The following is an 82,025-nucleotide window of genomic DNA, read 5'->3' as shown; positions in this document are numbered from 1 at the left end:
GTGTTGGTTCTGGTTCAGGTGTTGGTTCTGGTTCAGGTGTTGGTTCTGGTTCTTGTGGTTTAGTTCTAGAATCAAATTCTGATAAAATATCTTCTGCGTCGGATTTTTTTGGATCGCTCAATTTTAAATTCCTTTTATACCAAAATCTTCTTTCGCTTTTATTTAATTATTGATGTTACGATCTTTCATGTAATCTTCAAAAATTTTTTCTAATTCCTCATTGCTTTGACATTTTTTGATTTCATTGACAAGAGACTCTTCTTCAATCTCATAACAGTTGAGCATTTCTTGAGAATCTTTGAAAACAAGAATGGCTTTGTTTTTAAAAATACAATGATAGAGAGTCTCTTTTTCCATCAACTCGGGTTTCATATTTACTCCATTGTCATCAGCTGATACAGGAGAATCCATAAAATTAGTTATTCTGTTGATTATTTAGATGATTCACAATATTGTAATATCATTCAGGGAGACAGAACAGTATTGGAAACAAGAGTAGTTTTCCACATTGATTTTGATTACTTTTATGCACAATGTGAAGAGATAAGATCACCAGAACTAAAATCAAAACCTGTCTGTGTCTGCGTATTCTCAGACAGGGGAGGCGATAGTGGTGCAATTGCTACTGCCAACTATACTGCAAGAAAATTTGGAGTTAAATCAGGAATTCCAATAATGTTTGCCAAAAAAAGATTAGAGGGACAAAAGGATGCAGTTTTTCTTCCCGTGGATTTCGATTACTATGGAGAGATGTCCGAAAAAGCTATGAACATTATGAAAGAATACGCAGATGTTTTTGAATATGTGGGAAAAGATGAGGCATATCTTGATGTCACAAATAGAGTAGAAGGAAGTTTTGATAAAGCAAGTCATTTAGGACAGCAGATCAAAAATTCAATTAGGGAGAAAACCAAACTGAGTTGTTCAATTGGGATTTCGCCAAATAAATTGATTTCAAAAATTGCCTCAGATTTTCAAAAGCCTGATGGTCTGACAATTGTTTCACCAGATAAGACAGATGAATTTTTAGAACAATTGCAAATTAGGGCAATTCCAGGAATTGGAAAGAAAACAGAAAAAAGATTTTCTGAGATGAATCTTGAAACAATTAACGATGTAAAGAATCTAGACGTGTTTACTTTGAATAAGGATTTTGGTAGGAAAAGTGGAACATACATCTACAATGCAGTGAGAGGTATTGATTCAGAACCGGTCAAAGAAAGAGAACCAAGTATACAATATAGCAAAATCATGACATTGAAAAAGGATTCAAAAGATTATGAATTTTTATCTGAAAGTTTAGATGAGCTTTGCAATGAAGTACACGAAGTTGTAAAGAAAAACAACAGGATGTTCAAGTCAGTTGGAGTTCATTTTGTACAGTCAGATTTATCCAACAAATCAAAATCTAAGATGTTAAGAAACCCCACATTAAATCTAGAAGAATTGAAAAGAACAGCTGATCAATTATTAAAAGAAGCACTTGAAAACCAGAAAAACACAATTAGGCGTCTAGGAGTTAAAGTTGCAGAATTATCAGAAGTTCAAGGTCAAAGTGACATTACTAGTTATTTCTAGAAATTAACGTTCAGATTTTTTTAATCGTCTAGATTCTATGGCTATAACGACCAGTATGAAGGCAAATAGCCAAGGCAAGAACATGATTTCACCTGCAATTTTGTGATACTCTTCCCACGCCACAGGATCAGTTGTTACTTTAAGAGCATACCAGGAAAGCGAGAAAATCCTAATCAGATTTACGGTGATGGTTCCAATAATTCCTAAAACAAAGTAAATGGCTTTTCGTTTTCTTGGAATATTCATCTTTAGCATAAAGGCGCCAATTACCAAAGAGAAGATAATGATACTATGAACACCAGCTGATGGCCAAAATACTTGTAATGCCATAGAGCCATGATCACCGCGCAAGAACATCACATTATCTCGTGCAACAGCAGTTCCAAGATCAAGTGCAGTGATTACCCAGACATTAGCTTGTACAAAATATGGAACAATGTATTGTAATGGACCTAGCGTATCATATGGGAAAAATGCATCAAGTGATAGAATAATTGCAGTTCCTGTCAAGAAAATGGGGCCTGCAGGGGCAATTCGAATCCATCTTTTTCCAAAGAATATACTCAGAGCAACAACAATGAAAATTGCCATGACTACAAAGTCCCACATCCATGTCCAAGAATAAATGAGTTGAACGTCGAACTGTTCTGCAGATTCTATTATGTAATCTCTTAATCCATATTCTAAAGAGATCAAATAACCAATAGTTGCAATTGCTAATGGAATTACTGCTAGTAACCGTTTTTTAGAAATTACAATTTTTAAACCGATTAATTCAGCTACTACAAAAACAAGAGCAAAAAGATACCCTCCACGTCCTTCATTCCAACTCCAAGCAACAGAATCAGGGAATGCAATCATGGAAAACAGAATAGGACTTGAAATTATTGCAATTCCTGCAAAGAGATTCCAATTTTGCATGATGTTACCTAAAAAACGGTAAATAAATATCTCAATGATCTGAGTATCAAAAATTCATCTTGATTTAATACAAATAAGAAAAGATGCTAATCTTCTGCATCTTCAATTTCGTCTGAGTCGGGATCTCTCCTACTAGGTCTTATTGGAACATAGATGAATGTCACAAATAGATTCAGGCTAACTAGAAAATACATTCCAAGGTTGCAAAAGTTTGCCCTTTTGGTGTATTATTGGTACAAGAAGGAAAGGAAGCATCGAAATCGAATTATTCCGATGCCCCAGTATCTTCTACGCAATTAACCACGTGGGTATGTCTCAATGTAGATTTTGAAGAATAAGATAATATCATATTGTATGATCATAGTAACAACACATAAAGTATGAAGAATTATATGCGATCAGTTAGTTTACATTCCACTTTTAATGATTTTACAGTGGTAAAATAAGTAATTACCAAAATTGCAATTGCAATAATCCTAATTGGTAATTCATAATTTGTTAAAAATGCAGTAGCTGTTGCACCAACAGAACCAAATGTAGAGATTACTGCAAATCCAACAGGTCCACAGCTACATGCACCAGCAGCTGCACCAATTATTGAACCAAAAATTCCTCCACTCATTTTTTGTTTGGATGATTTTAGAATGTTAATTCTAAAAACATTCATCGGAATTACCAATGCAGACAAAGCAGAGAGCATTACAATCAAAACAAAACCCAATTCTGTTCCTTTTGGCAAATGACTGACAACATAAGGTTCTAAGAAAACATATTCAGATAAAATCAACAGACCAATTAGCATTGGAACAAATATTAGAATAGACAAACCAATGTATTTGTAATTTGAGAATACTAGTTTGATTGTTTGTGCCATCTAAATCATAGATTCAATAACTTGTTGAAAAGTTGAGTATGGTTGAGCACCTTTGATAAAATGTTGAGTGTCAGAACCTACAACAAAGAAACCAGGAGTACTATTGATACCGTTTTCTCTTGCTTGTTGAACATTGTATTGAACACGTTTAGAATATTTGCCAGAGTCAAGACAACTATTAAACAAATCCATATCAAGACCTAGAGCAAATGCAAATGCCTTTAGTCTTTCAGTATTTGCCCATCCACCATCAATTTTTGGTTCCTGAGAGTTGTATAACATATCATGATATTGCCAATACATTCCTTGATCCTCAGCACAGTAGGTAGCCTGAGCAGCCTTAGGAGAGTCACGGCCTAAAAATGCCATATCCACAAAAATCAGATTCACTTTACCAGTTTCAATATAATCACGCTCAATGAGAGGCTTTGTTTCATGAAACCATATTTCACAAAAATGGCATTGGTAATCACCAAATTCAACAATGGTGATAGGAGCGTCTGGATCACCCAAAATTGGAGAACCCATGGCAGTAGATATTGAACCATGATTTCTTTCCATGTCTAGATTCACAGTTTCAGTAGTAGACGATGAAAATGATGCTGCAATTCCAGCAATAACTGCTATTGCAATAACTCCAATAATTACTCCTTTTTTATTCACAAATCAATGTGTCTAAAGTTGGTTAAAAAAACTTATTCCAAATTATTTGAGAATTTACGTCTAAATAAATTCGCAAATTTAGACAGAGCAGTATCAATTGGGCATACCTCACATGAGACATTTGATGAATGTTTGTCTAAATGCTCTTCAAATTTTTCCCTAGAATCAAAAACAAGATCACATTTTTCACAATAGACTTTGGTCACATTATTTTTGATTGGCTTTTTCACAACATAATTCTAAACTTAGTGCTTATAAAGATCCTGTTGAGATTCATCGTGTGAGAAAATTCTTCGATAATATCATTACAGGATTTTTTGTGTTCACATTTGGAATATTGTGGTATTTTAGTACAAAATATCATGTCAGATCAAATGATTATTCTATTGTAATTCATGATGTATTTGGAAAAGAAATAACAATGAATGATTTAAGAACAGAGTTCAAAACTAAAGAAGTTACAAGAAGCTATATTTCAGAATATCAAAAAAGATTTCCTCAGTATAATTTTTCTATAAAATTAGAGTTTCCAGAAATTAAAAGAAAATCAATGTTTAGAATTTTAAAGACTTACAAATAATGAATCTTCATGTGAACATCTAGTTCTACTTGATATTGAGTAACAAATCCACAATGAGTGCATGAAAACATACCTTGAGGGGGTGCAGGTTCTCGTTCAATAATTTTTCCCGAAATAGATTGTATTGCAATTACTTCATTTTTTGAAATAACTGCAAAATTATGCCCCTCACCAATAGAATCCAAAAATTCTTTGATAGAAGAAATTACCACAGAAGTATCAATTATTTCATCATCATCTAAAGTTGACAAAGTAAATTGGTGATTTTTCAAAGTCGGGATTGCTGCTACTTGATCAGAAACATACACAAGCAATTCATTTTGAATTGCCAACACATCCTTACAATCAACGGTTAGCATGTAATTTTGTAGTCATTTAGATATTTTAGTTTAACATGATTTTGAAAATAATTATTACACATTGATTGATGAATTTACCATATGAGGGATTCTGAAACATTTGGCATTGAAAAAGGTCGAGGAGAAGAAGTAATTACTTGGCTAAATGAGCAAGCAAAATCGCAGAAAATCAAACTTGAAGCAAGATTATATGGATATTCAGTATCAACAAAAAATTTTGGGGATTTTGAAATGTTTTCATGGATGGGGGATGTTCAGGTGGCAAGAAAATTAGTGATTAAAGCTAGTAAACGATTCAAAATTAGAATTATTGAAGGTGGATACAAACCAAAAGACAAGATCTTTAAAATGAAAAAAATTGATTTTGCTAAAGTCAAGAAAGGGGATAAAACAATTGGATTGATAGAGTTTACAGCTTCAAGATTTGGGAATGGTCAGTGGGAGATAGAAAATGAAGAACGGCATTGAGGTGTTATGTATTTGAAAGTTGGAATTATTGGGTTAGGGATGCTTGGAAATGCTGTAGCATTACATCTTTTAGATTCAGGAATAGAAGTCAATGTGTTTAATCGAACAAGTGACAAAACTAACGAAGTCAAGGAAAAAGGAGCAAATGTCTTTCAAACACCTAAAGAAGTGGCTCAAAAATCAGAACTAGTTATCATAGTTGTAAAAGATGCCAAAGCTGTTGAAGAGATTTCATTTAATGAAGGAGGAATAATCGAAGGCAAACATGAGAATTTGATTGTGGCAGATATGAGCACAATTAATCCAACTGAGTCTAAGAAAATTGCTCAAAAATTTCTAGAGAAATCAATACAAAAATTAGACATTCCTGTAATGGGAGGACCAAATGTTGCCATCACCGGAGATTTGGTTATGATGGGTTCAGGAAATAAAGATGCATTTGAAAAATGCACATTGATTTTTGAGAAAATTGCAAACAAAGTATTCTATCTTGGAGATAGTGGTGTTGCCCATTCTGTAAAACTTGCAATGAATTTACAAATCACTATGCTAGCATTATCATTATCTGAAGGAATAACACTAGTAAAATCTTCAAATGTAGATCCAAAAATTTTTCTGGAAATTTTGAATTCAACTTATTTCAAGACAGGAATGAGTGAGAAAAAGGCATTCAAAATGATAGATGGGAAGTATGATGCAACTTTTACCTTGGCCAATCTAAAAAAAGATATCAGTACAATGACCAGAACTGCAAAAGAATTGGGAATCAAACTTCCAATGATTGAAAAAGCAGAAGAGGTGTATGAGGATGCAATTCGTAAAGGATTAGCAGATTTGGATTACACAGGGATTATAGAGTATATCAAAAAGATAAATGAATAAAATTCTGTAGTCAGCAATTAACGATCTAGAAAATACCTACTGCAAATCCTACTGCCATTGTAGCTAGTATTATTGCAGTAATCTTTGAGAAATACTTGCTATAGTGAATGAATTTGTATTGAAATTTTGTAAAAGCCTTGATAGCTCCCATTGTGATTCCAATCATAGCCAATGTAACTGAACTAGCATATGCTATCATTAACAATACTGGTTCAACTCCTCCTGCACTTAGAGAAAGTATTACAAATTCTTCCTCATGTACAAAACCAAGGATCAATGCAAATGCTGCCATACCCTTCAAGCTAGGCAGGGTTCTTGATTGATGAGCATGGGCATGAGCATGATAACCTACTCCTTGGTGCCAATGCATGTGTTCATGTTCAATCTCGTCAGTATTATCATGCAAATGTCCATGTTGGGTATCTACCAAATCTTCACTTTTCTCTCTCCAAAATATGATTGCTAAAATTCCCAATCCAATGGCTGCGCCATATTGCAAGAATTCAGAAGGAATCTCTACAAAGGTAACAAGAACAAGAAATGCAATAACAACAACTATTGATGAAACAAAATGTGCCCCAGCAATCATTGAAGAACTAACTAGACCAGTTAGCAGAGGATTTTTACTTTTTATCGAATACATCATTGCAATAATCCAACCATGAGAAGGGTTTATCCCATGTAGTAATCCAAATAGAATCACACCAAGCACTATTGCATCAGACATGAGAAAATTTTTGGTTGGTTTGATTTAACTATGTTATTAAGGATTTAAGAAATCATAATAATTTAGCTGTAACTATTCTATAAATCATAATAACTAAACACCAAACAGATTTTGTGTAAAAATCAATTTAGGATTTGAATATCATTTTACTCGAACTAAAATTAGTTATTGAATTTGTAAGATTACAAAGTAGAATTTTTTTTCTTTACTGCCTGATAGCTAAATGCTGTTATCAACATGATAATTCCTGTAATTCCTGCCCATACTGCAAAAGATGGAATTGCGGTTTCATCCATAATTATAGCAAGATTGTAAAACATCTAAAGTTTCGGATTGTAGACACAAAAAAATCATAATTTTTCTGAAACATCTAAATACATTTGATTCTGACTAAATTTAATGCCTGAAATGATATGTCCTGACTGTGGAAGACGAATATTTCATGAAAATGAGACCACAATGAAGGTTATGCAGACTATATGTTCAAAATTCTGCGTAGACCAAAAGGGAGATCATCACAGTTACATGCATAGAGATCCAGCCCACATGGAATCTATTGATCCTGAAAGAGCAACAGATTCAACAGGTTCACCAATCATAAAGCAATAAACCACATCCTCAAAATTATATCCTAGATTAACAGATTGAAGTCACTTGTCTGAAGAATACAATTATGATTTAGTAGTTGTTGGTGGAGGACCTGCAGGTTCATCATCTGCATTTTCAGCTGCCAAGGCAGGAATCAAAGTGGCAATAATTGAAAAAGAAGAATCCATTGCAGAAACTGTAAGAACTAGCGGTGTCACTTGGATTCAAAACATCAAAGAATTTGGAATTCCAGAAGATTGCTATAATCCAATCAAAAATTTTTCTTTTTGTTCTCCAAATAACGAGGTTTCAATAAGTGATTCAATTCCAAGGGCAGCAGTTTTAGATGTTAGAAAAACGTACAGATGGCTTGCAAAACAAGCAGAAGAGCAAGGTGCGGATATTTTCACAAAGACAACCATTACAGATGTAATCAAAGATACAGATGGAAATATTATCGGAGTATCAGGAACCAATGAAAATGGAAATGTAATTTTTCATTCCAAAGTAGTGATTGATGCAAGTGGTTTTCCATCAACAGTTGCAAAAGCTATGGGATATGTCACTCAATGGGAAAGATTTGGTGCAGGTGCAGAATACGAAGTCAAAGTAGAAAAGGTTGAAGAAGACAGATGGTGGCTCATGGTAGGACAGCAGTATTCACCTGCAGGATATGCATGGATTTTTCCACTTGGAAATAATATTGTAAGAATAGGAGTTGGAGTTGGTAAACCTGATTCAGCTGTTGATCCAACTCAAAGACTAAAAGAGATAATGGAAAAAAAGATGGGTCCAATCAAAGACTTGGGAGAAATTACACCAATTGAATTTCATTATGGCTTGATTCCAAATGATGGATTATCAAGAAAAACTGTTTTCAATAATTTGATTCTAGTTGGCGATACAGCTGGTCAAGCAAATCCATTAGTTTTAGAAGGAATTAGGTATGCAATAAAATTTGGAAGAGTTGCAGGAGATACAGCTGCTAATGCAGTAAAATCTGGAAAAACATCAGAGAAAGAACTCCAACCATATGAAGATAATTGGAAAAAGGAAATTGAATCAAAAATAAATTCTGCAGGCAAAGTACAAGATAGATGGATTGGGTTAACAGATGAAGAATGGGATAAGGAATTAGACATAATCAGTGAGCTCAAATCAGAAGAATTTTTGGATTTCATCAAAGCAGATTTTGGATTGTCAAACATGCTAAAACTTGCAACTCATCATCCAAAATTGGCAGTAAGACAGCTCTTCAATTTAGTGAAAGGGAAATAATTATCGTACATTAAAGAAATCAGTCACAACTACATCATGATATTCTAGTTGAGCAACATAAACTCCAGATTCAAATGGAGTAGAAATTACTTCTGTGAACAAACCTGAAGAATTATCCTTTAATGCAATTTCCTCTACTCGATCACCTCGTTGATCATAGATATCCACAAAGAGATCCTCTCTAAATGCAAGTGTTTTTTGAACTGCACCTGACAGAACTAGTGTATCATCCTCATAGTGGGCTTCTACAACAGCTGAACGTGAACGAACAGGCAAATAACGCTCTATGATTATTTTTAGTTCTTCTAAATTATCATCAACGTTTTCAGCATCACGATTAGCTAGACCAGATTTGATTTCATTAATTACTGATGCAAATCTAGGATTAGAGTTAAAGCTCTCGCCACTGAATTTTTCAGCAAAGGATTCTAGCTCATTGAATTCACGAGCTAAATCTGTCATGTCTAAATCAGATTTGTCATAAGTTGTAGAAAATTTCTCTTCAACATGCACAATCTGAGTTGCTTTGGATGCTTTGTACTGTAACAAAACAACATACAATCCAGGATCAGCAGGAGCTTCCCATTGAGTATAGAAATTACCTTGTCTTGTATCAGTAAATTCTAAACTACTATGAGTAGTCCCATCCATATTGTAAATTGTAACATAGAGATTCTCACGTTTATCAAATGCAGATTTTTCAGTTGCTCCTTGGATTATCCAAAGTTCTTTCTCAAGATCATATGAGATATCATAAATGATGCTAGGATTGCTCAATGTCAAATATTCACTAAGATAACTTCCAATTTCTGTAATCTTTGTTTCAGCATCAATAAAGTTTGCAATTTCTATTAATTCATCAGCATCGGCCATCATTTGATGATATTCGTTTGCATGTGAGGAAAACTCACTATTGTAAAACGTGTTTACCATTCCCGAAAACGTATCAAGTTTTTTGCGTAACTCAATTCTTTTTAGTTCATCAGCTGTGTAACCAACATCTGAACCATAAGGATCATTTGTATATGCATCAGATACTAGCTGCCATTCTTCAAATAACTCTCTGACCAAGATGTCTGCTTGTTCTAAATCATTTTGAATAACCAAATCTCTTACACGGTCAATTTTTTCATTAAAGGTTTCAGTAAATTCTACATAGTTTGGCAAGAATCTGTTTTTAGTCATACTAAGTTCAACTAAATTTTCAATAGATTTTGCTCGTTGCAAAATATCACTTGCTCTTATTTTGAATGCATCCTTATTGTAAGAGTCTAAATCACTTTTGATAACAGGTGCTTTTTCACTTGCCCAAGTTAGTAGAACTTCAATTCTATCAATTCTAGTAATTGATGGATTGCCAGATTCCATATCTTTGGCAGTTTCAATGATTCGTAGAGCATTATTTATCAAAAAGAGATTTTGATAATCAGCTTGAAGTTCAGCCTTTTGTTTCATTGATTGGTATTGGAATTCCAAAACAACCAAGGGATTTCGCTTTTCTCTCAATTCAGTCATAGATTGATCAAATTCAGAAACAATTTCCAAAATTTCTTCGACAGAACTTGCTTCATCAACTCTTTCCAACAGGTCTTCCCAATCTGAGATTAATCTGGAATCAACTCCTGTAGATTGGGAGATTTCTACACTCTTACTGATTCTAGAAGAAATGTCAATAACCTGTGTCATTTGATATATTTCGCTTTCTGCCTCTAGAATATCACTAACAGATGATGCCAGTACCAAATCACTTTCTAATTCACTCCAGTTAGGCTGAAGCAGATTAGCAAGTTCACTATTTTCTTCGGATTCTGAAGAAATGAAACGCTCAACAGAATCTAATTCTCGTAGCAATAATGCAGCAGAATGGAGGTCAGATACACGGGTTTTTGATTCAATTAATTCGTCAATTGACTCTTTTGCCTGAAGTGATGGTTTCAAAGTATCCCAGTCATTTTGAACTAGACGATAAAGGTCAGTTTGTTTTCTTGAAATGACATCAAGATATCTAGATTTTGAGAGGACATCGATTAATTCAGTGATTTCAGTAGAGTATACTGGAGCAGTACCTCTTGCAAAAATAAAGGCAACTTCACTTTTGACAGATTTACTCATTACAGTGTCTGATTTTTTCATTAGATTCAACAAGGTTTCTTCTAATTCATCAAAGGTGGGAGTTCGCTGATTTGTAGTTTTTTCAGGATTTACATTACGGATATCAACAAATGCATCAGTAAGTAATTGAACTGCTTTTGTTCTGTCACCTATTTCATAATAAAAAACAGATGCAAAAATTACTCTGTCAATTGATTTTGCCACATCAAAAGAAATTTCATCTTCATCAAGTAATTGAATTACAGAATCTAGTGATGAAGACACTGCAGGTCTAATCATAGGATCAATTTCGATTAATAATTCTTCAACAAAGAATTCATCCCACAAATCCACATAAGATGTTTCCAAGTCATTCAAGCTAGATGATGTTTGATTAGATATCGGAGAAGCAATTTCAAATGTATCTGAAATGGTTTTTGCATGATTTGAAACTAGATGATTGGCTAAATCAATACGTTGATCAGAATTTATCTCAGAAAATGTATCAGTACTCAAACTAAAAGTAGTTGATTTTGTATAATCACCATAGAATAATTTAATTTCATATTCACCGGGAATTCCACAAATTCTTCCATCAAGAGGGATTGTATCTGTAATGAATACACCATTTGGTAATGGCATTAACTGCTGGATTTGACACAAATCACCTTGAGGATTTATGATTTGCATTATTAGAAAAGAATCATCATCAAGACTTGCAACTTCGCCAAAGATGAAGAGAGGCTCGCCTTTCTCAAAGGTTCCAAAATTGTCTAAAATGGAAATTCTATCAGGAGTTTGAGCAGAGGCATATACAGGCATCAATAAGACTACCATTAGGCTCAAAACGATAGGAATTTGTCTCACAAAGATCAAAACGTCGACTTATGTTACTTAAGATTTGGGTAGCTATAATACTGAAAATTACTGTTATTTTTGCCATAAAATCAAGCCATGGCAACTACCGAAGAGTAGTTGCCGGACTTGACTTTTGGCACAGCATTGGTCTGGTTGGTCAGTTGAGACATACAAATTGAATGAAATTGTTCAATTGTACAAAAGGCACAATCTTGACAAATCATGCTTGTAGGTTTGAAACAATGAGAGCAAGTTGAGTTGACTCTTAATTTTCCACCACAATGTCTACATGATTCATCAGGCAATTTCTTTCAATACAATTTATCAAAATTTGAATATAAGAAACACGAAGAAGTCGTTCATAGTATAGCTCAGTAAAAACAAGAATATATTGAAACGAAAAAATGATAAATTATGGATGGAGTTCAAAAAACCTTTGACAAGTGGGCTCAAAATGGCAGAGCAGAACTAATGGAGATAGAGCACGGGAAAAATGTTACAAAGTTTTTAGATTCGGTATCGTTTGAAAAGCCATTTTCATTTTTAGATATGGGTTGTGGAAATGGATGGGTTGTAAGAAAAATGAGTGAGATAAATAATTGCAAGAAAGCTATTGGTATTGATAAAAGTAAAAAAATGATAATTCAAGCAAAGAAAAAAACTACAAATAAAAAACAAAGCTTTGTTCATACGGACATTGAATCTTGGAAATACAATGGAAAGTTTGATTATATTTTTTCTATGGAATCATTATACTATGCAGATTCTATAGATATAGCTCTAAGAAAAATTTTCAAATTACTAAAACCAGGAGGAAAATTCTTTTGCGGAACTGACTTTTATTTAGACAACAAAGCCACTGCAAGATGGGCAGGAATTATGAAAATTCAGATGCATCTACATTCAAAAAAAGAATGGAAAAAATTTTTCAAAGATGCAGGATTTGAAGTAAAAACCAAGCATGTCAAAGATTTGAAAAATAAAAAAAAATGGAAGAAAGAATGGGGAACACTATTCATTACAGGCACAAAACCATCAAAGTAATACTCAAATCCAATCAAGTCGTAGATTTTTCATGTGAGCTGGAGCACGACACGCTGCTACGGCAGAGGAAACTCCTCCCTCCATACAGGATATGTGATCTGGAGATAGATAATCAGAGATGGTTGGCAACGGAGCAGAAAAGAATCCAATATGGCGCACTGTGATGGTGAAAACCTGAGGTTTCCATAAAAGGAATGAAAAAAGCCGTCCCACATGGAGCAAAGCCAAACAGAACTTTACGTTCCTGTACTAGGTTCAGGTAGGCTGCAAAGCGAAATATCGTGAAAACAGAAGGAGGGTTACTCCCAGCACACATTTTTAAAATTAACCAGTCTATTTTTTCTTCAAAACAGAAAATAGTGCTTTGGGGAATTCGTCAAGAGTTCCTTTGAAAATACTGGTAGATATTTTTTGTATCTCAAAATCAGAATTAAAAAAATCTTCAATGTCTTGTTTGGAAAATTTGTGAGGCATTCCATCATCAGGTAAATTTTTTTCTTCTTTACTCATACATTTTAAGAATAATATTCCATTCTCATTCAATATTCGTTTTATTTGAGATAGATACTGGGCTCTTTGATCTTTTTCAAATACATGGAAAACACCTCTATCAAAAATATAATCAAATTTCTTGTCAGGAAATTTTGAATCTAGAATATCATCTACAAGAAAATCAATCTTATCTGAAAGTTTTTTTGCTCTTTCAATTGCACTATTTGAGATATCAGTACCTGTCACATCAAATCCATAGTTTGATAATTGAATTGCCTGAGTTCCAGGACCAGTTCCCAAATCAAGAAAATTTCCAGAGTTTAATGAACGGGTGTTTAATTCATTTTCAAGATCATGATCAAGTTTTTCTTCATACCAAGGCATGCTTTTGACATCATTATCTTTGTAATAGTCATCCCATCCAGGAAAGGTTTCTTTGAAATTTTTTGCATCATCATTCATTTTCAATCAAAATCCATCAGTAAATACAACATCAGATAGTGAAAGTTGTCCACCTCTAGGCATCGGAGGTTGAATTTGCTTTCCAATTACAATCATCATCGATATAACATGATCTTTTGGAAGATTAATTATCTCTCCTACTTTTTCAGGACTAAAGCCAATCATAGGATTAGAATCATATCCCATAGCTTTTGCAGTCAACATAATAGTTTGAGCAGCAATTCCACATGAACGCATTGCCTCATCACGTTGTAACTCATCTTTTCCTTCATAAAATGGACCCATAGCATTTACAAGAAATTCCTGAGCTTCTTTTGGGGCATCCCTCCAATATTGGGAAGGATTTTTCTTCCATGCTTTCAAATCTGCACAAAGAACTACAAGTAATGAACAATCAGTAACCTGAGCTTGGTCCCAAGATGCTGCACGAATCTGCTTTTTCTTTTCAGGATCCTTGACCAAAACAAATCTCCAATTCTGCATGTTAAAGGAAGTCGGGGACAGTACTGCCAGAGACATTAGTTGATTAATTTCATCTTCAGTAAGAGAATGATTTTGATCATAATGTTTTACAGAGCGACGCTCTTTAATTGCATCAAAAGTTTCCATAGGACAATTAGATTATAGTAGTATTTGTTTTTTGTAGGAAATTCAATTAATGTTTGATTTCATAAAATTCAACAGGGTGTGAAAACTGGCGATTATAGTCTACTTCAACCCAAAACTTTTCTTCATCGATTTCCTTTCCTTCAGAAATCCAAACATTTAGAATTTTTTGCATGTACATTTTTGTAGTATCATCTATCTGAGGTCGAATACCTGTTTCTTTTTCAATTCTATCTCTTTCTTCTTTGAATTGTTTGAGTAATCCTTTGAGAGTTTTGCCGTTAATTTGAGCCGCCTTTTTGGCTTTGGCAGCTTGCAAATCTTTTTTAAGATTTGATAAAAATCCCATGCACATACTAGAAAATGTATCGTAAAAAATTATTTCTAATTAGTTAAATGCTCTAAAATGACGTTATTAGTTGCAAGAAACACTTTGAACTGTAAATGCTTCATTCATGGTAATGTATTCATTAATTTTTAGTTCAATATCATCAGGTGTTGTATCATTCATTCCAGAAAGACCTGCTTGGAAGGATATAGAGTTTTTACTTGTCTGAATATTTGAGACCTCCATATCTGCATATACGTTAACAATTTCATTTGCCCAATCCTCACCTTCTTGTGGATCAATATTATCAACTTTGATGGTAACGTTAATCATTTTTGTTCCATCATCAGCTGGTGCTGCTGCTGGTTCTGGAGGTGGACTTTGTGTGGTATTTGAAGAGTCTTCATAGTAACTTCGTGTTTGTTGGTAATCAGTACCATCTGCTAATTGTGCTTCACCTCTGTTGGTTTGATATCCACCAGATGAGGCACTTGTTTGATATCCAACAAGACGACTTGGGTCAATTCCTTGTTGTCCTTGTTTTTCATTTTTGAGTGAACGGTTACTTACAAAGAAGAATGCAATACCTGCAATAGCTGCCATTCCAGCCATTCCATAAACAATGAAGATTGGAAAGTCACCAGTAGAAGTGGTTGCATATCCTTCTGGAGGAGTTGGAGTAACGCCTGCTATTTCAACTCCATCTAAAATATCTAAAGCACCAAAGCCAATTGCATACAAGTTTCCTTGGTCTGTTGATTGAACACTTCTTACAGTGTATGGTTGATCAGCAACAATTGTTGCCTCAAAGATTCTTTCAACTTGACGGCCTTCTCTAATACTACTCTCACCCATAGTCCAACTTGAAACTACAAAACCTGCAATTTCATCATCAAGACCAAAGGTTCCAGCATCTACGTTGATTCCGGTTGGATCAAACAAGAAGTGCCAGTTGGTTAATGGTTGTTCTAAAATAAAATCAGCATCAATTAATGGTCTATTCAAAACATCTTCTGCTTCTGTTCCTTCAAAGTAAGAATAGACTACAGGTTCTTGGTCTCTAAGTAGACTAAGTGGAACGTTGATGTCAGTTCCATCAATAACTACCGGACCATCAGCAGACAATCCTCTCCAACCCAAGTCAATTAGGGTTCTCTGAGAATCCTCAGTGATAACATAATCACTTAAACTTCCTTCAAGGATTACTCTGTAATCAACTGAAGTGTTGATGTTTCTAGCTTTAAGGTGAAATTCATAATTTACACTCATATCAGAAATTTTTGCTTGACTTCCATCAGCTGCAATTCCTTCATTTAGTCTGTTAATCAAATCTCGGACTTCAGGATTTGAAGAATCAGCAGAACCAGATACAGTCCATTCTTTTCCTTGAAGTTCATCAAACAAGTCACCACCATTTGGATATTCGATAAAGACTGTCTTGAGGTAACTCATCTTAAATGGAGATGATTCATTGTTAGGATTAATTCTAGCATCTAATTGGGCTGCAAAAGCAGAAGAACTGCCACTAATTACAATAAGGCCTGCAAGTAAAACTGTTAACAAAATAGCCCTAGACACGTGTAAAATCCACAAAAAAGGAGTAATAAACTTATCCTCATTAACCAGATCGAGATTTTTTGAAAAGGTAATATGGAGTATTGCAAGTAGACTTTGCAGTTTTAGAGGAAAATGGTATGATTACAGTATTAGCAGGAGGAACAGGTTCGGTTAAACTCGTCAGAGGTCTAGTATCTCAAGAATCCAAAGTCAATGTGATTAGTAATGTAGGTGACAATTATTGGCTTTATGGTCTCTACGTATGTCCTGATATTGATACTATTGTGTATGGATTAGCAGATTTGCTTGATCAAGAAAGAGGATGGGGAATTAAAAAAGACACTTTCAACTTTTTACGTCAAATGGAAGTTTTCGGTGAAGATACATGGTTTGGAGTTGGAGACAGAGATGCTGCAACTCATTTGATTAGAACCAACATGTTGAAGAACGGAAAAAATCTCAGCGACATCACACAATGGATGTGTGAGAAATTTGCAGTTAGTGCAAACATTATTCCAGTTACTGACAACAGTATTGAAACTAGAATTATCACAAACAAAGGAGAATTACACTTGCAAGAATATTGGGTAAAATATAGAGGAAAAGATGCAGTTGAAGGAATTCAATATATCGGCGCAGATAAAGCTCGTCCAAATCCAGAAGCAGTAAATGCAATTCATGATTCAGATATGGTCATTTTGGCTCCAGGAAATCCATTAACTTCAATTGGTCCAATGTTGCAAATCAAGGGAATTAGAAAAGAACTATCAAAAGTAAAGAAAAAAGTTGTTGCAGTAAGTCCATTAATCGGAGATAAATCAATCAGTGGTCCTGCAGACAAATACATGCAAGCAGCAGGTATTGAATCAAATGCATATGGGTTAGCAAAGATGTATTCAGATGTATGTTCAAATATTATTGTAGATACAAAAGATAGAATGTTATCAAAGAAAATTCAGAGTTTAGATATGAAAGTGTTTGAAACCAAAATTACTATGAAAAATAAAGTGGCCGAAGATGCTTTAGCAAATTTCATTTTAAAACAAGTACACGTATAACTTGAAAATAGCTGCAATCATTCCTGTAAAGACATTTTCAAATGCTAAAACACGTTTAGGATTATCAGACGACAAAAAAGAAAAATTATGTAAAATTATGTTAGAAGAAATTGTTCAAACAATATCCATATCACCTCAAATTGAAAAGATCATTTTAGTTACAAAAGAAGAAAAGGCAATAGAGATTGGAAAAAATCATAATGCAGAAATCATAATTGATGAAAACGAAGAGAGTGTCAATAGTGCAGTTGCTCTAGCAGACAAGTATTTGCTAGAAAACAATTTTGATGCATCAATAGTTTTTCCTCAAGATATTCCATACATCAAAACACAAGATATTGATTTTATGATGAATTACAAAATGCATCCAAATTTTGCAATCATTGTTCCATCTAGAAGATTTGATGGAACAAATGCGCTTGTTAGAATGCCAGTTGATTTGATGGAGACTCATTATGATGAAGACAGCTACAAAATTCACATGAATACAGCAAAAGAAAAGACACTCAATGTTGCAATGGTTTTTGTTAAAAGAATCATGTGGGATGTGGACAATTCTGAAGACCTAGAATTCCTATTAGAGCAACCAGAAAAGCCAGATTTTGCAGAAAAAATAAAGAAAATTTTAGAATCAGAGTAAAAAAATCCTAAAATAGAGATCAAAAATAGCGTTTTTCGTACCAGATCACCAGCAGACTTATAAGGGATTATTTAGAAAATGTTAAATATTATCATAAAAGGTTTTGGGAGATATAAAAATGGTTAAAGGCGGAAATCCAAAGGACAGGTGTCCAAGATGTGGACAAGGTACTCTAGTAACAGATGCCAACACAGGAGAAAACTTCTGTGGAAAATGTGGTTTTGTAATTACAGATAAAGTTGAAGAGTCAGGTCCAGAATGGCGTTCATTTTCAAATGAAGGTGAAAACAAAAGCAGAGCAGGAGTTCCAACATCACTTGCAATGCACGATATGGGATTAGCCACTGTAATCAATCCTCAAAACAGAGATGCAACAGGAAAACCACTAACTGCATCAATGAAAAGTACAATTGAAAGATTAAGAACATGGGATAGTAGAAGTCAAGTTCACGAACCAGTTGATAGAAACTTTAGACAAGCATTTAGTGAGTTAGACAGATTAAAAGATAAACTTGCAGTAGGTGATGCAGTTATTGAAAAAGCAGCTTACATTTACAGAAAAGCATTAGAAAAAGGATTAGTTAGAGGGCGTTCAATTTCTGCTTTGATTGCATCAGCACTTTATGCAGCATGTAGAGATACTGAAACTCCAAGAACACTAAAAGATATTGGACAAGCAAGTAACATCAAAAGAAAAGACATTGCAAGATGTTATCGTTTGTTGTTAAGGGAATTAAATTTGAAAATGCCAGTTGTTGATCCAATAAAATGTATTTCAAGAATTGCAAGTAAAGCTGGTTTGTCAGAAAAAACAAAAAGAAAAGCAACTAAAATTTTACAAACAGCAGAAGAAAACAAAATTTCTGCAGGAAAAGATCCTATGGGATTAGCAGCAGCAGCACTTTATGTTGCATGTGTTACAAATGGAGAAAACAAAACACAAAGAGATGTTGCAGAAGCTGCCGGAGTAACTGAAGTTACAATCAGAAATAGATACAAGGGTTTGAAAGTAGCACTAAACCTCTAATTCAGGCTCTCTTTTAGAATAAAATCGATTTACCAATAAGACGGTTAGAGATATTCCTCCAGATACTAGCAACAATAATTCCAATGAAGACATCAAGGAATGAGTAAATGCATTCTCAATTGAAATGGAATTTACCTGAGAAACAAAATTTGCATATGCAAAAATAAAGTAATTTGTTGCCCAATGAATCAAAAGAGAGGCTACAAAACCATATCTAAGATAGGCCCACCCTAGAATAATTCCACCAATTGATGCTTGGGCAAATTTTCCTTCACTCCAAGATTCACCAAATGCAATATGGGCAAATCCAAACAAAACACCAACAAATACAATTAGTAAAATTGCTTTTTTAGAGTCAATAATATCAAGATTGGAAGGATGCCACAAGCTTTTTACAAAAAATTTCAAAGAAGTACGTCTCGAATACATCATAAAAAGAGGAATTCCAATCAATAGGATCCTAAACCCAAATTCTTCAATCAAAGGAGCCAAACTGACATAGAAAAATTGTATCAACTCATTTTCAGCCATTGGAGGGGTCGTTGGAATTCCAATCCAATCTTGCAAATATGTCACAATTGCAGAAGCAAAAACAAGTATTGAGAACCATTTTGTTATACCAAGCATATAGTTTGATGAATCAATTTGTCCACGAGAAATTATGGGAGAAAGAGATTCTAAGAAATTATGTTTTGGTCCTAAAATAGCAATCACAAAAATAATTACATAAAATGTCCACAAAACAACAAATGCATCGCCAATACTCACATCAATTGAAGATTGGTAAAAATCAGTTCCTTCAAAAAGTTCCAAGTGAGAAATAGGAAATTCATAGTTAATGTCATTGCCAATCTCACTATCAAATACTACAAAAACTCCTATTGGTAATGATACCAAGAGTAATCCAAAAAGTACAGACAATATTGCAGAATAAGGAATACCAAGAGCTTGAAGTATTTTGTTAGATGATTCCAATTTGATTACTAGTGTAATTCTATGCTTTCTTCTGGGAAACCTAAATCAATCAAAGTATCTTTGATTGTATCACGATGATCACCTTGCAAGAAAATGTAACCTTCTTTGGCAGTTCCGCCACAAGCATATTTGTTTTTTAGTTCTTTTGCAACATTTTCAAGATTGTTTAGTTTAGGATCTAATCCTTCAATCATAGTTCCTTTTTTCTTAAATCGTCTAGTTTCTAATCGGATAATGATTTTAGTACTATCTTTGGCGAGCTCACCACAAGCACATAGGTCATCGGGAAGACCACAAGTATTACAAATTACCGCCATACGTTCGAATTCATTTCAATTATTCACACTATTAAGCCTTGTTTGATATTAAACATCAAAACAATTGTATTTTTTAGATAGAAAACAGAGAGAAAATCATGTCTAAGGATCTGACAAAGAAAGCAGCAGAAATGTTACTCAAAGGAGCCACTTTACTTAGTGAACCATGTCCTTATTGCAAAGGAGTTAGAGTCATGAAAGAGGGACATGCATTATGCATTAGTTGTGGTAGAGAGCCAGAAAAGAAAGAAGTTCCAAAGACAGAAAAAGTCACAAAGTCACAATTAGAGATTACGCTTGAAAAAAAGATGGAATCGTTGTCTAAGGATCTAGAAAATGAATCAGACCATGAAAAACAACAAGAAATTCTAAAATCGATCAATTCAGTACTAGAAACTCTAGAGAAGGTCAAAAATAAACAATAAAGTTTTTATGTTAAAATCCTTGTTTTCGAATTAAATGGCAGATAAGAAATCAGCACCACTTCCAGCATCAAGTGGGGGTCTCATGAGATTCTTTGAAGATGAGACAAAAGGGTTTAGAGTTGATCCACGTATTGTAGTATCAATACCCATTAGTCTAATTTCAATTTCATGGGTTATCGATATCTTTCTAGCTCCGTGAAGAGACTATGGAAAATCAACCAGATGATGTTTCAAATATACATAATAGGTTCTCCCTTACACTAATCAATCCATCATCACATTATTTCTCACTAGTTGCATCTTTAGTAATTGGAGCTGTAATTACACTTACAACATATTTTGCATATTTACCGGAATTAGATTTTGAGCAAGTTTGGTACAGACTTCCAGCAATTATTGCAGTTCTTGTTTTGACTCAATTACTTGACACTAGATTTACAAAGAAAAGAGAGTATTCAAAATCTCTGCATTCATCATTGTTTGCAAACATGTTATGGATAGTAACAATGCTATTTGGTTTACTTGCAAGCGTTGTACTTGTTAAAGAAACATCATTGTTTTTCATTACTCTTGGAATGTTCCTTTTTGCGAGTTTCAGAATTGGAATATACACAACAACATTGGGTGCAAGTCTAAAGAAAGCATGGGCAATTTGTTTTGTTCAACCAATGGCAATGTTTCTAGTACTACTTCCACAAGACTTGTGGATTCCAATGTTAAGTGATTCATTGTCATTAGGATATGGAATTTCATTTTTAATTTTAGCAAGTGTATGGTCTTTTATGACAGATAGAGCGGGAAGACCAGGAATGCAAAGTACACATAAAACAATTCAAGCATATCTTGCATCACAGGGAAATGACTTTTCAGATGCCGAAGAAATTATGGAAGACCGTTCTAGTGAAACCAAAGTATCGACATCACAAATTAGACTATCTACATCGAAAGGGGATAAAGAATTCAGAATGGTGTTGCCTGAAATCCATCCTGGTCCATATCACCCAGTAGGTGGAAGCAATATCCCATACCTAATTTACAAAAATTTAGAATCATCTGCGATGGTTATGCATAGTATATCTGATCATGCACTTAATTTACCATCTAGAAATGAGGTTGAGTCATATCTTGAAAATTTAGAAAACAGTAAGGTAAAAGAAGAAGGATTACAATGTACAGAGCCTGTTACTGTTCAAATAAACAAATCGCGTGTAATTGGATTATTGTTTGGAAACAATCCGTTGCTCTTTTTATCATTGTCACCACATGGAATGGAAGATATTCCAAGCTATATGAAAAATGAAATAGAACAATATGCAAAAAATAGAAACTACAAAAAAACAATGATTGTAGATTGCCATAATGCAATGGGCGAAGAAATCTCTAAAGAAGACGGAGAAGATATGCTAAAAGCAGCTAAATCTTGTTTGGATACTCTCATTTCAAAAGAAAGTTATCCAATTGAATACGGTTATGCAAACTCAGACGATATGGATGTGTGGACAGAAGATCTTGGAATGGGAGGGTTAGGAATTGTTTGTTTGAAAATTAATAATAAAAAATACTTTTTGGGTTGGGCAGATGCCAATAACATGGAAAACGGAGTTAGAGAAAAAATAGTTGAAAACTTTGCAAAAAGAGATTGCCAATTATTAGAAATTTGTACATCAGATACTCATTATCAACCAGTCAAAGCAAGAAACAAGAATGGTTACTATCAACTAGGGTTAATCACAGGTGCTGAGAAACTATCAAAGTGGTTTCTAGAGATTGCCAGAAATGCTGAAGCAAGTGCAACTTCTGCAAAATATGAAATTTTAGAAAATGAAACAAGTGTAAAAGTTATGGGCCAGGGAATTTTTGAAGACTATTCAAAAGCATTAGATAATTCATTGAAAATAACTAAGGGCTTTGCCATTGGCGGATGCGTATTATTTGCAACTAGTCTTTTTCTATAGTCCGCATCTGATCAATATTTCCATAAAACTCATCTACAAATGAAGAAAATTGGAAAATCGGAACTATAGGAACACCATCAATAAAGTCAATTTTATCTTGATATAATGTTACAATAACAGGTACAGCTACAGAACCCTCAGTTTTTGCAACATATTGCTTAGTTCGTTCAATTTGTTTTGATACTGCTGTAGAAAGTGATGAGGAACTATATCGTTTCCAGTGTTTGCAATCAATTAACATTGCAACACCTAATCTAATTCCAACAACATCAATTTCCATTCGAGGTTTTGTAAGCATCATGTTTTTAATTACAGCAAAATTTTTGGAGGATAATATCTCACCAGTCAAGCCTTCAAAGTCTCTCCAATCCAAAGATTCAGAGATCTCATCTATTGGAAATCCGTTTTCTAGCATGCTTAATGCAATTTTTAATTTTGCGCCAGATTCAAAATAATAAAACGAATTTTCAAATGTACAAAAATTATTTTTTGCAAGCATGTCTAAAATTGTTTCACAGTCAGATTGAGGCAGGGAAGTTACAGCTGAGAAATCTTCAACAGTTACACCATCTTGAATAATTCCTTTTAATCCCAAAATCATTTTAGAATGAAACTTCATCTGAGCAACAATCATCTACAGGAAGATATAGGTTTTAGGAGTTAAAGTTCAAGGGTATTATGAAATAGATTTTATTATAAGCAAAACAAGTCGAGAATATGAAAAAAATGCTAGTGTTAGTACTAGCTCTTTTAGCAAGCGGAATAATTTTTGAAGATTCTTTTTCAGAAAAAAGTTCTTTTTTTGACTCTGTTAAGTTCATTCAATATTTAGATGAAAACACGGCCCTTGAAGAAGTTAGAAATGGAAATTTAGATTTGTATTATTATAGAATTTCATCAGATAGATTAGAGAATCAGCAGGCACGAGAAGGACTTAATGTGTTTGATTCTACAGGAGGATCATATAGTATTTTGACAAATCCTGCAGAATCAGAAAAATTCAATCCATTCTCAATAAAGGATGTAAGATTTGCATTAAACTATCTAGTAGATAGAAAATTAATTGTCAATGAATTGATGGGAGGTTATGGCTCACCAATTTCGTCATACTATAGTCCTGCAGATCCAGAGTTTTTGACAATTATCGAAGTATTAGAGAAATTCAATTTCAGATACAATCCAACACTTGCAAATGAAATGATTGAAAAATCCTTGTATGGTGTAGGAGCTACAAAAAATGATAACAGATGGGAAATTAATTCAGAACCAATAGAGATTACAATTTTTATTAGAAGTGATGATCCCGTAAGAAAATCAATTGGAGAGTTATTATCAGTTGAATTAGAAAAATCAGGATTTGTTGTCAAAAAAGAATTTGGAGATTTGAATAAAGCATTTGTTCTAGTGTATGGTTCTAATCCAGCTGAAGTGAAATGGAATCTTTACACAGAAGGTTGGAGTCGTTCTGCCTTTGTAAAATATGATTCAGTAGGATTGGGACAGATGTATTCCCCATGGTTTTCCAATATGCCCGGATTCAATGATCCTACTTATTGGAATTATCAAAATGAAAAATTAGATTCACTCACACAGAAAATCTACACAGGAGATTTTAGTTCATCTGAAGAAAGAACTCAATTGATTCAAGAAGCAGTTTCTGAGGGGATCAATGAATCTATCAGAGTATTTTTGGCCAGTAAAATTGATCAATATGTAGCAAATGAAAATATTTCAGGAATTGTAAATGACTTTGGAGCAGGAGTTCCCAGTAGATTTACACCAATTAATGCACAAGGAGATAATCAGGAATTATCTATTGGTGTCAAGCAAATCTATCAAGGGGCATGGAATCCAGTAATGGGTTTAACAGACAGTTACAGTCGCCACATATGGGGAATCATTTCTGATCCTGGTACATTCAAACATCCATTTACAGGTGAAACAATTCCAATTAGGACTAATTGGATTGTCGAAACAGCAGGGCCAGATGAAAAATTAGAAATTCCATCAGATTTTGAAATGTGGAATCCTACTACACAAAGTTGGGAAAAAATTGGAGAAGGAAATAAAGCTACTAGTAAAGTAACATTTGATTTTGAATTTGGAAATTGGCATAACGGTATTCCAATGGATATCAATGATATTCTACATTCATTGTACTTTACAGTAGAATGGGGAACTCAAACAGACGAGAATGATAAAACATTTGATACAGAATTTACACCTAGAGCAGCACAAAGTATTCAGACAATTAAAGGCATAAAACAAGTTGATAGTGATACAATTGAAATTTTTGTGGATTATTGGCATTTTGATAAAGGAGAGATAGCAAACTGGGCAGTGTTGTGGAGTACTGTCCCGTGGGAAATTACAGCATCAATGGAAAAAGCAGTCTTAGATGGAAAGGTTTCTTTTTCAAGATCTGGGGCTACAAGCAAAAACATCAGTTGGCTTTCCCTAATTATCCCAAATGATGCAAATCAGATAAAAAACAATTTAGATAAATTTGCAAAAACCAATCATATCCCAAAAGTATTTGAGGGCAAAGGCATAGATTCAAAATATTTCTACGATAGATATAACACATCAAGTGGGTGGATAGAAAGAAACAATCACGCAGTAATTAGCAATGGTCCATTTTATCTCAAATCATATGCTCCAGAATCAAGAACCATACTTGTTCAAGCATTTTCAGATAAATCATATCCATTTAGTACTGGAAAATGGTCAAATTTTGAAAGTCCAAATTTCCCCACAATAGAAAGTGTTGAAGCTAAAAGCATCATCAGTCAAGATACAGAATCAGAAATCATTGTCAATACTTCAAATGCAGATTCCATTTTGTATTTTCTAACAAATAGTCATGGAGAGCTAGTCACTTCTAGTCACATTAAGAATATCGAAAAAGAAACTACTATCAAAGTTAGTTCTGAAGAAATAAAGAATTTAGAGATAGGTGCAAATAATATCAAAATTTTTGCAATTTCAGACTCTGTACTCAAACCTGATTTTTATGAAACAAGTTTCATCTTATCATCATCAGAAATAAAACTGCCTGGAAATTCAATTTCAGAGGATAAGGAATTTGTTGAAAAACAAAACTATGAAATTCTAATAATCATCCCAATCATCATAACCATTGGAATAATTATTTACATAAAGAAGAAATCACGCTAAATCATAATCACGTAAAATAGATTCAATATCATCTTGTTTTTTGGCATTAGCATAATCATGTAAAAGATTTTGATTTAATTCATAGAAAGTATGTCCCCACTTGAATTTATCAAGTAATTCCAAACCTTGTTGAGAAAAACCAAGAATAAACAGACTGGCAGTTATGGCTTCCACAGTAGTTAGTTTATTGAGTTTGGCATAATTTACTGGATTTCCAGCAAGAAGAGGCGGAAGTTTACGTTTAATTCCACTGAATTTTTTTGAAAATGCCTGTTCTGCAAGATTCCAAGAACAATCAATTCCAACAATTGAGGAAACTAAATTTTTGTCAGCAGGTAAAAGATATTTTTCTGAAAAAGGATCTAATACCAACCCCTTACTACCAATTTTTTTAATATTTTGTGCAAGTCCAAATTTTACCATTTTAGCCGCTGTGCATTTTTTTGGATCATCCTGATAAAACATCAGAACTTGTATTCTCATAGATTTCTACCAAAATGATAGTATTTTGTGGTTACTCTAGAGATTTGTAAGTAACCTTGTAGTAAAATCTAGAAACTTGATCTTCTTTGATTACTTCAACATTCCAATTTGCATCAGGTAAAAAGGCAATAGAAGATTCAGGTAAAATACTGAATTTTTCCAGGCGAACATCAGGACCACTATACCTTACATTTAGACTCATTCCATCAACTTCTACTACATCATAGATTTGTCCAGGTTTTCTAGTTGATTCACGAACAAGACACTCTGCATCAGGACCAATAATACAAACTCCTGTAACAGTAGAAACTTTGAGATTTACATCATCAGAATCATTTCTATCAGGAGTAATTAAGGAGCCAGAAACAACTCTAGGTGCAATAGTGCCGGAATCTACGATTTTTTCTTCAGTAAATATTGGAACAGTACTTTCAGAGATTCTATTTTGTTTTTCAATTACAGTATCTAGTTTTGGAGTTGCAGGCTTCTCTATAACATCAAACTGAATTGATTGAGTATCAAAGTCTGCGTCAACTGTAATTTCATAAGAACCAATTGAGGAAGGAGAATCATCAATCATTAATTCGTGTGTAAATGAACCTGATGGGCTAGGTAGAATAGATGTAATTGGTCCAACATGTTCTCCACAATAAAATGAACCACATGTAATAGAGTTCTCTGATTGTTGAATGAAACTAACATCAAATTTTTCCAGATAAACCAACTTTGAAGGCTTTCCTGTAACAATTACAGTATCTCCAGGATAATATTCAGATTTGTCAACAGATAGTAATAATTCCAATTCAGCATCAGAACCAAAGAGAAAATCATTTGCTACTGTAAATTTAGATTGAGCAGAAGTTGATTGATAATTGGCTTTAACAGTGTATTCACCTTCAGGGAAAACAGTTGCAGGTAATTCAAACAGGCTAGTAAAGTCTCCTCCCTGAGTTGGATAGACTTGGGCTTCATGAATTTGCTTGAATGGGAATGTTCCATCTAAGACTTTGATTGTAACTCTATGGGGAACAACAATTCCCTCATCTCCTTGTTGGACAACCATCACATTTCCAGTGACACGAAGTTTTTCACCAACTTTGTAGAGAGATTTTTCAGTTCCTACAACAATTGGTTCTTGGGATAAAGAGTCATTGGAAGGATCATCTGAAACCTTAAAGAAAATATTTTCACTCATAGAATCAGTTGAAACTATAATTCGATAAATTCCTAGATTAGAGGTATTTCCTTCTCTGCCTTCATCAGATTTAATATTTTGATATTTTTCTGATATCGGAGTAGTCCATGACCAGGTAAATCGTTGATTATCAACAGATGCGCCAGAATTTGTTCTAGTACCGTCAGGACGAATTAGAGAAACGTCAACTGAATGAGCACCTGTAGGAGGAATTATTCCAGTCATAGTAACTGTTTCACCCAATCCATAAACTTCTTTGTCAGTGGAAATTAAAGCCCCATCTTCAAGACTTAGAGAATTTGCAACAGTAAAGGAACTAGTTGCAATATGATCTTGGTACTGAGATTTTACAACATAATTTCCTTCAGTAAAAATATTTTGTGTTACACCAATTGAAACAGAATAACTTCCTGAAGTTTCAGGAATGGCAGTAAAATCATAACCAACAACGATTCCACCAGAATGTAATGATTGCTCACCTTCAGGTAAACCAATTATCTCTAAAGGAGTTCCATCCTCATGTTTGATTGTAATTTTTACAGAACTTCCTGTAGAATAACTAGAGTTACTAAATGGATCCTTTACAAATCCACTTACAATTATTTCATCTCCAATATCATAAAGTTGGTTGTCGGTTTGAACTGTGAGTGGATCATCAGATGCTACAAAAGTACTAGGATCTTCAACAGCTGAAACAATTGTTGTAGCTGAACCAATGTCTTTGGATACAGTAATTTTGTAGTCACCATAACGAATTGAATTATCAGGAATTACAAATGAATAACTAAATGTTCCATCACCTTGAATTTGAAGTCCATCTAAAATTTTAAAGCTAGAATCACTTGTTGTTGAAATAGAAGTTTGTTTAGTTTGAACAATTTCTAAATCTAATGTACTAATCCAAACATCATTTAGTCTGCCTGTAATTTGAACAGTATCACCTAATGCATATGCAGGACTATCAGTCCATAATGAAATTGGAACGTCTTCTTTCACATCTTCAATTACTTCAAATGTATTTGTGAGAGATTGGCCATAGTATTCTGCATTTATGCTGTATTCTCCCAAATTAGGATTAACAGTTGTAACAAAGAAACTAGTTTTGAATTCACCATTTACGGGGAATAATGTTCCCTGTGAAACTAACTCTCCAGCACCATCAGTTACAGTAAAAGACATTCCCTCAAATGGAATAATATCAGTTGCAAAACCTGTGATAGTGACAAATTCGCCAGGAATATACTGAGATTTATCTGAAACAATTCCTAATTCAGAATCTTCTATCTCTTCAGTTTCAATAATTTCAAATCCAACATTAAACGAAGTAGTTGCAGTAGAGTCAGCATAAATTGCTGTCACATCATATTTTCCTTCATTGATTCCAAGAACTTGGTGAAGAGTTAATGTTGTTTCATAATTTAGATTTAGATCAGGATATAATGTTAAGACGTCATTATAATTTGGACCAGAGATAGTCAATGTAATTGATTCTGGTTTAAAAAATGGTTTTTCAATAAATACTTCTTCAGATACAGTACCATGAATAACTGCAGTTTCACCAAACAAGTAGGAAGATTTTTCAGAATCCAAAGTTATTGTTACGCCTTCTGATTCTTGTGTTTCAATTAATTTTCCATTTGAAGAACCTGCAGTGGATGTAACAAACTTCCAATCATCTGCACTGTCGAAATCAAATCCATCATAGATTCTTTGCCAAGATGAAAAATCATTTTGAATATCTGCAATTAAAGGAGTCTTGTCAATTACAATTCCATTTTCATCACGTAACTCAACTGATTCATTTGAATCAGTAAACCAAACACTTTGATAAGAATAAGTTAGAAATTGTCCTGGTTCAATAAAGGTACCATCAGGAATAGTCATTGTTTTCTTTAGTACAGTTGTTGAAGCAATTTGCCATCCTCCTAAATCAATTGGATTGTCAGTTGGATTGTACAATTCTACCCATTCTGAAACAGATGCAGCATCATTTCCGGGTGGATTGACATCTACTTCATTGATAACTACATTATCAGCAGATTGAGCAAAGGCTGGAATAGTAAATCCTGCAACTAACAGTAATGATAGCAAAGCATACATGTTTTTCATTGCGATTTCCTGATTTTTTTGCCTAAAAGACTCATTTTAGAATGGGATTGAGGAAAAGTTGAGCTTATTGTTAAAGTCCTATATCTCAAGTTCATGCTAAATTTTGAACTTTTTACGTTTTAAGCCGTGCGTAGAAATTATTCCTTGGCATCACAATTTGGGCACTTTTTGTTCTTAACAGGACTTCCACATTCCATGCAAAGTCCTTCCCCAACATCTTTTTCAATAGACTGTTTACGCTTACCAACATAGAATTTAATTCCAAAATACATCAAGGAGACAACAATTACTGCATAAAATGGAGACATGAATGGAATTAATCCAATCATAAACAAGAGCAATCCTGCAATCAGGATTGCATCACGTTTTTCAAATTTCATTAAATCAAGACCATCCAGAATTGATAAAAACGTGCCGGGCTCAGAGCCAATTAGTTACTTCATATCAAAGTCATTACTCTAACTCTTCTTCATTGCTCGGCATTACAAAATAGAAGATTATTCGATAATAAGATAATGGTGGGATCGGCGAGATTTGAACGCGCGACCTCTGCGTCCCAAACGCAGAATCATACCAAGCTAGACCACGATCCCAGTAAATCCAAAGAATAGCCCAATTTAAGCTTCACAGATTTTCAAGAAATATAACAAAAACCAGTGAATTTCAAGTGTCATGAAGAATCCGAAATAACTTTTAAGATTTCTTCATTAGAAACATCTTCTACAGGTTTTTCTTCAATAGATTGTTTCATCCACATAAAAGTTGGACTTTGAACCCAGTTTGCTTCAGTAAATGAAAATTTATTTCCACATCTAATACAATTCAGATCCATTGTAGGTTCTGGGAATTTTTCTTGACAATCATTACATACAAAAAGATTCGGCATAACTCGGTAATCTACACCAAGCGCTTTAATCTCTTTATGACATTGAGGACATTTGTCATCAACAAATGCACTTTCTAATTCTATTGCACCACAATCATAGTGTTCAATTAATTTTGTTTGCTCAAAATTTGAGCAGTTACATTTAGGACAAGAAAAAACTTGTGAGATATTTACAGAATTACATTTATTACACAAAATTTCTTTTATTGAATTCATTTCCAATACATCACCTTGTGATACTAGTCCTCGTAAATACGACAGAACCTGATCTGCAGAAAACCCACATGTTTGTGAAATTCTTGTAACACTTGCCCTATGTGCAACAACTAGATGGTCCTTAATTTTATCAAAGTCTGTTTCCATTCCAACACTTTCATCTAATTCAAATTCAGTTTTTATCGTGTTTACAATTTCTTTGAGATTATCAAAACGTAAAGGTTTTGAGATAAAATGGGAAACGCCTAATGCAAATAGATTTCGAACAGAATCGTCAGATTTTTCATGGGCAGTTTCTAAAATAATTTTCACTTCAGGAGTTTTTGAAAATAATTCAGGAGTAATTTCAGATGCTGACATATCAGGTAAATCAAAATCAAGAAAGACTAGTGGAGTTTTTTCGGAGTCAATTAATTCAATGAATGTTCTAATTCCAGATTTTCCAGTTTGAGCATTAAAAACATCTGTAAAACCAATTTTTTTCAAATATTGGGTAAGCATCAACCCTACAACAGGACTATCTTCAATAATCAAAGCTGGAGTATTATAGAAGCTCATAATTCATAACTGATGATTTACATTAATTCATAGCATTTGTCCATATTGAACAGACATCGAATGTCTGAAAAAATTTCTATGAAAAAAGATTAGATAATCATTTTAAAGGTAAAAAATCACTCAAAAATGTGCAGATAGAAAATTATCAAAAGGCTGGAAAAATCGCAGGAGAAGTTCGCGAAATGGTCAGATCAAAAGATTGGATTGGAAAAACAGTTTATGAAATTTGTGAAGAAATAGAATCAGAAATTCAAAAGCGAGGAGCTAAATGTGCATTTCCAGTCAATACAAGTATCAACGAAGTTGCTGCACATTATACTGCAGAACCTGATGATCCTTTAACAATCAAAGATAATGATTTGATAAAAATTGATTTGGGTGCACAAATTAATGGATACATTGCAGATACGGCAGTTACTGTTTGTTATGATGCACAATTTGACGGACTAGTTCAAGCAGCAGAAGAAGCTCTAGGGGGTGCAATGTCTATGATAAAATCAGGAGTTAAAGCAAGTGATATTGGAAGAAAAATTGAAACCACAATTAAACAGATGGGATTCAAGCCAATTGCAAATCTGAGTGGACATTCATTAGATCAATATACAATTCATGCTGGCAAATCAATTCCCAACATATGGTCAGTAGGAGGATTTTCCTTATCAGATAATTCTGCTTATGCATGTGAACCATTTGTTACCACCTCTGAAGGGGGAGGATTTGTAAGAAATGGACAAATAAAGAATATTTTTGCCTTAAATTCTAGAAAGAAAACAAAAAATGAAGAAGCAGATGAATTATTAGATTTCATTTGGGAGAATTTCAATATGCTTCCATTTGCATTAAGATGGATTACAAAGAAATACGAATTTAAAAAAGCAAAAGAACTTTTAGATTTCCTAGTAAAAAAGAAAGCAGTTCAAGCATATCCAGTTTTGATTGAAGTAAATGAGCAGAGAGTGGCCCAAGCAGAGCACACATTTATTCCTAATGAAAACGGAGTTACTGTTACAACTGCTGCTCCATAATCACAGAGAGAAAAGTTGAGTGAAGAAGTTAGACCATGTCCAAAATGCAAGGGACTAATGTTTAGTGAACGAGGGGAAGGAATTACTTGGTTTTGTCCTTCTTGCAATGTAAAATTCAAAACAGAGTAATTTATTGTTCTAGTGTTTCGCCATAGATTTTTTCTATCAACATAGTACTATCACAAGACGAACAACTAGATGATTCTGAAAATAAGATATCACCTTCAGAAAATTTACGTTTTTTTATCATTTCACATTTTGGGCATTTTTCAATAGTATATGCAATTGTGATTTTTTCCTTTGAGAAGATCATTGAGGAACTCCCACAGTATTTCCCACACCTATTACCAATACAGATTGACCAGGTTTGGTGTTATCTCTTATCATATCATAAACTTGTTCGGTAACAACCTCGGCTTGATCAGATATTTCTTTTGTCATCAAAGTAATAGCTTCTTTTACAGATTGTTTTACAACAATAGAAAATACAGGAATTTTTGAACTTGTAGCAATTTCTTCAATTTGAAATTTCTCAGTACCAATACCACCAATGGCTGCACCAAAACCTTGAGCAATGGTTGCAGAATCCTCTCCTTCCATTTTCAATGCAGCATCAATCATTATTATTGCATCTAAATTATTTTTTGAAATTAGATTTTCTAATCCATCAGCAGGTCTTCCAACTGTTGAACCAGGGCCTTCAGCTTTTAACAAGAAAAGTTTTCTTTCCTCAAATTCTGTTTGAGCAAGTGAAGTTTGAAATGAAATTGTTTCTTTAGGATGATTTAACATCATTTTTCCTACTACCATGGGTCCAATTCCATCACCTACAGGTTGACTTGTTTTAAAAGCAGGTATGGCTTCTTTCATTGCTTCTGCCTGCTCCATTATAAAAGGAAGAAGCATTTGTAGTGGTAAAATTAATGGATAGTTGTTTTGCTTTTTTGCAGTTAAATACATGTGATTAATGATTTTGTAAATCATTTGTAGTGAGGATGCAATTTCTAATAGTGTTTGGACTTTGTTTAATTCAATTTCATTGATTTCCGGAGATAAAGAACGAACATGTTCACGTGTATAGTCTTCTCTTGACCGTACGGTGTGTCTTACTTTATCTACAATTCCATTAGGATCCATGTCGACAGGCATTATAGTAAAGTATTCTAAAAAGCGGTCAATTTTTTCAGTAGGATTATTTTTTGGATTTAGATTTTTTTTGACATAATCAAGTAATTCAGTTCTCGATTCATCTCGAAATGAATCTAATTTTTTAATTCCCTTTTTGATTTCACCTGAAGTGATGTAAAGTTGAATGCGTTGTCCATAAAAAACAAAAATGATTATCGGAATAATCCAAATTAACATCATGATTGGATTTGTATCATCACTCATTCCAAACAATTGATCAAAGTCAAAATTTGTAAAATTCACTAGACTCAGCGATCGTTGGATGTAAATTAAATGATTCGACGAATTTAGGTCCTAAAAATCCCCAAAAAATGCCAAAAACCTGTTCTAGAGCACAGAAAAATGGCGAGTCCTTTTATTATAGTTAAAATACAAAAAAGCTGAATATGCCACAAACAAAACCTATCGTAAGCGTGGAAAACGTTGTAGCATCAGCTTCTGTAGATCAGAAGATGGACTTGAATGAAATTACAAAAACATTTCCAGATGTAGAATATCATCCAGATCAATTTCCAGGACTTGTATTCAGATTAAAGAGTCCAAAGACTGCAACACTAATTTTCACTTCAGGTAAAATGGTATGTACTGGTTCTAAATCAGAAGAGATGGCAAGAAAAGCTGTAAAGACAGTTGTTCAGAAACTCCGTAAAGGAGGAATTAAAGTTAAGAAAGATGCAGTTGTTGAAATTCAAAATATTGTTGCATCAATTAACTTGGGTGGAAAAATTCACTTAGAACAAGCAGCAAGAACATTGCCAAGAAGTATGTATGAACCTGAACAATTTCCGGGATTAATTCACAGAATGCTTGATCCAAAAACAGTCATTTTGTTATTTTCATCTGGAAAACTTGTCTGTACTGGAGCTAAAAAAGAACCAGATGTTTACAGATCAGTTAATAACTTGCATGCATTACTTGAAGAAAAAGAACTTATGATTTATGATTAGTCATAGTTCAAATTTATTTTCATTCATTTTCAAAATTTAATTTAAATAATATTTTCATACAAAATTTTCAGTTGTTTATATACGACTATTTAATAGGACTGCCCAAAGGAACGTCTTCAGTAACTGTTAACCAAAATGGTTTGTCATCAACATCTGCGGCCAACAACATTGCATTTGATTCAACACCTGCCATTTTTTTTGGTTCCAAATTTGCAATAACAATTACAGTTTTTCCAACAATATCATCTGGCTGATAATATTGCGCACCACCAATAATGACATCACGTTGATCATCTCCGCCTAGATCAATTCTTCCTTTAATGATTCTAGATTTACCTTCAATTGGTTCTGTTGCTATAATTTTTGCTACACGAAGATCTAATTTTGCAAAATCATCATAAGAAACTGTAGTCATATCAAACCCTAGAGTTACTATTTAAAATGAATTTCGAATTATAAAAGATCTTTTTTGTCAATGCCACTAGTTTCAATTTCATATTTTAGAGGAGCAGGAAGCTCAATGTATTTTTTGTTTACAAGAGCAGTTATTTGATCATCAGGTACGTTGACTTTACGTAACAGCTTTCCACGTTGATGTGCATAAGCATTTTTCCAAAAGCCTGCACCATCAAAGGTTCCTATTTTTGGCATGTATTTTGAGGGTTTCATTTTCTTTCAAAGTTTAATTGACTGTGACGGAAGAATGGCAAATGCCATTAGAACTGGAGTTACTGTTCTGGATTTTAGGCATGTTGCCCATCACAGTCTATTAGAAACAGTATTGGAATCTAATATATTTAATGCGGACACTATAGCAGTATAGCATGGCTACAATCGAGGTTGAAGTTGAAATTAACGCACCAGTAGACAAAGTTTGGGATGTAGTATCAGACATTGATAATGAACCAAAGTTTTGGAAAGGAACTAAAGAAGTTCATAACATTTCAAAAGAAGGAAACAAGATCAACAGGGAAATCATAATTGCATTTAGAGACCAAAAGTGTCTTCAAGAAGTAACAATCACTCCCAAAGAAAAAATTGAAGCCAGATTTACAAAAGGAATTATCGATGGAGAGAAAATTGTTTCAGTAATTCCAAATAATGAAACTACAGTTTTGAAAACATACTGGGATATTAAGATGACAGGAATGATGGGTATGTTTACTGGCATGGTAAAAAAGCACATCAAAAGTGGTACCGAGCAAGCAATGGAACTCATAAAATCTGAAATCGAGAAATAAATTGGCTGAAATCATTGCAGATGTAATAAATTATTCATTAGCAGCAATTATGATAGGAATTTCAGGTGCCTGGATTTTTCTTATAAAATCTATGATTGACACATTCAGATTAACACCATTTTTAGATAAATTTGAGAACAAATCAACAAAACATCCCAAAGTTTCAATCATCCTACCTGCAAGAAACGAAGAAGAGTTCTTGGGGAAGTGTCTTGATTCTTTAGAAGATCAAGATTATGATAATTATGAAATCGTTGTAATTGATGATTCATCGGAAGATAGAACCAAAGAGATCATTTTAGAGCATACAGAAAAATCATCCAAGATTGTTCCGGTGTCTGCAAAAACAAAACCAGTAGGATGGATGGGGAAAAATTGGGCATGTATGGAAGGGTATCGACAAGCTTCAGGTGAACTGTTATTGTTTACAGATGCAGATACAACTCATGCAAAAAATGTAATTACATTAGCAGTTGAGCATCTAAACTCATTTGAATTAGATGCATTATCAGTAATTCCAAAAATGCTAACATTTGATTTTTGGACCAAAGTCACATTACCTATGATTTCAACATTTTTACACACTCGATTTTCTCCACTAAATGTAAACAATCCAAAAAAGAAAACAGGTTATTTCTTTGGAAGTTTCTTCATTCTAAAAAAGAAAACATACGAAGATGTTGGAATGCATGAAGGTGTCAAGCACGAAATAATTGAAGACGGAGCTTTAGGAAAAAAAGTCAAAGAATCAGGGCATAAAATGAAGATGGTTAGAGGGGAACATCTTGTTGAAGCAATTTGGGCAAGAGACAAAACCACTCTATGGAATGCTCTGAAAAGATTGATGGTTCCATTGTATTTGCAAAGTGGAAATATTGCTATTGGTATTTTTGTTGCAGTGGTATTTTTGCTGTTTGTACCATTTCCAACGGTTCTAGTAACATCTGTATTTCCTGTAGATACCATGTCATGGAAAATTCTGTGTATGACAGCAGTGGCTGCATCAATTCTAATTCACATTGGTGCAATAATTGATGCCAAAATGGGTTTAGGATTAAGATTTGTACATGCATTGTTTGCACCATTAGGTGGTTTAGTAGTAGTTCTGGGATTTCTAAGTGGTTTACTTCAAGCTAAAAGTAATTCTTCTGTAACTTGGAGAGGAAGAAGTTATTCTATGAAAGACCATTCACAAAGTTCCATCAGGGTATAGCAAGCCTTTTACATAGAAAATGAAAAAGAGAGATCCTCTTGGATAAATCAGGAATTGTAGTTGGCGGTGCAATTGGTGCAGCTATAGTAGCAGTGATTTTTGCAGTATTGTTTGTGGCACCACCAGAAACAGTCAAACCAGATATTGTTGTAAGTAATGGACATTCAGCAAGTACCGTTGGAGAAACAACACCACTTTACCAATCAAAACTTTCACTGATAGATATTTTTGAAAAATCAGAACCAGGAGTAGTCAGAGTAAATGTTCAAAGAGCTGAGTCAACAGAAGGAACAGGAGGAGTTGGTTCAGGATTTGTATTTGATAAGAAAGGGCACATCATTACAAATGAGCATGTTGTTAGTAATGCTAAGAAAATCGTAATTACATTTTTGGATGGGAGATCATATAATGCAGACATTGTTGGTGTTGACAAATTTACAGATATTGCAGTAATCAAAGTTAATGCAGATTTGGCATTGCTCAAACCGCTATCATTAGGAGATTCATCAAATCTCAAAGTAGGTGAACAAATAGCTGCAATAGGAAATCCATTTGGTTTATCAGGCTCAATGACATCAGGAATTGTTAGTCAATTAGGAAGACTGCTCCCTTCAGGTGAAGGATATTCCATTCCAGACATTATTCAAACAGATGCTGCAATTAATCCAGGGAATTCAGGAGGACCATTATTGAATATGCGTGGAGAAATTATTGGAATCAACACTGCAATTCAATCGGCTACTGGGGAATTTACTGGAGTAGGATTTGCAGTTCCATCACAGACAGTTGCAAAAATTGTTCCAACTTTAATTGAAGAAGGTGAATACATGCATCCATGGATTGGAATATCAGGTAGAGACATTGATCCAGACATGGCAAAAGCATTAGGATTGAAAGATGCTGTAGGATTTTTGGTTGTTACAGTTGTCGAAGACAGTCCAGCATCAAAAGCAGGATTAATTGGTTCTGAAAAAACAATTGATGTTGAAGGAACAACATATCCAATAGGAGGAGATGTAATTCTAGCAGTTGATGGGCTTGAAGTGAGAAAGATTGACGATATTTTGATTCATTTACAAAGAGCAAAATCAGTTGGGGATGAAATGGTTTTAGAGATTTTAAGAGATGGTAGAACAACTAATGTTACAATTGTACTACAAGAAAGACCTAATTGAAACTAAGAAAAAAAATAGATTAAATTTTCTCTTCTTTTAATTTGTCATTGAAAAAATCAATATCAGTCATCATTGTTTCATTGATTTTATCAACTACAAGTTGAAGAACTTGTTGTTTTGATGTAAAGAAACCTCTAAACCAATCACCTTTTTCAACACCACCCAAATCTTCAGCTACCAATCCAAACATTCCATTATGATTTTTTGAAAGAACGATCCACATATCCTGAAGATTTGTTCCAGCACATGTCAAAATTTCAGTTTTATCAGGAGGAGTTCTTGGTGCAAAAAATGGATTGTCAAAACCTCCAATGATCCAAGTTTTTGGAATGTCTCGAATTAGTTTGAGATATCTTTCCTCAACATACTTGTAGAGATGTTCTGTTTCAAAAGTTGCAACTAGGGGCTCATATGCTCTTGCTGCATGGTTTTCAATAAGCATGCTTAGTCTGTATAGATCAGGTCTTTTGACCTTGTCAAAACTTAGATGCTCAATTTTTAGATAGTCATCAAGTGTATTGAAAACACTCCCATCAGAAATATCAACTAATTCTTCTTTTTGTAATCCTGGGAATTTCTCGTAAATAGGATCTAGAAATTTTGTCATTTCATAAATTCTCCTTTAATTGTGTCTTGGAGTAGCTTTTCCAGTAATCTTTACGATGTCAGGATCAGATGCTATCTTTTCAATGTGTCTAACTCCCATCAAACCAGAGAATATGACTCCATCTTCCCATCTACTAGCAGATACTTCGATTGGATACTTGTCTCTACCTTCTTCTTGTTTTTGATGTAAGTCGATTCCATCTTTATAATTGACATAAAGATTGACATGGGGAATGTCTGGACCCATGTATCTTTTTAGATTTAGTTCAAACAGCAATACACGAATTAGAAGCTCAGGATCAATGGTAGGATGTGAATTCATTACATTGTTGAGAAAAATCCGAAAATGTTCTTCAACAGTTAAAGTTGTACTCATGATAACCGATATGCAAAAACCATATTTAAGGAAGGGAATTCTCACAGCGTCTTAGCACTAGCATTATCAAAAATCTAAAAATATTTTTGAAAAACATTTTGCACAAGCATAAATACTTCTAGACAAGAATCTTTCTGTTGAACAAGCTTGTATTAAACTCAGAGAGCTTAAACAATGTTTTAGAGAACAAAGTAATATCTCGTCAGGAAATTTTAGAAATCTATAATGATTCTACAAAAAATTCTAGAGAATTATTTTCAGCTGCACAGAATTTAAGAAAAAAATTCAAAAAAAATTCTGTTACTTTTTCTAAAAAAGCATTTTTTAACATTATCAATATGTGTAAAGACACATGTTCTTATTGCACATACAAAGCTGAACCCGGAGAAGAGAAATTATCTCTTATGTCAAAACAACAAATCAAAGATGTTTTGGAGTTAGCAAAAAAATATCGATGTGTAGAAGCATTATTTGTAACAGGGGAAAGACCAGAACAAAGATATCAAGAAGCAAGAGACTGGTTAAAAGAAAATGGATTCAAATCAACTGCAGAATATCTTGTCCATGCATCTGAAATGGCTTTAGAAATGGGATTATTCCCACATACTAATGCAGGAAATTTAGAATTTGAGGAATTAAAAGAATTAAAGAAAACCAACGTATCCATGGGAATTATGCTTGAGAATATCAGTGATAGATTAACTGAGAAAGGAATGCCTCATCATTTGGCTGCAAGCAAACGACCAAAAACAAGACTGGAAGTATTAGAGAATTCAGGAAAATTAGGAATTCCAATGACAACAGGGATTCTAGTTGGTATTGGAGAAAATATCGAGGAGATAATTGATTCACTTTTAGCAATCAAAAATCTACACAATCAATTTGGGAATATTCAAGAAGTAATTATTCAAAACTTTCAACCAAAGCAAGATACTAGAATGAGAGATAGCCCTTCAGCTGATCAAACCTACTTTAAGACAATAGTTGCATTATCAAGAGTCATAATGCCAGAAATGAATATACAAATTCCTCCAAATTTATCACCAGCATCATACCAAGACTTTTTACAATTAGGCATTAATGATTGGGGAGGGATTTCTCCATTAACACCAGACTTTGTAAATCCAGAATTTTCATGGCCGGAAATTAGTAGAGTAGATAATTATTCAAAAGATGCAGGATTTGAATTGGGATGCAGATTCCCAGTGTATCCTGAATTCTTTTCGTCTTTAAGTAAAGAGTTAAGAGATAAGATGAAGTTGATTGAAAATGAGGCAGGACTGGTAAAAGAGGAGTATTGGAGATGAATTTAGAGAAACTTTTCAAAAATGCAGATCCAGTCGTTGTTGAGATTTTGAATAATGCCTTATCAGAAAAAGAGATTTCTGCAAAAGAAGGAGTAGAACTTTACAATACAATAGGTATTGATTTTCATCTCGTAGGACTAGTTGCTGATGAGCTTCGAAGAAGAAGAGTAGGAGATATTGTATCGTATGTGGTCAACAGAAATATCAATTTTACAAATGTCTGCATAAAACAATGTGGATTTTGTGCATTTAGTAGGGATTTTAGAGAAGAAGAAGGATACTTTCTACCTAACGAGGAAATTGTTAGACGTGCTAAAGAGGCTCATCAATTAGGTGCAACCGAAGTATGCATTCAAGCAGGATTACCTCCAGATATGGAGGGAGGATTATACGAGAGCATATGCAAAGACATCAAAAAAGAAATTCCAGATATTCACATTCACGGATTTTCTCCGGAAGAGATTCTATATGGTGCAACAAGATCAGGAGTATCTATTGAAGAATTTTTGAGTAGAATGAAAGATGCTGGAGTAAATACACTGCCAGGCACATCTGCAGAAATTTTAGACCAAAAATTAAGAGACAAAATTTCACCCGGAAGAATTAGTGTTGAAGATTGGGAACGTGTAATCAAGGGAGCACACAAAATTGGAATTAATACAACATCTACAATGATGTTTGGACATTTAGAAACAATAGAAGATAGAGCAAACCATATTGCCAAACTAAGAGATATTCAAAAAGAAACTAGAGGATTTACAGAGTTTGTTCCATTGAACTTTATTCCATCTGAAGCTCCAATGTACAAGCATCAATTACATGAAGGAATCAGAGAAGGGGCAAGTGGTAATGATGTATTGTTAACTCATGCAGTTGCTAGAATTATGCTAAACAATTACATCAACAACATTCAGATGTCATGGGTTAAAGAAGGTCAAAAAATGTCACAGTTACTGCTAATGTGGGGTGCAAATGACTTTGGTGGAACTCTGATTAATGAAAGCATATCAACATCTGCAGGTTCAGAACACGGACAATTACTTAGACCAAAAGAGATTAGGAGAATGGTAAAAGAGATAGGAAGAATACCAGCTGAAAGAGACACACAATACAACATCATAAAAAAATTCAATGGAACTAATGAAGTCGAAGAAGAGTTAGATAAAGTAACAGACACATCACAATTTGGCTCCTACGTTGAGCTGATAAAGATTAACAAATTCAATTACAAGAATCCTAGGAGAAAGTAAATGTCTGCCTTAGAAAAGGCACTAAACCATTCTAAGAATCAAGGAATTGATGAATGTGAAGTTATAGAACTAAAAAAGAACATAACAACTGCCAGAATAACAGATTCAGAGATTGCAGAAATTAAACAGAATTTTGATGTAAATTATGGAATAAGGATAATTCATGACAAAAAAATTGCTTCAATAGAAACAACAAACCAGGATGAAATTCCAAATGCAATTAGCAATTCAATTAAAAATCTGGGCACACTGAAAAAAAGAGAATTTTGGAAAGGATTACCATCAAAATCTAATTTTAGAGAAATTCAAGGAATATTTGATGAGAAATTAGATGAAATTTCAGGCACAAAAGCAGCAGATATTGCTCAAAAATTGATAAATTCAACACTTGATCAGAAAATTACATCAATCACAGGTTCTCTAAATATCGTATCTGAAAATTTTGAATTGTCAAATTCAAATGGATTGTCTTTGGATGAAAAATCAACATACATTTCTGCGATAATTAATGCAGAATCAGAAAAAAGTACAATTCCAGTTTCAGGAATAGGTCATGCAAGTGGGAGAACATTAGATAGTTTTTCACCAGAACAAATAGGAGAAGATGCAAAAATCATGTGTCTTGAATCCATAAATCCTCAAAAAATTGATTCTGGAGAGTATTCAATAATTTTTGAACCATATTCTGTTGGAGAACTATTAGCTTTTGTTATTGCTGCAAACTTTAATTTTAAAACGTTTTTAGAAAAGAAAAGTTGTTTTACAAATAATTTTCAAAAAGAAATTGCAGTAGATGGTTTTAGTTTGACTGATGATCCACACAGTGTAAACGGAATTGGTTCAAAATCATTTGACGATGAAGGTACTGAAACAAAACAACAAAAACTTGTTGAAAAAGGAATATTCAAAAATACATACGCAAATTTGTATGATAGTTACAAAGAAAATTCCGCATCCACAGGAAACGGATTAAGAATGGGTTCACCAATGGGAAGAAGTTCAGAACCAATACCCATATCAGCTCCACATAATTTGAAAGTAGAAAATGGTGATACATCACAAGAAGAGATGATAAAAAATACAAAAAAAGGAATTCTTGTGAGCAGATTATGGTACACTTATGCAGTAAATCCAATCAAAGGGGATTTTTCATGTACTGCAAGAAGTGGGATTAGAATTATCAGAGATGGAAATATTATTGGTCCCGGCAAATCAGTTAGAATCATACACAATCTTCCAACAATGCTAAAGAATATTTCATCAATAGGTAATAATCAACAGAATGTAATTCAATGGGCATCTTTGCCCTCAATTACTCCTTCAATAAAGGCCGAAAATATTTTTGTAAATTCCATCTAAAATAGGCACAAATTATCGGAAAAATGTGACTGCCAAGTATACAACATATCCTATTGCCAAACACACACCCATAGCACGACCTATCACTCCAGTTTTAATTGCTATCAATATAGACAAACTAAACAGAATCATTATTACATAATCAACATAGACATCTGCAGAAATCATTACACCGCCTAATGCTGCACCAACTCCCATGATCATCAAAATGTTGTAGATGTTACTACCAATGATATTTCCAATTCCAATGTCAGTGTGGCCTTTTCTGATTGCCATGATTGATGTAATTAATTCAGGAAGGGAAGTACCGATTGCAATTACAGTAAGACCAATAATTTTTTCAGATAAACCAAATTCTTGTGCCAATACAACTGCATTGTCTACAGTTAGAAATGCACCCACATAGAGAAAACCTATTCCAAGTCCAATTAGACCAATTGATTTTAGATAAAAATTACTCTTTTCAGGTACTGGTTCTTCTTTGGATTTTTTTTCACGGTGCTTCATTGCATCTTTGAATGTGTAAACTGCAAAAACACCGAGTCCAACAAGTAGTAGAATTCCATCATACTGAGTTAATTCTCCATCAACTGAAATTGCAACAAGTAATAATGAAACACCCAACATAATTGGAATTTCTTTTCTTAAAACAGATTTTTGGACTGCAAGTGGAACTATAATTGCTGCAATTCCAATCACCATTCCAACATTTGCAATATTGCTTCCAACGATGTTTCCTAAAATGATTGCACTATGTTCTCCAGCTGCAGCTATACTTGCTGCTAATTCAGGAGTTGATGTACCATATGCAACAATGGTCATACCGATTACTAAATTACTAATTCTGAATTTTCTTGCAATTGATGCACCACCACTAACTAGCCAGTTGCCTCCAAAACACAACATAACCAATCCAACTACCGTTAGGGCTGCACTTACTATTACTTCCACAAACAAATTTGAGAAATGGCTAGTTTAAAGGAGATAATATACTATAATTTCACAAATGTAACAATTCAAGCTCATTTAGAGCCTGATTTTAGGCACAAAACAACCAATTTCTATCAAAATATCTTATTTTGATTCTTCAGAAATATGAGAATGAACAAAATCGATGATTTTCAAATAATCAGCTCTTGGTTGGGTGCTGATCAAGAATAATTCATTAGAGTTTATTGGAATAGTAATCAAAGTGACTTTGCCATACTCAGTGATGGATGATTTTTCAGCACCAATCTTGTATGCTAAATTTGTATAAAGTTCTCGTTTTTGTAATGCATAGTGAATTGACATTTTGACATCATCTCCTGACAGCATTTCTTCTACGTTGTCTCGTTGTCCGCCTGCAACTAGCTCACCTTTACTATTTGCAACACCTGCAAAACGAACATCAGAATCTAAATCTAAAACTTGCTGGGATAAATCATCATAATTTGTTGCCATGAGTTTCATCAACTACTTCTTCTTTCTAAAGATTTCATCTTTTTCTTGAAGATTTTCTGTGTATTCATCCATGTCAAGCATAAACTCTTCTTCGTCAGAGTACGCTGATTCGGCATGTTCACTAATATCCAATCCAACATCTTCAACTTCTGGCGAGACTCTAATTCCAATTAGATGTTTAATCACTTGCATCAGAATCCATGTTCCTCCAAATCCAATTGCCGCAGCTACACCAACACCAACAGCTTGAATCCATAGCTGATCAGGATTGCCAAACAGTAAGCCATCAACGCCACCAGGATTAATCATAGTACTTGCAAAGATTCCAATTGCAAGAGAACCTACAATTCCTGCAACACCGTGAACAGAGCTGACATCAAGTGCGTCATCAATCTTTAGTTTTTCTTTGAATAATACTACACCAGAGTATGAGATTACACCGATTGCAATTCCAATGACAAAGGCATGTTCTGCACTAACAAATCCAGATGCAGGAGTAATTCCAGCAAGTCCGGCAATTGCACCATTAATTGTTGCAACAATAGATGGTTTTCCAGTTCTAATCCATGAAAGCCCTGCCCAAATTAGAGCAGATACGGATGAAGCCATATGAGTAACAATTACAGTATTTCCTGCAACACCACCTGATGCTGCCAAGGCACTTCCAGCGTTGAAACCAAACCAACCTAACCAAAGTAGCGAAGAACCAAGTACAGCAAGTGGTATACTATGAGGAATCATTATGGCAGGACCATAGTTTCTTCTTCTACCTAGTACCAATGCAGCAGCTAATGCAGCCATACCAACACTAGTGTGAATTACTATACCTCCAGCAAAGTCAACGACACCTAATTGGGCTAACCAACCGCCACCCCATACCCAGTGTACAAGTGGATAGTAGATCAAGATAGACCATGCAGATATGAATATGATAAAGGAGCTGAACTTCATTCTTTCAGCAATGGTTCCTGTAAGAAGCAATGGAGTAATACATGCAAACATCAATTGGAATTTTACAAACAACACTCCAGGAATTGTTGGAGCAAAGTCTAGAGAATCATCAGATGGAACACCCTTGAGGAATGTCCATTGCATATCCCCAATCAAACCATGCTCTGAAGGACTAAAAGATAAACTAAATCCAAATACAAACCACATAACACTAAGTAGTGCCAAACCAAAGAAGATCTGCATGAAAATTGATGCAGCATTCTTTTTTCGTAAAAGTCCTGATTCAAAGAGACCTAATGCGGGGATCATTAGCAGTACAAGACTTCCAGCAATTAACATCCATGCTGTATCTCCAGAATCAAGAACCATTGAAAAAAATTTTCGTTTTAAATTAATAACAATGACTAAATTTGATTAGCAAATGATTATCATTTGAATATCAAAATCAGAAATTATATTTGTAAAGATGACACAATGAAATCAAATGTTAAAGATCGAAGTAATCCTTGGCAATAACGATGTCATGGCAATTAGTGAGGCATTAAAGAAAATTGGTATTGGAGGCCTTACAGTATCAAAAGTTAGAGGAAGAGGTAAGAACCCAGGTCCCGAAATTCACGCCTCAAAAGGTAGTGAGATTTTTGTGCCTCAATTCAGTGAGAAGTTCAAAATGGAAGCAATCGTTTCTGAGGATACAGAGGATGAAGTAATTTCAATTATCAAAGAACATGGAAGAGTAGGAAAAATCTTTGTTTCACAGATTTTACGTGCAGTAGACATTTCATCTGGCCACGAAGGCGATGAAACTATCTAGAGGAAGAATAATGAACTTACGAAAAAGCAAACTATTCCACAGAGAAAAGATGCAGCCTATCAGACCTAAAGACTACCCAAAAGTTGTTGCAATTTGTGGAATAATTGTTATACCACCTATTCTCTTATTCTTATTATGAAAATATCCAAAATATCAATTGCCAAATTAATTATGGCAGCAGTAGGTCTATCACTAGTTGCAATGTGGTTGTTTTCAGATTATATTTTCTAGAAACTAAAAATCGCCAAAATTATTTTCGTAAACAATTGTAGGATTCTTTAATTGTTTTTCTAAAGTTGGAATTGATTTCATTATACAATAATTTACAAAGTCACTAAATGATTTTATTCTATAATCACTGCGCAATGTCTCTTTGTTTTCTTCATAAATTACTTGTAATTTGTGCAATGTGAATTTTTGTAATGGAACAAATCTACTTCTTTTTGGTAATTGTTTTGATTCAAGTTTTTCTTCAGAATTAATTTCAAGGTCTTGATTTCCGTCAAGAGTTCCCATATCAACTACTTCTTCCATTTCAGAGACGAAGATTTTACCACCATGTGCAGAAGTCAACCCTGAATGAGATGAAATCATTTCTACAACCTGTCTTGCATCTTTGTCAGAAACTACCATCTCAATTTTTGCAAGAGGAATAGATTTTAGACCAGTTGAACCTGCTCTTGATCCTTTTGATTCATCATAGATATTGCTATCATCAAGATTTCGTTTATCAATTATGTAAATTCCAACTATACCCAGTTTAGATTTGATAGTGGGAAAATTCCTTCGTTTGATAACTGCCTCTATCTTCTTCACAAATTTTTTCCAAAAAATGTCTTATTTATGCGGTAAGGTCATTCTCAGCATTAGTATTTGATCGGTCATACGAAATATCAATTCAGGCACAAAAATAGGTGTAAAAAAACCAGCTAGAAAGATCAACAAAGCTCAAGTTAAAGACTAATAAGGTAAAGTACCGTACCATACGGTATGATGCGAGCAAGACTAACATATGTACCACTTGAGGTGGCAGATCAATTCGAAGATTTCATAATAAAAAGAGACGAGCAAATCCTTGATGCAGTAAAAGCAAGGACAAAAGACTACAGTACTTTGTCATTGTTGAAACTATTGTATCAACTCAAAGGAAACCCAATGACGTTTTCAGAATTGTATTCAAAATCAAAGATCAGAATGAAGAAATCATTTCTAAACTATCTTCATTTGTGTGTAGACTACAACTTTATAGAAAAAGAAGCAGTTGGATCTAATGTGATCTATTCAATTACAGACAAGGGACGAACCATGTTGAGTCTCTTTATGCAGAAAAACAGCTAACAAAAAGAGTACAAAATACTTAGTGAGTATAGTAATTAGACAGAACAAATCGACGATAAACGTGCAACAAGAATTTCCAGATGCCGAAGTATTTGAAATAAAAAAAACAGAACTAAAAAATCCAATAATTTTTGCAGGATTTGTAGGGGCAGGTCTAGTTGGACCTGTTGCAATAAATCACATCATAGAGAAATTAAAAATGGAAGAAATTGGTGTAATGAGATCAAAATATCTCCCACCATCAACTGTCTTTATGAGAGGAAGACTACGTCATCCATTTAGATTCTATGCAAATCCAGAAGGAAGTGTTTGTGCAATAATTTGTGAAATCACATTAAGGATGGAAGGGCTGTATTCACTAGTATCTACAATTTTAGATTGGGCAGCAGAAAAGGGCTCAAAAGAAATTGTCATTTTAGATGGAGTTGCAAGCAACGAACATGACGACAAAGCATACTGTGCTGCAGAAGAAGATTTGGTAAGAACAATGGCAGACAAAGATATCAGCATGATTCCACAGGGATTTATCACAGGAATTCCAGGAGGCATACTAAACGAATGCCTAGTAAGAGAGATTCAAGGTTTGACACTATTAGCAAAAGCAAACAAAGTAGCCCCTGATTCAGGAGCAGCTGCAACCCTGATTGAGGCCCTAAATCGATTTTATGAGATGAATATCGACACCACAGAACTCCAAGAAGAGAAAGAGAGAATTCATTCAGAATTTAGTGAATTATCTCAGAAATATGTAGAACATAGAGAAGAGATAGCTGGCATGTACATGTGATCGAATAAGTAAGCAAATTCTTTTATTCAAAGCAAATACGCATCAAACTATGGCTCTGACATACAAAAAAGCAGGGGTAGATATTTCAAAAATCAAACAGAGTCAATTAGCAATTGGGAAATTAATCGCATCAACTCACAAACTTCAGAAAAAAGCAAAGATTGCACATGGTTTTGGACATTATGCAGGAATCGTAGAGATTCCAGGAGGAAAACTTTTGGCAACACATACAGATGGAGTTGGAACCAAAGTTGTAATTGCAAATATGATGAAAAAATACAACACAATAGGAATTGATTGTGTTGCAATGAATGTAAATGACATAATTTGTATCGGTGCAACACCAATATCATTTGTAGATTATATCGCTGCAAACAAAAATGATCAACAAATTTTCAAAAAGATTGTAGAAGGATTAGTTGCAGGTGCAAAAAAATCTGCAATGCCAATTGTAGGTGGAGAGACTGCAATCATGCCAGATGTAATTGAAGGGAAAGGATTTGCATTTGACTTGGCAGGGATGGTGGTAGGATTAGTTGAAAAGAAAAAGATGGTGTTAGGAAATAAAATCAAATCAGGAGATGTGATTATTGGAGCAAAAAGTACAGGAATCCACTCAAATGGATATTCATTGGCAAGAAAAGCAATACTAGGAAAATATTCTGTTAAAGATAAAGTAAAAGGAGTTGGAAAAATTGGAGATGCATTACTAAAACCAACTCAAATCTATACAAATCCAGTTTTAGAAATAATCGACAAATGCAAAGTCAACGGTTTGGCACATATCACAGGCGGAGCATTTACCAAACTTTTACGCCTAAAGAAGATAGGATATGAAATAGATTCACTTCCAAAGATTCCACCAATAATGGGATTGGTAGAAGAGCAAGGAGTAAAGCCTGAAGAGATGTACAAGACATTCAACATGGGTGTAGGATTCTGTGTTGTGGCACCAAAAGATCAAGCCACACGTATCAAAACAATTTTCAAAAAACACAAGATCGTCAGCCAAGAAATAGGACAAATAATATCCAAAAAAGGCGTTTTTGTAAACTCTACAAAAATAGCCTAACAATATTAAGGAAAAAAGGTACAATTACACTGTGAACAAAAACGGCTTACCATTCAAACTTGGAATGGCAACCATAGTTGTGGTAATTGGACTAGTTGTAGGCAGTTTGATCTTCAATTGAAAAATTTAACGCATGCAAAATAATTTTCGACACGATATCACCTTATATGACACATTTTAACAGCCATAATAGGTAAAATGGCAGCAGAGGCACATCTGATTGAAACAATTATCGGAGTAGGAATTCTATTGTTTGCTGCCAAACTGATGGCAGAACTTTTCCTCAGATTAAAGCTCCCAATAGTTTTGGGTGAATTGTTAGCTGGTATGATAGTAGGTCCATTTGCACTTGGACAATTCTTTGTAATTGATGGAAAACAATTGTTGCAAATCAACAGTGAGATTAAGATTCTAGGTGAGATGGGTGCAATCGTGATTTTGTTTATGGCAGGATTAGAAATGACTCCAAAAGAATTCCTTAGAGGGGGAAAGGCATCATTTACAGTTGGAACATTAGGAGTTGTTGTTCCATTTTTTGCAGGGTTTGCAGTATTTGGCGTATTTGGATTCGAAGCGTTAGAATCAATGTTAATTGCGACGGCGCTGACGGCGACAAGTATAGCGATTTCGATTCAGGTGTTAAACGAGTTTGGAAAAATCAAGACTCCCGAAGCTAGATTAATTATTGGTGCAGCGGTTGTTGATGATATTTTAGCAATTGCAGTGTTATCGGTAGTAATTTCAATTACGGGCTCAGATGCAGGAATCGATAGTATCGAGATTACAGATGTAATGATTACAATTCTACAGGTACTTGGATTCTTTGCAATAATGCTGATTGTTGCTGTAATTGTAATACCCAGAGTCATCACACCAAGATTATGGAAGGCCAAAGGTAGTGTTGAAGGAATCGCAACTGCGGCGTTCTTTGGTGCAGCGGCACTTGCAGGTTCAATTGGATTGTCACCGATTGTAGGGGCATTTGCAGTAGGAATGGCGTTATCCACTACCAAAGTATTCGAAAAAGTAGAGAATTTCATCGGAAAGATAGGTCTGATATTTGCACCATTATTCTTTGCAATCATTGGAGCTCAAGTAGATCTTAGAGCAGTAGACATTAACATTCTGATGTTAAGCGGAGCAGTCATAGCAGTAGCTGTTGCAACAAAACTATTTGGATGTGGACTGCCTGCAATGTTCTTTTTGAAAAGCAAAGCTCAAGGACTAAGAGTAGGAATCGGAATGATTTCAAGAGGAGAAGTAGGGCTGATTGTTGCAGGAGTAGGAGTCACTGCAGGAGTTCTAACTTCAGAAGTATATTCAACAATTGTAATCATGGTAGCAGTAACCACCATCATCACACCAATTTGGTTGAAGATGGAATACAGAAAAGAACAGAAAAAAGGCGATGATCCGCCAAGTGAAGAAATAGAACAAAAACCAGAATAATTCATCATAAAGTCTTAAATTGATCAGAGATGGTCATCAAAATATTACATGTCATCAGAAACAACTAACGAACAATTTAGAGCAAACATGTTAGCAGAGATCAAAAATATTCTAACTGATCTTAGTCAAATAAAGAAGATGGCAGCTGGCACAACAAAGAGAAAACCAGCTAGAAAGACTGCTGCAAAGAAGAAGGTAGCAAAGAGAAAACCAGCTAGAAGAGCATCAAAAACAAAACGAACCACCAGGCGAAGATAGGCACAAAATAAGCCAAATTATTTAACGAATTTATGTCTAAATCGAATTGAGCAGTCATGAATAAGCTAGATTCTGAATTATACAAAGCATGTAATGAGATTACTCAAAATTTGCTTACATTTTCAAAACCTAGTAGAAAACAAGTAAAAGAAGAAATCAAAAAAATATGTGCAAAATATTCTCTTGATAGAATTCCAAGAAATCATGAAATTTTATCAGTTGCAAAAAATTCAGAATTTGAGCAATTACGTAAAGTGTTACTCAAAAAACCTGCAAAAACGGCATCAGGTGTTGCAGTAGTTGCATTAATGCCAAAACCATATGCATGTCCACATGGAAGATGCTCATATTGTCCAGGAGGTATTGAATTTAATTCTCCAAATAGTTACACCGGAAATGAACCATCCACACTAAATGCAATAGAAAATGAATATGATCCTAAATTACAAATTACAACAAAAATCGATAAACTAATTGCATTTGGCCATGACCCATCAAAAATGGAAATTGTTATTGTTGGTGGAACATTTTTGTTTATGCCAAAAGACTATCAAGAAAATTTTATCAAATCCTGTTATGATGCATTAAACGGAACAGATTCAAAAACACTAGAGGAAGCAAAACAAAACAACGAACGCGCTTCAATAAGAAATGTAGGATTTACAATTGAAACTAAACCAGATTACTGCAAAAAAGAACATGTTGATTGGATGTTAGATTATGGAATTACTAGAATTGAAATCGGGGTTCAATCTCTTCAAGAAAGAGTTTATGAGATTGTAAACAGAGGTCACAACTATCAAGATGTAGTTGAATCATTTCAGATTTCAAAGGATGCAGGTTACAAACTAGTTGCACATATGATGCCAGGCCTTCCTACAATGACACCAGAAGGAGATGTTGCAGATTTTAAGAAATTATTTTCAGATTCAGACCTTCGTCCAGATATGTTAAAGATATACCCATCACTAGTTATTGAAAATACTCCAATGTATGAAGAATACAAACTTGGAAAATACACTCCATATTCCAATGAAGATATGATCAATGTCTTAACTGAAGTAAAAAAGGACATTCCAAAGTGGGTCAGAATCATGCGTGTACAAAGAGAAATTTCTCCAAATGAAATCATTGCAGGGCCTAAAGCAGGAAATCTCAGACAAATAGTGCTCCAAAATCTTGCCAAACATGGCTTGTCTTGCAAATGCATTAGATGTAGAGAGGCAGGATTGACAAAATCCAATCCAGAAGAAAAAGACATCAAACTAACACGGGTAGATTATGATTCATCAGGAGGAAAAGAAGTATTCTTGTCATTTGAAGACGAAGATGAATCAATTTATGGATTTTTGAGATTAAGAAAACCAAGTGATGATGCACATAGGGATGAAGTCAAATACACATGTATTGTGAGAGAACTACACGTGTATGGTAAATCCTTGAAGATTGGAGAAAAGGAGGAAAATGAAATTCAACATTCTGGATTTGGTAAAAAGTTGATGAAAGAAGCTGAGAAAATATCAAAAGAAGAGTTTGATGCAAAGAAACTTTTGGTGATTAGTGCAGTTGGAACAAGAGAGTATTATCAAAAACTAGGGTATTCGTTATATGGGCCATACATGGCAAAAGAGTTGAGTTAGTTAATGTCTGAACAAGAAATCATAGGTAAAGGAACTTGGATTGACAAATTAGCACATGAATTATTAGAACGAGAAAAATCACTTGGCAGAAATACAGATGTTTTAAGAGTGGAAAGTGGTCTCGGGGCATCAGGAATTCCCCATATTGGAAGTTTAGGGGATGCAGTTAGAGCATATGGTGTTAAACTTGCATTAGAGAATTTAGGATACAAATCAGAATTAATTGCATATTCAGATGATCTTGATGGACTAAGAAAGATTCCAGAAGGAATGAAAGATTTTGGATTAGAAGAACATATTGCAAAACCAGTTTCACTCATTCCAGATCCTTATGGAGAACATGATTCGTATGGAATGCACATGAGTAGCATCCTCCTAGAGGGATTAGAAAAGGTCGGAATAAAATATGAATTCAGACGTGCTAAAGAAACTTACGAAAAGGGATTACTCAAAGACCAAATCCATACAATTTTGCAAAACAGTACCAAGATTGGAGATAAAATTGCAGAACTAGTAGGACAAGAAAAATATCAAAAATATTTGCCATATTTTCCAGTATGTGCACAATGTAATCGCCTCTACACAGCAGAGGCAATAGAGTACATTGCTGATGAAAAGAAGGTAAAGTACAGATGTCATGATGTAGAAATTGGTGGAAAAAAGGTCAAAGGGTGCTGCTATGAAGGAGAAGCAGATATCACAAAAGACTTGGGAAAACTAGCCTGGAAAGTAGAATTTGCTGCACGATGGGCTGCATTTGACATTAGATTTGAAGCATATGGAAAAGACATCATGGATTCAGTTAAAGTAAATGATTGGGTTGCAGATGAAATTTTACAGTTCCCACATCCTCATCATGTAAAATATGAAATGTTCCTAGACAAAGGAGGAAAAAAGATTTCAAAATCTTTGGGTAATGTTCTAACAGCACAGAGATGGATGGAATTTGGAAGTCCAAAATCAATTTTGCTATTGTTGTATAAGAGAATCACAGGAGCTAGAGAATTAGGTTTAGAAGACATACCATCATTGATGGGCGAATATAATGAATTAGAAGACATCTATTTTGGAAGAATCAAGGTAGATAATCCTGCAAAGCTGACAAAATCAAAAGGACTCTATGAATATGTCAACTTGTTGAATCCACCAAAGCAAGCAAGTACACATGTCAACTACAGATTACTAGTAGAACTATCAAAAATATTCAAAGAAGATAGAAAAGACAGGGTAATGAAAAAACTCCTTGACTATGGAGTAATTAAAAATCCAGAACCAGAAATTGAAGAGCTAATTGAGATTGCAGGAAATTACTCAGATGAATTTGATGAACAAGAAAAAACTGAAATTGATTTAGATGAAACTGCTAAAAAGGCATTAAGAATTCTTGTTGAGAAATTGGGAGGAGATGAAGAGCCTGAAGATATTCAAAATACAATTTACCAGATTGCAAAATCAAATGATGTGCAACCAAAAGACTTTTTCAAAATATTGTATCAGATAATCTTAGGGACATCCAGAGGTCCAAAGATAGGTCCATTCATTTCAGATATTGGAAGAAAGCAGGTTGCAAAAACAATTTCAGAATACGTATAGGTATGGCTCATAGCGAACACAACAGATCAAAAAACAGCGGAGGGTTTGCACTCATAATTTTTGGTGCACTATTGTTATTTTTGGCCCCAAATATCTATCCAAGTATGCCTGAATTAGGCACAGTTTCATTAATCGGGGGAATAATTATTGGAGCAATTGGGTTTTATCTGAAATTTATCAAAGGAAGACAAAGAAAGGTGTAAGAGAGAAATGGGATTTTTTGGAAAAAAGAAGGAAGAAGGATATGCTGAAGAGAGTCTAAAAAAAGAAAACGAAGACGAACCACGTAAAGGAGAACTACTAACAGCATTAGAAAAACTGGAATTTCAAGTCAAAGAGCAAAAAGCAGAAAGAGACCAACTCTTAGAACGAGTGAAAATTGTAAAAGATGAGTATGACGCTACCATCAGTAATTTAATGATGGTAAAAAAAGAGCTAAACCAGAAAAAATTAGAATTAGATGTTGCACAAAGAGAACATAAATCAATTTTAGAGAAAATCAAAGGACTAGATAGAATCAAAGATGATGCAAAACAAACTGAGTTTGTAAAAACTGAAGCTGAACTAGAGAAAATCAAAAAAGAGCTTGAAGAAATGACAAAAGAGCATGAAAAAGTAAAGGAAGAAATGACCAAAGGACAGTCAGATCTTCATTTAATTAGAAAACAGCAAATTGATGTCGAAAAAGAACTTGAAGAAGCAAATTCAAGATTGTATAATGCTAAAGAAGAACTAGAGAAAAAAGATCAATTCCAAGATACAAGTGTTTTAACTCCTAAAGAAAGAAAATTCATAGAAGGCGAAACTGGAAAAGATGTATCTTCAGGAGTCATTGAAGCTGCAAGTGCAGTTGTAGGTTCTTTAAAATCAAAACTAAGTACAACTCAAAAAGAACTTGATACAGTTCAGAATCTTTTAGAAAAAGAAAGAGAAGCACATGCTGAAACTAGAAAAGAACTTGAAAAGTTAAAATCAGAATCATAGATTCTCAAAATGCTTTTTCCATTTTGCCCTAATATCATCCTCAGAGAGTCCCATATCATATAGTGGAGAAGTCACTTCAGAGACCTTTGAGACATCTACTAGAACAATAGACCCTATGGGACTTTTGATGCCTTTATCACGATAAAATGACATAATTTCATCAAATTGACTTCCATCATTTAGAATTCTGGCTTTACCTGAGAAAAGATATCCCTTTCTTGATAGAGGATCAATTGAATTAATCTCCACATTTGGATTTGACTGTAAATTCTTCATAGTGTCAGGAGAACGAATATCTGCAAATGCAAGTGTATTTTCATCCCATCCAATTATGGTTCCCTTTGGAGAAAGATTGGGCATTCCATCTTCAGAAACAGTGGCAACATATCCTAACTTGTGTAAATCCAAAAATGCTTTGATTTCAGATGTAATCATGACTACAAAATTATCAAAACTTTGATGTATTAATTTTCAATGCTAACGCATGACTTCAGCCATAAACTGAGAGAAGAAGAAAAACCCTATCCCACCACCAATAATTGCCACCCATGCGGCAATTTGTTTGATTTTAGACATTAAAGAAATTTTTTCAAACCTACTATTGAATCTAATTGAATCATTCAGACAATTATAATTAGATTAGACATAGATAACAAGTAATGGCAAGTATCAAAGATGTAGGCAAATTCTTTGTATTCATCATAGGCGGACTAGTGGCAATAATTGTTGGTTCATTTATGATTCGAGGAACTATGCACATGTGGGACAAGCCAGAAGACCACAAGGAAGACAAGGACTAAAAACAAGCTATCAGATTTACTTTGCAGTGTTACAAGACTCTTCAATTAGAAAATCACTAGACCAATACATTTCACGAAGAATTCAAGAGATTCCAACTGAAATAAAACAAACTTTTCCAAACGTCAAACAAATTTGGAAATGTGAAAATGAAATTGATTTTCTTTACGGGTATTATGTTGGAAAAATTGAAGAAGGTGCATTGCATTATTTACTAAAGGCAACAAGAGCATCAGCTGGTGGATATGTTGATACTTTTGAGATCAGAGGAATAATAGAGACACATAAGACAGAACTAATGAAGACAATTACAGATTCTATCAATTAAAGTAAAAATAGTCCATAAATGCTGTAAATACATGGTTGGACCACAGGATGGCGGATTTGGATTTGATCAATCAAAAAAATATACCGATGTTGAAAATTTAGAAGAAATTTGTGTTCAATGTCAAGCTGGACAACACAAAAATTGTTTGCAGAAAGCAAAAAAACAAGATAATTGTGAATGTGAGCATTGCATAATTTATGGATAAAAAATTAGATTAAATTTATTTAATATTGTAAAAAAACAAAAACGCATGTCAAGCCAGTACAAATTTCAATGTGCATATTGTGGTTTGGATTTTGGCTCAGATGTTATAGAGTTGGCATTACATATAGGAAAAGTGCACGATCCTCCTAGAAAAAAAGATTCGGAAATGAGTAGTTTATGAAATGCAGTAATAGAAAAACTGGATGTTATCATGACAGTTCAGTTCATCTTGATGGAAATGGGAAATGCATTGTAAGAGGATGCAAATGTGAAAAATTTGAAACCTAGAGACCAGATAGTTTGTTTTCTAATTCTTTGATTTCGTTTTGACAGGAATCTGAAGCCTGTTGTGCAAATTCTTTGTGAGCAGCGACTATTGCAGTTAGTGCTTCTTTGTAGTCAGGATGACCTTTTTTGAGAACATCACAAGACTCTAGTGCTGTAATGTGGCCTGTAACTGTTGCAATTGCACCTTTTTGATTGAATTTTACAATTCCACCAAAGGCCTCAATGAGCATAAATGCAGAATCTGCCTTGCATTTGTAGGTAACACGGCCTGTTTCAGTATTGAATAATTGTGTAATTCCTCCAGGTTTTCTTGTTACTGTAACAGTCATGAAGTGATTAAAAATAATGGGATATTAATTATTTTTTAAAATATCTTAAAGATCAAAAAAAATCATAGTAAGATATTTTTTTCTTTCATTTCTGAAATTACTTTTGGAATTCCTTCTTTGTAAGAAGGAAATTTGAAAGAATAAATTTCTGAAATTTTTTTGTTTGAAACCTTCATGGATGTTGTTAGAAGTTTAATTAAATCCGAACCCAATGCTGCTTTTGCAAGAAAAACAGGAACGCTGCCAGGGTGTTTTTGTCCCAATTGATCTGCAGTATAATTTACAAAATCTTTGAAAAAGACAGGAGAAGAATCAGCAACAATAAATGATTCTCCAAATGATTCTTTTTCATAAATTGCAATCATACTACCAACAGCGTCATCCACATTAACAAATCCCTTGAAATATTTTCCTCCACCTGGTACTCTGAATGATTTTTTTTGTAATCTTTTTGCAAGAATATCTGAAAACCAGCCCTCTGAACCATAAACGTCTCCAAAATATACAACTGAAAAATTAATTCCATTTTGCTGGCACTTTTCTCTTAAGAAATTTTCTGCTTTCAATCTAATGTCAACAAATTTGGTATTAGGATTTTGAGGGTGAGACTCGTCAATGATTTTATCTCCTGGTTCTCCAAATACCCCTAAACCAGAGACATAAATCAAAGACTTTGTTTTGCCATTAATTGCATTAAAGAGATTTTTTGTGCCTGTAAGGTTCACATTTTCCAGTACTTTGGCATTTTTTTCTAATGGAGTGCATGAAGCCAAATGAAACACACAATCAAAACAATCATCAAAATGCAGAGTGTCGCTGGTAAGGTCCCCAACAATTTCCTTTGTCTTTACTTTTGTATGCCTACCATTTCTCACCAAGGCAGATACAGAATATCCTTTCTCAGTAAGTGTGGATACTAGTCTAGTTCCAATAAAGCCCGTGGCTCCTGTGACTAAAACGGATTTGTTATCAACCAAAAATCATCACCCTCAAAATATCAACTAGATCTACTTGAAACTATTTTTGAGATTTTATAAAATCAACAATCGACAAAATATGACCCATATCGGCAATATTTCCATAATTTTTTGTCTTTGAACTTTTCTTTGCGGTATTATCAATACTTAGAAACAATACGTGTCCACGACCCAAAGGAATACTTACACGCTTAATTTTTTCATAGGATGCAATCGAGTATAATCCAGAGCCAACTTGGTTTGAAATTTTAGAGTTTTCCTCCCAAGCATCAATAGTTCTTTTGATAGCTTTTTTTGTTTCATCCAAGGGAACGATATTTTTTACACCTTCTCTTTGGCTGTTCCAAAGAATTTCACCTTGGTCATTGCATATTGCAGCAAATCTAACTGACTTGTTAAAGTCCATAATCATATTCAAAAGTTTTTCATTCTTATCCATAATGACTCACCGGCATTTTCAGTAATAAGGATTTGAGATTTTTCATATAGTGCCAACTCATTCAAATGTATTTACAAAATCCACAATAGACATTATCTTTCCCATCTCAACTAGTCTTCCATAACTTTTCTTCTTGGATTTTTTTAGCGGCTCATTGTCAACACTGATCAGTAACAAATGAAATGCATCAATTGGAATTGTAATTCGTTTAATTTTTTTGAATGATGTAATGTGATACATTGCCCTACCAAGATTATTTTTTTCCTCTAGTTTGCATCGTTCTACCCACTCATCAGCCTCACGAACTAGTGTTTTTTTAGTTTCTGAAAGAGGAATTTTAATTTCTACATCATTTCTTTTTGAATGCCACAAAATTTTTCCAGAGGTGTCACTTATTGCAGCAAATCGAATTGTATTGTTAAAGTCCATTAACATGTCAAGCAATTTTTCATATCTTGTCATACAGAATAAATTATGAAAGAATTGAATAAAAGGGATGATGTAGTATTGGCACTAGTTACCAAAAAAATACTTTCCTTATATTTTGTAAAATGAAAAATCACTTATGGATAATCCCTACACACATTTTGTGAATCAAGTCTGGGAAGAGTTCCCACAGCTTGAAGAATGGCACAATTTAGATAACTCCAATCTCCCCAAATGGAAATTAGAACAATTCATAGATGCAGGTTATCACAATTTTGTTGCAGAAAGAAAGCCTTTGTACAATCTTAGTAAAATGATTGAGAAGTATGCTCAAGAGCACAATGAACCATTGCTTGCAACCTTTGAGAAAATTGCAAGATTTTCTTTTGTAAAGAAGAGATATCAAGTTATGGCAAAAGAAATTCCAAAACTTTGGATAGTTGCAGATTATGATAAATCAATACCAAACAAGGAATTAATCCCAAATGCCAAATTTTTGAGTTGTAAAAATACCAATCTTGCAAATGTTTGGACAGTGATTACCAGAGGTCCTTATGGCCCATTTGGTCTTATTGCTGAAGAATTTGAAGATGGTAAATTTAGAGGATTTTTTACACTGAATTCCAATGTCTGCAGATACGCTCTTCAGGTAATGGGTAAAACCCTAGGAACAAAATTCACAATTCAATAATTCTTTATTTTCAAAAATAAAGTGAAAAAAAAGTAAATCAGCAGACTAGAGTCTATGCTGCAGAATCTGTAGCACCAGCTTGAGAGGCCAAAATTTTGTCAATTTCATTTATTGCCAATTTGTCTCTTCCAATAAGATCAAATTTTTGCAATAGATCCTCAAACTTTGTTTCTTCTTGGACTTGTTCATTTACGAACCACTCTAAGAATGCATAGCTACAATGATCTTTTTCTTTGTGTGCAAGGTCTACAATTTTATGAATTGCTTTAGTAACAGCTTGTTCATTTTTTAATGCGGTTTTGATTAAACCCTCTAATGATTTGTAAGAACTTGCAGGAGCTTTTACAGTAGGAATTGTTGCAGTAGCTCCAATATCATTTAGATATTTTACAAACTTTAGCATATGATCACGCTCTTCAGTTGATTGTGCATAAAAGTAACTTGCACCACCATGGTAACCTGTCACCTCACACCAAGAAGCCATTGCCATGTATGTGCTTGATGCTCCATACTCCATGGCAATTTGATCATTGATTGCTTTTTTCATTTTTGGTGAAATTCTCATTGTAATATGAATATCAATTTCAATTAAAAAGACTTGCGAAAATTAGGATCGTCTAATTAGGCAAATCTAATTCAAAAAAATATCTAAGATTCAGGAGAAGATAAATGAACTCCTACGCATTCAAAATTTGTTCTGTCTCGAATTTCTGAATCCTGAATTCCTGAAAACTGATAGATGAATGTAGTATCTTGCAGATAAGTTCCATAACTAGTAATTTCACATTTTTCGAATTCCCATGTTTGAATTACATTGCTTTGACCATCAAGAACATCAACATCAATATCAAATTCATTTAGTGAATCTCCCCTATCCATCCAATCTGCAACAAATGCATAAAATCCTCGTTTATCAGCACTTGGAAGTGATTCTAGAAAGAATTTAGGGGATGTATCTCGAAAATCATACATTCTGCCTCTAGGATCATCAGCATCACCTGGTTGAGAGGTGGATAATTCAAATTTTTCAAAATAATGGACAGGTAAGGGTTCAACGATATTTGAGATTGTTACTCTAAATGATTGTGCACGTTCTTCATCAGAATATTTTGTTTGTGCAGCAGTTACTTCGGTAATCGGAATAGGAACATCAATTATTCCATTAACAATAAGATATTCTAAAGAACTAATGTAATCAGACTCACCGATAGTTCCTTCAGACCACCACTTTGCGTTATTTTTGACCCATTCAGGAATTTCAGAATCATTTGCAAACGCAGAAAATGAAAAACCAAATGAAGCGATTAGTAAAACAGACAAAAATATTGAAAAAGATTTCATTTCACAATACCCTAATTTTCAATCTTTACAACTTCGGGTAATTGCCAAGATTTATCAAAATAAAATTCAGTTGGAGAATAGAATCTCATATAGATAAAGAAACCATCTCCTTCATTGGTTTTGATCCAATTACTTTCATAACCTTCAGGAGTTTCTGGGCCAAAGTAGACATCGTAAGAACCATCTTCATTTACCAACAGTTTGTCAGATTCTAATGAACGAATTCCAGGTAATGGTTGTAATCCATTATTAATCATTGAACGGGTTTCTGCATCATATACTACAATAGACCAAAAGTTTTCAGCTGGAACATTGGCAGGAATATTCAAGTGATACAAGTTTGAGCCCTTAAGGAACTCATCGTTGGAATCACGATAAGTTCCAACATATTTTGAGCCTTTTCCAATCATTTCCAACACCATTGCTTCAGCAGTGGTAATGGCTTGATACATGAAAGACATTCTTTGTTCAATTTGTGTTACTCCTCGTTCATCTTCATATCGAGGATTTTTTGTCATAAAGGCAAGTTCATAATTTTTGTCAGGCCAAAATAGATAGGGTTCTTTGACAGGTGAATCAAACGCAATATTGCGGGCCATAAGATTTGCAATTACTGCGGCTTTATCCAAAATTTCTCTAGTGTGTTCATCAGGAGTAAATGGTTCTCCAGGTACAATTCCAATAGTATGCATCAATCCAACCAAGTTTTTGTCTTCAGGTCGAACTACTGTTTCTTTAGAATAAACTTCATGAAGTAATTCCCAATATCCATCAGTTGTAGGATATGAAAGTTTTAGAGACTCACCGCTTACATCGATGAATTTGACTTTGGGAGGATTATCAAGTTCAGATAATTTGAAAATATTTACTTTAGTGATTAGATCTTCAGCAGCTGCTTTATCAGGAGCATTGACAAATGCACGTGCCATTGTAATAATTTGCATTGTATCAGATTGGAAAACAAAATGATTTTCAGTTTCATCATTAAAGATAGATGGAATTTCACCATCAAACCCAGGAGGAAGGAATAAGAAATAAGCTTCTTTTCCTTCATTAGGACCTACAATTCCCCAATCAGTAATTACTTGTTGGTAAATGTTATCAGCATGTCCCTGAAGATTTCCTTCTGGCATGTGGACTACAATGGGCCCATCAGAAAGATCTTGCAGACTCATGAAATACAAAACAGATGTGTTTCCAGTAAGCAAATCAATTTCTGAATTCATAAAGTCAGACCAATAAACAACATCACCAGGAGCTGCACCTACTTTATGTTGCTCATAAAAAATTCCAGCACCACTTACTGCAGGTAATGCAAGATGATAAACTTGAACGGCTCTGAGATATAGTAATTCATCATCAAGAAGTTCTGCAGACTCAGGAGTCAGATAATCATGATCTAGTGTGATAGTACCTTTGTGGGTTTCAATTGTTTCAATACCTAACAAAGGATCTCTTTCAGATGGCATTTCAGGCACTACATCTTCGGTAGTTTCAGGAATTTCAGGTTCTATTTTTACATCAGAAAAAGATACAATCTCTGCCATTCCAAGACGAGACCAAAGAGATGCAGCAGATTGACTTGTACAGATGTAATCCATACTATTTGTTCTAAAAACTAGAACCTGACCATCTCTACATTCAGTTTCAATATCTTCAGGTTGTAAAGAGAAAGCAGGTAGAATTCCCATTGAAAGAATTACAGGAATTAATGCAAACAGAACTATTTTCACACATAGATGAAATTCTTGTTGAATTTAAGGAATTTGGAACAACAACAAATCACAAATGACTTCTAATTATCCCTACAACAGACATCAAGGTAAAACCAAATGAGAGACCCGTCATAAAGGGAATGGGATAAAATTCTTTTTTATGCAATCGACTTCTAATGCTCTTAAAAATTGCGGCAGGAAGAGTAATGAGAACTAGTATCGATATAGACAAGTGCCAAAGATGAGTAGTTGTTGCAAAAATTTGTTGGATTGCAGTTAAAGGTTCATCAGACAATTGCAGAGATTGAAAACGGTGTTCAATATACGGAACAAAAATTCCAACTGCTATACCTATTAAAAATAAAATTAGAACTTTATCCATTGTCTGAAAGAATTACAAGAAAATAAACATATTTTTAGATTCATTTAATTTTTCTAACCTTTTAGTTGTCAAGAAAAGAATTTTGTGACCAAAAAGAAAATTGCAAATCCTGTCAAAAATACAATTCCTGCAAAGCTAAGAATTTTTAGAAGTACAGAAGGATGGTGCTCTGTTGGAAGATATTTTCCTGTAACTAGTCTGAAATTAAAGATTGCAATTATGGGGGCTATAACAAATGACAAAACAGTTGCAAAATCAACTAGTTCTTTTAGATTTCCTGCAAACTGGAAAATAACTATCAGAGAACCAATTGAAAGAATTATCAGAAAAACTACGTAAAATGTACGGAATTTTGTGCGTATTTTCTCTTCTTTTTTAGAGAAAATTAACTCAACTGTTCTCTGCAAAGACCGAGAATAGCCATCAAACAATGCAATAATGGTTCCAAACATTACAGAAAATGCCGAAGCTGCAATCACAACATAACTCCATTCCCCTATTGTCTGAGTGTACAAAGTAACTACCTTGTGTGCAAAACTCGAATTGCTATTTGGTAATTCTTCACCTGAACCATAAAAGATGAAAGTTCCAAGAACTACAAACATCACGGCTAAAACACCAGTAATCAGGTATGCAAGCCGGAATTCAAGTAAGGTTTCCTTTAGTTTTGGTTTGTAACTTGTCTGCTTTGAACGCTCAAGTGTCCACAAGCTATTCCAGCTAGAAAGATCCAATGGTGCAGGCATCCAACCCATTAATGCAAGCAAGAAAAAGATTCCAGCAAGATTCCACAATTCTTTTGGAGCAAATCCAGGAACTTCTTCAATTGGACCATTATACAATGCAAGCAAAAATGCTGAAACAGTTGATACTAGCAAAACAATGGCAATTATCTTAATCAGACTATCAAGGACATTGTATTTTCCAACTGCTAAAATGCCAACACAAATTGCAAATAAAATAACTACAGTAAACTCTTCAAGAAAATCAATTCCAAATAGATTCTCAAAAAATCCTGCAGTAACAAATCCTACAGCTCCTGTTACAAAAAACATTGAACAGATTGTGATGATAAAATACATCCATAATGCAGGTCTTCCAAGTTTTTTGTAGCCATCTATAATACTTGTCTGAGTAGAGTTTGCATATCGAGAGCCATATTCAAAGAAGGGATACTTTAGAACAGTAGCTAACACAACAAATCCTAAAATCATTAATCCAAAGTCAGCACCTGCACGAGTTGATTGAATCAAGTGAGATACACCAATTGCAGTACATGCAAAAAGTATTCCAGGTCCTGCAGTTTTTGAAAATTGAGAAAGTTTAGAATTCATTATTTTATACAGGGTTGATATTCCAACCTTAAAAATTATTTTTGAAAACGAAAGCATTCAACAGTATGATCATTTACCATTCCAATTGCCTGCATCAGAGCATAGCAAATTGTAGGGCCAACAAAATTGAATCCACGTTTTTTGAGGTCTCGGCTTAATTTTTCAGAGATTTCAGTAGATGCGGGCAAATCAGTGTATTTCTTGAAACTATTTTTGATGGGCTTGCCATTGACAAAACCCCACAGATACTTGTCAAAAGAGCCAAACTCTTTCTGAACTTTGAGAAATTGCTTGGCGTTGTTCACTGCTGAGTTGATTTTGAGTTTATTTCGGATTATGGATTCGTCTTTGAGTAGTTTTTCTATGCGCTTTTCAGAGTATTTTGCCACCTTTTTGGCATCAAAATCAGAAAATGCCTTCCTATACCCTTCTCGTCTGTTCAGAATTGTGGTCCATGAAAGACCTGCCTGAGCCCCTTCTAAGACCAAAAATTCAAACAATTTTTGATCGTCATGCTGGGGACGACCCCATTCCTTATCATGGTATGACATATTTGGTTCTTCAGCTGCCCACTCACATCTCTTTTTCATTACCATTTCAGAGTTAACACAAAATATTAGTTAAAAGAAACGGTCATCATGAAACTCAATCAGCAGTTGCTGCAGATTAACCGCAACTTTTTGATCTGTTTTGCAATATCTGCATCACTTTCTGCAGTTGTTGCTCAACTGTTAGCTGATCAAGAAAATTATCTAAACACAACATTTACCATAATTTTTGGATACGTTGTATATTTTGGAATTTTTTCAGTGTTGTTTTACTTTGACAACAGAGAACGATACAAGAATATGAAGTCAGGTTTAATTAAAAAAGAAATCATTGCAATCATTTCATCATTTGGAGTAGGAGAAATAATTTATCTTGCTATCAGATGGCCATCATTGTATTACTTTTTAGAAATTGGAATAGAACCATATCTTGCATCATTGATTTCTGAAGTAATCTCTACTGCATGTTATATGGCATCAGTTACAGTATTTCTTAGAAAGACAAAAACGTTCTAATTATTTTGCAAGTTGGTTTACTAAATCAGTTGAAGTAATAATTCCAACAATCTTTCCATTATCAGATACTGCTAGTTTTCTAATTTTTTTGCTACTCATTATTTCTGCTGCTGAAGAAATTGGTGCATCATTTGGAATTGTAATTAATGGTGATGACATTATTTTTTCAACTGGAGTATCAAATGGTAAGCTTTGTGCTGCAATTTTTGTTGCAAAATCTCTATCAGTAATAATTCCAATTGGGATTTCATTTTCTTTAACAATAATTGCTCCAATACCACCTTGCTCCATCATCTTTGCAATCTGAAGTGAGGTTGTTGCAGGATTTACAGAAATGAGTGCTCTAGTCATAATGTCTTCTACTTTGATTTTAGAATAGTCAAAGTCTTCTCGGCTCATTACCAATATACAAAATTGTGATATTTAAGAAATTCACACTATAGGCGGTAACTAGGATTGCTTTTCTTGAAATTTATCCATTTCATGCTGCAAAATCACCATCAATTCTGAATAAAGGCGCTCCAATTCTTCTAAATCAGTTCCTGCGGCAAGCAATTCCTTGATTTTTCTCTCAAAGTTTTCAAGAATCTGTGTTTCCAGTGCCATACCCATATTTGGTAATGAGTATGATTATAATAAATATTATGAAAGTATTATTTTTGACAGACTTTATTTCATTAGGCATAATGACGCACAAAATAGATCGTAGTAACTAATGGAACTAGTACACCACCAAATAAGAAAATTGTATTTATTGCATAGTAATCACGATTCTCATTTACACATTTGTTCTGCTTTGATTTTTCAAGATCACCACACTTTGGAAGATAATCATTTGCCATAAACCATAATGCATCACCTAGGTATCCTCCTCCAAAGAATCCAGCAATTCCTAATGCAATTGCAAGTATGACACCATATCCTTGTCTATTCACGGTTATCAAGAATTTTTTTTAGAATTCGAAATGCAGTTGCATGTTTTTCAGGAGTGATCCATAATCTTTTGTAAATTTTAAAATCAGTTTCTAAAACTATGGCTTTTTTCTTTGCAGGTCGTGTTGCATCAAAGTGAAACCAATCCCTAAAATTGTTTGAACCAGAAATTCTAAGGCGCCCTGAAAACAATCCCATGTTTTTTTCAGAAATCTTCTTGATGTGAACCAGTTTTACATCTTTTTTACCCCAGGGTAAACACCAAGAACGGAATCGAAGTTTGTCATCGAAAATTTGAATATGTTTATCACTATACAAAACAGATTTCGACATAACTAGTCTGATTATTTTTGACTATTAGATCTTACGGTGATTTTGGCAGTGTAAATCTAAAGACTGTGCCCTCTCCTACCTTTGATTCAAAGTCAATTTTGCCCAAATGCTGTTCTATGATAGTTTTAGTAATTGGTAATCCAAGACCAGTACCAATTTGTCTAGTAGTGAATAAGGGATCAAATATCTTTGTAGTAAGTGTATGAGGGATTCCAGGTCCCGTATCAGTGATTGTAATCTCTACTTCAAAGTCAGATTCAGTGAAATCGACGCTTAATTTGCCAGTTTTTCCCATCGCCTGCATCGCATTCAATAATAGATTTCCAAATGCAATTCCAATTTTTTGTTTATCACAATTTATGACGACATCATTTTCAGGCAAAATAATTTCAACGTCTTTTTGAACGATTAATTCATCAAGAGTAGTTTCAATGATTTGTTTTAGGGAATTTTCCTGAATTTTTAACGGATGAGGGGTAACAAATTCTAAAACTTCGTTTATTTGATGATCAATTCTTACAGTTGCACGATGAATTGCCTTGAACATCTTTGCGTATTTGTCTAATACAGGATCCTTTTCAAATTTGATTAATTCAATGTAATTTTTAATCACGCCTAATGGATTTTTTATATCATGTGCAATTCTAATTGATAATTCCCCCATAACATCTAGTCTATCTTGTTTTAGAACACTAAGATCTTTTTTCATCAAAGAGATTTCTGTAATATCACGAATTGCAGTATTGCTTCCAATCAAGTCACCATTTTTGTCATATAGATTGTTTGCACTAAGTAATGCTAAAAATTTATCACCATTTTTTTTCTTTAACCAAATTTCAAAATTTTGAACAGGTAAACCTGTCTTCCATCTTTCAAATGAAGTTCTAATGTCTGAAAAACTTTCTTCATCAGTATGCTCAAAGATATGTTTTCCAATAATTTCTGAGCGTTTGTATCCTAGAGTGTCTGCATAAGATTTGTTACAATTAATTATGATTCCATCAAGATTAATTGTCCTATACAAGTCTGGGGAATTCTCATAAAGACTACGATACAGTTCGTATGATGTAAGATTATCAAACGGGTTTGAAGAGTCTGCCATATTTAAAATCAAAAATCAAATTATCTAACAGAGTGTTCTTTCGATACAAACAAGCTATAGTAAGGTATGAACATAGTATATCCTATGAATTTAGTACCTAATTTCACCACATTTTATGCACGAAATTGTTCCATTTTTAGCATATTCGTGTAGGCATAAAGACACTCTGCAGCCTGTTCCAACAGAACAAGACATTGCTTCATTGTTTTCTTGCATGAATTTCCTTTGTTTAGAGATTAAAAACATCCAGTTTGTTGACAACAAACAAACTTGTAGAACATAAAATGAACCTAAATACAGGAATTTTCTAGGATTAGTATGATTACTGTAAATTGTTCTGAAGTTCTACCAATACAGCAGGAATTGCTAATTTATGTTTCAGATGATATTGGTGCAATTCCAACAATGAAGCGACATGAATTTGTTTTATCACCAATAGAAAATGATGAAACAATTGATCAAGTAGAAGTAACAACATCAATTAGAGGATATTTGGATTCCATTGGACAAGGAAAAAACTTTGGAGTAATTTCAAAATCTGAAACAATTTTCATCAAATCAATTAACGGTGAAAAAATGCCAGGACAAGCAAAACCAGTTCATTCAATTCGTTCTTGTTGTGGTTTGTAAAAATAAAAAGAAAAAAAGGAATTATTTCCTATTCGACATTAACTGAGCCTTCCATCCATGGATGCAATTGACAGTAATAGTAGTACTCACCTGCGGTGTCGAATGTATAAGACCATTCATCGCCACCAGACATGAAACCACTATCAAATAAACCATTTTCATCATCAGATGAAGGTTTTTCTGCACCTGTTGGATTAACTGAAGTTACTGTGTGTGGTAGTGTATCAGTGTTAACAAATGTTACTGTGTCACCAACATGAACATGTAGATCATTTGGTAAGTAACACCAATTATCTGCCTCACATCCTGGAACACCAGAACCTGCTGGCATACCAACATGATTTGCTGGCAAGTCTAACACTGGAATACCATCATCATCGCCAGATTGCATTGCAGCCATTTCAGCTTCTTCAATTATTTCATGCATTTCATGTAATACATGGTCTACAGAATCATTTCCTGAATTGTAGATACTGATTTGGGTACCAATATCATCAATTAGATCTGATGTGATGTAGAGTGAAGTAAAGCCTTCATGTACTTCAATGACACCTGCTATGGCATCTTCAGCTGGCATTTTGTCTAATTCATACTTGTGTAGATGTTCATCTATTGCTCCAATAAACTCTGGATCCACATTTTGTGGTTCAGCTGACAAGTGGACTGCTTCAATAAAGGTGTCTCCTGATAGCTTACCAGAATCCATCAATGCAATTTTCTCATCAACTGCTTCAATCAAGTCAGATGTGATGTACAATCCAACAAAGCCGTCATGTACTTCTACAATACCATCGATTGCTTCATCAGCTGAGATTGCATCTTTCTCGAACATGTGAATCACTTCGTCTAATGCACCCTGATACTCAGGATTGACGTTTTGTGGTTCAGCTGTCAAGTGTACTGCTTCAACTGCATCGCCTCCTGATAGTTTACCAGAATCGATGTGACCGATGATTACATCAACTGCTTCAATCAAGTCAGATGTGATGTACAATCCAACAAAGCCGTTGTGAACTTCGATGATTCCATCAATAGCGTCTTCAGCTGACATTGCATCTTTCTCGAACATGTGAATCACTTCGTCTAATGCACCCTGATACTCAGGATTGACGTTTTGTGGTTCAGCTGTCAAGTGAATTGATTCAATTGCTTCTTCAGCGTTGAGAGTTCCTCTGTTGTAGAGATTTAATTTATCTGCTACACCATTGATAATGTCATTAGAGATTCTTGCATTAACATATGCAGTATGTACATCTTTGATTCCATCTAGAGCTTCTTCAGCTGAGATTTTATCCAATTCGAATTTGTGGATAAAAACATCTAGTTGTGCTGGATATTCAGAGTCTGCAGTACGTGCATTTGGTACAATTTTTCCTTTGCTGTGATCATCATGATCATCTGAATGCATCGGAGTAGAATCTACTTGGACACTTGGGGCACTCAAGTATGACTTAAACCAGTTTGCCTGATATGCTTCTTTTCCGCCCGGATATTCAGAACATAGCGATAGTCCACAGATATCGGTTGCAGGGCCGCCTTGATTTTTAGCTTTTAGTGCTTCGGCTTCTGGAATCATATTTCCAGATAATCCTACAACTCCAACCATTAAGACTGCTGTAATGAATACGGTTAGATTTCGAGTCATCATTGAAAAGTTAGGCCGGCCTAGTATACTTAATCCTGAGTCTTTTTCTCATTATATAGAACAAGAATAGAAAATAACTCTACTTCCATTTGTGCAGGTTTTTCTGAAAAATGGTTGAAACAGTTACAGGACGCATTTGTAATTTATCTTTATTTTCTTCTATACAATTTGAACACAGATAATGAGACTTGTCACAATAATTGCAATAGACTTTTTCTGTTAGAGGATTGATTTTGCACATTTCACACATGATTTGTTCTTTAAGATTTTTTGAAATCATATCTCATCAATTAATTGATTTTTCAACAACGTGAATTCGCTTCCATTTACTTCCTCTAGGTGAAGTTCTCAGTTTGTATTTACAGCATGGACAACGAGAACCATCCCAATTGATAAAAACTTCACAGTATTGACATCTTTTTTGTCCAGCGATGTATCGTTTTCCATCTGAAGGGCGTTTAGATTTATAGTTTAAACATACAAGTTTACAGAACATGAACAAAATTTGTTAAAGTAGATAATAATAATATCAATAATTTCAAAATCCTAGTTTAGCAAATTAGAATAAGATTACCAAATGACATCAAACACAACTATAGAATAAAGACTTGCAATTTGATAAATCTATAATAATTTTTAGAAAGTATCTACATTGTCATACAATGCATCGACATTAGCCCTAGAAATGTACTGTAAGACTAGAGAAATTGGAAACCAAATGAAAATAGTTGTTCATCCTAATTAACACGGAGGGGTATTTCTATTGGCATGAGTCAACATGGTTTTCAATTCTCTAATTTGTTCAAGTTTTCTCATGCAGTTGAAGAATGAATATGAGTTTGGATTTCTTCAATAGAGTTACAACATTTACAGATTGTAGAAACAACTAATTTGCATTGTTCGCACTTTGAATATTCTTTAATCTCACAGCCACAAATTCTACACAATTCACTTTTCAATGTGATCACAAAAATAATAGGAATAATCAGTCACTTGGATAAGACTGATAGAATTGGCATTACATCCCATTGATACAATTCATAGGTCAAAATTCCAGAGCAAATATCTTCATATTTTTTGTAAAATGCCCTAGCTTCCTCCTCTGTAGCCTCAAAAACAGCCATAGAAGACAATGCATTGTCAAAAGGTCCAGAAAGCATGATTTTTCCATTTGCATGCCACTCATCCACTAATGTAGAAACTTGTGGAGATATCCGTTGTAAGTCCTGAGGATTGGTATCTTGCTTAATGCTACTTACAATCACCCATGGTTTAACATCAGATTGACTCATACTAGTTATTTATTAAAAAATTAATTAAAGATGATGCTCAGTACATTTTCTTATTTTATTATTATGAAACAAGACAAAGTATTAGATTAGAAAAGTACACAAGTTTAGAACAACAAAAAGAAACCACAGTCAGATATAATTAATTTGAAAACTAAGAATGAGTTGGCCGTGCTGTGATCTGACATCATTACAAGTCAGCTTGGCCAAAGATCATTGGAAAAATTGGAAATTACAATAGTTCTCCATTCATTACCGACCAGGTATAGTATTGCTATTGGCGTTTTGTCACCTTCCAATTTTCCAATGATCAAAAAATTATTTTGAAAATTTACTTTTTCGCTTTGCTCGTAACTGAGTTCCACAGCAAGGACATATGATTCCCTCATATAGTATGTAGATATTGCATGCTGTGCATCGTTTTGTACCAGGATCATATCGTTTTTTTTCAGATTTGTATCTCTCACAGATTCCTCTACAAGTCAACAGCATCACTTTTTTCTACATTTAGGACATTGTATGTAACCAGGATAATGATTTGTAAAAAAGGACCCACAATCACGGCATGAGGAAAATTTTACAAACAAAGTCACACCACAAATAAAAATTTGAAAAATTAAAACAGGATCTTTATTTTACAAACATAGAATAATTGTTAAAAAAAATCATTGGTTGCTGAAATGCCAGTAGAATCTTCCAGAATTATGATAGCATAATAGCAACCAACGATAATTAGTTCAAGCTAATTAGAGATAATTAAGATGTCTCTTATCTCCAAAAGATATTCTATGAGTGTAGAATTATAATTTAGGCACAAAATTTTGAGAGATTTGGAAATTAAATATTATAATCTCACTACTGAGGATTCCACTCTATGTTTGTTTGAGCGAGTAGAATAACGAACTCTAGTATTGCAACATGGACATCTCAGAAATTTTTCTTTAAAATAATAATCACAATTTCTGCAATAGCACCCACCATTTTCATATGTGAACTGTTTTGAGGATGGCTCAAAATCCGAACACTTTTGCTTGCATTCTGAAATACCCATTTGAAAAACTAAAAAATAAAGATATTTCAATATTTTTCTTATTATCAGATCATATTCTATTAAAAATTCATATATTCATAGGTAGTAAGAACATCATGCCATTTAGAATCAATTACAAATTCAAAGATGATGACAATTACTATACATGCCTAGTTACTGAAGAGCAATTTCAGAACTTTCAGGCACTACCAGCAATCGAGATTTGTATGAAAGACAAAGAAGTTCACGATGATGTAAATAACAACATGGAAGATGTTGAAGTAGCATTGGATTTGGCTAAAAATAACGATACCAGTAAAATGAAGAAACTATCTGATGTAATCTCAGAGTGATTTCATTAAAACCAATTTTTGCTTTAGTTTTCTTGCCCTAGGTTTTGTTCGAAGTAACCTTCCACAACATGGGCACCACAATCCATCCCATTTTACAAATATTTCACATTCAGGACATCGCTTTTGACCATTTGCATATCTACTGCCTTCATTATTTTTTACATAGTACTGTTTGCAAGAGCCGTTACAGTGCACAATAACAAAAAGAATCACATACAAAAAAGACTATTGTTTTGGAACAGATCAGAATCTATTTTTCAAACAAATCAACTGTGATCTTAGTCATTGGTCTTGATAGTTCATCAGGAATCACAATTAGTAATCCTGCAGTATCTGCTACATTTTCACAAGTTCCTGCAAATTTTTGAAAGTTGTGACCAAAGCATCCTTCAGAATCATAGTACTCAAAATGCTCTGAGAACAAAAAGTAATTCCATTGCTGAGCAAAAGATGAGACAAAATAGACGTCAAATCCTACAGAATCATCATTTATGGATACTTCATACTCATAGTTTGTTGAAGCCTTTGAAGTACATATTGGGACAAACTGTGCAAATCCGTTTTCAAGTTTTTGTGCTTGCTCAGCATCAGAATATGCCGAATTTTTGATTATTTTTTCTGAATTAAATAATGCAAAGTTGTTTCCAAGCAAATCCAATCCAGTTTTTGCATAATGGAACCATTGTGATTGACAATCCATATAATCAAACTGAACTGCAACTACAGGTTTTGAATTAACATACTGTAAACCATTTTGCCTGTTTTTTGCACCATGTTTTGAAATATCTGATTCTTCATTTTCACCTGAAACAAATTCTCTATCCCAGGAAGTTGTTACATCAACTATCAAGTTTCTAGGATAGCTATTCCATTCAGGTTGAAAGTGAATGTAATTTGCATACTCGTTGGTCTGTTCTATCGTTTCAATATTTTTTAATTCTCTAGGATTTGCAAAAGAATCTCCAACAACTGATGTTGAGAGTAATGTAAGAGAAATCATCATTATGATGGCTAATTTCACAATATTATATCGTCAAATAATATTATTAATTGATTGGTACAAACTCAAGAGAGAAAATAGGAAACAGGAGTCTCAAAGCCAAAATTTGTTAAAAAATTCTAGTTACCTTCAGGTAGTACTGAAGAATGATGTGACAATATTTTCCAGGCATCCCCAGTTTTTATGAAAACAAATGTGTATCTTGCTTTCACGGTTTTACCATCTACTATGAAATTGTACAAACCAGAGTTTGCAACAAGAGAATCAGTTTCATGTTTATGTTGAGTGACAATTTCAACATCAACTTGAGATTTTAGTAGATTCTCAAAGTATTTCAAGATAAGATCATGCCCTGGACGTTCAATATCAGAGAAGGTTCCTAGTAATAGACCATCTTCTGGATGGTATAATTCTGCTACTTGGTTTGGATCGTTAGTACGAATTTTTTCAACCCAAGTTTCTAACATACCAGTCATGATTTAACTGAATTTTTACCCTAAATATTATTTTTCATCAATCATTTAGTTCACTTCTCCCTAATACTGGAACATAGATGTGAAAATTCTTATCTGAATAAAATTCATAAAATTCTGTTATGGGATTATTTGATAGATTTAGTCGAACGTTTGACAAATACGGATATGATCTAGATGGCTATGACAAAGATGGATTTGACAAAAAAGGGTACAATAAAGATGGATTTGATACAGATGGTTTTAACAAAAATGGGTATGACAAAAAAGGGTTTAACAAAAAGGGGTTTAACAAACACGGATTCGATAAAAAAGGATATGACAAAAATGGATTCAAAGAGGGATATGATGAGGATGGATTTGATTCCAGAGGTTACAATAGAGAGGGATTCAACAAAAATGGGTATGACAAAAAAGGATATGACGAAGAAGGTTATGACAATCGCGGTTTTTCGATAGACGGAATTCACATCGAAACAAAATCACCTTTTGATAAAGAGGGATTTAACAAAAAAGGGTACAATAAAGATGGTTTTAACAAAAATGGATTTGATAAAAATGGGTACAATAAAGATGGGTTTAACAAAAATGGATTTGATAAAAATGGGTATGATAGTAACGGGTATGATAAACAAGGATATGACAAAAATGGATTCAACACAGAAGGATTCGATGAAAATGGATTTGATAGTAAGGGATACAATGAAAATGGATTTGATAGTAACGGATATGATTTAGATGGATATGATGAAAATGGATTTGATAGTAACGGATATGATAAACAAGGATATGATCACCTAGGTTATGACAAAGAAGGTTACAATCAAGAAGGATATAACAAATTCAACAAAAAGAAAGACGAAGTATCAAGTGAATAAATCATTTGATTATTCTTCATTTTCTCCCCATTGTCTACCTAATTTTGATAAAATCCTAAATGCAAATATATCAATATTGATGTGAGGCTCTGCAAGAATCATTACTGCCTTGTCAAAGATTGGAAAACTCATTATTACAACTCGTTCCCTTCTTGATGCAGAGTATTTTACGTGACCTAATTCAGAATTGAATTTTTTTCTTTTTGTTACACGAGATGCTAATTCAGAGCATATTGTCTGATGTTGCTCATCACTAAGTCTAGAGCAAGTTTCAGGTTTGTAACCACCAGTCAAAAGAGAACCTTCTCCATCCAACAAGCCTGCAAAAAGAATTTCCGGATCTTCTAAAATCTTGGAGCATTTTTCAGAGTATTCATTCAAGTCTAGATTATTTTCACTCATATCATAAATTCACATCTAGATTATTTAAGAGCAATTTTGTACAAAACAGAATTAGCATTAGATAAAATTAAGACTCGAGAATTTTTTCTGCATTAATTCCATCGGTAGTCCATGTCAAACATCTAACACTACCACCCATAAAACAAACATTTGATGCATCAATACTAACTACTTTTTTGGTGGTGTGAGATTGAATCAATTCCAAAACCATTTGATCTTTTTCCAAACCATATACTGGAACATAGATGTGATTCTCAGTTACAAGGGAGTTGAGATAATAGCCACATGCTGAAGGCCAATCTCGCCACAATTCAGGCTGAAGATCATAAGGAATTTCTACTATCTTAATGTCAGAAAATGATTCTTCTAGTTCTGATAGAACTTCGCTTCTAAATGGTTCCTGATATTCATTGACTAGTAATTTGTCGGATTCTGCCCACATTACCATTCCATCTGAATGTCCTGTAATGTCACCCTCTTCTTCAGGAAGATATGCAATTTCAGTTACTTTCAACAATTCCTTTAACATTGAATCAATTTCTGATTCAGAATATTGTGGATTGTCTGCAAAAACTCTAACAGTTGTAACTGCTTTGTCATCGCCATTAAAAACAAGATTGCCACCATCTAAAATCAAATCAGATTTTTGACTAGAAAGATTTTTTGCATCAAACCAATCTCTAAAACTATCATCAATCCATACAGAATCTTCATTTTCAAGATACTGAGGTTTGTAATCAAATTTGACTTCAGTTATTGTATCTACAGTTCCAAAATCACGAATCCAAATGTCTGCAACATCAGATACATGAATTACTTCATCAGGAATTTGCCCCTCAAACAAATGCTTTGTATCTTCATCTACAAGTAACACAACATTGTCTTTTCCATAGATAGTGTTAACAGCATCAATATCATATTCAATGATTTCAGAAAATACTTCCTCATAGTATTCTTCATTAATTGATGGTGCTACCATTACAACTAGAGATTTTTCTTTATCTTTGACTGGTTCCTTCAAAGTTTCTGCATATTCTTCAATTTCACGCATGTCAACCATGTTACTTCTAGACGGAACGGAAATTACTACAATGATAAAAATTACAATGCTCAGTGAAATTAATCCTATTTTTTTCTTTGACATGTTTTATCCATGGATTGTGAAAGAGATTTCTCAGGATTTCATTGTAAGCAAGTGACAATGAGATTTGTGATGAATGTGATTTATGATATCATCAAATAGAGTGATTTCCTCCATGGATAGTTTTGGATAATCTACAATTAGCAAGTCAGTTTTATGGTCCTTTACATAATCAATAACCCAATGAGAGATATTTTCAACTAGGGCAAATTTTGTCTTGATTGGTACACCTTCTTTCTTTGCAATTTCTTTCCAGTTTTCTAATTCTTCCTTTAGTTTGTCAACTTGTGTTTGTGTTGTTTTTTTGTCAGATTTTGTCTCAAAGAAGTAGAATTTTGGAGGAGTTTTGTACATACATTCGATGACAGTTAATTCGGCATCAAATTTTTTTGCCATCTCTAAACCAAGATCAAAGGATTTCTTGGTGTGAGTTGGAGTGATAATTGCAACAACAATTTTCTTTAGAGACATTTGAAATTCTCACTTGTAGAGTAAATTAAAGGATTACCGTTCTGAATCAGATTCACAACCATGTTTTAGTGCCCAGGGTTGAGTAGAAAATTCACTTTGATCACAAAATGCAGAATACAGATCACCTAATCCTAAATCAAGTAACTCTTTGTTCAGATTCATATCGTTACAGTAGACTACTCCTAAAAGTCGGCCATACTTGTCTTCAAGTTGCATATCATCCTGATCAACTACAGCTGTTGAACCAACTGGACAGATTTGTTCAATAAAGCCTAAAGATTGACCTCCATCATATTTTATTTTAGGAGCATCAACTAATGCAAATCTAATAATTTCATCATCCACATGTAATGTATCACCATCAACAATTTTTGTAACAGTACCAGAAATGCATCGTGTAGTTCCCAAGCATAGAGCATTTTCAGATTCAACATCATCGTCACTTGGCCCTGCATCAAGTTCCAAAGAAGGAGGATCAATCTGAGAGGATGTTTGGACTCTAATTGTTCCACTGCCAACCAAATATTCAATTCCTTTTACAAAATCAAAATCAGAAATCATGCCATCTGCCCACCAAGCAGCATTTGTTCTAATCCAATCAGGAATTCCATCACTCTTTTCTTCTCTTGGTTGAGTTGCAGGGATTGAAATGGTTCCTTCTTTGATTAGAAATTCTATACCAGAAACAAAGGTTTGATCATCTATAGAGCCGTCAGCCCACCAAGCAGCATTGTTACGTATCCAACTTGGGATTTCATTCTGATTTGATTCATCATCAACAATAACAGATAATGATTCGTATTGGTGTGTACATACTTCTCGATGAATTTCTCGGCATTGACTAATTACTTGTATGGAGTAGTCTCCAATTTCTGCATCAGTTGGTATTGGAATGGATATAGCAAATACTCCATCAATTTCACTAGTTGTGTATTCATCAAAAATTTTTGTCTCATTAGGATTTGTTGCAGTTATTTGTAACAATACATCTGATGTTGGTTCATCATTGTATTCTACCCATCCTGAAATAATGATATTTTCTCCTTGTTTGTAATTAGTTTTGTCTGAAGTTATTATCGGACTAGACACATGGGTTTGAAATGAATCTAAAATTATGATGTTGGAAGAAAATAAAATAACTACAATCACAAGCATGCTTTTTATCATATTGTTTCTCAAAAAAACTAGTATTTCAACTGAATTATGTAGTTTGATTATTGTAAAGTATTGGACTTTAGAAAAAGGGGCTTTTCTTATACCTCGGACAGAAACATTTGCTGCAACCAGTACCAGACTCTGAATCAGAATGTTCTGCCTCTTTATGTCCACAAACACATTTTGCCATTTCTAATACATTTTTTCATCTCCATCATTATTTGTAATTATTGAATTGATGTTGTAATTTAGGAAGAACGGACCCGACCGGATTCGAACCGGCGACCTAACGCTCCGCAAGCGTTCGCACTATCCAAGCTATGCAACGAGTCCGAAAAGTTTGGTAAGTTTAGGCTTAATTTGGATTGCTATTACCCAGATTCTGCAAAAATGTATGGAGTGTCATCAGGTTCATGAAATGTCCAGACAGTTGGAAGAGTAATTTTTTGGATTTTTTTCAAATCATTATTTTCAATTAGTGTGCCCCATCCAGCCTCACCTTTAGGATCTGCGGCATATTTTGGAGACAAGGTTCCTGCAAAAGCCCAACCTGACTTTTGTTTTAATTCTGAATTAATTTTCTCCAACACACCAGATGCCAAACCAGTTCCACCCATTTGAGCAAGACCACCAATGAAGAATATTGGGCGAGTTAAATTTAATGTAGAATAATCAAATGTCGTAGCATCTGAACAGTGGGGATGAAAATCAAGCGAAGTGACTAGTAACTTTTGAAGATCAACTAGTATGTCATCTAGTTCTATACTGTATGATTCCATATCCAAAACTTTACCACAAAAAGCTATTCTTCCATCACCTGAACCAATATCAATAATTTCAGAAAACCCAAGTTCTTTGGCATATAATGCACCAATGTATGCAGACATTATCCATGTTGGAGAAAATGGAGCATTGCTGGAACCATGCTGAATGCTATTCAACCAATATTTGTTAATGTCACCCTCATAAACAATGCAATCAACGTCATTGACTTTTAATTCAAATGAATGGTAATAGATAGGATTCTTTGTTGCAAACTGATGTAGTAATTCCAAGTTCTGTTGAGGAATAGAAAATGTATCAGTGGTAGATTTTGGAATTACTTCTTGGACCTGACTTTTACCTTCATAGATTTTTGCAAACTCTTTTTTTAGTTCAACAAGATTTTTTGCAAGATCTTCAATCATGACAATCCTTTCTGATATTGTTCAACAAATTCTTTGGTACTCATCTTTTTGCGAAGATCCTCAAACATTGTAGACTCTTTTTCAATGTCTTCTTGAGATTTTTCATTAGAACTTGATTGTAGAATTTTTGTTGTTTCTTGGATTGATGTAGTTAGGGAATCTAGAATTTTTGGGTGGATTTTAGCATCAAAGTTTGATGATATGAAATCTCTAGTCTCAGAGATTTTTGCCATCAGAGGCTTGTGTTCATCTCCGGAAAGTTGATGAGAGAGCATCTCACACATCGAGGACACATTCATGACCTGATAATATGTCTCGACAATTTCAGGAACTCCCATATCCGAATCAGTAGCCTTTGTTACTAAATTTTGAAGTTTTGCAAATTCTGCATCAAGCATTGCAGAAATATCATCAACACTCATTACGAAAAAAGAATTATCAAATTTTTAAAAATGTTAGGATTATGCTTCTTTTTCTGCTTTATTGACATAGATGTAGTTCATAATCAATCCAGCAATAATACCGCCAACGATTGGACCTACCCAATATAGCCATTGAACTTCCCACAATCCAGCATCTCCAGAAAGCAATGTTGGAGACAAAGATCTTGCAGGATTCATTGATGCACCAGTTAGAGGAACACCTACTAAGTGGAGTAAGAAGACCATTCCACCAATTACAGCACCGTAAACACTTTTTGGTGCTTTCTTGTGAACTGCAGTCATAAAGATTACAGTAACCAAGAAGAATGTAAGAATAATTTCAAGTACTAATCCAGACATCAAACTTCCACCAAGCAAATCACTTGGTCCACCATGTGCACCCCAGAAAACAGGTTTGCCAATTTCAGGGAATAAAGCAATTAGAGTACCAGTTGCAATGATTGCACCAATTATTTGAAATATGATATATCCAATGCCATCTGCAATTCCAATCTTCTTTGTGATCATCATTGGAATAGTTACTGCAGGATTAATGTGAGCACCAGAAATATGTCCAAATGCATATACCATAAATGCAATTGCTGCACCGTGACCCAAAGAGATCATGATGATTCCTTCAATAGTTAATCCTTCACCAAAAACTGCTGCTGCAAGAATCACAGACAATGGACCAAAGAAGACCAATGCAAATGTGGCAATTGCTTCTGCAAACCAGTTTCTAGGACTAACCATACGCAAAAACCCCGCCAATTTCCATATAAAAGATTCGGACTAGCTTTTTGATCAAGTTGGGTCAAAAAGTAATTAATTACAGAATATCAGATCATAAAACATGCTAGAAGAAGGTGATTCTGTTCCAAAATTCAAAGTAATGGATTCAAAGGGAAACCAGGTAAAATCGTCTGATTTTAAGGGCAAAAAACATGCCATCTATTTTTACCCAAAAGACTTCACTCCAGGATGTACAACTGAAGCTGATGAATTTGCTAAAGATTACAAAAAATTCCAAAAAGAAGGAATTGAGATTGTGGGAGTCAGCCCAGATGATGTAGATTCACACAAAAAATTCTGCGACAAAATGGGAATCAAATTTCCACTGTTATCAGATGTAGACAAGGAGATTTCAAAATCATTTGGAGTGTGGGGTTTGAAAAAATTCATGGGTAGAGAATACATGGGTGTTATGAGAAGTACGTTTTTGGTAGATGAGAAAGGAAAAATTTTCAAAGTATACCCCAAGGTTAAACCAGCAGGACATGCCCAACAAGTTCTAGATGATTTTAAGAATCTAAATTAAAAATAAAGTAAAAGAAAGGATTGTAGAAAGATTAGAATCCTTTTGGAAGAGTTCCTCTAGATTGTTTTGGAGCTTCCGGTTCAGGTTCTGGTTGTGGTTCGAACCCTTTTGGTAAACTACCTCTTGTAGCTGAAGCTCTCTTCTTTGCTTCTTCTTCGAGTAATCTATCGAATTCTTTTTCTTGCTCGATTTGTTGTTGCTCGATTCTTTCCAAGTAATCTTTTTCATATTCTTCGAGTTGTTGTTTTCTTGATTTTCCTTCACTAGAACTATAGCTAGTTTGTTGTGGAGGAGGTGCTTGTTCAGGTGGTGGAGCTTGCTGTGTTTGTGCTTGTTCCATACCTTTTGGAAGTGTACCCTTTGGTTTTGGTGGTTCTGGAGGAGGTGCTTGCTGTGTTTGTGCATTTGCATCAACACCTTCTACTGTCATGTTACTACCACTGAAACCTCCAAACGTTTTGTCTGGTGGATGATATGCAAGTCTTGCTCTTGTTGCAAAGTATTGGTTTGATGGTTGTGTGTAACCAGTAACTTTTGCTTTCTGCTCATTCCAG

97 protein-coding genes, 2 tRNA genes, 1 other RNA gene and 1 pseudogene are annotated in these 82,025 nt (G+C 34.0%); 42 read left to right on the top strand and 59 right to left on the bottom strand.

Annotation, left to right across the window (positions count from 1 at the left end; translation table 11 throughout):
- Positions 1 to 162: 162 nt before the first annotated feature.
- Positions 163 to 411: a hypothetical protein gene (locus tag Q0941_RS10205; RefSeq protein ID WP_299293866.1), complete on the bottom strand. Its 249-nt coding sequence runs from the start codon at positions 409 to 411 to the stop codon at positions 163 to 165.
- 72 nt (positions 412 to 483) lie between these two features.
- On the opposite strand from Q0941_RS10205, the gene dinB reads away from it, so the two are divergent.
- On the top strand, positions 484 to 1,578 hold the full coding sequence (gene dinB / locus Q0941_RS10200) for a DNA polymerase IV (RefSeq protein ID WP_299293863.1): 1,095 nt from the start codon (positions 484 to 486) through the stop codon (positions 1,576 to 1,578).
- A 3-nt stretch (positions 1,579 to 1,581) separates the two neighbouring features.
- On the opposite strand, the gene artG is transcribed toward dinB, so the two are convergent.
- The 3 genes from artG to Q0941_RS10185 form a co-directional block, all read right to left on the bottom strand.
- The gene (artG, locus tag Q0941_RS10195) at positions 1,582 to 2,499 is read right to left on the bottom strand and encodes a thaumarchaeosortase (protein WP_299293860.1); all 918 of its coding nucleotides are present in this window, start codon (positions 2,497 to 2,499) and stop codon (positions 1,582 to 1,584) included.
- A gap of 388 nt (positions 2,500 to 2,887) precedes the next feature.
- A complete protein-coding gene (locus Q0941_RS10190; RefSeq protein WP_299293857.1) occupies positions 2,888 to 3,373 on the bottom strand; it encodes a hypothetical protein in 486 nt (161 codons plus the stop codon).
- The gene (locus Q0941_RS10185; protein WP_299293854.1) at positions 3,374 to 4,036 is read right to left on the bottom strand and encodes a DsbA family protein; all 663 of its coding nucleotides are present in this window, start codon (positions 4,034 to 4,036) and stop codon (positions 3,374 to 3,376) included.
- Between the two features lie 280 nt (positions 4,037 to 4,316).
- Between Q0941_RS10185 and Q0941_RS10180 the strand changes: the two genes are divergently transcribed.
- Positions 4,317 to 4,616, top strand: coding sequence for a hypothetical protein (locus tag Q0941_RS10180; protein ID WP_299293851.1), 300 nt, complete (start codon positions 4,317 to 4,319; stop codon positions 4,614 to 4,616).
- Here the strand turns inward: Q0941_RS10180 and Q0941_RS10175 are convergent.
- Positions 4,607 to 4,975 (bottom strand): C2H2-type zinc finger protein, encoded by a 369-nt coding sequence (locus Q0941_RS10175; RefSeq protein ID WP_299293848.1) that lies wholly within the window; start codon positions 4,973 to 4,975, stop codon positions 4,607 to 4,609. The genes Q0941_RS10180 and Q0941_RS10175 overlap by 10 nt on opposite strands.
- A gap of 81 nt (positions 4,976 to 5,056) precedes the next feature.
- Here Q0941_RS10175 and Q0941_RS10170 point away from each other — a divergent pair, with 81 nt between their 5' ends.
- Together Q0941_RS10170 and Q0941_RS10165 are read left to right on the top strand one after the other, a co-directional pair.
- Positions 5,057 to 5,443: a hypothetical protein gene (locus Q0941_RS10170; protein WP_299293845.1), complete on the top strand. Its 387-nt coding sequence runs from the start codon at positions 5,057 to 5,059 to the stop codon at positions 5,441 to 5,443.
- A 6-nt stretch (positions 5,444 to 5,449) separates the two neighbouring features.
- Entirely contained in the window at positions 5,450 to 6,325 is an 876-nt protein-coding gene (locus tag Q0941_RS10165; protein ID WP_299293842.1) for an NAD(P)-dependent oxidoreductase, read from the top strand.
- Positions 6,326 to 6,350: 25 nt separating this feature from the next.
- On the opposite strand, the gene Q0941_RS10160 is transcribed toward Q0941_RS10165, so the two are convergent.
- On the bottom strand, positions 6,351 to 7,052 hold the full coding sequence (locus Q0941_RS10160) for a hypothetical protein (protein WP_299293839.1): 702 nt from the start codon (positions 7,050 to 7,052) through the stop codon (positions 6,351 to 6,353).
- A gap of 399 nt (positions 7,053 to 7,451) precedes the next feature.
- Between Q0941_RS10160 and Q0941_RS10155 the strand changes: the two genes are divergently transcribed.
- Positions 7,452 to 7,661, top strand: coding sequence for a hypothetical protein (locus Q0941_RS10155; RefSeq protein WP_299293836.1), 210 nt, complete (start codon positions 7,452 to 7,454; stop codon positions 7,659 to 7,661).
- A 45-nt stretch (positions 7,662 to 7,706) separates the two neighbouring features.
- The gene (locus tag Q0941_RS10150) at positions 7,707 to 8,918 is read left to right on the top strand and encodes an NAD(P)/FAD-dependent oxidoreductase (protein WP_299293833.1); all 1,212 of its coding nucleotides are present in this window, start codon (positions 7,707 to 7,709) and stop codon (positions 8,916 to 8,918) included.
- Here the strand turns inward: Q0941_RS10150 and Q0941_RS10145 are convergent, their stop codons facing one another.
- Positions 8,919 to 11,831, bottom strand: a complete 2,913-nt coding sequence (locus Q0941_RS10145; protein WP_299293831.1) for a hypothetical protein — start codon at positions 11,829 to 11,831, stop codon at positions 8,919 to 8,921.
- A 450-nt stretch (positions 11,832 to 12,281) separates the two neighbouring features.
- Between Q0941_RS10145 and Q0941_RS10140 the strand changes: the two genes are divergently transcribed.
- Together Q0941_RS10140 and rnpB are read left to right on the top strand one after the other, a co-directional pair.
- Entirely contained in the window at positions 12,282 to 12,911 is a 630-nt protein-coding gene (locus Q0941_RS10140) for a bifunctional 2-polyprenyl-6-hydroxyphenol methylase/3-demethylubiquinol 3-O-methyltransferase UbiG (RefSeq protein WP_299293829.1), read from the top strand.
- Positions 12,912 to 12,944: 33 nt separating this feature from the next.
- An RNA gene (gene rnpB, locus Q0941_RS10135) (RNase P RNA component) lies at positions 12,945 to 13,225 on the top strand.
- A 19-nt stretch (positions 13,226 to 13,244) separates the two neighbouring features.
- Here the strand turns inward: rnpB and Q0941_RS10130 are convergent.
- The 4 genes from Q0941_RS10130 to Q0941_RS10115 form a co-directional block, all read right to left on the bottom strand.
- Positions 13,245 to 13,865, bottom strand: a complete 621-nt coding sequence (locus tag Q0941_RS10130; RefSeq protein WP_299293826.1) for a class I SAM-dependent methyltransferase — start codon at positions 13,863 to 13,865, stop codon at positions 13,245 to 13,247.
- A 6-nt stretch (positions 13,866 to 13,871) separates the two neighbouring features.
- Positions 13,872 to 14,474: a nitroreductase family protein gene (locus Q0941_RS10125; protein WP_299293823.1), complete on the bottom strand. Its 603-nt coding sequence runs from the start codon at positions 14,472 to 14,474 to the stop codon at positions 13,872 to 13,874.
- Between the two features lie 46 nt (positions 14,475 to 14,520).
- Positions 14,521 to 14,820, bottom strand: coding sequence for a hypothetical protein (locus Q0941_RS10120; protein ID WP_299293820.1), 300 nt, complete (start codon positions 14,818 to 14,820; stop codon positions 14,521 to 14,523).
- 66 nt (positions 14,821 to 14,886) lie between these two features.
- Positions 14,887 to 16,377: a hypothetical protein gene (locus Q0941_RS10115; RefSeq protein ID WP_299293817.1), complete on the bottom strand. Its 1,491-nt coding sequence runs from the start codon at positions 16,375 to 16,377 to the stop codon at positions 14,887 to 14,889.
- Positions 16,378 to 16,493: 116 nt separating this feature from the next.
- On the opposite strand from Q0941_RS10115, the gene cofD reads away from it, so the two are divergent.
- The 3 genes from cofD to Q0941_RS10100 all read left to right on the top strand — a co-directional run bounded on the left by cofD (position 16,494) and on the right by Q0941_RS10100 (position 19,081).
- Entirely contained in the window at positions 16,494 to 17,414 is a 921-nt protein-coding gene (cofD, locus tag Q0941_RS10110) for a 2-phospho-L-lactate transferase (protein ID WP_367277495.1), read from the top strand.
- A gap of 1 nt (position 17,415) precedes the next feature.
- Positions 17,416 to 18,054 (top strand): 2-phospho-L-lactate guanylyltransferase, encoded by a 639-nt coding sequence (gene cofC, locus Q0941_RS10105; protein WP_299293811.1) that lies wholly within the window; start codon positions 17,416 to 17,418, stop codon positions 18,052 to 18,054.
- A 118-nt stretch (positions 18,055 to 18,172) separates the two neighbouring features.
- The gene (locus tag Q0941_RS10100; protein WP_299293808.1) at positions 18,173 to 19,081 is read left to right on the top strand and encodes a TFIIB-type zinc ribbon-containing protein; all 909 of its coding nucleotides are present in this window, start codon (positions 18,173 to 18,175) and stop codon (positions 19,079 to 19,081) included.
- On the opposite strand, the gene Q0941_RS10095 is transcribed toward Q0941_RS10100, so the two are convergent.
- Positions 19,070 to 20,056 (bottom strand): CPBP family intramembrane glutamic endopeptidase, encoded by a 987-nt coding sequence (locus Q0941_RS10095; protein WP_299293806.1) that lies wholly within the window; start codon positions 20,054 to 20,056, stop codon positions 19,070 to 19,072. The genes Q0941_RS10100 and Q0941_RS10095 overlap by 12 nt on opposite strands.
- An 8-nt stretch (positions 20,057 to 20,064) precedes the next feature.
- Positions 20,065 to 20,373: a translation initiation factor gene (locus Q0941_RS10090; RefSeq protein ID WP_299293804.1), complete on the bottom strand. Its 309-nt coding sequence runs from the start codon at positions 20,371 to 20,373 to the stop codon at positions 20,065 to 20,067.
- 98 nt (positions 20,374 to 20,471) lie between these two features.
- Here Q0941_RS10090 and Q0941_RS10085 point away from each other — a divergent pair, with 98 nt between their 5' ends.
- Genes Q0941_RS10085 through Q0941_RS10075 form a run of 3 tightly spaced genes read left to right on the top strand, consistent with a single transcriptional unit; the run spans position 20,472 to position 22,753 of the window.
- Positions 20,472 to 20,798, top strand: a complete 327-nt coding sequence (locus Q0941_RS10085; RefSeq protein ID WP_299293802.1) for an Sjogren's syndrome/scleroderma autoantigen 1 family protein — start codon at positions 20,472 to 20,474, stop codon at positions 20,796 to 20,798.
- Positions 20,799 to 20,832: 34 nt separating this feature from the next.
- The gene (locus Q0941_RS10080; RefSeq protein ID WP_299293799.1) at positions 20,833 to 20,997 is read left to right on the top strand and encodes a preprotein translocase subunit Sec61beta; all 165 of its coding nucleotides are present in this window, start codon (positions 20,833 to 20,835) and stop codon (positions 20,995 to 20,997) included.
- A gap of 7 nt (positions 20,998 to 21,004) precedes the next feature.
- Positions 21,005 to 22,753 (top strand): DUF2070 family protein, encoded by a 1,749-nt coding sequence (locus Q0941_RS10075; protein ID WP_299293796.1) that lies wholly within the window; start codon positions 21,005 to 21,007, stop codon positions 22,751 to 22,753.
- Here the strand turns inward: Q0941_RS10075 and Q0941_RS10070 are convergent.
- Complete coding sequence (locus tag Q0941_RS10070; RefSeq protein WP_367277494.1) at positions 22,737 to 23,387, bottom strand: hypothetical protein; 651 nt, start codon at positions 23,385 to 23,387, stop codon at positions 22,737 to 22,739. The genes Q0941_RS10075 and Q0941_RS10070 overlap by 17 nt on opposite strands.
- Positions 23,388 to 23,470: 83 nt before the next feature.
- On the opposite strand from Q0941_RS10070, the gene Q0941_RS10065 reads away from it, so the two are divergent.
- Complete coding sequence (locus tag Q0941_RS10065) at positions 23,471 to 25,930, top strand: ABC transporter substrate-binding protein (protein WP_299293791.1); 2,460 nt, start codon at positions 23,471 to 23,473, stop codon at positions 25,928 to 25,930.
- On the opposite strand, the gene Q0941_RS10060 is transcribed toward Q0941_RS10065, so the two are convergent.
- The 5 genes from Q0941_RS10060 to Q0941_RS10040 all read right to left on the bottom strand — a co-directional run bounded on the left by Q0941_RS10060 (position 25,922) and on the right by Q0941_RS10040 (position 31,377).
- Positions 25,922 to 26,413: a DUF367 family protein gene (locus tag Q0941_RS10060; protein WP_299293788.1), complete on the bottom strand. Its 492-nt coding sequence runs from the start codon at positions 26,411 to 26,413 to the stop codon at positions 25,922 to 25,924. The genes Q0941_RS10065 and Q0941_RS10060 overlap by 9 nt on opposite strands.
- A gap of 31 nt (positions 26,414 to 26,444) precedes the next feature.
- A complete protein-coding gene (locus Q0941_RS10055; RefSeq protein WP_299293785.1) occupies positions 26,445 to 29,717 on the bottom strand; it encodes a lamin tail domain-containing protein in 3,273 nt (1,090 codons plus the stop codon).
- Positions 29,718 to 29,854: 137 nt separating this feature from the next.
- Positions 29,855 to 30,097 carry a hypothetical protein gene (locus Q0941_RS10050; RefSeq protein ID WP_299293782.1) on the bottom strand — a complete coding sequence of 81 codons (243 nt, stop codon included), beginning with the start codon at positions 30,095 to 30,097 and terminating at the stop codon, positions 29,855 to 29,857.
- A gap of 136 nt (positions 30,098 to 30,233) precedes the next feature.
- A tRNA-Pro gene (locus Q0941_RS10045) sits at positions 30,234 to 30,310 on the bottom strand.
- A 77-nt stretch (positions 30,311 to 30,387) separates the two neighbouring features.
- Positions 30,388 to 31,377, bottom strand: coding sequence for a response regulator (locus tag Q0941_RS10040; RefSeq protein ID WP_299293779.1), 990 nt, complete (start codon positions 31,375 to 31,377; stop codon positions 30,388 to 30,390).
- Between the two features lie 128 nt (positions 31,378 to 31,505).
- Between Q0941_RS10040 and map the strand changes: the two genes are divergently transcribed.
- The gene (gene map, locus Q0941_RS10035) at positions 31,506 to 32,402 is read left to right on the top strand and encodes a type II methionyl aminopeptidase (protein WP_299293776.1); all 897 of its coding nucleotides are present in this window, start codon (positions 31,506 to 31,508) and stop codon (positions 32,400 to 32,402) included.
- A gap of 130 nt (positions 32,403 to 32,532) precedes the next feature.
- On the opposite strand, the gene Q0941_RS10030 is transcribed toward map, so the two are convergent.
- Together Q0941_RS10030 and Q0941_RS10025 are read right to left on the bottom strand one after the other, a co-directional pair.
- Positions 32,533 to 32,715 carry a hypothetical protein gene (locus Q0941_RS10030; protein WP_299293773.1) on the bottom strand — a complete coding sequence of 61 codons (183 nt, stop codon included), beginning with the start codon at positions 32,713 to 32,715 and terminating at the stop codon, positions 32,533 to 32,535.
- A complete protein-coding gene (locus tag Q0941_RS10025) occupies positions 32,712 to 33,833 on the bottom strand; it encodes a DUF1512 domain-containing protein (protein ID WP_299293770.1) in 1,122 nt (373 codons plus the stop codon). The genes Q0941_RS10030 and Q0941_RS10025 overlap by 4 nt, the downstream gene beginning before the upstream one ends.
- Positions 33,834 to 33,976: 143 nt before the next feature.
- On the opposite strand from Q0941_RS10025, the gene Q0941_RS10020 reads away from it, so the two are divergent.
- Positions 33,977 to 34,537: a TATA-box-binding protein gene (locus Q0941_RS10020; protein ID WP_299293767.1), complete on the top strand. Its 561-nt coding sequence runs from the start codon at positions 33,977 to 33,979 to the stop codon at positions 34,535 to 34,537.
- A gap of 85 nt (positions 34,538 to 34,622) precedes the next feature.
- Here the strand turns inward: Q0941_RS10020 and Q0941_RS10015 are convergent, their stop codons facing one another.
- Positions 34,623 to 34,952, bottom strand: coding sequence for a tRNA-binding protein (locus Q0941_RS10015; RefSeq protein ID WP_299293764.1), 330 nt, complete (start codon positions 34,950 to 34,952; stop codon positions 34,623 to 34,625).
- Positions 34,953 to 34,990: 38 nt separating this feature from the next.
- On the bottom strand, positions 34,991 to 35,188 hold the full coding sequence (locus Q0941_RS10010) for a hypothetical protein (protein ID WP_299293761.1): 198 nt from the start codon (positions 35,186 to 35,188) through the stop codon (positions 34,991 to 34,993).
- Positions 35,189 to 35,361: 173 nt separating this feature from the next.
- On the opposite strand from Q0941_RS10010, the gene Q0941_RS10005 reads away from it, so the two are divergent.
- Genes Q0941_RS10005 through Q0941_RS09995 form a run of 3 tightly spaced genes read left to right on the top strand, consistent with a single transcriptional unit; the run spans position 35,362 to position 38,166 of the window.
- Complete coding sequence (locus Q0941_RS10005; protein WP_299293758.1) at positions 35,362 to 35,778, top strand: SRPBCC family protein; 417 nt, start codon at positions 35,362 to 35,364, stop codon at positions 35,776 to 35,778.
- Between the two features lie 49 nt (positions 35,779 to 35,827).
- The gene (locus Q0941_RS10000) at positions 35,828 to 36,991 is read left to right on the top strand and encodes a glycosyltransferase (protein ID WP_299293872.1); all 1,164 of its coding nucleotides are present in this window, start codon (positions 35,828 to 35,830) and stop codon (positions 36,989 to 36,991) included.
- 38 nt (positions 36,992 to 37,029) lie between these two features.
- Positions 37,030 to 38,166, top strand: coding sequence for a trypsin-like peptidase domain-containing protein (locus Q0941_RS09995; RefSeq protein WP_299293756.1), 1,137 nt, complete (start codon positions 37,030 to 37,032; stop codon positions 38,164 to 38,166).
- A 19-nt stretch (positions 38,167 to 38,185) separates the two neighbouring features.
- On the opposite strand, the gene Q0941_RS09990 is transcribed toward Q0941_RS09995, so the two are convergent.
- Entirely contained in the window at positions 38,186 to 38,773 is a 588-nt protein-coding gene (locus Q0941_RS09990; RefSeq protein ID WP_299293753.1) for a hypothetical protein, read from the bottom strand.
- Positions 38,774 to 38,788: 15 nt separating this feature from the next.
- Positions 38,789 to 39,148 (bottom strand): hypothetical protein, encoded by a 360-nt coding sequence (locus tag Q0941_RS09985; protein ID WP_299293751.1) that lies wholly within the window; start codon positions 39,146 to 39,148, stop codon positions 38,789 to 38,791.
- Positions 39,149 to 39,285: 137 nt separating this feature from the next.
- Here Q0941_RS09985 and cofG point away from each other — a divergent pair, with 137 nt between their 5' ends.
- Genes cofG through Q0941_RS09970 form a run of 3 tightly spaced genes read left to right on the top strand, consistent with a single transcriptional unit; the run spans position 39,286 to position 43,064 of the window.
- Positions 39,286 to 40,455, top strand: coding sequence for a 7,8-didemethyl-8-hydroxy-5-deazariboflavin synthase subunit CofG (gene cofG / locus Q0941_RS09980; RefSeq protein WP_299293749.1), 1,170 nt, complete (start codon positions 39,286 to 39,288; stop codon positions 40,453 to 40,455).
- Positions 40,446 to 41,705, top strand: a complete 1,260-nt coding sequence (gene cofH / locus Q0941_RS09975) for a 5-amino-6-(D-ribitylamino)uracil--L-tyrosine 4-hydroxyphenyl transferase CofH (protein ID WP_367277493.1) — start codon at positions 40,446 to 40,448, stop codon at positions 41,703 to 41,705. Before cofG ends, cofH begins: the two co-directional genes overlap by 10 nt.
- On the top strand, positions 41,706 to 43,064 hold the full coding sequence (locus Q0941_RS09970) for a TldD/PmbA family protein (RefSeq protein WP_299293743.1): 1,359 nt from the start codon (positions 41,706 to 41,708) through the stop codon (positions 43,062 to 43,064).
- Between the two features lie 12 nt (positions 43,065 to 43,076).
- Here Q0941_RS09970 and Q0941_RS09965 read toward each other — a convergent pair whose 3' ends face one another.
- The 3 genes from Q0941_RS09965 to Q0941_RS09955 form a co-directional block, all read right to left on the bottom strand.
- The gene (locus Q0941_RS09965; RefSeq protein WP_299293741.1) at positions 43,077 to 44,015 is read right to left on the bottom strand and encodes a calcium/sodium antiporter; all 939 of its coding nucleotides are present in this window, start codon (positions 44,013 to 44,015) and stop codon (positions 43,077 to 43,079) included.
- Positions 44,016 to 44,138: 123 nt separating this feature from the next.
- Positions 44,139 to 44,516: a hypothetical protein gene (locus Q0941_RS09960; RefSeq protein ID WP_299293738.1), complete on the bottom strand. Its 378-nt coding sequence runs from the start codon at positions 44,514 to 44,516 to the stop codon at positions 44,139 to 44,141.
- Positions 44,517 to 44,519: 3 nt separating this feature from the next.
- Positions 44,520 to 45,827, bottom strand: coding sequence for an ammonium transporter (locus Q0941_RS09955; RefSeq protein WP_299293735.1), 1,308 nt, complete (start codon positions 45,825 to 45,827; stop codon positions 44,520 to 44,522).
- Between the two features lie 115 nt (positions 45,828 to 45,942).
- Between Q0941_RS09955 and Q0941_RS09950 the strand changes: the two genes are divergently transcribed.
- Positions 45,943 to 46,272, top strand: a complete 330-nt coding sequence (locus tag Q0941_RS09950; RefSeq protein ID WP_299293732.1) for a P-II family nitrogen regulator — start codon at positions 45,943 to 45,945, stop codon at positions 46,270 to 46,272.
- A gap of 234 nt (positions 46,273 to 46,506) precedes the next feature.
- On the opposite strand, the gene Q0941_RS09945 is transcribed toward Q0941_RS09950, so the two are convergent.
- On the bottom strand, positions 46,507 to 47,088 hold the full coding sequence (locus Q0941_RS09945; protein ID WP_299293729.1) for a P-II family nitrogen regulator: 582 nt from the start codon (positions 47,086 to 47,088) through the stop codon (positions 46,507 to 46,509).
- A 174-nt stretch (positions 47,089 to 47,262) separates the two neighbouring features.
- Between Q0941_RS09945 and Q0941_RS09940 the strand changes: the two genes are divergently transcribed.
- From Q0941_RS09940 to Q0941_RS09900, 9 genes are all read left to right on the top strand, one after another.
- A complete protein-coding gene (locus Q0941_RS09940) occupies positions 47,263 to 47,610 on the top strand; it encodes a hypothetical protein (protein WP_299293727.1) in 348 nt (115 codons plus the stop codon).
- Between the two features lie 61 nt (positions 47,611 to 47,671).
- Positions 47,672 to 48,397 carry a PAC2 family protein gene (locus Q0941_RS09935; protein WP_299293724.1) on the top strand — a complete coding sequence of 242 codons (726 nt, stop codon included), beginning with the start codon at positions 47,672 to 47,674 and terminating at the stop codon, positions 48,395 to 48,397.
- A gap of 49 nt (positions 48,398 to 48,446) precedes the next feature.
- Positions 48,447 to 49,469 carry a phosphoribosylformylglycinamidine cyclo-ligase gene (gene purM, locus Q0941_RS09930; RefSeq protein WP_299293721.1) on the top strand — a complete coding sequence of 341 codons (1,023 nt, stop codon included), beginning with the start codon at positions 48,447 to 48,449 and terminating at the stop codon, positions 49,467 to 49,469.
- A gap of 198 nt (positions 49,470 to 49,667) precedes the next feature.
- A complete protein-coding gene (locus Q0941_RS09925; RefSeq protein ID WP_299293718.1) occupies positions 49,668 to 50,918 on the top strand; it encodes a cation:proton antiporter in 1,251 nt (416 codons plus the stop codon).
- Between the two features lie 48 nt (positions 50,919 to 50,966).
- Entirely contained in the window at positions 50,967 to 51,176 is a 210-nt protein-coding gene (locus Q0941_RS09920; protein ID WP_299293715.1) for a hypothetical protein, read from the top strand.
- A gap of 56 nt (positions 51,177 to 51,232) precedes the next feature.
- Positions 51,233 to 52,816, top strand: coding sequence for an elongator complex protein 3 (locus tag Q0941_RS09915; RefSeq protein ID WP_299293712.1), 1,584 nt, complete (start codon positions 51,233 to 51,235; stop codon positions 52,814 to 52,816).
- Between the two features lie 3 nt (positions 52,817 to 52,819).
- Complete coding sequence (lysS, locus tag Q0941_RS09910) at positions 52,820 to 54,409, top strand: lysine--tRNA ligase (RefSeq protein ID WP_299293709.1); 1,590 nt, start codon at positions 52,820 to 52,822, stop codon at positions 54,407 to 54,409.
- Positions 54,410 to 54,411: 2 nt separating this feature from the next.
- Entirely contained in the window at positions 54,412 to 54,612 is a 201-nt protein-coding gene (locus Q0941_RS09905; RefSeq protein WP_299293706.1) for a hypothetical protein, read from the top strand.
- A 7-nt stretch (positions 54,613 to 54,619) separates the two neighbouring features.
- A complete protein-coding gene (locus Q0941_RS09900) occupies positions 54,620 to 55,393 on the top strand; it encodes a DNA repair protein (protein WP_299293703.1) in 774 nt (257 codons plus the stop codon).
- Here the strand turns inward: Q0941_RS09900 and Q0941_RS09895 are convergent.
- Complete coding sequence (locus Q0941_RS09895) at positions 55,388 to 55,828, bottom strand: pyridoxamine 5'-phosphate oxidase family protein (RefSeq protein WP_299293700.1); 441 nt, start codon at positions 55,826 to 55,828, stop codon at positions 55,388 to 55,390. The genes Q0941_RS09900 and Q0941_RS09895 overlap by 6 nt on opposite strands.
- A 224-nt stretch (positions 55,829 to 56,052) precedes the next feature.
- On the opposite strand from Q0941_RS09895, the gene Q0941_RS09890 reads away from it, so the two are divergent.
- The 3 genes from Q0941_RS09890 to Q0941_RS09880 are packed head-to-tail and all read left to right on the top strand — an operon-like array spanning position 56,053 to position 56,724.
- Complete coding sequence (locus Q0941_RS09890; RefSeq protein ID WP_299293697.1) at positions 56,053 to 56,193, top strand: hypothetical protein; 141 nt, start codon at positions 56,053 to 56,055, stop codon at positions 56,191 to 56,193.
- Between the two features lie 26 nt (positions 56,194 to 56,219).
- Positions 56,220 to 56,519: a hypothetical protein gene (locus Q0941_RS09885; protein ID WP_299293869.1), complete on the top strand. Its 300-nt coding sequence runs from the start codon at positions 56,220 to 56,222 to the stop codon at positions 56,517 to 56,519.
- 31 nt (positions 56,520 to 56,550) lie between these two features.
- Positions 56,551 to 56,724 (top strand): hypothetical protein, encoded by a 174-nt coding sequence (locus Q0941_RS09880; protein WP_299293695.1) that lies wholly within the window; start codon positions 56,551 to 56,553, stop codon positions 56,722 to 56,724.
- Between the two features lie 283 nt (positions 56,725 to 57,007).
- On the opposite strand, the gene Q0941_RS09875 is transcribed toward Q0941_RS09880, so the two are convergent.
- The 4 genes from Q0941_RS09875 to Q0941_RS09860 form a co-directional block, all read right to left on the bottom strand.
- Positions 57,008 to 57,340: a hypothetical protein gene (locus tag Q0941_RS09875; RefSeq protein ID WP_299293692.1), complete on the bottom strand. Its 333-nt coding sequence runs from the start codon at positions 57,338 to 57,340 to the stop codon at positions 57,008 to 57,010.
- 62 nt (positions 57,341 to 57,402) lie between these two features.
- Entirely contained in the window at positions 57,403 to 58,317 is a 915-nt protein-coding gene (locus Q0941_RS09870) for an NAD(P)-dependent oxidoreductase (RefSeq protein WP_299293689.1), read from the bottom strand.
- Positions 58,318 to 58,357: 40 nt separating this feature from the next.
- Complete coding sequence (locus Q0941_RS09865) at positions 58,358 to 58,756, bottom strand: hypothetical protein (protein WP_299293686.1); 399 nt, start codon at positions 58,754 to 58,756, stop codon at positions 58,358 to 58,360.
- A 57-nt stretch (positions 58,757 to 58,813) separates the two neighbouring features.
- The gene (locus tag Q0941_RS09860; protein WP_299293683.1) at positions 58,814 to 59,218 is read right to left on the bottom strand and encodes a hypothetical protein; all 405 of its coding nucleotides are present in this window, start codon (positions 59,216 to 59,218) and stop codon (positions 58,814 to 58,816) included.
- A gap of 127 nt (positions 59,219 to 59,345) precedes the next feature.
- Here Q0941_RS09860 and Q0941_RS09855 point away from each other — a divergent pair, with 127 nt between their 5' ends.
- Positions 59,346 to 59,873 (top strand): hypothetical protein, encoded by a 528-nt coding sequence (locus Q0941_RS09855; RefSeq protein ID WP_299293680.1) that lies wholly within the window; start codon positions 59,346 to 59,348, stop codon positions 59,871 to 59,873.
- Positions 59,874 to 59,925: 52 nt separating this feature from the next.
- Here Q0941_RS09855 and Q0941_RS09850 read toward each other — a convergent pair whose 3' ends face one another.
- The 6 genes from Q0941_RS09850 to Q0941_RS09825 form a co-directional block, all read right to left on the bottom strand.
- The gene (locus tag Q0941_RS09850; RefSeq protein WP_367277492.1) at positions 59,926 to 60,438 is read right to left on the bottom strand and encodes a ferritin; all 513 of its coding nucleotides are present in this window, start codon (positions 60,436 to 60,438) and stop codon (positions 59,926 to 59,928) included.
- Between the two features lie 83 nt (positions 60,439 to 60,521).
- The gene (locus tag Q0941_RS09845; protein ID WP_299293674.1) at positions 60,522 to 61,214 is read right to left on the bottom strand and encodes a hypothetical protein; all 693 of its coding nucleotides are present in this window, start codon (positions 61,212 to 61,214) and stop codon (positions 60,522 to 60,524) included.
- Between the two features lie 11 nt (positions 61,215 to 61,225).
- The gene (locus tag Q0941_RS09840; protein WP_299293672.1) at positions 61,226 to 62,947 is read right to left on the bottom strand and encodes a DUF1254 domain-containing protein; all 1,722 of its coding nucleotides are present in this window, start codon (positions 62,945 to 62,947) and stop codon (positions 61,226 to 61,228) included.
- A gap of 49 nt (positions 62,948 to 62,996) precedes the next feature.
- Complete coding sequence (locus Q0941_RS09835) at positions 62,997 to 63,224, bottom strand: hypothetical protein (RefSeq protein WP_299293669.1); 228 nt, start codon at positions 63,222 to 63,224, stop codon at positions 62,997 to 62,999.
- Between the two features lie 155 nt (positions 63,225 to 63,379).
- Entirely contained in the window at positions 63,380 to 64,645 is a 1,266-nt protein-coding gene (locus tag Q0941_RS09830; protein ID WP_299293666.1) for a divalent metal cation transporter, read from the bottom strand.
- 35 nt (positions 64,646 to 64,680) lie between these two features.
- The gene (locus tag Q0941_RS09825) at positions 64,681 to 65,235 is read right to left on the bottom strand and encodes a DNA-3-methyladenine glycosylase I (RefSeq protein WP_299293662.1); all 555 of its coding nucleotides are present in this window, start codon (positions 65,233 to 65,235) and stop codon (positions 64,681 to 64,683) included.
- A gap of 48 nt (positions 65,236 to 65,283) precedes the next feature.
- On the opposite strand from Q0941_RS09825, the gene Q0941_RS09820 reads away from it, so the two are divergent.
- Positions 65,284 to 65,709 carry a hypothetical protein gene (locus tag Q0941_RS09820; RefSeq protein WP_299293660.1) on the top strand — a complete coding sequence of 142 codons (426 nt, stop codon included), beginning with the start codon at positions 65,284 to 65,286 and terminating at the stop codon, positions 65,707 to 65,709.
- Here the strand turns inward: Q0941_RS09820 and Q0941_RS09815 are convergent, their stop codons facing one another.
- From Q0941_RS09815 to Q0941_RS09795, 5 genes are all read right to left on the bottom strand, one after another.
- Entirely contained in the window at positions 65,710 to 66,108 is a 399-nt protein-coding gene (locus Q0941_RS09815; RefSeq protein WP_299293657.1) for a CBS domain-containing protein, read from the bottom strand.
- 51 nt (positions 66,109 to 66,159) lie between these two features.
- Positions 66,160 to 66,315 carry a hypothetical protein gene (locus Q0941_RS09810; protein ID WP_299293654.1) on the bottom strand — a complete coding sequence of 52 codons (156 nt, stop codon included), beginning with the start codon at positions 66,313 to 66,315 and terminating at the stop codon, positions 66,160 to 66,162.
- Positions 66,316 to 66,386: 71 nt separating this feature from the next.
- Entirely contained in the window at positions 66,387 to 66,644 is a 258-nt protein-coding gene (locus Q0941_RS09805; protein WP_299293651.1) for a hypothetical protein, read from the bottom strand.
- Positions 66,637 to 66,975 carry a hypothetical protein gene (locus Q0941_RS09800; RefSeq protein ID WP_299293648.1) on the bottom strand — a complete coding sequence of 113 codons (339 nt, stop codon included), beginning with the start codon at positions 66,973 to 66,975 and terminating at the stop codon, positions 66,637 to 66,639. The genes Q0941_RS09805 and Q0941_RS09800 overlap by 8 nt, the downstream gene beginning before the upstream one ends.
- 31 nt (positions 66,976 to 67,006) lie before the next feature.
- Positions 67,007 to 68,077: an ATP-binding protein gene (locus Q0941_RS09795; RefSeq protein WP_299293645.1), complete on the bottom strand. Its 1,071-nt coding sequence runs from the start codon at positions 68,075 to 68,077 to the stop codon at positions 67,007 to 67,009.
- 318 nt (positions 68,078 to 68,395) lie between these two features.
- Between Q0941_RS09795 and Q0941_RS09790 the strand changes: the two genes are divergently transcribed.
- Positions 68,396 to 68,707 carry a C2H2-type zinc finger protein gene (locus Q0941_RS09790; RefSeq protein WP_299293642.1) on the top strand — a complete coding sequence of 104 codons (312 nt, stop codon included), beginning with the start codon at positions 68,396 to 68,398 and terminating at the stop codon, positions 68,705 to 68,707.
- 28 nt (positions 68,708 to 68,735) lie between these two features.
- Here the strand turns inward: Q0941_RS09790 and Q0941_RS09785 are convergent, their stop codons facing one another.
- The 3 genes from Q0941_RS09785 to Q0941_RS09775 form a co-directional block, all read right to left on the bottom strand.
- A complete protein-coding gene (locus Q0941_RS09785; protein WP_299293639.1) occupies positions 68,736 to 70,352 on the bottom strand; it encodes a plastocyanin/azurin family copper-binding protein in 1,617 nt (538 codons plus the stop codon).
- A 989-nt stretch (positions 70,353 to 71,341) separates the two neighbouring features.
- A complete protein-coding gene (locus Q0941_RS09780; RefSeq protein WP_299293636.1) occupies positions 71,342 to 71,644 on the bottom strand; it encodes a hypothetical protein in 303 nt (100 codons plus the stop codon).
- Between the two features lie 315 nt (positions 71,645 to 71,959).
- On the bottom strand, positions 71,960 to 72,127 hold the full coding sequence (locus Q0941_RS09775) for a hypothetical protein (protein ID WP_299293633.1): 168 nt from the start codon (positions 72,125 to 72,127) through the stop codon (positions 71,960 to 71,962).
- A 660-nt stretch (positions 72,128 to 72,787) separates the two neighbouring features.
- On the opposite strand from Q0941_RS09775, the gene Q0941_RS09770 reads away from it, so the two are divergent.
- Entirely contained in the window at positions 72,788 to 73,024 is a 237-nt protein-coding gene (locus tag Q0941_RS09770) for a hypothetical protein (RefSeq protein ID WP_299293630.1), read from the top strand.
- Between the two features lie 250 nt (positions 73,025 to 73,274).
- On the opposite strand, the gene Q0941_RS09765 is transcribed toward Q0941_RS09770, so the two are convergent.
- Together Q0941_RS09765 and Q0941_RS09760 are read right to left on the bottom strand one after the other, a co-directional pair.
- On the bottom strand, positions 73,275 to 74,045 hold the full coding sequence (locus tag Q0941_RS09765; RefSeq protein ID WP_299293628.1) for a hypothetical protein: 771 nt from the start codon (positions 74,043 to 74,045) through the stop codon (positions 73,275 to 73,277).
- Between the two features lie 98 nt (positions 74,046 to 74,143).
- Positions 74,144 to 74,500, bottom strand: a complete 357-nt coding sequence (locus Q0941_RS09760) for a nuclear transport factor 2 family protein (protein ID WP_299293626.1) — start codon at positions 74,498 to 74,500, stop codon at positions 74,144 to 74,146.
- Between the two features lie 119 nt (positions 74,501 to 74,619).
- Here Q0941_RS09760 and Q0941_RS09755 point away from each other — a divergent pair, with 119 nt between their 5' ends.
- A complete protein-coding gene (locus tag Q0941_RS09755) occupies positions 74,620 to 75,375 on the top strand; it encodes a hypothetical protein (protein WP_299293623.1) in 756 nt (251 codons plus the stop codon).
- Between the two features lie 9 nt (positions 75,376 to 75,384).
- Here the strand turns inward: Q0941_RS09755 and Q0941_RS09750 are convergent, their stop codons facing one another.
- The 8 genes from Q0941_RS09750 to Q0941_RS09715 form a co-directional block, all read right to left on the bottom strand.
- A complete protein-coding gene (locus Q0941_RS09750; RefSeq protein WP_299293620.1) occupies positions 75,385 to 75,777 on the bottom strand; it encodes a DUF6659 family protein in 393 nt (130 codons plus the stop codon).
- 67 nt (positions 75,778 to 75,844) lie between these two features.
- Complete coding sequence (locus tag Q0941_RS09745) at positions 75,845 to 76,921, bottom strand: agmatine deiminase family protein (RefSeq protein WP_299293617.1); 1,077 nt, start codon at positions 76,919 to 76,921, stop codon at positions 75,845 to 75,847.
- Between the two features lie 30 nt (positions 76,922 to 76,951).
- Positions 76,952 to 77,389 carry a universal stress protein gene (locus Q0941_RS09740; RefSeq protein ID WP_299293614.1) on the bottom strand — a complete coding sequence of 146 codons (438 nt, stop codon included), beginning with the start codon at positions 77,387 to 77,389 and terminating at the stop codon, positions 76,952 to 76,954.
- Between the two features lie 33 nt (positions 77,390 to 77,422).
- Positions 77,423 to 78,556, bottom strand: coding sequence for a thermonuclease family protein (locus Q0941_RS09735; RefSeq protein WP_299293611.1), 1,134 nt, complete (start codon positions 78,554 to 78,556; stop codon positions 77,423 to 77,425).
- Positions 78,557 to 78,802: 246 nt separating this feature from the next.
- A tRNA-Arg gene (locus tag Q0941_RS09730) sits at positions 78,803 to 78,877 on the bottom strand.
- 38 nt (positions 78,878 to 78,915) lie between these two features.
- Positions 78,916 to 79,731 carry a hypothetical protein gene (locus tag Q0941_RS09725; protein WP_299293609.1) on the bottom strand — a complete coding sequence of 272 codons (816 nt, stop codon included), beginning with the start codon at positions 79,729 to 79,731 and terminating at the stop codon, positions 78,916 to 78,918.
- A complete protein-coding gene (locus Q0941_RS09720) occupies positions 79,728 to 80,153 on the bottom strand; it encodes a hypothetical protein (protein ID WP_299293607.1) in 426 nt (141 codons plus the stop codon). The genes Q0941_RS09725 and Q0941_RS09720 overlap by 4 nt, the downstream gene beginning before the upstream one ends.
- A gap of 39 nt (positions 80,154 to 80,192) precedes the next feature.
- Positions 80,193 to 80,906 carry an MIP/aquaporin family protein gene (locus Q0941_RS09715; RefSeq protein ID WP_299293604.1) on the bottom strand — a complete coding sequence of 238 codons (714 nt, stop codon included), beginning with the start codon at positions 80,904 to 80,906 and terminating at the stop codon, positions 80,193 to 80,195.
- A 100-nt stretch (positions 80,907 to 81,006) separates the two neighbouring features.
- Here Q0941_RS09715 and bcp point away from each other — a divergent pair, with 100 nt between their 5' ends.
- Positions 81,007 to 81,471 (top strand): thioredoxin-dependent thiol peroxidase, encoded by a 465-nt coding sequence (bcp, locus tag Q0941_RS09710; protein WP_299293601.1) that lies wholly within the window; start codon positions 81,007 to 81,009, stop codon positions 81,469 to 81,471.
- Between the two features lie 31 nt (positions 81,472 to 81,502).
- Here bcp and Q0941_RS09705 read toward each other — a convergent pair.
- Positions 81,503 to 82,025, bottom strand: a pseudogene (locus Q0941_RS09705) (trans-sialidase); the annotation flags it as partial.

The sequence above is a fragment of the Candidatus Nitrosopumilus sp. genome (assembly GCF_028278985.1).
In the GTDB taxonomy this organism is placed as follows: domain Archaea; phylum Thermoproteota; class Nitrososphaeria; order Nitrososphaerales; family Nitrosopumilaceae; genus Nitrosopumilus.
The sequence above is the reverse complement of the archived record's forward strand: the minus strand, read 5'-3'. Positions and strand labels throughout refer to the sequence as shown.

Excerpts from the sequence above, each read along its gene's own strand:
- Q0941_RS09750 (WP_299293620.1), bottom strand. The coding sequence starts at position 75,777 with ATGAGTGAAAATAATCTAGACTTGAATGAATACTCTGAAAAATGCTCC.
- Q0941_RS10060 (WP_299293788.1), bottom strand. The coding sequence starts at position 26,413 with ATGAGAATACAAGTTCTGATGTTTTATCAGGATGATCCAAAAAAATGC.
- Q0941_RS09950 (WP_299293732.1), top strand. The coding sequence starts at position 45,943 with ATGTTAAAGATCGAAGTAATCCTTGGCAATAACGATGTCATGGCAATT.
- cofD (WP_367277495.1), top strand. The coding sequence starts at position 16,494 with ATGATTACAGTATTAGCAGGAGGAACAGGTTCGGTTAAACTCGTCAGA.
- purM (WP_299293721.1), top strand. The coding sequence starts at position 48,447 with ATGGCTCTGACATACAAAAAAGCAGGGGTAGATATTTCAAAAATCAAA.
- Q0941_RS10140 (WP_299293829.1), top strand. The coding sequence starts at position 12,282 with ATGGATGGAGTTCAAAAAACCTTTGACAAGTGGGCTCAAAATGGCAGA.
- Q0941_RS09905 (WP_299293706.1), top strand. The coding sequence starts at position 54,412 with ATGGCTCATAGCGAACACAACAGATCAAAAAACAGCGGAGGGTTTGCA.
- Q0941_RS10130 (WP_299293826.1), bottom strand. The coding sequence starts at position 13,865 with ATGAATGATGATGCAAAAAATTTCAAAGAAACCTTTCCTGGATGGGAT.
- Q0941_RS10090 (WP_299293804.1), bottom strand. The coding sequence starts at position 20,373 with ATGGCGGTAATTTGTAATACTTGTGGTCTTCCCGATGACCTATGTGCT.
- Q0941_RS09925 (WP_299293718.1), top strand. The coding sequence starts at position 49,668 with ATGGCAGCAGAGGCACATCTGATTGAAACAATTATCGGAGTAGGAATT.
- Q0941_RS10055 (WP_299293785.1), bottom strand. The coding sequence starts at position 29,717 with ATGAAAAACATGTATGCTTTGCTATCATTACTGTTAGTTGCAGGATTT.
- Q0941_RS09920 (WP_299293715.1), top strand. The coding sequence starts at position 50,967 with ATGTCATCAGAAACAACTAACGAACAATTTAGAGCAAACATGTTAGCA.
- Q0941_RS10075 (WP_299293796.1), top strand. The coding sequence starts at position 21,005 with ATGGAAAATCAACCAGATGATGTTTCAAATATACATAATAGGTTCTCC.
- Q0941_RS09810 (WP_299293654.1), bottom strand. The coding sequence starts at position 66,315 with ATGGCACTGGAAACACAGATTCTTGAAAACTTTGAGAGAAAAATCAAG.
- Q0941_RS10085 (WP_299293802.1), top strand. The coding sequence starts at position 20,472 with ATGTCTAAGGATCTGACAAAGAAAGCAGCAGAAATGTTACTCAAAGGA.
- Q0941_RS09785 (WP_299293639.1), bottom strand. The coding sequence starts at position 70,352 with ATGACTCGAAATCTAACCGTATTCATTACAGCAGTCTTAATGGTTGGA.
- Q0941_RS10070 (WP_367277494.1), bottom strand. The coding sequence starts at position 23,387 with ATGATTGTTGCTCAGATGAAGTTTCATTCTAAAATGATTTTGGGATTA.
- Q0941_RS09880 (WP_299293695.1), top strand. The coding sequence starts at position 56,551 with ATGGTTGGACCACAGGATGGCGGATTTGGATTTGATCAATCAAAAAAA.
- Q0941_RS09815 (WP_299293657.1), bottom strand. The coding sequence starts at position 66,108 with ATGAGCCGAGAAGACTTTGACTATTCTAAAATCAAAGTAGAAGACATT.
- Q0941_RS09985 (WP_299293751.1), bottom strand. The coding sequence starts at position 39,148 with ATGAGTACAACTTTAACTGTTGAAGAACATTTTCGGATTTTTCTCAAC.
- Q0941_RS09890 (WP_299293697.1), top strand. The coding sequence starts at position 56,053 with ATGGCAAGTATCAAAGATGTAGGCAAATTCTTTGTATTCATCATAGGC.
- Q0941_RS10120 (WP_299293820.1), bottom strand. The coding sequence starts at position 14,820 with ATGGGATTTTTATCAAATCTTAAAAAAGATTTGCAAGCTGCCAAAGCC.
- lysS (WP_299293709.1), top strand. The coding sequence starts at position 52,820 with ATGTCTGAACAAGAAATCATAGGTAAAGGAACTTGGATTGACAAATTA.
- Q0941_RS10155 (WP_299293836.1), top strand. The coding sequence starts at position 7,452 with ATGCCTGAAATGATATGTCCTGACTGTGGAAGACGAATATTTCATGAA.
- Q0941_RS10100 (WP_299293808.1), top strand. The coding sequence starts at position 18,173 with ATGGTTAAAGGCGGAAATCCAAAGGACAGGTGTCCAAGATGTGGACAA.
- artG (WP_299293860.1), bottom strand. The coding sequence starts at position 2,499 with ATGCAAAATTGGAATCTCTTTGCAGGAATTGCAATAATTTCAAGTCCT.
- Q0941_RS10015 (WP_299293764.1), bottom strand. The coding sequence starts at position 34,952 with ATGACTACAGTTTCTTATGATGATTTTGCAAAATTAGATCTTCGTGTA.
- Q0941_RS10125 (WP_299293823.1), bottom strand. The coding sequence starts at position 14,474 with ATGGAAACTTTTGATGCAATTAAAGAGCGTCGCTCTGTAAAACATTAT.
- Q0941_RS10205 (WP_299293866.1), bottom strand. The coding sequence starts at position 411 with ATGGATTCTCCTGTATCAGCTGATGACAATGGAGTAAATATGAAACCC.
- Q0941_RS09970 (WP_299293743.1), top strand. The coding sequence starts at position 41,706 with ATGTCTGCCTTAGAAAAGGCACTAAACCATTCTAAGAATCAAGGAATT.
- Q0941_RS09725 (WP_299293609.1), bottom strand. The coding sequence starts at position 79,731 with ATGATTGAAGATCTTGCAAAAAATCTTGTTGAACTAAAAAAAGAGTTT.
- Q0941_RS09740 (WP_299293614.1), bottom strand. The coding sequence starts at position 77,389 with ATGTCTCTAAAGAAAATTGTTGTTGCAATTATCACTCCAACTCACACC.
- Q0941_RS09735 (WP_299293611.1), bottom strand. The coding sequence starts at position 78,556 with ATGATAAAAAGCATGCTTGTGATTGTAGTTATTTTATTTTCTTCCAAC.
- Q0941_RS10160 (WP_299293839.1), bottom strand. The coding sequence starts at position 7,052 with ATGTCTGATGCAATAGTGCTTGGTGTGATTCTATTTGGATTACTACAT.
- Q0941_RS09895 (WP_299293700.1), bottom strand. The coding sequence starts at position 55,828 with ATGATTACATCTGAAATCAAAGCATTTTTGGATTTACACAAGTTAGGA.
- Q0941_RS09800 (WP_299293648.1), bottom strand. The coding sequence starts at position 66,975 with ATGTCGAAATCTGTTTTGTATAGTGATAAACATATTCAAATTTTCGAT.
- Q0941_RS10190 (WP_299293857.1), bottom strand. The coding sequence starts at position 3,373 with ATGGCACAAACAATCAAACTAGTATTCTCAAATTACAAATACATTGGT.
- Q0941_RS09760 (WP_299293626.1), bottom strand. The coding sequence starts at position 74,500 with ATGACTGGTATGTTAGAAACTTGGGTTGAAAAAATTCGTACTAACGAT.
- Q0941_RS09795 (WP_299293645.1), bottom strand. The coding sequence starts at position 68,077 with ATGGCAGACTCTTCAAACCCGTTTGATAATCTTACATCATACGAACTG.
- Q0941_RS09820 (WP_299293660.1), top strand. The coding sequence starts at position 65,284 with ATGAAACTCAATCAGCAGTTGCTGCAGATTAACCGCAACTTTTTGATC.
- Q0941_RS09770 (WP_299293630.1), top strand. The coding sequence starts at position 72,788 with ATGCCATTTAGAATCAATTACAAATTCAAAGATGATGACAATTACTAT.
- Q0941_RS10010 (WP_299293761.1), bottom strand. The coding sequence starts at position 35,188 with ATGCCAAAAATAGGAACCTTTGATGGTGCAGGCTTTTGGAAAAATGCT.
- Q0941_RS09825 (WP_299293662.1), bottom strand. The coding sequence starts at position 65,235 with ATGAAAAAGAGATGTGAGTGGGCAGCTGAAGAACCAAATATGTCATAC.
- Q0941_RS10065 (WP_299293791.1), top strand. The coding sequence starts at position 23,471 with ATGAAAAAAATGCTAGTGTTAGTACTAGCTCTTTTAGCAAGCGGAATA.
- Q0941_RS10170 (WP_299293845.1), top strand. The coding sequence starts at position 5,057 with ATGAGGGATTCTGAAACATTTGGCATTGAAAAAGGTCGAGGAGAAGAA.
- Q0941_RS10000 (WP_299293872.1), top strand. The coding sequence starts at position 35,828 with ATGATAGGAATTTCAGGTGCCTGGATTTTTCTTATAAAATCTATGATT.
- bcp (WP_299293601.1), top strand. The coding sequence starts at position 81,007 with ATGCTAGAAGAAGGTGATTCTGTTCCAAAATTCAAAGTAATGGATTCA.
- Q0941_RS09915 (WP_299293712.1), top strand. The coding sequence starts at position 51,233 with ATGAATAAGCTAGATTCTGAATTATACAAAGCATGTAATGAGATTACT.
- Q0941_RS09955 (WP_299293735.1), bottom strand. The coding sequence starts at position 45,827 with ATGGTTCTTGATTCTGGAGATACAGCATGGATGTTAATTGCTGGAAGT.
- Q0941_RS10080 (WP_299293799.1), top strand. The coding sequence starts at position 20,833 with ATGGCAGATAAGAAATCAGCACCACTTCCAGCATCAAGTGGGGGTCTC.
- Q0941_RS10020 (WP_299293767.1), top strand. The coding sequence starts at position 33,977 with ATGCCACAAACAAAACCTATCGTAAGCGTGGAAAACGTTGTAGCATCA.
- Q0941_RS09830 (WP_299293666.1), bottom strand. The coding sequence starts at position 64,645 with ATGAATTCTAAACTTTCTCAATTTTCAAAAACTGCAGGACCTGGAATA.
- Q0941_RS09960 (WP_299293738.1), bottom strand. The coding sequence starts at position 44,516 with ATGAAACTCATGGCAACAAATTATGATGATTTATCCCAGCAAGTTTTA.
- Q0941_RS09755 (WP_299293623.1), top strand. The coding sequence starts at position 74,620 with ATGGGATTATTTGATAGATTTAGTCGAACGTTTGACAAATACGGATAT.
- Q0941_RS09860 (WP_299293683.1), bottom strand. The coding sequence starts at position 59,218 with ATGACAAGATATGAAAAATTGCTTGACATGTTAATGGACTTTAACAAT.
- Q0941_RS10050 (WP_299293782.1), bottom strand. The coding sequence starts at position 30,097 with ATGAAATTTGAAAAACGTGATGCAATCCTGATTGCAGGATTGCTCTTG.
- Q0941_RS10030 (WP_299293773.1), bottom strand. The coding sequence starts at position 32,715 with ATGATCTTCTCAAAGGAAAAAATCACAATTGCATATACTATTGAAAAA.
- Q0941_RS09845 (WP_299293674.1), bottom strand. The coding sequence starts at position 61,214 with ATGAAATCTTTTTCAATATTTTTGTCTGTTTTACTAATCGCTTCATTT.
- Q0941_RS10005 (WP_299293758.1), top strand. The coding sequence starts at position 35,362 with ATGGCTACAATCGAGGTTGAAGTTGAAATTAACGCACCAGTAGACAAA.
- Q0941_RS09745 (WP_299293617.1), bottom strand. The coding sequence starts at position 76,921 with ATGTCAAAGAAAAAAATAGGATTAATTTCACTGAGCATTGTAATTTTT.
- Q0941_RS09720 (WP_299293607.1), bottom strand. The coding sequence starts at position 80,153 with ATGAGTGTTGATGATATTTCTGCAATGCTTGATGCAGAATTTGCAAAA.
- Q0941_RS10040 (WP_299293779.1), bottom strand. The coding sequence starts at position 31,377 with ATGAGCTTCTATAATACTCCAGCTTTGATTATTGAAGATAGTCCTGTT.
- Q0941_RS09900 (WP_299293703.1), top strand. The coding sequence starts at position 54,620 with ATGGGATTTTTTGGAAAAAAGAAGGAAGAAGGATATGCTGAAGAGAGT.
- Q0941_RS09865 (WP_299293686.1), bottom strand. The coding sequence starts at position 58,756 with ATGGATAAGAATGAAAAACTTTTGAATATGATTATGGACTTTAACAAG.
- Q0941_RS09990 (WP_299293753.1), bottom strand. The coding sequence starts at position 38,773 with ATGACAAAATTTCTAGATCCTATTTACGAGAAATTCCCAGGATTACAA.
- Q0941_RS09940 (WP_299293727.1), top strand. The coding sequence starts at position 47,263 with ATGATGCGAGCAAGACTAACATATGTACCACTTGAGGTGGCAGATCAA.
- Q0941_RS09790 (WP_299293642.1), top strand. The coding sequence starts at position 68,396 with ATGATTACTGTAAATTGTTCTGAAGTTCTACCAATACAGCAGGAATTG.
- Q0941_RS09715 (WP_299293604.1), bottom strand. The coding sequence starts at position 80,906 with ATGGTTAGTCCTAGAAACTGGTTTGCAGAAGCAATTGCCACATTTGCA.
- Q0941_RS09780 (WP_299293636.1), bottom strand. The coding sequence starts at position 71,644 with ATGAGTCAATCTGATGTTAAACCATGGGTGATTGTAAGTAGCATTAAG.
- Q0941_RS10165 (WP_299293842.1), top strand. The coding sequence starts at position 5,450 with ATGTATTTGAAAGTTGGAATTATTGGGTTAGGGATGCTTGGAAATGCT.
- Q0941_RS09875 (WP_299293692.1), bottom strand. The coding sequence starts at position 57,340 with ATGACTGTTACAGTAACAAGAAAACCTGGAGGAATTACACAATTATTC.
- Q0941_RS10175 (WP_299293848.1), bottom strand. The coding sequence starts at position 4,975 with ATGCTAACCGTTGATTGTAAGGATGTGTTGGCAATTCAAAATGAATTG.
- Q0941_RS10145 (WP_299293831.1), bottom strand. The coding sequence starts at position 11,831 with ATGCCTGTATATGCCTCTGCTCAAACTCCTGATAGAATTTCCATTTTA.
- Q0941_RS09850 (WP_367277492.1), bottom strand. The coding sequence starts at position 60,438 with ATGAGAATTTCACCAAAAATGAAAAAAGCAATCAATGATCAAATTGCC.